The following is a 115,343-nucleotide window of genomic DNA, read 5'->3' on the forward strand; positions in this document are numbered from 1 at the left end:
CTGGAGCTCGGCCATGTCCCGATTGGCGTAGCGGAACCGCACCGCCTTGGACAACCGGATGCCGTCGATGATCGAGGCATGATTCAGCGCGTCCGAGATGATGGCGTCCTCCGGCCCGAACAAGGATTCAAAGACCCCGCCGTTGGCGTCGAAACAAGACGAGAACAGAATGGTGTCCTCGGTGCCCAGGAAGCGCGACACCTCCCGTTCCAGCTGCAGGTGGAGGTCCTGCGTGCCGCAGATAAACCGCACGCTGGCCATGCCGAACCCTCTCTCGTCCATGGCGGCCTTCGCGGTGGCGATGATGTCCGGATGGTCGGCCAACCCCAGGTAGTTGTTAGCGCAGAAGTTCAGCACCTCGCGGGTTGACCCGTCCTCCGGGCCGGCGGAGATGTGGCTTGACTGCGGGGTGGTGATGCGCCGTTCGGCCTTGAACAGTCCGGCGGCGCGGATCTCCTCCAGCTCCGAGGCCAGCTGGTCCTTGAGTGTTCCGTACATGCTTCTCCTCCCTAGATCCGGGTCCAGTCCAGGACCACTTTGCCGCTTGTCCCCTGCCGGGCCGTCTCGAACCCGCGCTCCCATTCGGCGGCCGGCAGCACGTCGGTGATCACGGAGGAAATCGCCGCGTGCAGGGCCGGGCTGGAGGAGAGCATGGCGCTCATCGCGTACCAGGTTTCGAACATCTCGCGCCCGTAGATGCCCTTGAGCGTGAGCATGTGTGTGACCACCTTGGCCCAGTCGATGGTGATGTCTTCGGCGGGCAGCCCCAGGAGCGCAATCCGGCCGCCGTGGGTCATGTTGTCGATCATGGCCCGCAGTGCCGAGCCGCGGCCGGACATCTCCAGCCCGATGTCAAAACCTTCGACCAGTTCCAGCTGCCGTTGTGCGTCCGCCACCCGGGCGTGGCTGACGTCCACCACCATGTCGGCGCCCATGTGCTTGGCCAGCTCCAGCCGTTCGGCGGACACGTCGGTGACGGCGATCTTGCGGGCGCCGGCGTGGCGTACTACCGCTATCGCCATCAGCCCGATGGGCCCGGCGCCGGTGATCAGGACGTCCTCACCGACCAGCGGAAAGCTCAGTGCCGTGTGCACGGCGTTGCCGAACGGATCGAAGATCGCGCCCAGTTCGGGCGTGACCGCCGGGTCGGTGTGCACCCACACATTGGTTTCGGGGATCACCACGAACTCGGCGAAGGCACCGTCCCGCTGCACGCCGACGCTGACCGTGCGGATGCACATCTGCCGCCGGCCCGCGCGGCAGTTCCGGCAGGTCCCGCAGACGATGTGGCCCTCCCCCGAGACCCGGTCGCCGATCTGCACGTCCTGCACGGCGCTGCCGGCGGCCACGACCTCGCCATAGAACTCATGGCCGGGGATGAGCGGCGCCCGGACCGCCCCCGCGGCCCAGTCGTCCCAGGCCTGGATGTGCAGGTCGGTGCCGCAAATGCCCGTGGTGTGGACCTTGATCTTGACCTCGCCGGTGCCGGGTTCCGGTTCCGGACGGTCGACCAGCTCGAAGCCGGCCTGTGGGCCGGACTTGTAGAGCGCCTTCACGCGGTGTCCTTTCTCTAAGCGGGCCGGCGCGTCCGGCCGCCGGGCTGTGGCCCGGATCGCTAGGCCAACTCTACGTAACTGTCTTGGCGAAGTGGAGCGCGTCACAGTATCCGTCGCGTCAGGGGCAGGGTAGCTTTGCTCGCAACCGGCGGCCGTAGGGCATCCGCGAGTCACCGAATGCGGACCGGGCAGGCCGACCCCATGGGAAGCAGGAAACCGGTCCGGAGCCGGGTGCCGTGAAAGCCGGTGGAAAGGCCGCGGAAGCGCAGGCTAGACTGTGACCCCGGCCACAGGTGCGTGGCTGCGATCCGGTAAAAGGGGTTCTCCAGTGCCGCACCCAGCCCAGCCAGCGTCCCGGCCCGTGCAGGACCAGGCCTACGCCGCGCACGAGCGGCTGGATCCGATGCAGCTGTCCGCCGGGACCGGGAGCATCAGGGGGCTGCGCGCAGTGGTCCGCGACTCCTGGCAACGGTCCTTGCGGCACGCGGCGGATCCGGATCGGGCGCTGGCTCCACTGGTCATGGCCGCGGACGCGCTGGACGAGTTCCGCCGGAACCATCCGTTGTCCGCCATCATGCCGGTCTTTGGCCGGCTGCTGGTGGAGCCCAGCCGCGACGCGGGGATGCTGGTGGCCGTGGGAGACCGGCACGGGCGGCTGCTCTGGGTGGACGGAGAGGCCCGCCTGAAAGACCGCGCCGAAGGCATGATGTTCATGCCCGGCACCGACTGGTCGGAGGCGACCGTGGGCACCAGCGCGCCCGGCACGTCGCTCGCGTTGGGCCGTGGAGTCCAAATCGCCGGTGCCGAGCACTTCAGCCGGGCGGTCCATTCATGGAACTGCACCGCCGTCCCCATCAATGATCCCGAAACCGGCGCCGTCCTCGGCGTCGTGGATCTGACCGGCGGGGAGGAAGCGGCCGCGCCCCACACGCTGTCCTTGGTCCGGGCGGCGGTAGCGGCGGCCGAGGCAGAGCTGCGCATTCTCCGCCTTCAGGCAGCCGCCCGGCACGACCCGGGGACACGGAGCCGGTCAGTGCCTGCCGGCCCGATCACGCGGCGCCGGGGGACGCCGGCCCGTCCCGAGGGCGAATCCGGAGCCCGCCCGAAGGCCGGTCTGCGCATCATGGGACGCGATCAGGGACTGTTGGAACTGGCCGGCCAGCGGATCGAGTTGTCGCAGCGGCACACGGAGATCCTCACCCTGCTTGCCCTGCATCCCGCCGGCCTGACGGCCGGGGAACTGGCGGACCAGCTCAACCCGCGGGCCCAGGGCGCCACCTTGCGCGCCGAGATGGTGCGGTTGCGCAAGCTGCTGGCTGGCATCAGCCCTGCCGCCGTGCCCACATCCCGGCCCTACCGCCTCCCCCAGGAAGTGGCCGTCGACGCGCAGCAGGTCCTCCGGTGCCTGGCCCGCGGGGCACACCGGCAGGCGCTTGGCCTGTACCGCGGGCAGGTCGTTCCGCGGTCGGAGGCGCCGGGCGTCGTCGGTTTCCGCCGGCACGTCAGCGCCACCCTGCGCGAGGCAGTGCTCAGCAGCGCCTCGCCGGATGAAGTCCTGCGGTACCTGCAGCTTCCCGAGGCAAAGTACGACGGCGAGGCCTGGCGCGCGGCGCTGCGCCTCCTGCCGCCGCGCTCACCCAAGCGGGCCGCGGTCGTCGCGGTGCTGGAACAGCTGGAAGCCGGGGACTGACGGGACTTTCGGAACGCTGCCGGTGGTGCAGGCGGAGCCGGTGGTCCGGCGGCCCCCTCTGGACCGTGCGCGGCCGGAGCCGCAGCATGGGCAACCCCTGCAACCTGATTGCAACGTTGCCCTCCGTAGGCTCTGGGGACACAGACAGTGCCGTCTGCCGGGCCGTGGGGGTCCGGACACCGAAGCCAGAGGAGTCGACCATGACTGTTTACGCCCAGCCCGGAACCGAGGGATCACCCGTCAGCTTCAAGCAGCGCTACGAGAACTGGATCGGCGGCGAATGGGTCGCCCCGGTGAAGAACCAATATTTCGAGAACCCCTCCCCCGTGACCGGCAAAACGTTCTGCGAAGTGGCACGCGGGACCGCCGAGGACATCGAATTGGCCTTGGACGCCGCCCACAAGGCGGCACCGTCGTGGGGCAAGACCTCGGTAGCGGACCGGGCCGCCGTGCTGAACCGGATCGCGGACCGGATCGAGGAGAACCTGGAACTGCTGGCCGTGGCCGAGACCTGGGACAACGGCAAGGCCGTGCGCGAGACCCTGGCCGCCGACATCCCGCTGGCCGCCGACCACTTCCGCTACTTCGCCTCGGCCATCCGGGCCCAGGAGGGCCGGCTGTCCCAACTGGACGACGACACCACCGCCTACCATTACCACGAGCCGCTGGGTGTGGTCGGGCAGATCATCCCCTGGAACTTCCCCATCCTGATGGCCACGTGGAAGCTGGCTCCCGCGCTTGCGGCGGGCAACGCCGTCGTTCTTAAGCCTGCGGAGCAGACACCGGCGTCCATCCTGGTGCTGATGGAGCTGATCGCGGACATCCTGCCGGCGGGCGTAGTCAACGTGGTCAACGGTTTCGGCGTGGAGGCCGGCAAGCCGCTGGCGTCCAGTCCGCGGATCCGCAAGATCGCGTTCACCGGCGAGACCACCACCGGCCGGCTGATCAGCCAGTACGCGTCGCAGAACCTAATTCCGGTCACGCTGGAGCTGGGCGGGAAGAGCCCGAACATCTTCTTCTCCGATGTCGCCGCCGAAAACGACGCGTTCTACGACAAGGCGCTGGAGGGCTTCACCCTGTTCGCGTTCAACCAAGGCGAAGTCTGCACCTGCCCGTCGCGGGCGCTGGTGCAGGAGTCGATCTACGACTCGTTCATGGCCGATGCCCTGGCCCGGACCGAGTCGATCATCCAGGGCAACCCGCTGGACACGGACACCCAGGTCGGCGCCCAGGCCTCCAACGACCAGCTGGAGAAGATCCTGTCCTACATGGACATCGGCCAGCAGGAGGGCGCGAAAGTCCTGACCGGCGGCGGCCGGAACATCCTGGACGGGGACCTCGCCGACGGCTACTACGTGAAGCCCACCATCTTCGAGGGCGACAACAGCATGCGGATTTTCCAGGAAGAGATCTTCGGGCCGGTCGTCTCGGTTACCCGGTTCGGGAACTATCAGGAAGCCCTGCAGATTGCGAACGACACGCTCTACGGGCTGGGAGCCGGAGTGTGGAGCCGCAACGGGAACGTGGCCTACCGGGCAGGGCGCGAAATCCAGGCGGGCCGGGTGTGGGTGAACAACTACCACGCCTACCCGGCGGGAGCGGCGTTCGGCGGCTACAAGTCCTCGGGCATCGGCCGCGAGAACCACGCGATGATGCTGGACCACTACCAGCAGACCAAGAACCTGCTGGTCAGCTACAACGAGAACAAGCTCGGCTTCTTCTAAAGACAGGTCACGTCATGGCGTCTGCTTCACCGCAGGGGCAGGGTGCACCCACCCCGCCCGCCGCGAAACACGAGGCGGCGCTCGAGGCCGCGGTGGCGCTGCCCGGGGAGAATTTTTCCCGGGTGGCGCTCACTGGACCGGCGGTCGGGCTGCTGCAAAGACTATGGGAGGCCCACGGGCCGCTGATGTTCCATCAGTCCGGCGGCTGCTGCGACGGTTCCTCCCCCATGTGCTATCCGGCCGGTGAATTCCTCACCGGCGATGCGGACGTGCTGCTGGGCACGTTCGACCTTCCCGGCCGCGGGATCCTGGACTTCTGGATGTCGCGGGAGCAGTTCGCGTACTGGAAACACACGCATCTGACCGTGGACGTGGTGGACGGGCGCGGCAGCGGGTTCTCGGTGGAGGCGCCGGAGGACAAACGCTTCCTAATCCGCTCCCGGCTGCTCGACGGGAGCGGGCAGCCGGCCTGAGGCGGCGGTCGGGGCCGGGTGCCGATCTCCCTGACGCTCCGGTTTGGGCCCCTGCTCCGCTTATTAGGCGGAGCAGGCGCCCGAACCGGAACAGGGGCCCAAACCGGAGCAGGAGCGGGGACCAAACCCAGGGGCCCGGACCCAAGCAGGAGCGGGGACCGGAGCAAGCGCCCGAACCGGAGCAGGAGCGGAAACCTTGACTGCCCGCGCGGCTAGCGTTCGAAGAGGCAGAACGGGTGCCCAGCCGGATCGAAGTACACCCGGACGTCGTCCTGCGGTTGGTATCCGGCACGTTCAGCCCCTACCGACTCGGCATGAGAGCAGGCGGCGGCCAGGTTCTCGACGAGGATGTCCAAATGCATCAGCATTTGCTGTTCGCCGGGTTCTTCGGGCCAGACCGGCCGGCGGTAGTCCTCCTCCAGCTGGAAGGACAGCCCCGGCCCACCGCCCGGATTGGCCAGCGTCACCCAGTCTGGCTCGTTGGTGCGGATGTCCCAGCCCAGCAGCCGACCGTAAAACTGAGCCAAGGCCAACGGATCCGGCGCTCCCAGCACCGTTGCATGCAGCTGCAGTCCTGTGGGGCCGGGCATCGCCGCTCCTCCCGTGGACGCACTTCCTGGGCAGTAGTCCGGCCATGCTACTGCGGCGGCGGCGCGGCGGCTAGCTCCCGGACAGGACTTCGGCCAGCGCCCGCTCCGCCACGCCGCGCAACAACCGGTTGTCATCCGAGGAGGTCAGCAGCACCGTCGCGATGTTCAACGCCCAGCCGCGGGCGCGCTGCCAGGTGTCCGGGGAAACGTCGGTGCGCGCTTCGACGGCCGCAATAAACTCCCGGCGCCCCGGAGCGTCAAACACCAGCCAGGCGGCGGCCAGATCGGTCGCCGGGTCGCCCGCGGTGATGTCGCCGAAGTCGATGACGGCCGCCAACCGGTTTCCGTTCACCACCAGGTTCCCCGGGTGGAGGTCGCCGTGCAGCCACAGTGCCGGTCCCTCCCACGCGGGCACGGCGGACAGCTGGCGCCACAGCGCCGTGACACGTTCTGCCTCCGGAATGGCCCCGGAAGCCAGGCGCTGCTGCACGGCGGCGTCGCGGGAGGACAGCGGCACGCCGCGCACCGGATTCACCGGGGCGCCCGCCGGGGCGGGCACATGCAGCGCGGCCACGAACGCCGCCAGCCCCGGGGCCAGCGGTCGCCGTTCCTCCGGCTGAAGGCGCCAGGCAGCCCGGCCCTCCAGCCACGGCACTACCGACCAGGACCAGGGATAGTACGACGTCGGGCTGCCGCGGCGCGTCGGGGCCGGCACGGCGAGGGGCAGCTCCCGGGCCAGGGACGGGAGCCACTGCTGTTCATGCAGCACCAGATCCCCTGCCGCGGTCCGGCGCGGCAGCCGGACGGCCAGATCGGCTCCGAGTTTGAACGTCACGTTGTCCCACCCGTTGGCCACCCGCACCAGTGGCAGCCGGGCGAGGTCCGGGAACTGGTCCGAGAGCAACCGCTGCACCAGGTCGTTACTGATGTCGATTTCGGCAGCAGGCATCGAAGCCATTCTGTTTCCGTACTCCCCTTAATCGGCGGGCGTGGCCCCGCCGGCGGCGAAGGCTGTCGTACCCGGTCCGGTAGTCCAGCGGAACCGGCCCGATGTCGGCCCGGGTCCGCTAGGCCAGCGGAACCGGCCCGATGTCGGCGCCGGCGGACGCGCGCGTCCCCGGGCGGACCGGGCGGCGTGGAACCGGGCCGATATCGGCCCCGGCACGGCGCGACCCATCACCGCTCATCGTCCGCTCCACCGGCTAACCCTGAACGCCGAGACGTTCAAAGATCAGCTCGCGGACCCGACCGGCGTCGGCCTGCCCGCGGGTGGCCTTCATGACCCCGCCCACGATGGCGCCGGCGGCCTGGACCTTGCCGCCGCGGATCTTCTCGGCCACCTCGGGCTGGGCTGCCAGCGCGGCATCGATGGCTTCCAGCAGGGCGGAATCGTCCGACACCACGGCCAGGCCGCGCTTCTCCACGACCTCCTCGGGCGTGCCCTCCCCGGCGAGCACGCCGTCGAGCACTTGGCGGGCCAGCTTGTCGTTGATCTTGCCGGCCTGCACCAGACGGTCCAGCTCGACCACGGTCAGCGGGCTCACGCCCAGTTCCGAAGGTTCGAGTTCGGCTTCCTTGGCGCGACGGGAGATTTCACCCATCCACCACTTGCGGGCCACGGCGGCGGAGGCTCCGGCGGCAATGGTTTCCTCGATCGACTCCATCACGCCGGCGTTGACCACGTCGCGGAATTCGGCGTCGGAATAGCCCCACTCGGCCTTCAGCCGCTTGTGCCGTTCGGCCGGCGGTTCGGGCAGCCGCGAACGCAGTTCTTCGATCCACTCTTCGGTGGTGACCACCGGGACCAGGTCCGGTTCCGGGAAGTAGCGGTAGTCATCGGCGTCGGACTTGGGCCGGCCCGCGGTCGTGGAGCGGGTGTCCTCGTGCCAGTGGCGGGTTTCCTGGACCACCTTCCGGCCGGCGTCCAGGACCGCCGCGTGGCGCTGGATTTCGAAGCGGACGGCACGTTCCACCGCCCGCAGCGAGTTCACGTTCTTGGTCTCGGAGCGGGTGCCGAACTGCTCCGAGCCCTTGGGCATCAGGGACACGTTCGCGTCGCAGCGGACGTTGCCGCGTTCCATCCGCGCGTCGGAGACGCCCAGGTTCTTGACGATCTCGCGGACGGCGGCCACGTAGGCACGGGCCAGTTCCGGAGCACGGGAACCGGCTCCGACGATCGGCTTGGTGACGATCTCCACCAGCGGAACGCCGGCGCGGTTGTAGTCCACCAGCGAGTACTCGGCGCCTTGGATCCGGCCGGTGGCGCCTCCCATGTGGGTGAGCTTGCCCGCGTCCTCCTCCATGTGCGCGCGTTCGATCTCCACCCGGAACACTTCGCCGTCTTCCAGCTCGATGTCCAGGTAGCCGTCGTAGCAGATCGGGTCTTCGTACTGGGAGGTCTGGAAATTTTTCGGGGTGTCCGGGTAGAAGTAATTCTTCCGGGCGAAGAAGCAGGATTCGGCGATCTTGCAGTTAAGCGCGAGCCCAATCAGGATCGAGTACTCCACCGCCGACTTGTTCACCACCGGCAGGACGCCGGGCAGGCCCAGGTCCACCGGCGACACGTTCGTATTCGGCACATCGCCGAACGCGTTCGGAGCGGCGGAGAACATTTTGGTCTTCGTGTTCAGCTCAACGTGGACCTCAAACCCGAGGACCGGGTCGTACTTCGCCATCGCCTCTTCGAAGGAGACCAACTCTTCTGTTGCAGCCATTTACTTCACACCTCCGAGGACAGGAGCCTGAGCCAGCAGCGGGCCGCCCCACTGGGCTTCCAGCAGGTTTTCAAGACCGGCGCCGGCGCGGTACAAGCGGGCGTCTTCACGGGCGGGGGCCAGGAACTGGATCCCCACCGGCAGCCCGTCGGTCAGGCCGCCCGGCACCGATATGCCAGGCACTCCGGCGAGGTTTGCAGGGATGGTGGCCACGTCGTTGAGGTACATGGCCATCGGGTCGTCCAGCTTCTCGCCCAGCTTGAACGCGGCCGTCGGGGCCGTGGGAGAGACCAGCACGTCGACGGTCTCAAACGCTGCGGCGAAGTCGCGCTGAACCAGCGTGCGGACCTTCTGCGCCGAACCGTAGTAGGCGTCGTAGTAGCCCGCGGACAGGGCGTAGGTGCCCAGGATGATGCGGCGCTTGACCTCGTCGCCGAAGCCGGCGGCACGGGTGGCACCCATCACGCGTTCGATCGTCATCGGGCCCTCGGCCGGCAGCACGCGATGTCCGTAGCGGACGCCGTCGAACTTGGCCAGGTTGGAGGAAACCTCCGAGGGCATGATCAGGTAGTAGGCGCCCAGCGCGTACTTGAAGTTCGGGCAGGAGACCTCCAGCACCTCGGCGCCGGCCCCGCGCAGCAGTTCCAGGGCCTCGTCGAAGCGGGCCTGCACGCCGGCCGCGTAGCCTTCGCCCTGCAGTTCCTTGATCACGCCGATGCGCATGCCCCGCACGTCGACGTTCCGGGCGGCCTCGACCAGCGCGCCCACCGGGTCGGTCAGCGAGGTGGAGTCGGCCGGGTCGTGTCCGCCGATGACCTCATGCAGCAGCGCGGCGTCCAGGACCGTGCGCGTCACCGGACCGATCTGGTCCAACGAAGACGCCATCGCAATGGCGCCGTACCGGGAAACTCCGCCATAGGTCGGCTTGACGCCCACCGAACCGGTCACTGCGGCCGGCTGGCGGATGGAACCGCCGGTGTCGGTGCCTAGCGCCAGCGGTGCTTCGAAGGCGGACACGGCTGCCGCAGAGCCGCCGCCGGAGCCGCCCGGGATCCGGTCCAGGTCCCACGGGTTGCGGGTGGGACCGTAGGCGGAGTGCTCGCTGGAGGAACCCATGGCGAATTCGTCCAGGTTGGTCTTGCCCAGCATCGGCATGCGCGCGGCCCGGATCTTCTTGACCACGGTGGCGTCGTACGGGCTCATCCAGCCCTCAAGGATCTTCGAGCCGGCCGTGGTGGGCTGGCCCACGGTGACGATCAGGTCCTTGATCGCAATCGGGACGCCCGCCAGGGCGTGCAGCTCTTCGCCGGCGGCGCGGGCTTTGTCCACGTCCGCCGCCACTGCGAGCGCCTCGTTGGTGTTCACGTGCAGGAACGCGTTGAGGTCGCCGTCGACCTCGGCGATGCGGTCCAGATGCGCCTGGGTGACCTCAACCGAGGACACCTCCGAAGCGGTCAGCATCTCGGCCAGCTTGGCCGCGCTGTGGGTAATCAGTTCGCTCATGGGTGCGTCTTACTCCTCGTCCAGGATCGCCGGAACTTTGAACCGGCCGTCGGCCTGGTCCGGTGCGTTCGCCAGGGCAAGTTCCTGGCTCAGCGTCTCCCCCACCACGTCCTCGCGGAACACATTGTTCAGCGGGATCGGGTGCGAGGTCGCCGGAACGTCGGGGCTGGCAACTTCCTGGACGGACTTGATCGAATCGACAATGACGTCGAGTTCGCCGGCCATCTTGTCCAGTTCTTCGGCGGTCATCTCAATGTGGGCCAGCCGCGCCAAATGCGCCACCGCCGCACGATTGATCTCAGACATGAGTCTCCTACGCGGATGGAATGCTTTTCCTTTTCAGTCTACCGGCGCAGAAGGGTCGGGATTCGCCAGGGAATGCCGAGGGACCATCCCACGGCGACAGCCTCCGGCTTCCCGGCGTCCGGTCTTGGGCTTGTGATCCGCAGGCACAGCGAGGGGACCACGGCCTCGAGCGTTTCGGCTCACTTCCCGTGCCGGTTGATCGTTGACCGCCTGACGCCGGGCACCTAGAATGTGGCACCCGCGAACGCCTGGCCGGGCCGTCGGACTTCCGGCGGTCTGCCGGAGTCCTTCGCGGCGAGGAGGTCCCCATGCGTCCGACACGGCTAGCTGCCATCGCCCTGACCGCATTGCTGCTGCCGTGCTGCAGCAGCGCGGGGCAAGGCTCGCCCGCCCCGGCGCCGCACGCTTCGGCGGGCCCTACTTCAGTGACCTCTCGCGCGCCGGCCGCACCGCCGGTTGCGTCACCACCTGCCTCCGACCCGGCCGCCGCCGCGCCCCGGACAGCCGGCAACTCCGCGGGAAGCGTGAGATTCGCGGCGGCCGGGGACTTCGGCTTCGACGAAGGTGCCGCGCGGGTGCTGGAAGCGATGGCGGAAAGCGGCTCCCGGTTCGGCCTGGCGCTCGGCGACCTGTCCTACGGCCTTCCCGGCACGGAATCCGGGTGGTGCAGTTTCGTCACCGACCACCTGGGGCCGGATATTCCCCTGCAGCTGGTCGCCGGAAACCACGAAAGCGATGGCCGGAACGGTTCGATCGATGAATTCGCCCGCTGTCTTCCTCCCCGCTTACCGGGTGTCCACGGCACCTATGGGCGCCAATGGTTCGTGGACATCCCCCAGCGGGACCCACTGCTGCGGCTGATACTGATTTCGCCGGGCCTGGAGTTTCCGGAATCCGGCCGCTGGGACTACCTACCCGGCACCGACCATTACCGGTGGACGGCCGCCGCCATAGACTCGGCCCGCGCCGCGGACATCCCGTGGGTTGTGGTCGGTTCCCACAAGCCCTGCCACTCGGCGGGCGCCTACGAGTGCGATCCCGGTTCCGCAGTGACGGATCTGCTGCTGGACAAAAAAGTAGACCTGGTGCTGCACGGCCACGAACACCTCTACCAGCGGACACACCAACTCGCCCTGGGGCCGGAATGCCCGTCGCTGCTGCCCGCGCACAGCGATAATGCCTGCATCTCCGACACCGACGCGGACTTCGAGTCCGGTGCCGGCACGGTCTTCGCGACGGTCGGCACCGGCGGGCAACCGCTGCGCGACATCAACGGCTCCGACGCCGAGGCGCCCTACTTCGCCGCCTACTCCGGCGCAAACGCCGAGCCCGCGCACGGGTTCGTGGAGATCGAGGTGACCGAGGACTCCCTGATGGCCACGTTTATGGGCGCCGGCGGCGCAAACTTCACCGATTCGTTCACGTTCAGGAAACCCTGAGCACGCGCTGCCTGCAGCGTAAGTTCCTGCGGCTGCTAGAGGCGTTTGACGAAGACCAGCAGCCGGATGTCGGTCCCGGGTACCGGCCAGTCGCGCTCCGGCACCCGGTCGAATCCCAGCGACTCATACAGCCGGTGCGCCGCGGTCCAGTCGCTGCCGGTGGTCAGGCTCACGGCGTTGATGCCCGGCAGCGTGCGCGCGTACTCCACGATGGCGTCCACGAGGGCCCGGCCGACGCCCGAGCGCTGCAGCCCCGGATCCACGGCCAGCATCCGGAACTCCAGTTCCCCCTCCCGGGCGATGTCCGCATACTCTCCGCCGGCCTGGGCCAGCGTGACCGCCCCGGCCACCTTTCCGCCCCGCTCGGCCACCCAGATCTCGGCATGCCGGGCCCGGTGCGCCACGTCGGAAACGTGCACCAGATACGGGTGGTCGGCTGCCGGGAAGTGTCCCGCGGCCAGGTACGCCTCGCGCGTCAGGCGCTCCACGTCGTCGAAATCGGTAGCGGTGGCAGGGCGGATGGTGATCTGCATGTGCTTGGGCGGTGTCCTTGCGGGTAGTAAACGTACGACGGCGGGGCTTGCCTGACCAGTTTCCCGCACCACGGGCGGTGCGCGCCAATACGGTTCAGGCCGTGCCGCCGGCCGGCCGTCCCGCCGACGGCCCGGCCGCCGGACGGGGCACGGGCGGGAGCAATTCCGGATTGACCCGCCGCTGCAGGGCGGCGACCGCCTCGGCCGGCAGCGCCAACAGACCGTCGAGCTCCTTGCGGGCGCGCGCGTAGGCCAGCTGCCGCTCGGCGGGCGTTGCCGCCCTATCCACCGCGATGGTCAGCAGCCGGCGCGCGGTGTTCAGCCGCAGCCGTTCGGGGCCGCTGAAGTGCTGGTCCTGAATGCGGCGGGCCTCGCGTTCGGCGATGTCGAAGGCGACCTCGTAGGCCCGCACCGCCTCGCGGTATTCGCGCAGCCGCTCGTCGGTGGCAACTTCCGCGGCGGTGACCGGTCGGAGCCCGTCGGCGGTCCGCTTGGCGCGCAGGAACGCCACCGTGAGCGGCTCGCGGACATCGGACATCATGGGAAAATCGATCAGCTTGGCCACGTCCAGCTCATAGTCCAGCCAGCGCGCGTTCACCGCATCGTGGTCGGCCATTACCGCCGCGGTGTCGCGGAGCCGCTGCTGTTCGGCGGCTGCGGCGGCACGCAGCCGGTCGGCCTCGCGCCGCGCGGCCTCCGAGCGTGCGCTTTCGTGGCGCCGGCCGCCGCGGTTCCAGCCCTGGCCGCGCCGGGTCCGCCTGGCACGCTGTCCAATCCCGGAGACCACGGCGAAACCGACCCAGATGAACCACCAGGGGAAACCGTCGGCAAAGAATTCGTTCATGGCTCACCTCGCACATCCATCGTCCCATGGCGGGTGATGCCAGTCACGATAGTTTCACGAGGCCGCGGGAGAATGGTTGGGCCCGCGTAGTGCTGCCAGTATCCCTCTTCCCGCTGAGAGCGGCCTATAACGTCGAGAACGCTGTATATCGTCGAAACCGGCCGATAATGCCGCACGCCGGGACGATAAAGGCCGCTTTCGCGACGCCCGTGCAACTACCCCGCCGGGGCCCCGGCGTCGGCTCGGTTAATCCGCGTCGGCACACGTTCCGCCCTCGCGCGGCTACGGCTGCCCGGGGCTGTTGGCGCGGCGGTGACCGACCCGGTAGTCGCTGCCGTCCGGCTCGCGGTCCAGGAAGCCGTCATCGACCAGGGCACGGCGGAGCATCGGCACATCGGACGTGAACGCGGTCAACCGGGCGTTCAGGTCCTTCTCAGCCATGACCTCGCCTCCGGCGATGACGCGGTCGCGGATATGGCCCAGCAGTTCCAGCCGGTCGGAGGCGCGGGACGGCAGCACCACCAGCCCGCCGGTGAGGAACCTTTCCGGCCCGGCCGGACCGGGTTTCCGGGCCGCGGCGAGCGCGGCCTTGAAGACACCCGGCTCGACGGCGAGGGCACCGCCGTCGTCCGTCACCAATCCGGAGGCAACCAGCTTCTGCCGTTCCTTGGCGGTCATCTCCGGCTGTTGGCCCAGCACCAGGGCGGCATAGAGCCCGCGCAGCCGCTCGCTGGCCAGGGCGGAGAGCAACTGCTGCCAGCTGGCGGCGGGCCCTGGCCGCTCCCCCGTCATGCCGTGCCGGTTTCCAGCAGCCGGCGGAAACCGTCCTCATCCAGCACTGTCAGGCCCAGGGACTCGGCCTTGTCCAGCTTGGTCCCCGCGTTCTCGCCGGCCACCACATAGCTGGTGTTCTTCGAGACGGAGCCCGAGGCCTTGCCGCCGCGGATGATGATCGCTTCCTTGGCCTCGTCACGGCTGAAGTTCGGCAGCGTACCCGTCACCACCACGGTCAGCCCCTCCAGCGTGCGGGGCATGCTCTCGTCCACCTCGTCGGCCATCCGCACACCGGCTGCCGCCCAGGCATCGACAATCCCGGCATGCCAGTCCTCGGCGAACCACTCTTTCAGCGCCGCCGCGATGGTGGGACCGACGCCGTCGACGTGGGCCAACTGGTCTTCGCTGGCGGCCCGGATGGCGTCCATCGAGCCGAAGGCCGTGGCCAGGGCCCGGGAAGCGGTGGGACCCACGTGCCGGATGGACAAAGCCACCAGGACGCGCCAGAGCGGCTGGGTCTTGGCCTTCTCCAGCTCCTCGAAGAGCTTCCTGGTGTTGGCCGTGGGAACCGAGGGCTTCTTGACGGTGCCCTTGGTGAAGAAGTAGGGCACCAGCTCGGTCTCGCCGGTGGGCACCCCCTTATCCTTTTTCTCGCGCCGGATCCGCACGTCGGCCAGGTCCTCAGGCCTGAGGCTGAAAATCCCGGCCTCATTGGTGAGCGGAGGCTGTTCGGGTTCGGCCGGCCGGGTCAGCGCGAACGCCGCCTCGTAGCCCAGCGCTTCGATGTCGAAGGCGCCGCGGCCGGCCAGATGGGCCACCCGCTCGGTCAGCTGCGCCGGGCAGGACTTGGCATTCGGGCAGCGCAGGTCGACGTCGCCCTCCTTGCCGGGAGCCAGCGGGGTGCCGCACGAGGGGCAGTCGGTGGGCATCACGAACTCGCGCACCGGCGGATCCTGCGCATCCCGCAGCGCCAGCACCGGGCCCACGATCTCCGGGATGACGTCGCCGGCTTTGCGCAGCACCACGACGTCGCCGATCTTCACGCCCTTGGCCTTGACCACGTCCTGGTTGTGCAGCGTGGCCATCTCCACGGTGGAACCGGCCACCTTCACCGGCTCCATCACCCCGTACGGCGTCACCCGGCCGGTGCGGCCCACGTTCACCCGGATGTCCAGGAGCTTGGTGTGGACCTCTTCCGGCGGATACTTATAGGCCACGGACCAGCGTGGCACCCGCGAGGTATGGCCCAGCGCGCGCTGCAGGCCGAAGTCGTCCACCTTGACCACGATGCCGTCGATTTCGTGTAGCAGGTCGTGGCGGTGCTCGCCGTAGTGCTCGATGAACTCCAGGATCTCTTCGTAGCTGTCCACGACCTTGAAGTAGGGGCTGGTGGGCAGCCCCCATTCCTGCAGCAGGGCGTAGGTCTCCGATTGGCTCTCGGCGTCGAGCCCTTCACGGGCGCCGATCCCGTGGACGAACATATGCAGCGGCCGCTCGGCCGTCACCTTCGGGTCCTTCTGCCGCAGCGAGCCGGCCGCCGAGTTCCGCGGGTTCGCGAACGGCGCCTTGCCGGCCTCCACCATCCGCTCGTTCAGGGCCAGGAAGTCCTTGGTGGGGATGAAGATTTCGCCGCGGATCTCCACCTCGGCCGGGATGTTGCTGCCGGAGAGCCGGCGCGGGATGTCCGCGATGGTCAGGGCGTTGTGGGTGATGTCCTCGCCGGTCGTGCCGTCCCCGCGGGTTGCGGCGCGGATGAGTTCACCGTTGCGGTAGAGCAGGTTGACGGCCAGGCCGTCGATCTTCACCTCACTGAGCCAGCGCAGCTTCCTGCCGTTGCCCAGGTTGGCCACCGACGCCGTGGCGCGGTCCACCCAGGCCTTCAGTTCGTCCAGCGAAAAGACGTCCTCCAGCGAGTACATCCGCTGCAGGTGTTCCACCGGGGCGAAGGCGGCCGAGACCTCGCCGCCGACTTCCTGCGTGGGCGAGTCGTTGGCCACCAACTCCGGGTGCAGGGCCTCGATTTCCTCCAGCCGACGGTACAGCCCGTCGAATTCGGCGTCCGAGACCAGCGGGGCGTCCTCGTTGTAGTACGCGTAGCGGTACTTGCGGACGTCCTCGGTCAACTGCTCGTACTCGTGGCGGATTTCGTCGCTGGGAATCCCGCTGGCAGGTGTTTCGACTGTGCTCACCTGACTATCTTGCCCGAGAAGCGCGGTTCAGGCGACGACGGCGGTGCTCGCGTGCCCCGGGCGGACCGGCGGCCGCTCAGTCTTCGGCGTCCGGCCGTTCGTCGAGCAGCGGCAGGTCGGCCGCGGTGACCAGATGGGAGGTGACGGCGTGCTCGACCAGCCGCGCGCGCCGGTTGGTGGCGAGCTTTCCGCCGCCGCCGCGCAGTCCGGCGACGCCCACCCGGTCCAGTTTGTCGCAGACGTTGTCCAGCTTGCGGTTGAACTTGGTCAGGGGCCAGCCCAGCCTGGCCGCCGCCTGCGAGGACGACGGAATCGAGCTAAGCCCGGTCCCGTCACGCTTGAGCATCGGCTCGGCCAGGGCCAGGATCAGGGCCTTTTGCGACGCGGTGAACACCACCGGGCCGATGGTGGTCTCGCCCACCGCATCCGTGTCCCGGTGTTCCTGGCGGAAAGACGGTGTCTTCACATGGACCGACAGCTCATAGGTTGTGGGGCCGGCCGTGAAAACGATGTTCGTCTGGCTGAAGACCATCGGGATCCGCGCTCCCGGCGCCAGCCATGCCTGCATACCCCCGGTGGAATCGGCGATGGTCGCGGAGATCAGGGAACCGACGTTGGCCAGCCACCAGATGCCGTCATAGTGGGCGATCTGGAGGAACTTGCGGTGCAGGTAAGGGTTGTCGTCGATCTCCAGGTCGCCTTCGCGCCCAATGGTGAACACGTCGTCGTTCGTGGCTTCGTACCATTCGCCGCAGAACTCAATGCTCACATCCGCCACCGCTAGCCCCCTTGTCTGCGCCGGCCAGGGGTCGGCGCGCGATTCATCGTTTCAAACCTACCCGCAAAAGCCACGCAGTCCGGGCAACTACTGATCCGCGCAACCGCGGACCGGATCAGAGGCCCGGCCGTTGGCCCGCACCACCACCACTTCGATGCAGGTGCGGTCGTTCTGCGCCAGCGGCACGGTTGCCTCGGGCTCGCCGGTGCGTTCGGGCTCGCCCCGGCCCAACGCGGTAACGGGCGTCCAGATGAACAGGTCGCCGTCCCGCGGGTCCGGGTTGGTCCAGCTGAAGACCGCCTCGCCGCCCTCGACCCGGCCGGCCAGGTCCTCGGGCGGCACCACGTTGCCGGACAGGCCCTCCAGGGCATTCGCCGGCGGCCGGCTGACGGGGGCCTCGGCCACCGCAGCCTCCGGTGCGGGCCGGTTGAGCACGACGGCGGCGCCGGCGAGCACTGCCGCCGCCGCGACCGCCCCCGCCACCCAGGCCCAGGGGCGGCGCCGCCCAGCAGCGTCCTGTTCCGTCGCTGCATCCCGTTCGGAGTCCCGCAGCACGGTGGAGCCGTCCGGGGCCGGCTCAGGGGGCCGTCCCCCGGCGCCGGGCAGCCATGGCCCGGGAGCGCTGCCCGCTGCCGGCGGCGGGTCCCCGGGCAGCTGGCCGGTGCGTTCGGGAAAGGCGAAACCGGGCGCCGTCGGCACCGTGCCGGCGGCCGGGTCGATGGAGACAATCCCGCGGACGCGCGTCGCCTCGCCGTCGTCACCGCCGTCCGCTTCAGCCGGCCGTGCTTCCTCCAGCACCTCGAACGGCGTCACCGAGAGGTTCAATTCCGCCTGCACCCGCTGCAGGGACAGGGCGAAGGCATAGGCGGAGGTGAAGCGCGACCCCGGCGACTTGGCCATCGCCGTCGCCAGGGCCAGTTGCAATGATGCGGGCACGTCGGCACGGCGCAGCGGCGGCAGCGGCGCATGGGCAATCCGGTCCATCAGGTCCCGCTGGGAGTTGTTACCGCCGGGCTGGATGAACGGGGACCGGCCGGCCAGGAGCGTGTAGATCGTGGCGCCCAGGGACCAGATGTCGCTGCGGGTGCCGTTGCCGGCATTGCCCCGCAAGGCTTCCGGCGGCGACCACGGTATGGACATGCCGGTGTCGCCATCTCCGCCGTCGGTGCTTGAGGAAATGCCGAAGTCGGTCAGGGCCGGCCGGTTGTAATCGGTGACCAGGATGTTGGCGGGTTTGATGTCGCGGTGCGCGATACCCGCCCGGTGCGCGGTTTCCACGGCCGAGGCCACCTGGATGCCGAGGGCCAGCACTTCGTCCACCCCCAGCGGACCGTTGCGGTACCGGACGTCCAGGCTGGGACGTGAACAATATTCCATCGCCAGGTAGGAATGTCCGTCGGCGGTGAGATTGGCCTCGTAGATCGTGACGATGAACGGATGCGTGGACAGTTGCGCCATGAGGTTTGCTTCGGATTCGAAGCGGCGTCGGGCGTCCTCGGTCTTCAGCCCGGACAGCAGTACCTTGACCGCAACCCGGCGCCTGGGCCGATCCTGTTCGTACAAATAGACGTCGGAGAAACCGCCGGAGCCAAGCAGCCTGACGTAGCGGTACCCGTCGATGGCGGGCGGCGGTGCGGGCGGGCGCTTCACGCTCACGGCAGGTCCTCAAAGCGCAGGGAGATGCCGTCGCCCAGGTCCGCGATGTCGCCGTCCAGCAGCATGACCGCCTCGCCGTGGCCCAGACGCCGGGGCGCCTGCTGGCCCCGCAGGAGCAAGGTCCCGTTGGTCGACTTTAAGTCGGCAAGGATGACGTGCCACCCTTCCAACCGGACTTCCACGTGCGAGCGCGAAATGTCCCCGCTGGCGCTGTGCACCGGCACCAGCCGAGGCATCACCCTGCCCTGCACCCGGTTCGCGGAAGGCTGCCGTCCAACGATCACGGGCCTGTCCAGTTCCACCACTTCGCCGGTGGACAACCGCAGGTGCCCCAGCGACGGCCGCTGCACCTCCCGGGCTTCGCCGTCCAACGGCCCGCCGCATCCGGAACACGCCGAACTGGTCGGTGGATTGGCGTGGCCGAGCCCGCACATCCGGGCCAGCACCATGGGGGCGGTGCTCGGGGCCGGCGACGGCGCCGCCTCGGGTGCGGGTGCGGCCGGAACCTCGGGCAGGTCGCTGCGCATCAGCGTCTGCCCGTCGTGGTCGCCGCCGTCAGGGTCGCCGCCGTCGCGTTCTCCGCCGTCGTGGTCGCCGCCGTCGAATCCGGCCGGTGGGCTAGCGACGGCGGCAGGGCCGCGGTTGGCAGCCGCGGCCGGTTCGGCATCCCCCGCCGCTCCCGCGGCCGATGCCGAGGCGGCCGCGCGTGCGGACGCAGAGGGCGTCAGCCAGGGAACGGCATCGATCAGGTCCAGCGGCTGGCCCGGCCTCCGGGTCGGGCCAGCCGCCGCGGGGCGTGGTGCGGCGGCGGCCCCTGCCGGAACCTCGCCGGCGGCGGCTGGGGGCGGCGGCGGTTGCAGGTTGGCACGTTGCGCGGCGGCGTGGACTACTGTCTGGTCCAGGCCATCGTCTGCCGCCGCGGGGTTCGGTTCCGAGGGGGCGCCGGCGGCCTGTCCTGCTTGGGCGCGCGGTTCGTCTTCGGGCGCCCATTCGTCGGCGGCGGCGGCGCCCTCGGACTCGTCGTCGGGCACGTAGAGGCTGGTCAGGTCCAGGCTTTCGGCCCAGCCGGCGCCGGCGGACTCCGGTCCTGTCGATTCGGGCTGCGCGGCCGGAACCGGGGCGGATGCGGGAGCCGGCTCGGGCTGCGCGGCCGGAACCGGGGCGGGTGCCGGAACCGGTGCGGGTACGGGTGCCGGTGCCGGTACGGGTGCAGGGGCCGCCGATGCAGGTGCAGGGGCCGCCGATGCGGGTGCGGGTGCAGGTGCAGAAACGCCGGCCGTCCGGTCCGTTCGGGCCGGATCGGCTGCGCCCTCTACTCGGGGCTCCCGTCCGGCCTCGAGTGCCGCGCCCATGCGCAGGGCACCTAGCTGTACCGCCCCGGCACGCAGCGGCAGCCACGGGCCCGGCCGGCCTTCGGCGCGGGAGCCGTCGGGCCCGGCCGCAATGGCCACGCTGCCGGCCCGCAGCCGCCCCTCGGTCCAGCTCGAGACGCCGCGTCCGCTCAGTTCCTGCCCGTCCGGGTCGGCGGACACCACCACGTCGCCGCGGAGCACCGCGTGGATGCCGCCGGAGCAGGAGACGATGCCGAACTGCGGCATGGCCGACAGGTTGGCGCCGTACCCGGAGACCACCGTTCCGAGCAACGTTTCCAGCGAGGCGCCGGACTCCAGCGCCTGCCACAACTGCTGCACCAGGTCCTCGGGAGCGCCGGGTTCGAGGAGCACCGCCGTGCCGCCACTGACCAACCCCAGCCAAGGCCCCGGGCTGTACGTCATGCCCGCCATCAGGCGCCCTCCTCGGCGGCTGCCTGTTCTGGGGCATCCAGCCGGGGCAGCGTCGTCGTATCCTCCTGCCGCGGGGCGGTCGAGGCGTCGTCGGCGTCGCCTGCGGGACCGGCGACATCAACGACGACCACGGTGATGTTGTCGCGCCCGCCGGAGCGCAGCGCGGCCTGGATCAGTGCATCGACTGCGTCCTGGGGACCGGATACGGAGGTGAGGATGGCGTAGATGTGGTCGTCACTTACCTCCGAGGTCAGCCCGTCGGAGCAAATCATGATCCGGTCCCCCGGTTCCACGGGCACCATCCAAAAATCCGGCTGGTTGTCTTCGCCGGTGCCCAGCGCCCGGGTAATGACGTGCCGGCGGGGGTGCACCAGGGCCTCCTGGGCGGTGATTTGTCCGGCCTCGAGCAGTTCCTGCACCTCGGAGTGGTCGACGCTGATCTGGACAAGCTTGCCGTGGCTGAGCCGGTAGGTGCGGGAATCGCCGACGTTGAACACGAGCCAATACGGCACCCCGCGTTCGGAGACCAGCGCGGCCCCGGACACCGTCGTGCCCGCCCGCGATGCAGCCGCCGCCCTGATCCGCGCGTCCGCCCGCCCGATCAGCTGTTCCAGTTCGTGCGCGCCGAGCTCGTGGCTGGCCACGTAGTCCCGCATCGTCTCCACGCAAATGCGGCTGGCCACTTCGCCCGCCTCGTGTCCGCCCATGCCGTCGGCCACCGCGAACAGCGTCCCGTCGGCCAGATACGCGTCCTCGTTCAGCTGCCGCCGCAACCCGCGGTCGGACCCGGCACCGACAGTGAGCCGGATGGGCTCCCCTCCCGACGCCGTGCTCATGCCCGTCCGATGGTAAAGCTGCGGTCGCCGAATTCGACGGTCGCGCCGGGTTGCGCCGCCACGGGTTCCCCGGGGGCCAGCTGACGGCGGATGCCGTCGCCGCCGGTCACCGCGGTCCCGTTGGTGGAGCTGCGGTCCGTCACCCAGACGGTGCCGCCGTCGACCCGCAGCAGCAGATGGGTCTTGGAGACGGAACGTCCCATGTCCGCGAAATCGATCAGTTGGTCAATATCCTCGCCGGCGCCTGCGGCCGGGTTGCGCCCGATCAGGGCCGTCGTTTCAAGTACCACATCGCGCCCGTCGTCGAAGGTAATGGTGAGGGGGCCCGACGGCGGGGCCACCGTGCGGACCCGGGTCGCCGCGAATTCTTCGTCCGGGTGGTGGTGCGGTTCGGCCTCCGCAGCTATCCGTGCCGGAGCCGGGGCCGGTGACGGCGGCTCACCCGGGGCGCCCAAGCGGTCAGCCGCCGGCGCCGGCGAGACGTTGGCGCCGGGGCGGGCCGCCGGCAGCTTGGCCGCCGGTGCTTCCATTGCCGGGCCGAATCCCGGGATCGCGGCAATGACCCCGGAGGGCTGCGAAGCCGGCTCAGCGGCGGGCCGGCGCGGGTCTTGTCCGTCCGGTGCCACGCCGGCAAACCCGGCGCGGGCGTCCGTACCATCCGGGGCGAAGGCCGCCGGCCCGTAAAGCCCGCCGGTGGTCAGCGGATCGCGGCCCTGTGCCACGTCGAGCACCAGTGTCTTGGCCACCTTGTCGTGCCAGCCCTGCCGCCTGTGGTTGCGGTCCCAGACGTTGGAGACCACCACCACGACCGCGCCCACCGCCAAGACCAGTCCGCCCACGGCGATGATCAGCCCGCGCAGGAAGATGGCTCCCCAGCCGGCCGCGTGGCCGTCCTCATTCGCGGTCCGCAAACCCAACAGCACGTTGCCGGGAGTCTTGCCGGTGGTCGCTTCCCAGCCCCAGAGCCAGATGGTGTAGGCCAGCGACAGCACGGTCGCCAGCCCGATCCACAGGAACAGGCCGCCCAGCGCCTCCGCGGCCGCGGAGGCGCTGCCCGAGGCTGCGGCCTCCATCACGGCCGGCACGCTGGCAGCGTAGGCGGCCAGCATCAGCACGGCCGGCGGAATCTTGTCGATCAGCCACGCCCCCAGCCGTTTGCCGACCGGGGCGCTGACCAGATTCAGTCTTGCTGCCACGTGCTGCTCCCGCCCTGTTCCGGCCGTCCGGCCTGTGAGTCTACTGTACGGATTCTAGTGGCGGCCGTTGTCCGCCGCCGCGCCAGCCGCCTCCTGGCGTCGGCCACCAGCGAGCGCGGCGTGTACTTTGCCCGCTGCCGCTGCCAGAAACCCAGCGAGTCCTTCATCTTCGCCAGGGAGTCGTCCACCTGGTCCCAGTACTGCTGCACCTGCACCTCCGTCGGTTCTGCCGCCCCGAAGATCGCCGCGTCGGCGCGGTGTGCCAGCAGGGTGGTGCCATCGGCGGTGGCCGGGAACTGCCCTGCCAGCGCGGCCGCGTGCTCGCGCCGGGTGGCGTTGGCGGGGGCGCTCGCTCCAATGTCGGTGGCCAGGGACATCACCTCGCGCCAGCCGCCGCCCACGCGTTGGCTCGGCAGGCCTTCGCTGGCCCGCCGCTTGCGCCGGCGCAGCTTCAGCCAGGCGATCAGCAACAGCGGCAACAGCAACACCGCCAGCGGGAGGGCGGCCAGGCCCACGGCCGCGAAGAGCCAGCCCCACAGTTCCCAGAACGATTTCTCCTGCTGCTCGGCGTCCTGCGGCTCCGGGGCGGTGTCCGGCGGCAGCTCGGCCGGTTCCTGCGGCGGAGGGGGTGGCTGCAGGACCTGCGGCTTGGGCGTGGACTTCGGCTCCTGCTGCGGCGGCGTCGGCTCGTTGTCCTCGTCCGGCGTCGGGTCGAAGGCGACCCAGCCGGCATGCTCAAACGCCACCTCCACCCAGGCGTGCACGTCTTCGCCCTTGATCTGAACTGCTTCCCCGGCGGAGCGGCCTTCCTTCGGATCCGGGTAGAACCCCATCACCACCCGGGCCGGGATGCCCAGGTGCCGGGCCATCAACGCCATGGCGACGGCGTACTGCTCGTCGTCGCCAATCATCTGGTCGGCATCCAGCAACTGGATCATCCGCCCCGCGTGGTGGCCGGAGAGGCTGCGGGCTTCGTCTTCCTTGCCGTTGCTGAAGAAGCCGTTCTCGTGCAGGTTCCGTTCCAGCTGGCGCACCTGTTCGATCGGCACCGTCGCTTCGCCGACAAATTCGTTCGCCTTGGCCGCGACGATGTCCGGCACCCTGGCCGGTTTCGGCAGCCGGACGGAGGCGAAGTCATACTGTGCCAGCTGGGCGTCCTCCAGCCGGCCGGGGAACGTGGTCTCCACCGAGTAGCTGTCTCCGGCCAGCAGGTACCGGGTGGTCAGCGCCGTCTGGGAGTCGTCGTTGTAGAACAGCGAGCCGCCCAGCTCGGCCGCCCGCTCCCCCTGGAACGCCAGCCCGTCGATGTGCCCGCCCGCGGGGAGCCAGACGCCGCTGTAGTCCCCGACCCGGATGTCGAGCCGCGTGGTGCCGCCGGACGCCGGGCCGAGCGAACCGGCGTCGCCGACGGGCTTGAAGTTGCCCCCGCTTTCGGGGTTGACGTTGTAGACCGTGCCGTCGAAGGTATCCAGCGCCGCCAACCGCACCCGCTGGCCCTCGGGCAGCCCCGCGACGGTGAAGAGCGTCTCCTCGGCCCGGTCCTTCACGTAGCTCCGGAAATCCATCAGCGGGCTCGGATAGTCGTAGAGATTGACCGGGGGGACGACGACGTCGCGCAGCACCTCGCGATCGCCCCGCGCCGTGAGTGCCGGGCCGGCCAGCGCCGTGAGCGCCACCGCGGACGCCAGCATTCCGGCGCCCAGGCCGAGCCTTCGCCGCAACCCTGCCCGGTGCGCGGCCGGATCGGCCGGCGCCGCAGTGGCCACACCGGCAGCGGCATCTCCCCGGGCGAGGTGGCGGTGCCACGCCAGCCAGGCCGCGGCCACGGCGACCAGCAGCACGCCCCGCAGCACCGGCAGCACCGGGACATCGGTGCCGAACGCGATGCCCAGCAGGAAGAACCCCAGTACCGGCAACAGCGGCCAGTACGGCCCGCGGAGGCGCCACGCCAACGTGCCGGCCAGCAGGGCGGCGGCCAGGGCGCCCAGGAACGGCACCACCAACATCCCGCCGGAGATCCCCACCGGCGGGGCGACGGTGAGGATGTCCTTCCACGCGAACACGAAGCCGGTCAGCACGGTGCGCAGCGAGTCCAGCGACGGCAGGACGCCACCGATGGCTTCGCCGGGCGCGGCGAAGGTGCTGCCGAGCAGCAGGTACGCCGCGAGTCCCGCGGTGGCCGTGGACAACAGGCCCAGCCGGTAGCGCGCGCCGACCAGCGAGAGCAGGAGGCCGACGGCGATGCCACCGAAGCCTGCGCTCAGGTAGCGGCCGTTTCCGCCGAAAACATGATGGAATCCGGCCAGTCCCAGTCCCAGCAGCAGCACCAGGACAGCCGCGTCGATCGCCACCTGACGTGCGGGCCGCGGCAGCCGGGCCGACAGTCCGCCGCCGGCCGGCAGGCGCCGCTTCCGGGCGGCAGGGCCGGCGTCGTTCTGCGCTGCGGCGGCACGGCGCCGCACCCGGCCGGCCTGCTGCCCCGGAGACGGAGCGTTGGCGCTGCCGCTCATGCGGCGGCCTTCCGCAACACGAGGGCCAGGTCGTCCAGGCTGGACAGGGACAGCACGGACAGGTCGCCGATGGTCGCCCGGGCGGCCTGGAGGCCGCCGCCGCAGCGGATGGCGAACGCACGGATGCCAACCGGCACTGCCGACGATGCCTGGCGCAGCTGCGTGGCGGACACATGATCACCGACGACCAGGAACATGACGGAGGCATTCGGAACCGCGTCGGCGGTACTGCGGGCCAGTTCCACCGCGGTGGAGCGCTGCGGCTTGCCCTCGATCCGGGTCATTTCATCGAGCAGGATGCGGCCGGTTTCGCTGCGCAGCGGGCCCCGCTGGGTCAGGACGCTCAGGTTGCGCTCCTCCCGGATGGCCTGCAGACCGATCGAGGCGCCGACGGAGACCGCCAGTTCGAAGTCCTCCTCCGAACCGTACTCCTCGGTGTTCGTGGAGACCGCGACGGCGAGATGCGCGCGGCGGGTTTCCTCGAACTGGCGGACCATCAGCGTGTTGGTGCGCGCCGTGGTCTTCCAGTGGATGTAGCGGCGGTCGTCGCCGGGGACGTAATCGCGCAGCGCGTGGAAGGAGACGTCGGCGCTGGCCAGTTCCTTGGTGGGCAGGCCCTCGAGGTCGCGGATGAAGCCGGCGGCCGAACTGCCCAGCGCGGTGGTGCGCGGGTGGACGAACAGGTCGGTCGGTTCCGTCCACATCATCTGGCGGCGGAGCAGTCCCAGCGGATCCTGGCGCACCGAACGGACCGGGCCCACCACGATGACGGCGCGGCGCTGCGTCGGGATGGTGAACAGGTCCTCGTGCACTTGGCCGGCCTTCATGCGCGGCAGCTGGAACACGGCGGTGGCCGCTCCGACCGGCAGCTCCAGCGCCGCCGGCAGCAGGGGTTTGTCCGCGGTGTTCGTCACCGCTATGCTCCCCACGGCCTGGTCGCCGACCGCGACGCGGGTGCGGGCCAGGTCCAGTTCCACGCCATACGAGGAACGGCCCAACACAAAACCTATCGCCAGCAACAGCAGAAACAGTCCAGTGAGTGCCGCGATCTTGGCTTCCTGCCAGCCGAAGGCCATCCCGGGCACCAACAGCAGGACCGTGCCGCCGGCCACCACCCAGCCCAGCGGGCTCACCGTTTCCAGCACGGGCCGCAGGTAGCGCTCGGCGGCGTCCTGGACCCGCTGCCAGCCCGGCCGCACGTACTGCCCTGCCAGCGAACCGGCCCGGGCCGCCAGCGAGGCCGGATGCAGCGTGCTGCCTTCGTCCGGAGCCACCCGCCGGACGGTTTCGCCGAGGCCGGCGAACCGCTTCGTCTGCTCCGTGGCCCGCTTCGTCGTCGTCTCCGTCATGCCGCCGCTTCCGGCCGGAAATCTTCCGTCGGCACGGCCCTAGACCGTCACCCGCTGCTGGGGCGCCGGCACGCCGGCCAGCACGCGCGACATCACGGCCTCCGGGGTGGCACCGGCAAACTCCGCCTCGGGGTCCATCACGAACCGGTGGTTCCAGACCACGGGAGCCAGTTCCTTGATGTCGTCCGGCAGCACGAAGTTCCGGCCCTGGGAGGCGGCCCAGACCTTGGCCGCCCGGACCATGGCCAGGGCGCCGCGGACGCTCACGCCGAGGCGAGACTCGGCCGCGTTGCGGGTTTCCTCGCACAGGGCGGAGACGTATTCCAGTACCGACAGGTCCACGTGGGTGGTGGCCGCGAGATCAGCCATGTCCCGCACGGCCTGCGGGGTGATGATCGGCGTCAGGGCAGCCGACCGGTCGCGGGTGCCGGCTCCGGCCAGCAGTTCCACCGTGGACGCGCGGTCCGGGTAGCCGATCGACGTCTTGATCAGGAAGCGGTCCAGTTGGGCTTCGGGGAGGCGGTACGTGCCGGCCTGCTCGATCGGGTTCTGCGTGGCGATCACCATGAAGGGTCGCCCGGCGTCATAGGTCACGCCGTCGACCGTTACCCGGCCTTCTTCCATGACTTCCAGCAGCGCCGACTGCGTCTTCGGCGAGGCCCGGTTGATCTCGTCCGCCAGCACCACGGTGGCAAAGATCGGGCCCTTGTGGAACTCGAACTTCTGCGTCTTCTGGTCGTAGATCGTGATGCCGGTGACGTCAGAGGGCAGCAGGTCCGGCGTGAACTGGATGCGCGAGTTCGAGCCCTGCACGGTGGCGGCCAGCGACCGGGCCAGCATCGTCTTGCCGGTTCCCGGGGCGTCCTCCAGCAGCACGTGGCCCTCGGCCAGCATGGCGGTGAGCACCAGCCGCACCACTTGGTTTTTGCCAAGCACGGCTTGGCCGACGTTGGCGGCCAGCTTCCCGAACGTCTCGGCGAACCACTCGGCCTGCTCGGAAGTCATCGTCATGCTGTTCCCGGTCTCTCTTCGTGTTGCTTCGGTGTCAAAACTTCTAGTTGCTTAAGGAGCGTGCGGGCAGGGGCCTTGGGTTCGATTCCCGGCCTGTCCCGAATCAGCCGCATGCGCGCATTCCGCTCGGCGGCCCCGCGCTGGGATAAATGCCACTGAGGTCGGTCGCACCGTCGTAGGTTACGTCTGTGCCCTTAACAAAAAGACCGTCATTGATCGAGCGGCCGCCCCCGGGTGCCTGTTGGTACCAGTAGATACCCGAACTTCGGACTATCCAGCACTTCACCACAAGGTTTGGAGTCGTACCCCAAGCATTGGCCCAGTGGTCGCCATCGCAAGATGCGTCCGCACGGTTGTAGTTGGTGCCATTTCTGGGGTCCATGCAGGTTCGGTAGTTGGTGTCCAATTGAGTACCGGAACCACCCACACGAATCGTCCATTCTTCCTTCGGCTTGGGCTTACTGCCGCTCGTGGCTGAAGCGGCGGCAGTTGGACCGATGTCGCCTTTGGAACTTATTGCCCTGACCTTAATGTCCACTGGAGTGCTGTGACCGACGTTGACTGTCCGGCTGCCGGAAGCGACCGAGACGTTTTCCCAGCCCTTGCTCTCAACGTTGATCTGCAGCCTGGCAACGTCATGATTGGCAGTATTCGGCGGACCCCAGTGCACAGTTACTTGGGGATTGTTTGTCTCCCCGCTCTGCCCAGTGGCCGAAGCGGTTGCCGTGCCGGGAGCTCCATACGGAGTCGCGTTGTTGGACTCGGCGCTCGGCGCGCTCGAGTAGCTCGCGCCGTCGCTGTTGGCCACGGAGGTGATGCGCACGTTGACGGCCTTGCCGTTGGCGAAGCCTCCCACCTTCTGGCCGTTTGCGATGGCCATGGTCCGGCCGTCGCTGAAGGTCGCACGGTAGCTGACTTCGCCGGCCTGGGCGCCGTTGCGCTGCGAGGCGGTCAGTTCGTTGAAGGACACCGTTACCGCGCGTCCGGCACCGCCGGTATCTGCCTCTCTCAGCGAGGCTCCGGTCGGGGCCTCCGGTGCCCCGACCGCCCGCCGCGCATTGGACTGCGGGCTGGCCTCGCCCGACCCGGCCTTGTTCCGGGCCGTGACGGTGTAGGTGTAGGCGGTCTCCGAGTTCGGTGCGGTCACGGTCTGCGAGGTGGCGCTCACCGCCGGGAAGGTCCGGGTCAGCGCGCCGCCCTGGTACTCGCGCACGGTGTAGTCGAGAATCTCGCCGCCGTTGTTGGCAGGCGCGGCCCAGCTCACCTTCAGCTGGCTCTGGTCGCCCACGGACTTCACCCGTTCGGTGGCAGGGGCGGTGGGAGCAGCCGGCGGACCTGCCGGCACCTCTGCGGCGGAGTAGGCGCTGAAATCGCTCGGTTCCGGGGCGCGGTTGTGCGCCTGCACCCGGACCTCGTAGGCCTGGCCGTTCTCCAGCCCCTCCCACCTGTAGCTGGTGCCGGTCAGGCCGTTCTTCTGCAGTTGGCCGCTCGGCGGGGCCGGCGAAATCTCCAGGGTGTAGCTTTCGATGGCCGATCCTTCGTTGGCCGGGGCGGTCCAGCTGACGTCCAGTGACTTGTCGCCGAACTTCAGCTGCGGTGCGGCCGGGGTCGCCGGCCGGACGTCCGGCCGCGCCACCGCCGACTCCGCGGACGGGTCGGACGTGCCCACGCTGTTCTCCGCCGTCACGGTGAAGGTGTACTCGACGTCGTTCTGCAAACCGGTCAGGGTGCAGGTAGTGGTCGCGCACTGCTGACTGAAGCCCGCGCCGACCGCGTTCACGGTATAGCCGCTGATCGGCGCGCCGTTGTCGCCGGGCGCCGTCCAGGACAGCACCACGGTCTGGTTGCGGACCGAGTCCACCAGCGGCGTGCCGGGCGTCTCCGGCCGGCCCTTGACGACGAGCGAGACGTTCGCAGTAGCCTGCCGGCTCCCCTCGCGGGTCTTGTCCTCCACCGTGTATTCGACGGTCATGGTGCCGGAGAAGTCGGCGCCGGGCGTCACGATGATCCGCTCCCCGTCGATCTCCGCGGTGCCCCCGTTGCCGGCCACGGCGCTGACGATCGTCAGCGGGGTTTCCGGGAACGGGTTCACGTCGTTGGCGAGCACGTCCACCGGCAGCGCTTCGCCCTGCACGGCGTCCGGCACCTCGTCGTCGTTGGCAACCGGCAGCGGGCGGGTGGAGGCGGTCGCCCGCACGGCCACCCGGCTGGTCACCTTGTCGGAGCGTCCGTCGGTGACGGAGAAGTTGACCACGCCGGTGGCGCCGGTCTGGAGCGCGGCATCGGCCGCCACACGGAGCACGCTGCCCTCCAGGCTGACGTCGAATCCTTCCGGCGTCCCGCCTTCGACGGCGAACTGCAGCTTCTCCAAGTCCTCGGGGTTCGGGTCGGTGGCCAGCGGGCGCAGGTCGTAGCTGACGGCGTCTTCGCCCTTGGCCACGTCGAGCGTCCCGGTGGTCAGTTCGGGCGGGAAGTTGCGGTCGGCGGCCGGGATCACCTCGGTCATGATGGTGAGCGTGGACTTGAGCCCCTCGGGGTCGTCGGGGCCCGATCCGTCGGTCACCTCGAACGTGATGGAGCCGCGGCCGGCGTAGTCGATGTCCGCCTTGTAGCTGAGAGTGCTCGCGTCGGCCATCCACTGGTTGTCACTGGTGCCGATCGCGCGGATGCTTTCGGCCACCGTGATCCGCGGGGTGCGGCCGGGCCGGACTTCCACCAGTTCCGTCAGGTCCAGCCGCAGTTCGTCGCCGGCCGTCACGTCCAGCGGGGTGTTGTCGCGCAGCACCGGATACTGCTCGCCCAGCGGCGGAACCCAGATGACCGCGGTGGCCTGCAGCCCGTCCACGTCCCGGACGGTGTAGGGAATCAGCTGGACCGCGTCGGTCAGCTCCACGTTGATCTGGCCGTCGGCGACCGCCCGGGCGGTCGGGTAGTCACCATCGACCAGGACGTCCAGCTCCTTGGCCACGCCGTCCGGGTCCTCGTCGTTCTCCAGCACCGGCACGTCGACGGCGGTGCGCCCCTTGATGTCGGCCGATTCCACCCGGTCATCGCGGGCCAGCGGCACCTGCAGCGGGGCGTCCTCGCTCACCTGGACCGTCACGGTCCCGACGGCGGTGCCGCCGCGGCCATCGCCCACGGTGTACCGGGCATTGACCGTGCCTTCCTCGGCCGGGGTGGTCAGATAGACGCGGCCGTCTTCGGCCTTTGCCGCAATCGACTCGGGCGTGCCGACGATTTTGTCGGGGGCCAGCTGGAGCGGGTCGCCGTCCGGGTCCGAATCGTTCTTCAGCACGTCGACCGCCACCGTCCGGCCCGGCCGGATCTCGATCCCGTCGTCGAGGGCCACCGGGTTCTGGTTGCCCTCCGGCGCGGGGGCGATGCCCACCAGGACCGTGGCAGTGTTGACAGCGCCCAGCCGGTCCTTGACCTGGTAGGTGAAGGTGTCGGTTCCCGCGCCCTGCGCCGATGCCGTGTAGTCGATGTAGTTGGGCCCGGCGACCGCCGCGCCCTGGGTGGGGGCCTTGCCGACGCCCGTCAGGTACACCGAGTCGCCGTCGGGATCGATGCCGTTCAGCGGGATGGGAATCCGGACGGTCGACCCCGCGATGGCCCGGGCCTCCTGGTTCTTCGGGGCGGGCTGGGAGTTGGACTCGTCGTCGCGCGGGAGGATGTTGATCCTCAGCTGGGCCGAATCCCGCTGTCCCGTGGGGTCGGTCACCTCGTAGACCGCGTAGACGGTTTTGGCCTGCTGCCCGGCGATAAAGCGCACGGTGTTCTCGGCCGTGAAGATGCGGCCGTCGGCAGGGTCCGGGGTCTCGGCGAGCTCTTCCACCAGCTCCAGCGTTTCGCCGTTCGGATCGGTGTCGTTGGCCAGCACCTCCACGGTCACGACGTCGCCGGCCCGCACGGTGGCGGTGTCGGCCTCGGCCTGCGGCGGCAGCAGCTTGTCCTGGCCGGCCACGGAGATCACGCTGACCTCGCCCGTGGCCGAGGCGAAGCCGTTCGATACGGTGTAGCGGATGGTGGTCTGCTGGTGCAGCCCCTTGACGTCGGAGAGGCGCAGGATGTTGTGGTCCAGCACCTCGACGGCGACCGGCGCACCGTCGGCGTCCACCGAGGTCACGACCAGGACCCCGCCGGCGGGGTCGGTGTCATTGGCCAGCACATCCACCAGCACCTGCCCGTTCTCCGGCAGCAGCGCAACGTCGCGCACGGCCACCGGCGCGCCGCCGCCGTCGTCCTCGGTCGCATCGATACGGATCAGGCCGGTGGTGCTGGAGGGCCCGTTGGTGACGAGGTAGGTGAAGTAGTGGGCGCCGGCGGCATCGGCCGTGAACTTGACCGTCCCGGCGTCGTAGTCGGGCACGATCGAGGTGTTCGCCGCGGAACCGGTCTTGGCCAGCCGGAGTTCCCCGCCGTTGGGGTCCTGGTCGTTTTTCAGCGGCGCGATCTGGATTTCCTGGCCCACGGTCGCGGAAAAGTGGTCGGCGTTGGCCAAGGGCGGCAGCGCGCCGGGCGGGCGGACGTCGAACACCACCACGTCCTCGGTGGTTTCGGAACCATCGGACACCCGCACCGTGACGTCCTTCTTGCCGAACGTCTTCCCGACGTCCTGGAAGGTCAGCAGCCCGTCCGGCCGGGTCCGCACCAGGTCGCCGCCGGCGGTGTTGTCGGCGTCGACCAGGAACAGGTCGTCCCCGTCCGGGTCGATCCAGTCACTGAGGATGTTCTGGCTGATCTCCCGGCCCTGTTCCACCAGGATGGTGGTCTTCCGCTTCGCTTCCGGCGGCAGGTTGCTGCCCTCGGCGCGCACGTCAATCGCTACCCGCGCCGTGTCCGTGCCGCCCCGGCCGTCGTCCACCTCGTAATTGAAGGTGTGCCGGCCGGGCCCCGCGTCGCCGTTGACCACGATCTGCAGTCCGGTGCTGTCGTAAATGCCCTGCACCTCGCCGACGACCGGGCCGTCGCCGATCACGCGGGCGGTGAGCACATCGCCGTCGGGGTCGGAGTCATTGTCCAGGATGGTCAGCGTGGTGGTGCGGCCGGCACGGACGCCGAAGGTGTCGTCCTGGGCGACCGGCGGCTGGTTTTCCTCGGTCCGGTCGGGCAGCGTGTTGACCGGGTTCTCGTCCGCCGAGTCCTCTTCGTCCTCTTCGTTCTCCTGCTCCGGCGGGATCAGGTCGCTCCAGTTGTCCACCAGCTGCATGTTTTCGAGCACCAGCCAGACGTTGCCGGCGTTCACGTCGTTGAGGACCACGATGTCCCGGTTCACCCGGAAGACCAGCGACGCGTTCGCACCGATCCCCAGAATCGGCTGCGCGAGATCATCGTCGTCGTCGCTGCAGTCCCGCAGGTAGTGGTTGACGCCGGCCCAGGCCGCGTGCAGGCATCCGGCGAGCTGGACCGGTGCGGCCGGTGTTCCGGTGCCTTCCAGCGGCACGACGGTTGCGTCGGATCCATTCAGCGGCTGCTTAACCAGAGCCGATTCGGTTGCCACCGCCACGAACGGGCTCTCGTCCCCGCTGAGCTGAAGTGCGCCGCCGCGGGCGTCCGGCACGGTGACCTCGCGGCCGCCGGGGAGAACCAGCAGGCCCGACTCGGCGTCGAAGACCACCGCTTCTTCCCCCACGGCGGCTATCTGCAGATCCCCGGCTGTGGCCAGCGACTCCACCCGGTGCCCGCCGGTGCGTTCGGGCACGCCTTCGTCGTTGACTTCGAAGCGGGCGACCTCGCCGGCAGCCGGATCGGCAACGAAGATGGTGTCCTGCCCCGAGACCGTGGCCACGCTGCCCTTGGCATCGGTGAGCAGCGGCTCGGCCGTTTCCTCATTGAACGACCCCAGCTCGTCGGCCGGGCTGATCCAGACCTGGCCCTTGGCCGTGTCGGTGATGGACAGCAGCGTGTTGCCGAAAGCCACGTCGGCGGTGCCGGGCAACTGCTGTTCGGACCCGCGCTCCATCTGCGCCACGTCCACCGGGCTGAGCATCGACTGGTCTTGGTTTTCCATGAACACCGTGCCGGCGTTCTGCAGGACATCGAAACCGTCGCTGTTGGCCCTGAAACCGCCGTCGAGCACCTGGGACTGATAGTTGAGGTGGCCGACCATCCCTTGGCTGTTGTTGGTGACCCACACCCCGCCGTCATTCAAATCCACGTCGGCGGTGGGGAACCCTTGGTAGTAGATGGCCCCGCCGACCACCAGCGCCGTCGCCACAGAGAAGGTCGTCGTCGATGCGAGCGTCTTGCGCCGCCGCGTCCGCCCGAACATTCTTCCCCGCAATGCCCTGATTCCTTTGTGATCCCGCGCCGATTCCCCGTCGGCGCCCCGGGGAATTCCGGAGGAACACGCCGATAAGGCACCCAAAAACGGCCCTTGGTGCGCCAAGGGCCCTTATCGACTATTGCACGTATAACCACTGAGCGTAAACCCGAAGGCATGGGGACCACTCCCCTGCCGGCCATTCGCCCGGAACGACGACGGCGATGCCCTGCCCGGGCGTCGGCGGCGGTGCTGTGCCCGGGCGTCGAGGGCCTCGTTGCGGTACCGTCCGGTGAGCGTGGACCTAGTCGACAACCAGCCCTTGGCCGGTGCCGTGGGCAACGGTGACCGGGTTGACCTCGCCGAATCCACGGACGGTGCGCACCTTCTGCGGGATCAACACGAATCTCTCATCCCCGGCGAGCGTGGACGCGGTGGACGCATCGACCAGGACGGTGCCGGGCTCCGCGAGCGTGGTCAGGCGGGCGGCGAGATTGACCGTGGGGCCGTAGATGTCGCCGAGCCGGGAAAGGACCCTGCCCCACACCATGGCCACCCGCGCCGAGGGCAGCAGGTCGTCGTCGCCTATGGCCTTCGCCAGGGCCAGCGAAATTTCGGCCCCGGCCTGCGGGGAGGGCGCGATGTAGAGGACTTCGTCGCCGATCGTCTTCACCAGGCGCCCGCCGCCCACGGAGATGATCTCGGCACAACGATTTTCGAAGCGCTGGACCAACTGGGCGAGGGTCTTCTCGTTCATCTGGCGGGACAGGCTCGTGTAGGACACCAGGTCCGCGAAACCCACGGCCCGCAGCAGGGGCAGCGAATCGGCGTCGCCACCTGCCCCGGCTCCGGCTCGGAGGGCGGCCTCGGACCGGACGGTCAGGCGGGCAACCCCGGCGTTGAGCTGTCGCCGATAGGAGTAGAGCAACAGCTTTTCCAGGGAATCGATCAGGTTCGGCAGCTCATGGACCAGCCGCTGGCGGGCCTGGGCATCAGTGAGCCCCCGCTGGTGCACCATCTCCTCCACCAACGCCTCCACCTGCCAGACCACCATGCGGTCCGTCATCTGGCCGACCGACCGGGTGATCGAAATCGCCGCTTCTTCGGTCAGCCGCTCCTCGCGGACCAGGTCGATGATGGTGGTCAAGGCCTCCAGGTCGGCCTGGGTGAAGGCGAGGTCTTCGTCCCCGAGGTTGGCGAACCCCAGGGCACGCCAGATTTTGCGGGCCGACAGCAGCGACACTCCTGCCCCGGCAGCCACTTCACGGCGCTTCATGGTCCGTTCGGAACCCAACAGCCGGATCTCTAGATCCTTGATGGCCTGCCGGTCCACCTTTCCGTTGGACTCGGCGACCGGCGCGGGGGTGGGCAGCGGCACCCGGGGCATGGACAAGGTCAGCGGCTCGGGCTCCCCCGTCGGGTGGCCGCCGGGGGCGTGGTGCCCTTCCGGTGCCGGCTCGGGCTCCAGCACAGGTTCGGGGTCCTCCGGGCGGGTTTCCTCCAGCCCTTCGTCCGGTTCGTCCGCGGGCGGCGGCGGCACTTCGCGGCGCAGCAGATGGGGCAGCTCGGGATCACGCGGAACCGGTGGCCGGCGCGGTTCATCCTGCCCGCTGCTGATGTCCATCCTGTGCTTTCCTCCCTGTCAGCTGTCCCAGCTGTTCCACTCTGTTTCCGTTTCCATGTCTACACCATCAAACATGGCGGTGCGTGGCAGCTCCTCAATGGCCTCCACCACCAACGATCTGAACCGGTGGACCTCCGGTACGTCAACCAGCGTGCTGGTCCGTCCGTGCCCCAGGTCGATCGTGAGATTGCCGCTGCGCAGGGTGCGCTGGATGATGGACTGCTCGCTGCGGACTTCGGCGATGGCCACCAGCAGCAGCTGGCGTTCATGCCGCCGCCCGACGCCCTCGCGGATGAGGAGCCGCCGGCTGGTCAGCACATAGCGCGTGCTCATCCAGCGCAGCAGCGGCAGGAGGAACAGTCGCGACAGCAGCGCCGCCACCATCACGGCCAGTCCGGCGAGCAGCAAGGGGCGCGACTCGACCACCCAGTCCGGCGGGCCGGGACGGCTCAGGTTGCCCAGCAGGTAGGAGCCGACTCCCAGCACCAGCAGCGCTGCCGCCACCGGCCAGGAAAGCTTCCGTGCCTGCGGCCGGGTCACCACGATCACGCGCTCCCCCGGATCCAGTTTCAGCCGCAACGCGGCTCCCGGTTCCCGCAGGGCCTCCGGCGCAACTCAGGGGCCTTCGTGCGGCCGGAGGTGCACCACGTCGCCGGCCGTCACGACGTGCTCTGTGCCTTCCGCGTCGCGGATTTTCACGGCACCGTAAGCGTCCAGGCCGAAGGCCTCGCCGATGATGTGTTTCCCGTCCGGAAGCTCGGCGCGCACCTGCTGTCCCAGGGTGACCATGACGTCGCGCATGCGGCCGATCAGGCTGGATCCGTCGTCCCATTCGGCCGCCGGGTCGCCGCTGACATCACAGAACTGCCGGTAGCGCTGCGAGAAGACCCGCAGATAGGACATCAGCAGGATGTTCCGGTCGGTCGTCCGGCCCTTTTCCAGCGCGACGCTGGTGGCGGTGGGAACCGGCAGCTCATCCCTGGAGAGGGTCACGTTGAGGCCGGTGCCGAGGACGACGGCGGGGGGCGAGCCGTCGGGGTAGCTCACGATTTGGGCCAGGATGCCGGCGATCTTGCGGCCGGAGACCAGGACGTCGTTGGGCCATTTGACCTCGGCCTTCAGCTGCGCGTACTCGCCGAGCGCCTCCGCGAGCGAGGCGGCGGCCAGCAGTGAGAACCAGGCGTAGCTTTGGGTCGGCACGGGCCGGCCGGCGTGATTGAAGGGGCGCAGCAGGATGCTCACGATCACCGACGAGCGGGCCGGAGCGCTCCATTGCCGGTCCAGCCGGCCGCGGCCTGCGGTTTGCATCTCGGCGGCCAGGACGCTCAGGTCCGACCATCCCACCTTGTCCGCGACCGCCTTGGCCGCCAGGTCGCTGTTGGTGGAGCCGGTGGATTCCACCAGTTCGAGCCTCCGGTACGGGCCCAGGGGTGCGCAGAGAGCGTCGCTGAGGCCGTCGAAATCCAGGGCCGGTCGGTCAACGTCGGAAAAACTCGGGCTCATGTGTCCCATCCTACTGACCGCCGACCGCACGGGGGCTGCCGGCAGGCCGCGATCCGCGGGGTTCCCCGGGCAAAAGCACTTGCGGCGAAATTGTAGGGTTCCTACACGTGGCCTGACGCCCATGCTCACTAGACTTGGTTCAGCGGCGCGCCTGCGCCCTGCTGTTTTGTGCGAAACCTACTTAAGCAGCCTGCAGAGCGCCGCATCCGACACCCTCGGCAGAATCCGGAGAATTCATGAGCCTCGACCAAGACCTTGATCTGCAGACCACTGCAGGCAAGATTGCGGACTTCCGCCGCCGCCAGGCGCAGTCCCTGCAGCCTTCCGGCGCCGAGGCGATCGAGAAGCAACATGCCCGCGGCAAGAACACCGCGCGGGAACGGATCGAAATGCTGGTGGACGAAGGATCCTTCGTCGAGTTCGATGCCTTTGCCACGCACCGGTCGACCGCCTTCGGCATGGAGAAAAAGAAGCCGCTCGGCGACGGCGTCGTCTCCGGTTACGGCACCGTCGATGGGCGGCTGGTGGCGCTGTACAGCCAGGACTTCTCCGTCTACGGCGGCTCGCTCTCCCAGGTCAACGGCGAGAAGATCGTGAAGGTGCAGGAATTCGCCCTGCGCAACGGATGCCCCGTCATCGGCATTAACGACGGCGGCGGCGCCCGGATCCAGGAGGGCGTGGCGTCGCTGGCGATGTTCGCCGACATCTTCCGCAACAACGTTGCCGCCTCCGGCGTGGTGCCGCAGATCTCGCTGATCATGGGCCCGTGCGCCGGTGGGGCCGCCTACTCCCCCGCCCTGACGGACTTCGTGGTGATGGTGGACAAGACCAGCCACATGTTCATCACCGGACCGGACGTCATCAAGACGGTCACCGGCGAAGAAGTGGACATGGAAACGCTGGGCGGGGCGCGCCAGCACAACGCCACGACGGGCACCGCCACGTACCTGGCCGCCGATGAATCCGACGCCGTCGAATTCGTCCGTGAGCTGCTCGAGTTCCTTCCCTCGAACAACCTGGCCGAGGCTCCGCCGCTGGACTTCGAGGAGGAACTCGACCTCACCGCCGACGACCTGACCCTGGACGAACTGATTCCGGATTCGGCCAACCAGCCGTACGACATGCGGACGGTGATCGAGCACGTCGTCGACGACGGCAACTTCCTGGAAATGCAGTCGCTGTATGCGCCGAACGTGATCATCGGCTACGGCCGCGTCGAGGGGCACACCGTCGGCGTCGTGGCCAATCAGCCCATGCAGTTCGCAGGCACGCTGGACATCAACGCCTCCGAAAAGGCCGCCCGCTTTGTCCGCCACTGCGACGCCTTCAACATTCCCATCCTCACGCTGGTGGACGTGCCCGGCTTCCTGCCTGGCAAGGACCAGGAGTTTAACGGCATCATCCGCCGCGGGGCCAAACTGCTCTATGCCTACGCCGAGGCCACGGTGCCGAAGCTTACGGTCATCACCCGCAAGGCCTACGGGGGTGCCTACATTGTGATGGGCTCCAAGAAGCTCGGTGCCGACCTGAACCTCGCCTGGCCCACCGCCCAGATCGGCGTGATGGGTGCCCAGGGCGCGGTCAACATCCTCTACCGCCGCGACCTGGCCGCAGTGGCTGCCGAAGGCGGCGACGTCGAGGCCCGCCGGCAGGAGATCATCTCACAGTACGAGGAAGAGCTGCTCAACCCGTACCAGGCTGCCGAACTCGGTTATGTCGACGCCGTGATCGCACCGTCCGACACCCGCCTTCAAGTGGTGCGCGGCCTGCGGGCGCTGCGCGACAAGCGGGCGACCATGCCGCACAAGAAACACGGGAACATTCCGCTATGAGCCGGTGGTCAGACATGAATACAACACAGTCTTCGGGCACCGCCGCGGTGCCGCAGGCCGATGACGCCATGCGGCCGCATCCGCTGCTGACCGTGGCCAAGGGAAATCCCAATGCCGAGGAACTAGCCGCGCTGACCGCCGTCGTCGCCGCCCTGCAGTCATCCGGGGTGTCCGGCTCGCCGCAGAGCAAGCCCCGGCGAAACCGCCGGCCGCTGCTGCGCCCGTTCGTCTCGCACGGCCCCGGCGCTTGGCGGCACACCTTCCGGTAGCCGGCTCCCCAGAGGGCACGCCCTGCGGTAATGCCGCCGCGGCCCGGGGGTCACGGACTCCCGGCCGGCTTGGTACTGCTGCCGCTTCACTGCGGGGACGGGCGCGGTACGGGTTTCCGGGCTCTCAGCGCGGATCCAAGACCGTGCCGAGGAAAAGCGGAAAACCTGTGGGCAGGTGGATGATCTGGTAGAGGAAGGGCCGGTCGAACGAAAGCTCGACGTCGGGCAGCGGTGGCAGCGAACCGGCGATCACGTCGAGCTCCGTCACGGCCGCTGCGACTGTCCCCTTTTCCCCGACGGCGATGTTGGCTTGCTGGGCTGCGCCGGTCACCGAGGCGTCCGGCTGGATGGCCTCCAAATCGGGATCCGGGCCGAAGGTTTCGGCGAGTCCGAGCCCGCGCAGGATGGGCAGCAGGTCCTGCCGGTGCGTGTGGTTCCAGCGGGGCAGCTCGAGAACGACCATGGCCTCGTCGGCACTGTCCATCACCGTCGCCACCTCCACCAGTCCGGCCTCGTCCATGGCCGGTGCACCGTCGTCGGGCAAAACGAGGCGCATCACGAATCCGTCGCTGTACGGCAGGTCGAGGCCTTGCCAGCCGTTCCCGCGGGCGTACCAGGCCTGCACCAGATTGCCCATGATGGGTACCTCGACCGACTCGCCGGATGCCGTGGTGAAACCGCCGTCCTCCGTGGCCGACGGGTCGAACGGTTGTTCCCAGGCGGCCGCGAAGTAGACGGCGTTGAGCAGGGTCAGCGTGTTCCCCGGGTCGAAGGTGCCGGGCGCCTCGGTGATGCGGCCGCCGGTGTGGTGGTCCACCCATGCATCCATGGCCTGTTTGGTCGCTGGATCCGAATAGTCCACCGGGTAAACGCCGGAGCCGTAATGCCGGGCCAGGGTGTGCAGGTAGTCTTCGCCGGTGGGCGTCCCTTCGTCCACGAAGACGCCGTTGGCCAGGTGCAGCAGCGGCCGGGCCGGTGGCTCCTCCTCGTCGACCGAGTTGGGATCGCCGTCGAAGCCTTCCCACTCCGCCGACAGCCCGTTCATGGCGGCTTCGAGATGCTCGTCCGGCAGCCCCACCACGGCATCCATCTCGCGGGCCGTGGTGCTGCCGGCGCCCGCGCGGAGCATGGCGACGGCGTAGAGCAGGCTCACCGGACTGGTGACCTGGTTCTTCTCCGGCGCCGCCGCGAGCATGGCTGCTCCCAGCTTGTAGGCCGAACGCCGCAGCGCTTCGACCTCGGCCGGAAAGTCCCCCGCTGCCACGTCCGCCCGGGCCACTCCGTCCGCGGCCAGCAGTTCCGGAGGCGCCGCGCAGGCGCCGAGCATCATGGCGGGCGCCACCCCCAGTGCCGCCAGCGCCGCCGTCGTCCTCTTGCGCACTTTGCCCTCCTCGCCGTTGACCCCCCAACCTATGGGGCGGCAGGACCTCAGGGCCAGAGGCAGCACACTACGATTCTGTGACGATTGCCGCTGGGCCGGCCGCCCGGTGCCGGACGGCGGACAGGCGCGCTGGCGTGGCCGGGTCTGCGGGTTGCCGGTAGGCTCTCCCTGTGACTGAGCAGACATCTGAACTGACCAAGAGCCCGGAAACCTGGCGCATCCCGTCCGCCATCGATGCCGTCGCAGACGCCTACACGGCGGAGCTGCTGGAGTTGGATCCTTCGCTGGCAACCTCCCTGGGCATCCCCGGACATGAAACCGAGTACCCGGACTACTCCCCTGCCGGCGCCGAGGCCTTCGCCGAGGCCACCCGGGAGGCACTCCGGCGGCTGGAGGACCTGGAACCGACCGACGACGTGGACCGCGTCACCCTCGATGCGATGCACGAGCGGCTGGGCCTTGAGCTCGAAATCCACGAGACCGGCTGGGACCTGGCGGACCTGAACAACATCGCCTCGCCGGCGCAGGACATCCGCGCGATCTTCGACTTGATGCCCACCAACACCATCGAGGACTGGAACAACATCGCCGGCCGCATGGCGCACGTTCCGGACGCGATTGCCGGCTACGTGACGTCGCTGCGCGAGGCCAAGGACCGCGGGCTGGTCGCCGCCAAACGGCAGGTGCGGATCGTGATCGAGCAGACCCGTGCGTACGCGGCCGAGGACGGCTTCTTCCGCACGTTGGCGGGGCAGGCTGCCCCGGAAGAGGGCGAGCTGTCCCAGGACCTGCGCGACCGGCTGGCCGAAGCCGCCGGCGCCGCGGCGACCGCCTACGGCCGGCTGGCCTCGTTCCTCGAGGCCGAGCTGCTGCCGGCAGCACCGGAGAAGGACGCCGTCGGGCGCGAACGCTATGCCCTGATGTCGCGCCGTTTCCTGGGCTCTGCGGTGGACCTGGAAGCCACCTATGCCTGGGGGGTGGCGGAATTGGACCGCATCATCGCGGAGCAGGAAGCCGTGGCGGAGCAGATCCGGCCCGGGGCCAGCATCGAAGAAGCGATGGCTCTGCTGGATGCGGATCCCCAGCGGCAGCTGCACGGCACCGACGAGCTGCAGGCGTGGATGCAGCGTCTCTCGGACAAGGCCGTTGAGGAGCTCGCCGGCCACTTCGAGATCTACGAACCGATGCGCCGGCTGGAGTGCATGATTGCCCCGACGCATGAAGGAGGCATCTACTACACCGGCCCCAGCGACGACTTCGCCCGGCCGGGCCGCATGTGGTGGTCGGTGCCCGAAGGCGAAGACAGCTTTACCACGTGGAAGGAAACCACCACGGTCTACCACGAAGGCGTTCCGGGCCACCACCTCCAAATCGCGACGGCCACCTACCGGCGCGAGCTGCTGAACAACTGGCGACGGAACATCTGCTGGGTTTCCGGCCACGGCGAAGGCTGGGCACTGTATGCCGAACGCCTGATGGATGATTTGGGCTACCTGGCCGATCCGGGCGACCGGATGGGCATGCTGGATGCGCAGCGCATGCGGGCCGCGCGCGTGGTGTTCGACATCGGCGTCCATTTGGAGCTGGAGATCCCGGAGCGCTGGGGCTCGGGTGCCTGGACACCGGAGAAGGGCTACGAGTTCCTGCGCAAGAACATTGCCATCAGCAAGGGCCAGCTGGACTTTGAATTCGCCCGCTACCTGGGCTGGCCGGGACAGGCGCCGGCCTACAAGCTGGGCCAAAAGCTCTGGGAGGAAATCCGCGACGAGCGACGCCTGCGCGAGGGCGACGCGTTCGACATCAAGGCCTTCCACAGCCAGGCGCTGAATATCGGTTCGGTCGGGCTGGACACCCTGCGGCGCGCGCTGCTGGGCGAGGACCCGGTGCCCGCCACCAGCTGACGCGGGCCGGTTCCGGCCGCGCGCGGACAAACAGGAGGGCCGATGCATCCCCCAACGGTGCACCGGCCCTCATCTGTGCCGGGTCCCTTCGGCCCTTAACGGGGCGTACTCTCCGGCGGGAGAAGCTCCCGCCGAAATCGTACGGTCAGGCAACCGGTCCAGGGGCCAACCGCGGCGCTTCTTTACGCTCAGGTCACGGCGCGGAAACACCCTAAGCAGGGTTCGCTTTGCGGCGCCGGATAAGCTTGGTCGGATGACCGATCTTCGCCTGATACTCGCCTCAGCCTCCCCCGCCCGCACCAAGCTCCTGACCGAAGCCGGCATCGCGCACGAGGTCCTGGTCTCGGATGTTGACGAGGACGCGGTCACGGCGGGCTACGGCATCACCGACCCGCACGACACGGCGCTGTTGTTGGCAAGGGCCAAGGCCGAGGCTGTTGCGGCGCTCCCCGCGGCCGAAGGCGCCTTGGTGCTTGGCTGCGACTCCGTGTTCGAACTCGACGGCGCGCCGTACGGCAAGCCGCATGAGCCGGACGTCGCCCGGGAACGCCTGCATCGGATGAGCGGGCGGCACGGGGTGCTGCACACGGGTCATTGGCTGGTGGACTGCCGCCCCACCGCCTTCGAGGCCGGCGGGCAGGAAAGCCCCGGCGCCGGATCGGGGGCCACCGTAGGGGCGGTCGCCTCCGCCGCGGTGCATTTCGCCCAGCTCACCGACACCGAAATCGACGCCTACGTGGCCAGCGGCGAACCGCTGCACGTCGCCGGTTCGTTCACCATCGACTCGCTGGGCGGCGCCTTCATCGAGCGGGTGGACGGGGACCCGCATGCCGTCGTCGGCCTCTCGGTATCCACCCTGCGCCGGCTGCTGTCCAGCGCCGGCGTTCAGATCACCGACCTCTGGAGCTGAGCGCAGGCCGCTTTGTAGGACCCCTACAAAGAACCGCCCTCTCACACGCAGAAACGGCATGGTTCATGAGCGAATCCCGCAAAAGCAGGCTAGGCTCCTCAAGGATAGAAGGAGCTTTGAATGACCCAGCGCATCACCAAGGTACTGATCGCCAACCGTGGTGAAATTGCCGTTCGCATAGTCCGCGCCGCACGGGACGAAGGCATCGCCTCGGTCGCCGTCTACGCCGACCCAGACCGGGATGCCCTGCACGTCCGTCTGGCGGATGAAGCCTACGCACTCGGCGGCAGCACCGCCGCCGAGTCGTACCTGATGATGGACAAGCTCCTGCAGGTGGCCGAGGCCGCCGGTGCCGACGCCGTCCACCCCGGCTACGGTTTCCTGTCCGAGAACGCAGAGTTTGCGCAACGGGTCGTCGACGCCGGGCTGACCTGGATCGGCCCCTCCCCCGACGCCATCTCCCAACTGGGCGACAAGGTCCAGGCCCGGCACATCGCCGAACGGGTCGGCGCCCCCTTGGTGCCCGGCACGCCCGATCCGGTGGGCAGCGTGCAGGAAGTCCTGGACTTCGCCGACGCGCACGGCCTGCCGCTGGCCATCAAGGCGGCCTACGGCGGCGGCGGCCGCGGCATCAAGGTGGTCCGTGACCGCGAGGCCATCGCCGAGTCCTACGAGTCGGCGGTGCGCGAGGCCACGGCGGCGTTCGGGCGGGGCGAATGCTTCGTGGAGCGTTTCCTGGACTCGCCGCGGCACGTGGAAACCCAGTGCCTGGCCGACGCGCACGGCAACGTGGTGGTCATTTCGACCCGCGATTGTTCGCTGCAGCGCCGCAACCAGAAACTCGTGGAGGAGGCCCCGGCCCCGTTCCTGTCCCCCGAGCAGAACGAGCGCCTGTACACGGCGTCCAAGGCGATCATGCGCGAAGCCAGGTACCAGGGCGCCGGAACCTGCGAATTCCTCGTCGGCCAGGACGGGACCATTTCCTTCCTCGAGGTCAACACCCGCCTGCAGGTGGAGCATCCCGTGTCCGAGGAAGTCACCGGCATTGATCTGGTCCGCGAACAGTTCCGCCTTGCCCGCGGCGAAGAACTCGGTTATGACGACCCCGACGTGCGCGGGCACTCGTTCGAGTTCCGCATCAACGGCGAGGATGCCGGCCGCAACTTCATGCCGGCGCCCGGGACGGTGGAGACCCTGCGCCTGCCCACCGGTCCCGGCGTCCGCGTGGATTCGGGCATCGAAGCCGGCGAAGTCATCGGCGGCAACTTCGACTCCATGCTGGCCAAGCTGATTGTCACCGGCAGCACGCGCGCCCAGGCCTTGGAGCGCGCCCGCCGCGCGTTGGACGAGATGGAAATCGGCGGCATGCCCACCGTGCTGCCGTTCCACCGCGCCGTGGTGGCCGACCCGGCCTTCGCCCCCGTGGAAGGGCCGTTCAGCATCCATACCCGCTGGATCGAAACCGAGTTCGTCAACGACATCCCGGCGTTCCAGTCCGTCCCGGCGGCGGGATCCGACGACGACGGCGAACGCCAGCGGGTCACCGTCGAGGTCGGGGGCAAGCGGCTGGAGGTCGTGCTCCCGGCCGGCCTCGGCGGCGGTACCGGCACGCCCGCCAAGTCCAACGGCAAGCCCAAGCGCGCCGGACGGAGCCGTTCCGGTTCCGCAGCCGGCGCCGCGGCCGGCGGCGACGGGCTGGCCTCCCCGATGCAGGGGACCATCGTGAAGGTCGCCGTCGCCGAAGGCGACACGGTTGCGGAAGGCGATCTCGTCGTCGTACTGGAGGCGATGAAGATGGAGCAGCCGCTCACCGCGCACAAGTCCGGGACCATCCTGGGGCTGGCCGCCAAGCCCGGGGACACCGTTTCAGCCGGCGCCGTGCTGGCTACCATTGCGGATTAGGGCGCACACTTTTAAGGCCGGACTGTATCACTGGTTGTAGTCATGTCACGTTTTAGGTACCAAGTGGGCGCGGGAACTTACTAAGCACGCTGTCCATGCGGTAGCGTGATGCCTACCAAGGAGCAGAACCCGGCCTGACCGGGAGAATTGACGTAGCACCTAACAAAGGAGATGCACCTCATGAACTTCCTAGCATTCCTCTTACTTGGACTTATTGCAGGCGCCATTGCCAAGCTGATCCTTCCCGGACGGCAGGGCGGTGGCTGGATTGCGACGCTCGTCCTCGGTGTCATCGGTGCCCTCCTGGGCGGATGGATCGGCGGTGCTGTGATGGGCGCCGATATGAACGAATTCTTCAGCCTCGAATCGTGGATCTGGGCCATTATTGGCGCCCTGATCGTGCTGGTGATCTGGGGCTTCATCACGAAGAGGAGGAGCACAACCGCTTAATCTTGGCCGATTAAACTGCTCCTTTTAGTGGCATCTGGCCCGCCGCCCCTCCGGGGAGGGCGGGCCTTTTGCTTGCCTGCAACCTTTTGCTTGCCCTGCATGGCGGCGGCACACCTGCGCCAAGGCATCAAAAAGACCCACGGCCACGGCCGCGGGTCTTTCTGATAGTCCGGCTGGAAGGTCAGCTCGACTGGTTCTCGTAGTCCATGTCCTTGGTTTCCTTGGTCAGCAGCAGGGCGACCAGCGTCAGGACGGCGGCGCCACTGAGGTAGAGGCCCACCAGGACCGTGCTGCCCCCGGCGGCCTGCCACAGCGCGACGGCGATGAACGGAGCCACCGAAGCGCCCAGGATCGAGGAGAAGTTGTAGGCCACGGCCGAGCCGGTGTAGCGCACGTTCGTCGGGAACAGCTCGGGCAGGATTGCGCCCATCGGCCCGAAGGTCAGGCCCATCAGCGTGAAGCCGATGATCAGGTGCGCCATGGTGCCGGCGAAGCCGCCGGCGAAGAGCGGCACCCAGAGGAAGCCGAATGCCATGATGCCCAGGGATACCGCAATCAGCGTCTTCTTGCGGCCGTACTTTTCTGCCAGGGGGCCGGACACCAGGGTGAAGATGCCGAAGAACACCACGCCGATGATCAGCATCAGCAGGAAGTCGTTGCGGGCATAGCCCAGCCCGGCGGCAAAGGTGTCCGGATCGAACGGCTTTCCGGCGGCCTCGGCCGCGGCGGCGGCGTCCTCGGCGTTCGTTGCCGCCGTGCCGTAGGACAGCGTGAAGGTGGTCATCAGGTAGAACAGCACGTAGGTGGCCAGCATGATGAACGTACCCAGGATCAGCTGGCGCCAGCTGGTCTTGAAGACCCGGCCCAGCGGCAGCTTGGTGACCTCGCCCTTGTCCACGACCTTCTGGAAGGCGGGGGTTTCCACCAGCTTCAGGCGCACCCACAGGCCGATGATCACCATCACGGCGCTGGCCAGGAACGGAATGCGCCAGCCCCAGGCCATGAACTCTTCGTTGGCGAGGTTGATGCTCAGCACCAGGAACAGCGAATTGGCGATGATGAAGCCGATCGGGGCGCCCAACTGCGGGAAGGTGCCGTAGATGGCCCGCTTATTCGCCGGCGCATTCTCGGTGGCCAGGAGGGCGGCGCCGCTCCATTCGCCGCCGAGGGCCAAGCCCTGGGCGAAGCGCATGACCACCAGCAGGGCGGGTGCCCAGAAGGACCAGCCGTCAACCTGGGCGGTGGGCAGGCAGCCGATCAGGAAGGTGGCGATGCCCATGGTGAGCAAGGAGGCCACCAGTGTTCCCTTGCGGCCGAACTTGTCGCCGAAGTGTCCGAAAATAATGGACCCCAACGGGCGGGCGATGAAGGCCACGCCGAACACCGCGAACGAACTCAGCAGAGCGACGGCTCCGCTGGCATTCGGGAAGAACAGCGCCGGAAAGACAAGCACGGCGGCCGTGGCGTAGACGTAGAAGTCATAAAACTCGATGGACGTGCCAACAAGGCTGGCAACGATGACGCGGCCGCGGGAGTTCACCGGCGCGGCAGGCGCCCCCGCGGTAACTGATGCTGGTTTGGACATTGAAGTGTTGGCTTTCGCTCGAATGAATAACTTATGAATTCTAGTCAGATGTGTCCGCGATCCGGACAATTGTTTCAACATGTGGACAGCTGTGTTATGCGCACCGCCCTGCTCTTGCTGTTTCCCGGTGCGGACCACCGTGCTCGCCGCGGTCGCCATGCCGCCGTAGGCTGGGCGGACGGAAACACGCGGCGCTGCGAGGGAGGGCCCCGATGGAGGCCGATGAACGGCACGGGATGCTGGCGCGCCCCGATGCGACACTCGCCGTCTATACGTACGGCCCGCCGCACGGGCCCGGGAGGCCGGCCGTCCTGCTGATCCACGGCTACCCGGATGACCACTCGGTCTTCGACTCCGTCGCCGCCCACCTGAGCGCCGACAGCCACGTCATCTCCTATGACACCCGCAATGCCGGGGCGTCCCGAACCCCCATCGCCCGTCCCGGCGCCTACCGCCTGCCCGTCCTGGTGGACGATCTTTTTGCGGTGATCGATGCCTCCGGGGCAGAGGGCGTGCACCTCGTGGGACACGACTGGGGATCGATCCAAGGCTGGGCGGCGGCCCAGGATGCTCGTGCCGAGGGCCGGATTCTCAGCTTCACCAGCATTTCGGGACCGGACCTGGGCCATCTTCACCGCTGGTTCGGGCGCAGGCTGCGCAGGCCCGCGCTCTGGCCGCAGGCGGCAGGACAGGCCGTGCGCAGCCTGTACGTCGCCGGGTTCCAGTTGCCGGTACTGCCGGAACTTGCGTGGCGGACGCTCCTGACCCGTCCGTACGAGCGCTTCTCCGGCCGCAGGATCGGCGACAACGGTGTTCGCGGCCTCGCCCTGTACCGGGCAAACTGGTTCCGGCCCCAAACCCTGTCGGCCCGCTGCCGGGTTCCCGTGCAGGTGATAGTCCCGCGGCGGGACCCGTTCCTCTCGCCCCATCTGGTGGAGGGGCTGGAGGACTGGGTGCCGCGGCTGAGAATTGTTGAAGTGGATGCAGGCCATTGGTGGCCCGCGGAGGCCGGAGAAACAGCCGCACGGATGGTGAGGAACTGGATTGCGGACCTGCCGGGGGTTTGAGGTTCCGCCCGAAGCCGGTCCGCCTGTCCCCTATCGCCGGGGGCGCGACCGGCGCGACACTGCGTAGGACGGCGCGCGCAGCTTCTCGATCCAACGGTAGGTATCCGCGTTTGGAAGCCGGTGCACGATCGGATCGAAACGCAGGCCGGTGTCTCCCCCGCCCTGCGCAAGCCGCAGCGTGAGGGTACCAAACCGGCGCCACGGGCCCCACGGCTGCGCGTGGGACAGCGAGAGCACCCAGTCCTCGCTGCCCAGCGCCCGTCGGAATCCCGCCGGATCCGCCGGAAGCGGCACGTTCGGCCGGATTGTGCGGGCTGCGAGCTGGACCGGGCCGTGTGCCCCTCGGTAGGGCATCACCGTGGTCAGCGCCGCAGCACGAACGTCCCGTCGAGGCTGGAGCAGGTACCTGCCGGCCCGGGAGGTACCGCTGGAAGCCAGCAGGATGTCGGCCTGTCCGTCCTCCGCGGTGACCCGCAGCGCGAGCCCGATAATGTCGGGGAGCCGCGACGGCAGGCCCGCTGACCTCGACAGCCGGGCCTCGACGTCGTTGTTCCCCGCTTCGTCCAGCCAGGAAATGCCACTGGCGAGGGAGTTCCCCGATCTCTCCAGCCGCCCTTCCAGGTGGAGCCCGATCGGATGGATGGGCCGGGCCGGCCGCAGCCTCTTGAGCGCCGAGAAAACAAAGGCCAGACCACGACCGGCCGCCGTGCCAACATCCCGCATGCCCGCCGACTCCTCCCCCCGTGACGCTGCCCCGATGCGCACCGCTTCCAGCATCTCTGTCAGTCAGCCGGCAAGCCATCCGAGCTTCGACCCCGCCATAGACAGCATACTGAGCATCAGCCTACTCTGATTGGCATCGGGCACAGTGCGGACTGCGCCAAACCGGGTCCGCCGCCCCTAGCGGGAGGAATCCATGATGAGCAGCGGCAACGAATATTCCGATTCCGGGGAAGAGGAAGCAACAGCTCCCGCAGATCCCGGGGCGGGCAACGAAAACAGCACGGAATCCGAGAAGCCGATGGAAACGTCCGGCCCCGATTCCAAGGATGTGCAGGGGGAAGCCGCAGCCGAAAATGCCAAGGAATCGGGCGGCTACGGCTACTGAAGCCGCCGGCGACCCCGGATCGAGACAGTTGCCGCCCGTACCGTCCGGGCCGGATGGCAGGCTTTCCGCATGAACAAAGTAGACGTCATGACCGCCCGCAGGTACGCCCGGGCTCGCGGCGAACCCGGCCCCCGCGCCGAAGGCCGCCCGCCCGGGGCCACTCGTGAGCCCTACGGCCGCGAACCGTATGTCCGCGTGCGCCATGAGGGGAAGACGTTCGACGCCAAGGCCATCTCCTGGGACCGGACCAGCGTGCAGGTGAAGTGGATGGATGCGCACGGATCCGCCCGTACCGCCTGGGTTCCCGGCAGCGAGGTCCGGCGCATTCACCGTGACGAGTCCAGCTGGCGCGACCCCTATGATGACTACGCCTTTTACTATCCCGGCGCCTAGGCCAAGCCTCGAATACGGCACAATGGATCGGTGACCGAATCATCCGCGCCTGCCCCGCCCGCCTCCGTTGCAAACCTGCCGCCTCTCGACCCGGCCGCGCTCAGTGCCCGGATCCATGCCCAGCTCGCCCGGGAGCTCGGCGTCCAAGCCTGGCAGGTCAAGGCCGCGGTGGAAATGCTCGACGGCGGTGCCACCGTCCCGTTCATCGCCCGGTACCGTAAAGAGGCCACCGGCACGCTTGATGACGCGCAGCTGCGTGATCTCGAGGAGCGGCTGCGCTACCTGCGGGAACTGGAAGACCGCCGTCGTGCCGTGCTGGAGGCCATCGCCGCGCAGGGCAAACTGACCGTCGAGCTGGAGGCGGCAGTCAACGGAGCCGAGACGAAGGCGCGGCTGGAGGACATCTACCTTCCGTACAAGTCCAAGCGGCGGACGAAGGCGCAGATCGCCCGGGAAGCAGGCCTGGAGCCGCTCGCCGATGGCCTCGTGGCCGACCCGTCCCAGGATCCGCTGGCAGCGGCGCAAGGGTTCCTCAATGCCGGGCACGCCATCAACGAGCCATCCGACGCCCTGGCCGGCGCCCGGGCGATTCTGGTGGAGCGGGTCAGCCAGGACGCCGACCTGGTCTCCGAGCTGCGCGAACGGCTGTGGCAGCAGGGCCTGGTGCGGGCCGAGGTCCGCGAGGGCCAGTCGGAAGCCGGCCAGAAGTTCGCCGACTACTTCGACTTCGCCCAGGACCCTGCCGGCCTGCCGTCGCACCGGGTGCTGGCACTGCTGCGGGGCGAGAAGGAAGGCGTGCTGAACCTTGATATCAGCGAAGGCAATCCGGCTCATCCGGAGGACTTCGCCGAGGCGCGCGGCCGGTTTGAGAACGCCGTGGCATCACGGATGGGCGTGGCTGACCGCGGGCGGCCGGCCGACCGCTGGCTCTTGCAAACGGCGCAGCTGGGCTGGCGGCGGATCCTGGTCAAGCTGGCCATCGACCTCCGCGTCCGCCTGTTCACGGCAGCCGAAGACGAAGCAGTACGGGTCTTCGCCGCCAATCTGCGGGACGTGCTGCTGGCCGCACCGGCCGGCAACCGGGCCACGTTGGGGCTGGACCCTGGGCTGCGCACGGGAGTGAAGGTCGCGGTCGTCGACGGAACCGGCAAGGTGGTGGCCACCGATACCATCTATCCGCATGCTCCGGCCAGGAAGTGGGACGACTCGCTCGCAGCCTTGGCCAGGCTCGCGGATCAGCACGCCGTCGAACTCGTAGCCATCGGCAACGGGACCGCTTCGCGGGAAACCGACAAGCTGGCCACCGAGCTGATCAAACTGATGGAGCCCACCCGCAAACTGCAGAAGCTGGTGGTTTCGGAGGCAGGGGCGTCGGTCTACTCGGCCTCGGCGTTGGCCTCGGCGGAGCTGCCCGAACTGGATGTCTCGCTGCGCGGCGCTGTCTCGATCGCCCGCCGGCTGCAGGACCCGCTGGCCGAGCTGGTCAAGATCGACCCGAAGTCCATCGGGGTGGGGCAATACCAACACGACGTCACGGCCAGCAAGCTGGAGCGGTCCCTGGACGCGGTGGTCGAAGACTGTGTCAACGCGGTCGGGGTGGACCTGAACACCGCCTCCCCGTCGCTCCTCTCCCGCGTGGCCGGCCTCGGTACGCAGCTGAGCGAGAATATCGTGGCCTACCGCAATGCCAACGGCCCCTTCGCCAAGCGCTCGGAGCTGAAGAAGGTCCCGAGGCTGGGCGGGAAGGCATTCGAGCAGTGCGCCGGATTCCTTCGCATCACCGGTGGTGCCGAGCCGCTCGATGCCTCCAGCGTGCACCCGGAGGCGTACGGCGTGGCACGGAAAATCCTTGCCGCCGCCGGCACAACCGCGACGGGGGCGGAGCGGGGCGCCCAGTCCCTGGCGGTGCTGGACCCGCAGCAGTTCGTCGACGAGCACTTTGGCCTTCCGACGGTAGTGGACATCATCACCGAACTGGAAAAGCCGGGGCGCGACCCTCGCCCGAGCTTCACCACCGCCTCCTTCACCGAGGGCGTGGAAAAGATTTCCGACCTGATGCCGGGCATGGTGCTGGAAGGCACCGTAACCAACGTCGCCGCGTTCGGAGCCTTCGTCGACGTCGGCGTCCATCAGGACGGGCTGGTCCACATCTCCGCCATGTCGAACAAGTACGTCTCCGATCCCCATGACGTGGTCAAGTCCGGCCAGGTCGTGAAGGTCAAGGTTCTCGAAGCCGATCCGGAGCGCAAGCGCATCTCCCTGACGCTGCGGCTCGACGACGAGGCTCCCGTCGGCGAGCGGCGCCAGCCCGGGTCCGGCCACCAGGGCCGCGCGAGCGAAACCCGCAGCGGAAAGGGCGGGTCTCGTCCCGATCCCCGCGGTGGCACAACGGGGCGAGGCGACGGCGGAAAGCCCGGGCGCGGCGCCGGCCGGAAGCCGGGGCGCGGCGACGGCGGCAAGCCCGGACGCAGTGACGGCCGCACTCCGGGCCCGGGCGGCTCCGCCGACACGGCGATGGCCGAGGCGCTTCGGCGGGCGGGCCTGGGCAGCTAGCACAGCACAGAAACAGCCCCAGCACCTCCCTCGGGTCCGGAGCACTCCCTCCGGACGGACAAGGGCAGGGTACTGGGGCTGTTCCCACCGGATGGTGGACTAATGGAGCCTGTGCCTCCGGCCCCGGGCACGGGGCTTGAAACCACAGACAACACTGTGACCGATGCCGCTTAAGGGGGCGGAGGCTTTCGCTGAAGATTTGCTCAGCTTTGGCCTAAGGTGACCGCCAGGTCCGCGCGGAGGCTCTGCCCGATACCGGCGGCGCCGTGCACGTTACCTGTTCGGACCGCCCGGCCGTGCACCCCTTAATCGAGATTGGTGCTCAAGAGTTACCCAAGGTTGCGCCTGCACGCCTCGGCGGGCCCCAGCAGTCGCTTACGATGTAAGTAGTTCGAAGTCGCAACAAGTTTGAAAGGGGCGCCGCCCGATGCTCTTTCCGGGCAGTCCTCCGCATCCGGTCCCCAGGCGTTCTCGTGACGGCCATTTCGCCGGAAATTCCTCTGGTCTTAACGGCAGTACTGGAAAAACTGGCAACCGACCTCGACGACCACGACGGCAGCATGCGCCGCCGCTTCATCGGCAATTACGTGGGGCTGTGGGAACACCGCTTTGGAAGGGTCTCGAGCGCCATTCTCGCCCGGGACGCCGAAGACGCCATGGACGCGATCCTCAGTTTGAAGATCTCCAGCAGCATGGTGGGGGCCGGACGCCTTGGCCAGATGGCGGAACATCTCGAAGGCCTGGTCAACGGGCGGCTCTTTGACGCCGCGACGGCTCTCTTGGACGAGCTGCGCACCTGCGGGATGACGACGACGTCACAGCTGCGCAGCCTGCATCTGCAGTAGCGCCCGTCAGGCGGGAAATGCGCGCCCGGGCGGCGTCACCGCTTCGGTGCCAGGCTGTAGCCAACCCCGCGCACCGTCTTGATCCAGCGCGGGGACTTGGTGTCATCCCCGAGCTTGCGGCGAAGGTTGGCCATATGCACTTCGATCGTGCGTTCGTCGGAGTCCGAAATGTAGCCGCCGGTGTTGTAGGGCTCGTTGCGAAGCCGGCGGACCAGATCCGCCTTGGTCCGCACCACCCGGCCGCTTTCCATCAGGGCGTACAGCAGGTCGAATTCGCTGCGGGTCAGTTCCAGCTCGCGCCCGGACCGGATCACCGTGCGGGCACGGTGGTCCACCACGATGCCGTTGTGCTCCAGCACGCCGTCGCCGGCCGGGCTCGCCGCGCCGGCCGCGGCAGCCGCTGCCCCGGCGCCGGTCTCGGCTGCGAAGGCCGGTGCCCCGCCGCCTCCTGCGAGCGCCGCTGCCGAAACGGCACCGGACGTCGACAGCGACAGGCCGGGATGCCCTCCGGCACCCACCCCCGCTCCCTGCAGGACGGGTTCGGGCACCTGAGTTGCCGCAGCTGCGCCGGCCAGGGCCGGCCCCCTCGGGGCACCCCCGCGGGCCCCGACGTCCTCCGGCAGACCGCCGTCGTTGCCCTTTGTAGTACGCGGGCGACGCAGCATCGCGGTGATCCTGGCGCGCAGTTCCCGGGGGCGGAACGGCTTGGTGAGGTAGTCATCCGCGCCGGTCTCCAGGCCCAGCAGCGTGTCCAGTTCTTCGGCGCGCGCGGTGAGCATGATGATGTACGTGTCGCTGAAACGGCGCACCTGTCGCGCGACCTCGAAGCCATCGATGTCCGGCAGGCCAAGGTCGAGGGTGACGACATCGGGGTTGTGGCGTTTGATGGCGGCAACGCCTTCCATCCCGGAGGAGGCGGTGTGCACCGTAAACCCGGAACTGGACAGGACCGTCGAGATCAACTCCCGGATGTCCAGGTCATCCTCCACAATGACGGCAGTACGCTGCTCGCTCATCCTTTATCCCCCAACTGACTAACTTCGGTTCATCGTTTCATTACATGGCTATTTGATGATCATAGACCCAGAAACGGACAATGTGGCGAAATAATCAGCGGGGAAATGATGGCGGGATCCGCCGCCTAGAGATGCACGTGCAGCCGCCTCGCCGCCTCGGAAATGGAACCGGTCAGCGACGGGTACACCGTGAACGTGTTCGCGAGATCGTCCACGTGGAGTTTCTGGCTCACCGCCAGCGCAACGGGGAAGATTAGTTCGGAAGCCCGCGGGGCCACCACCACTCCCCCGATGACCGTGCCGGAACCGCGCCGGGCAATGATTTTCACGAAGCCGTCGGAGACGTTCATCATCTTGGCCCGCGCGTTGGTGTTGAGCGAGAGTTTGATGATGTCGCCCTGGTACTTTCCGGCGGCGACTTCCTCCTCGGTCACCCCCACGGTGGCGATCTCCGGGCTGGTGAAGATATTGGACGCCACCTGCTTGAGCTTCAGCGGCTTGACGTAGTCGCCCAGCAGGTGGGCCACGGCGATGCGGCCTTGCATCGCGGCCACCGAGGCCAGAGCCAGCACGCCGGTGCAGTCGCCGGCAGCATAAATATTCGACGCGGTGGTGCGCGAGACGCCGTCCACCTTGATGTGCCCGCCCTCGGTCAGGGCCACCCCGGCTTCTTCGAGCCCGATGCCGGCGGTGTTGGGCACGCCGCCCACGGCCAGCAGGCAGTGCGAGCCCTCGACCACCCGGCCGTCGGCCAAGGTGACCAGCACGCCGTCGTCCGTTCGTTCCACGCTGGCGGCACGGGACTTGGACAGCACGGTCATCCCGCTGCGGGCGAAAACATCTTCGAGCACCTCGGCGGCGTCGGCGTCTTCGCCCGGCAGCACGCGGTCCCGCGAGGAAACCAGGGTGACCTTGGTGCCCAGCATGCGGTAGGCAGAGGCGAACTCGGCTCCCGTCACGCCCGAACCGACCACGATCAGGTGTTCTGGGATCTCGGTGAGGTTGTACACCTGCGTCCAGTTGAAGATGCGTTCGCCGTCCGGCTTGGCCGTGGACAGTTCGCGGGGGGTGGCGCCGGTGGCCACCAGGATGGCATCCGCTGTAATCGTCTCGGTCCCCGTCTCCGTCGACACGGCGATGGTGTTCGGGCCGGAGAGCTTGCCTTCGCCCAGGATGACGCGCACCCCGGCACGCTCCAACCCGTGGTGGATGTCCGCCGACTGGCTCTCGGCCAGCTTCAGCAGGCGGTCGTTGACCGTGCGCAGATCGGCGTAGGCGGCCTTGGAGTCCTCATCGAAGCGGACCCCGAGGTCATGGGCACTCGCTACCCGCCGCATGGCATCGGCGGTCGCGATCAGGGTCTTGGACGGCACCACGTCGGTCAGCACGGCCGAGCCGCCGAGGCCCTTCCGTTCGATGATGGTCACCTTGGCGCCGAGCGAGTTGGCCACCATGGCCGCCTCATACCCGCCGGGGCCCCCGCCCAGGATCGCCAGACGCGGGGCACTGAAATCTATTTGGCTAGTCACGGACTTCATTCTGTCGCATGCCCCGCAACGCCTCAACCTGCCGGCAGGCGTGAAGCAGGCGCCGGCGCCCCGCGCAGGGCTGCCGCCGGTACCCGCGCGGAGATCCCCAATGCCAGGAACGACGACGGCGCCGCCCGCCCGACGCTTTCGGCGGCAGTTCGGCAGCGGGTAGGTTAGGTCCTGTGACTACAGACCCCTTTGAACTGGCCGCCGAGGCAGCCGCTTTCCTCGCCCGTCAGACCGGTGTCGCCGCCCATGACGTCGCGCTGGTGCTCGGCTCCGGCTGGGGCGAGGCCGCCGACCTCGTCGGCGAGACGACCCACTCGATCCCGGCCACGGACATTCCCGGGTTCTCCGCCCCGGCAGTCGAAGGCCACGTCGGCACCATCCGCTCCGTCCGGACGCCCGACGGCAAGCGCGTGCTGGTGCTCGGTGCCCGCACCCACTACTACGAGGGCAAGGGCGTGCGCTCGGTCGTCCACGGCGTCCGGACTGCGGCGGCCGCCGGGTGCGGGACGCTGGTATTGACCAATGGCTGCGGCGGACTGAACCCGGCCTGGGCGCCGGGGACGCCGGTGCTGATCAGCGACCACATCAACCTCACCGCCGCCTCCCCGCTGGAAGGCGCAACCTTCGTTGACCTGACCGACCTCTATTCGGCACGGCTGCGCACCCTGGCGCGGGACGTGGATCCCAGCCTGGACGAAGGCGTGTACGCACAGTTCCCCGGCCCCCACTACGAGACTCCGGCCGAGGTGCAGTACGCCAAGCGGATCGGCGCCGACCTGGTCGGCATGTCCACGGCGTTGGAGGCCATCGCCGCGCGCCACGCCGGCATGGAGGTTTTCGGAATCTCGCTGGTGACCAACCTTGCGGCCGGCATCAGCGACGTTCCGCTCAGCCACGCCGAGGTCATCGAGGCGGGCCGGGCCGCGGGGCCGCGGATCTCGCGGCTGTTGGCCGGAATTGTCGCCAAGCTGTGAACGGGAGCGACATGACGGCAACGCCCCAGGAGCTGAAGGCGGCAGCCGAGGCCTGGCTGCAGGCCGATCCGGACGAGCAGACGCGCCGGGAATTGCAAGACCTGCTGGCAGCGGCCGAGGGCGGCGCGCCGGAAGCCGCCGCGGCACGGGCCGAACTTGCGGACAGGTTCTCCGGAACCTTGGCCTTCGGTACCGCCGGGCTGCGGGCCGCGCTCGGCGCCGGGCCCTTTCGGATGAACCGCGTGGTGGTGCGCCGGACGGCCGCCGGCCTTGCCCGCTTCCTGCTGGACACCGCCGCCGGCGCCTATGTGCCGCGCGCGGTGATCGGCTACGACGCACGCCGGAACTCGGATGTCTTCGCCTCCGAGTCCGCGGCCGTCTTCACCGCTGCCGGCATCGAGACGTTCCTCATGCCTTCCGCCCTGCCAACGCCGGTGCTGGCGTACGCCGTTCGGGCGCTGGGCTGCGAAGCGGGCGTGATGGTCACCGCCAGCCACAATCCCGCGCACGACAACGGGTACAAGGTCTACCTGGGCGGACGTGCCGTGGACGAAGGCGGCCGCGGAGCGCAAATTGTGGCACCCTACGACGCCGATATCGCCGCCCGCATTGACTACACCCCGCCCCTGGACTCCATCCCGCTCGCCGAGGAAGGCTGGAACGTCCTCCCGGAGGGCATCGCCGAAGACTACGTCGCCGCGGTCACCGCGCTGACCGACCCGCGGCTGTTCCCGCAGCGGGACCTGAGGATCGTGCTCACACCGATGCACGGCGTCGGCGGAGCGACCATGCGGGCGGTCTTTGAGCAGGCCGGATTCACCGACGTGACGCTGGTGGCCGCCCAAGCGGAGCCGGACCCCGACTTCCCGACCGTGGCCTTCCCCAACCCGGAGGAAGCCGGAGCGATCGACCTGGCCCTGGAGACGGCAGCGGAAATCGACGCGGACTTAGTTATTGCCAATGATCCCGACGCCGACCGCGCGGCGCTGGCTGCCAAGGATCCGTTGACCGGGGCGTGGAGGATGCTCCGCGGCGACGAGGCCGGTGCGCTGCTCGGCGCGCACATGGCGGCTCGTTTCGAAGGCCAGAACCGGCTGCGCGCGGACCAGGACGCCGCATCCGATCCGATCGATGCAGGTGCGGGCGAGAGCGCGGCTGCGTCCCGGGTCTTCGCCAACTCGATCGTCTCTTCCCGGCTACTGGGCAAGATCGCGGCCGACGCAGGGGTAGCCCACGTGGAGACACTGACCGGCTTCAAGTGGATTTCCCGCGTCCCCGGCCTGGCCTACGGGTATGAGGAGGCCTTGGGTTATTGCGTGGCACCGCACCTGGTCCGGGACAAGGACGGGATGTCCGCCGCCCTGCTGCTCGCCGAGCTCGCCGCCGACGTCAAAGCCGCGGGCCGGACGGTCTTCGACGTCCTCGATGACCTCTCGCTGAAGTACGGGCTCCACGCTACGGACCAGCTGAGCATCAGAGTGGACAACCTCGCCCTGATGGGAACGATGATGTACCGGCTCCGGGAGCGGCCGCCGTCGTCGCTGGCCGGCTCCCCGGTGGTGACGAGCACGGACTTGTCCCTCGGCAGCGAAGCGTTGCCGCCGACCGACGGACTGCTGTTTCTGGGCCAGGACGATACCCGCGTCATCGTGCGGCCGAGCGGTACGGAGCCCAAGCTCAAGTGCTATCTGGAGGTCATCCGGCCGGTTGCCGGCGTGGACCGGCTGGCGGAGGAACGCGCGGAAGCGGCCCGGCTGCTGGAGGCCATCAAAACCGACATCCGCACCAGCCTCGGCGTGCCCGGATAACCGCCACGGATCGCTGCCGCCCGAAGACCGCGGTGTTCACAAGGGAAAGTGCTCCCATCTCCAGGGCGGCCTAGCTGTGCGAGAACGGCCTTAACCGACGGGTCTGTGTCGACTTTTGGCCGCCCTGAAACCCGGCCCGGTTCATCGGCACGGATCCAGGCCCTCCCCCGGGCGCCCGGACTACCGACGCAGCCGGCAAGCCAGCGTTCCTTCCGTGGCGGTATCCACAACCGGCCATGAGCCGGGCGACGCTTTCATGCCGCTGGCCAAGACTGGTGCCATGGCTCGTGAAGTTCTCGACTCTCGACTGGCAGCGCTTTGGCCGCAGCAGTATGACGTCCTGACCGCCCAAGAACTCCGGCAGCACGGTGCCGGGGAGCGCTTGATCCGCGATGCTGTTCGTCACGGTGCATTGATCCGCATTCGGCATGGCGCGTATGTCCTGGGTTCGCGGTGGATGGCCAGCAGTTCCCGGCAACGGAATCTGCTCCGCATCCAGGCCCATTCCCTCGTGACCGGTCCCGCCGGCACCTACAGCCACGCCTCCGCTGCGCGCCTGCACGGGCTGCATGTTTGGGATGTTCCGGCAACTGTCCATCTCACCCAGCCATTCCCCACCACCCGGCACACCAGAAGCCCGGAAGTCAGCCCGCACCGCTCTGTCTTGCCGCCGGATGAAGTCACGATTCTGCGTGGTCCGCGCGGCGAGCCGGTGCCCGTCACCAGCTTGGAACGGACAGTTGTGGACTGTGCCAGGACCATGCAGCTTGACCGGGCTGTCATTATCGGCGATCACGCCCTCCGCTGCGGCGCGGTCCTCGGGCGGATTAACGAGATCCTCGATTCGATGCCGGGTTCACGGGGAGTGCGCCGCGCCAGAACTGCCGTCGCCTTGCTGGATGGTCGGGCCGAGTCACCGGGAGAAACCCGCACCAGGCTGTTGCTGGGCACGTTCGGTATTCCGATGCCCGTGCCGCAGGTAGAACTGACCACGAGGCTGGGCCAGCACCGCGTCGACTTCGCGTGGGAGGACATCATGCTGATTTTGGAATTCGATGGCAGGAGCAAATACTTCGACTACAGGCCGACGGGACAAGTGCTGCTCGAGGAACGACAGCGAGAGAACGCCTTATCGGAAATCCACTGGAACTTCATCCGTGTGGACTGGGCGCAGCTCAGCCGGCCTCACGAATTCCGGGGCAGGATCGTCGAGGCCATGGCACGCGCGGCCAGCAGAACCTCCGCGCTGAAAAATCGCCCCACGGCCGCCTGACGGGACACGCTCCCCACCGCCGCCCGCAATCGTTCGGCGGGCAGGCACCGCAGAGCGGAGCTTAAACCGGGCGGGCGCGGGCCTAACAAAAACCAGTGGCCGGGGCGCCGGCCGGCCCGGGCGCCCTCCGCGGGAAGGGCCGGGCCGGAGGGGGCACAACCTCCGCTGAATGATCACCTTCCGCACCTTTTCGACGCCGGTGCCATGTGGGACGATGCAGCCATGGGCATCGAAGAACAGCTGCCCCGTTCCGCAGGGGCGAGGCATCAAAGCCCTGACGAAGAGCCGGCGCACAAGGCCTCGGAGGAGCACATTCCGGCCGACGACCCCCGGGCCATCGCGCGCCGCCGGCAGGAGGCCGAGGAGAAGCTTGAGGAGCACCGCCGTGCGGCCGAGGAAGAGGGCCACTCCACTGGCGGCCCGCACTGACCCCTGCCCTGTCCGGGAACGCTCCCGGCGGCCGTGCAGGCCGGTGCGCCGGTCCTGTGGCCGCCTGACCGGTATGCAAGGATAGAAGTTCCTTCGAACCCCAGCAGATGAAAGGGATGGCCATGTCTGAAGACATCACATCCGGATCCGCTCCGAGCGCGACCTATCACGATCCGACGTCGATCGCTTCGGTCATCGACCACACGCTGCTGAAGCCGGAAGCTTCCCGCGAAGACATCCTCAAGGTCTGCCAGGAGGCGGTCGACTACCGCTTTGCCGCCGTGTGTGCGAATCCTGTTTGGACGGCATTGGTCCACAGCACGCTAAAGGGCTCCGGGGTCAAGACCTGCGCGGTCGTCGGTTTCCCGTTCGGCGCCACTCCCACCGATGTGAAGGTACACGAGGCCCGTGGCGCCACTTTGGACGGCGCCGACGAGATCGACATGGTGATCAATATCGCCGCGGCCCGGGCAAACGACCGCGCCGCGATCATCGATGACATCGCGGCGGTGGCCGAAGCCGTCCACGCCGGCGGCGCCATCCTCAAAGTCATCTTGGAAACCCATTTCCTGAGCGACGAGCAAAAGCGGATGGTCTGCGAAGCCGCCGCCGAGGCCGGGGCCGACTTCGTCAAGACGTCCACCGGTTTCAGCGGTGGCGGCGCCACGGTCGAGGACATCGCCCTGATGCGGGATGCGGTCGGGACGCGCCTGGGCGTGAAGGCCTCGGGCGGCGTGCGATCCGTCGATGACGCGCGCGCCATGCTCCGGGCCGGCGCAACACGAATTGGTGCCAGCTCATCAGTGGCTATTGTTAAAGGTGAGCAAGCCGCCGGCGGCTACTGACGCCGCATCGCACTATTGAGGAGAAACACCCCATGGCCCACCCCAAGCAGCGCACCCATTCGGGCGAGGGACACCTGGTCGGCAATCTGGTCACCTTCGCGGTCATCATGCTGATGTTCTTCGGTTCCTTGTACGCCTTCAGCCTGGAGCCGGTCATCGGCCCCATCCCGGCCTTCGCCATCGGGCTCGGCCTGTTCACGCTGGCGTTCTTCATTCCCAAGCAGTTCCTGGGCCGTTCCGACACGCACCACAACGCCTGACGTTTTTCGCGGGCTTTCGCGGGCGCTCAGCCAGGAGGCAGGCAGGTCCTGTTTCCCATGGCAGGGCGCCCTGCGTATTTAAGGGCGGAGCCGGTCCCGGGCCCGAACGGAACCGGCGCGCAGCGGACTGATCCGCCAACCCGTCTGCGCCACATCCAACCCGCACCGCTGCGACTTGCGTCACAGACCGCATAGTTCCACGGCGCGGGCCAACACGCGTGCCATACTGAACCAGTCATGGCCAGCCCGGCTCCGCAACGCAACCGACAACGAGGGCTGCCCGGAGTAAGGGGACCTTCGATCATGTCTGCCGCACCAAGCCCGTTGTTGTCCTGGCTGACCGGACGCCGTCAGTTCCATGAGCTGCCCCTGCGCGCACGCGTTTTCCTCAGCCATCTGCCGCTCTGCATTTCGGTGACGCTGACTGCGGTGATCGCCGCCGCATTCTTCCCCCAACTGCTGGGCAACGCGCAATTCACCGGCGGACTCATCGGCATTGCCGTGTTGTGGATCCTCGGCGCCGCCATCCCGTGGGACCGGCTGCCCTATCCGTCGTACTGGGTGATCCCGCTGCTGGATTTCGTCGCCATCGGGGCCCTTCACCAGGGCGCCGGGACAGAACTGGCCGGCGTGGCCCTGTTGGCGGTTTTCCCGGTGTTCTGGATGGCCTGGTCGGAGATCGCCCCCGCCGCCGCGCGCATCGTCAGCTTCGCCGCGCCGCTGCTTATCGTCTGGATTCCGGTGTTCACCGGCCCGGAGCCGGTAACTCCGCAAAACCTGGTTGGCCCGATCCTGATCCCCATCGTGACCCTGGGGGTCTCCATCACCGCGTCCGTTTTCTCCTTGAGCATGACGGCGCAGCAGCAAGCCTTGGCCGGCAAAGACCGCGAACTGCGGGCCTTGCTGGAAGAAAGCAAGGTCCATGTGCGGCGGCTGGACACCGTCCTGAACGCCGTCGCGGTGGGGGTGCTCGTCACCGATGCAGACGGCCGTGACATCCTGAGCAACGTGCAACAGGATCGGGACCGTTTGCTGGCCATGCCCCAAGGCATCGACAATCCGGACGAGGCCGATTTGCTGGTCTTCGAACCGGACCGGGTGACCCCGGTGGTCCCCGAAGACCGCCCCATTCGCCGTGCCATCCAGGGGGAGTCTTTTTCCGACCGGCTGGTGTGGATCGGCGACGGAGACAGGCAACGGGCCATGTTGTGCACGGCACGCCCCATGCAGAATGACCTCGGCCAGTTCGACGGCACCGTGATGGCCTTCAGCGACGTCACCGACCTGGTCAATGCGTTGACGGTGAAGGAAGAGTTCGTCGCCGGCGTCTCGCACGAGCTCCGCACTCCCCTGACCTCCATCATGGGCTACCTGGACCTCGCGCTCGAGGACGCCGACCAGCTGCCGCAACATGTCACCGCTTCCCTCGGCATCGCCATGCGCAACTCCGAACGCCTCCTGCAACTGGTGGAAGACCTGCTCGTCACCGCCTCCGGAACGCTGAGCATCGAGCCCCGCCGCACGGCGCTGGCCGACCTCGTCGCTACCAGCGTTGCGTCGGCCATGCCGCGGGCAGAACACGCGGGCGTGGAGTTGGTCATCGACGCCGTCGACGGGCTGGAAGCAGAGATGGATCCCAACAGGATGGGTCAGGTGCTGGACAATTTGCTCTCCAATGCCATCAAGTACTCCCCCGACGGCGGACGCGTCACGGTACGGACCCTGGCGGCCGACGGCGCCGTCCTCCTGGAGGTCAGCGACACCGGCATGGGCATGTCCGAAGCGGATCAGGCTGAAATCTTCACCAAGTTCTTCCGCACCAGTGCCGTCCGTCAAGCGGCCATTCCAGGGCTGGGGTTGGGGCTGGCCATCAGCAAGTCGATCGTAGAAGCCCACGGCGGCACGCTGACCTTCACGAGCGTCCTGGGAGCGGGCACGACCTTCAGCGTCGCGATTCCGCAGCGCAGCGAAGAGGGAGGCCGTCCGGAGACGGCCTCCCTGGGCCAACTGCTGCCGTAGGAGACAGCGCCGGTCCGGTGGGGTCAGCGAACGGCGTGCGGCCCCTTGAACGGCATCTTGGTGCTGCCCGTTCCCTTGCCCTTGGCCGTGCCGTTGACCGCTGAGGTCGTTTCGGCGAAGGTCAGCGTGGCATGCGCAATCGCATCAGCCATCTGATCGAGTACCACAAGGTCCACATTGGCAAGCGTGTCGCAGGCCTCGTGGTAGCAGGGATCGTAGGCCACGCCCGCGGTGCCGCCGTAGATTGCCGCCTGCTCTTCGGTCTTGATCTCCTCGGCGCCGGTGAACAGGCCGCCGGCGGGAATGCCGTTGTTGATGAAGCCGAAGTAGTCCGAGCGCCCGTCGAACGCCGTCGGTTCCGTGGCGAGTCCCTGCGAAGCGAAGTAGTCCTCGAAGACGCGCTCGATGGTATCCGAACCCTTCGGCCCGGTCAGCCCAAACGCGTCGCCGTCGCCGTCGTACACGAAGCGAACGGCATTGGGCGAACCGACCATGTCGAAATTCAGGTTGAGCGCATGCTGCTTGATCTCGCGCTTGCTCAACTGGGACACGTAGTAGTCGGAGCCGAGCAGCCCGTCCTCTTCACCGCCCCAGAATGCGAACCGCACCCGGTTTTCCGGGGCGTCACCCGATGCCGCCATCTGAAGCGCCGTTTCCAGGATCGCCGCGCTGCCGGAACCGTTGTCGTTGATGCCCGGACCCTCGGATACAGAATCCAGATGCGCACCGACGACGACGGTGCGGTCCGCGCGCCCGGCCGTGTCGGCGAGGATGTTGAACGTCTCCGTCACGACGATCTCGGCGTCCACCGCGATCCGCAGTTCCAGGCCGGCGGTCCCGGCGAGCTCGGCCCCCAGGTCGAAGCTGGTGCTGACGGCCGGGATGGCCTGCGGCGTCCCCAACGTGCCGCCGAACAGGTCCGTCCGGTCCGGTGTTCCTCCGTTGCCCTGATTGAAGATGACCACGCCGGCGGCGCCTGCTGCCGCGGCATTCGAGACCTTCGTGGCGAAATCGCACGTGCCGCGCTGGATCAAGGCGATGTTTCCGGCGGGGAAGCTTGCGAAGTCGGTCGCCTCGCAGCCGCTGGTGGATGCCCTGTCGCCTGCGAGGTTGATATCCACCGCGGTCACCGGTGCCGTGACGTCGCCGGAGGCGGAGTAATCCATGGCCAGAAACTCCTCCCCTGCCGTGTAGATCGTCGGCGTCGGGGCGACCTGCTCGAACTCTGCGCCGTGGAGCACGAACCGTTCATAGGAGAACGCCTGCCGAACGGGCGTGTACCCGGCGGCCGACAACTGGGCCTCGATGTATTGGGCCGATGCCTCGTAGCCCGGCGTGCCCGCAGCGCGGTTGCCGCCGTTGGCATTGGCCGCGTCCTGCAGAGCCTGCAAGTGGCTGACGATGTTCTCGACGGTGACCGCGTCCCGCAGGGTGCTGGTGTCTGTCCCGATAGCGGCTTGGGCGGGCAACCCGGTTCCGAACGCCAATGCGGTGGCGGCAGCGATGGCCGCACCCCGCCTGAAACTGTGGGTCTGCATGCTGGTTCCTCCATAAGGTGTGGATGCAAGAATCCCGCTGTCCCCGCAGCAGGATCCTGCCCGGAAGCTACCCCATGGCCCCGGAAAGCGACAGACCCAGCTCGTGACATCCCTCACAAACACCTGAAAGAACCATTTCAGCCTTGCAAGCGGCCGGTCTCGCGTCGCCGAGGCAGTGTCCCACACCGGCAGGCTGGAGCGGGCGGGCGGCCGGGCTTGGTGGCGCACCGGTACCATGGCATTCCGTCGCCCGCGCATCAGCGCGGCCGCCCACACCCGAGAGGAAGACCGATGCGGCTTGGCACGTCCCGGGAGCCGTCCCGCCTGCTGCATTTTTGGCTGTTGGCCGGCTATACCCTCCTGGTCGCCGTCGCAATGTTGTGGCCTACCCCGGTTGATGCCGGCGCGAACAGCACCCTCCAGGCAGTTCTCGCGGCTCTGCATGACGCAGGCGGGCCGCGCTGGGTCGACTACAACCTGGTCGAATCCGGGGCCAACGTCCTGATGTTCGTGCCGCTCGGTCTGCTGGCCGCCCTCCTGATGCCGACCGGTTGGCGCTGGTTGACCCCGGCCGGAGCCTTCCTCCTCTCCGGTGCCATGGAGTGGGCGCAACGAGAGTTCCTCCCCGGCCGCTATGCCTCGCTGCAGGATGTCTGGACGAACACCCTGGGCGCGGCACTCGGCACGGTGCTGGCCTATGCCTGGCTGGAATTCCGGCAAAACCGGCACCGGTAACGCGCTAAAGTCGAAGTAGTCTCTACTCAGGCACGCGTAAAGGACCACTATGCGAATCTCCGTCATCGGCTGCGGCTACTTGGGGGCCGTGCATGCCGCGGCCATGGCCAAACTCGGGCATGACGTGGTCGGTATTGACGTGGACGAACGCAAGGTCTCCGAACTCCAAGCCGGCCGCGCCCCGTTCTTCGAGCCCGGGCTGCCCGAACTGCTCGCTGAGGTTCAGCAGACCGGCCGGCTGACGTTCAGCACCGAGATGGCCGACGCGGCCGGAGCCGCGGTGCACTTCGTGTGCGTGGGCACACCGCAGCGCAAAGGCGAGAACGCCGCCGACCTGCGCTATGTCGATGCCGCCTTCACGTCCCTGGCCGCGCACCTGCGCCCGGACGACGTGGTCGTCGGCAAGTCGACCGTGCCGGTGGGAACGGCGTCACGGTTGGCAGAGGAAATCCGGGATATTGCCCCGGGGGCCATCCTGGCGTGGAACCCCGAGTTCCTGCGCGAAGGCCACGCCGTCAAGGACACGCTGACTCCGGACCGCTTTGTCTACGGTGTGCCTTCGGGTGCACCCGGTGAAGCCGCCACCGCGGCCATGGACCAGGTCTACGCGACGCCGCTGGCCGACGGGACTCCGCGGCTGGTGGTCGACTATGCCACCGCAGAGTTGGTCAAGGCCGCTGCAAACTCCTTCCTGGCCACCAAAATCTCCTTCATCAACGCGATGGCGGAAGTCTGCGAAGCCGCCGGCGCCGACGTCACCGCCCTGGCCGACGCGATCGGCATGGACGAGCGCATCGGGCGCAAATTCCTCAACGCCGGCGTCGGCTTCGGCGGCGGCTGCCTGCCCAAGGACATCCGGGCCTTCATGGCCCGGGCGGGCGAACTCGGCGCGGACCAGGCCCTGACATTTCTGCGTGAAGTGGATGCCATCAACATGCGCCGGCGCACGCGCGTGGTGGAACTGACGCGAGAGCTCTGCGGCGGGTCGCTGATCGGCAAACGCATCACCGTGCTCGGAGCCGCCTTCAAGCCGCAGTCCGACGACGTCCGTGATTCCCCCGCGCTATCGGTTGCCGCGCAACTGCAGCTGCAGGGTGCCACGGTAACCGTCACCGATCCGGAGGCGCTGGCCAACGCCAAGCAGCGTTTCCCGGAGCTCAGCTACGAACCGGATACCAAAACGGCCATCGCCCGTGCCCACGCGCTCGTGCTGCTGACGGAGTGGAACGAGTACCGCGAGCTGGACCCGGTCGCCGTCGGAAACCAAGTGGATGAAAAGAAAATCCTGGACGGACGCAACGTGCTGGACCCGGCAACGTGGCGCCAGGCCGGCTGGGCCTTCAAGGGCATCGGCCGCCCCTAGCGTTTTCCCAAGTCCGGCCTTCCAGAATGTGCCCGTACAGCCAGGTTGTGCGGGCCCATAGTCGTATCCGTTGACAGGGGCCCCGAACAGGAGCATCTTATGTAGATGGCCAGCGCGTGAAGCCGCCGACCCCGCATATCCACGGGTCCGTGCAGCCTTGGCCGATGGGGGGACGTTGCATGATGGCTCGGAGGGGTCTTGCCCTGGTTGCGGCCGCGCTCCTTGGTGTGTCCGGCGTGGGCCTGTCTGTCGCCCCGGCCGCAGCAGCACCCGATCCCGGCCGGCACGTCTTCGAACCCGGCTCCGCCACCCTGCATGACGAGTATTTCCCTGACGCCGGGAACGGCGGCTACCAGGTGTCCCACTATGGACTGGATCTGCTGTACGACCCGCCCACGGACCGGCTGGAGGGCACCGCCACGATCACGGCACAGGCCACGCAGAACCTTTCGGCGTTCAGCCTGGACCTGAATGGCCTGGCCGTCGACTCCGTCAGCGTCGACGGGCGGGACGCACGGTTTGCCCGGACCGGCACCAAGCTCGCCGTCACCCCCATCCGGGGTGTCCCGAACGGCGACCGCTTCACCGTGGTCGTGGCGTACTCCGGCACCCCCCGAACCCTCGCCCTCCCCGGTCCCGCCGGGTTCATCCATACCGACGACGGCGCCCTCGTCACCGGCCATCCGCTGAGTGCGCCAACTTGGTTTCCGGTGAACAACCATCCCAGCGACCGTGCCGGCTACACCTTCAGCATCTCGGTGCCCGACGGCTGGCAGGCGGTGGCCAACGGCTTGCCGGACGGCAGGGAGGCCGAGTCCGGCCGCACCGTCTACACCTGGAAGGCCCACGAGCCGCTGTCGCCGCATCTGGCGACCCTCGCCGTCGGGCACTTTGACGTGGCGGAGCGCACCAAGGGCGGCATCAGCTACGTGGACGCGATGGATCCGGTGTTGAAGGAGGCGGTGGTCCCGCGCAACGGCGACGGGCTTGCCTGGTCGCAGAGCGACAATGCCAGCTACAAGCGGCTCACCCGCACGGTCAGTGTCCCCACATCCGGCGGTGAACTCTCGTTCTGGATGCTGCGGGACACGGAGCCCGGTTGGGACTATGCCTTCGTGGAGGCGCGCACGCCCGGCGGCAGCGATTGGACCACGCTGAAGGATGCCACCGGACTCGCGAACGACGAAACGGGTAATTCCTGCCCGGCGTGGCATCACGTGCACCCCTTCCTGAAGCACTACCAGACGGACGACGGCGGCGGTTCCTGCACCGCAGAAGGCGCCACCGGTCAATGGTGGGCGGCCACCGGCGCCAGCGACGGCTGGGAGCACTGGGAGTTCGACCTGGCAGATTACGCCGGCCAGGATGTGGAGCTGTCCATCACCTACGCCAGCGACATCACGGGACAGAACGACGGGGTCTTCGTCGAAGACATCAAGGTGCCGGGCGGCGGAGGGTCCACGTCCTTCGACAGCGACGGCGACCGCTGGGACGGCTGGAAAGCGCAGCCTGCACCGGACGGCAGCCCGGAGAACGCGAACGGCTGGACGGCCGGGTCCGCTGCTCCGCCGTCGCAGGCGTACAGGATCCAGCAGTCGCTGGACAGGCAGCCGCAGATCATGCAGTTCCTGTCCACCGTGTTCGGCAAGTATCCGCTCAAGAGCGCCGGCGGCATCATTGACCGTGCCGAGGACCTTGGCTTCGCCGTTCAAATGCAGGGTCGGCCGGTCTACCCCGTGGACGGCTTCTACAGCGAGGCCAGCGGAAATGCCATGATCGCCCGGGAGTTGGCGCACCAGTGGACCGACGCGCAATTGCCTCCACCGCGGTGGCAGGACAGCTGGCTCAACCAAGGCCTTGCTACCTATGCCGAGTGGCTCTGGAACGAACAGCAAGGCCTGGGCAGCGCCGATGACACGTTCGATTTCTACGCCGGCATCCCGGCCGACGACGACTTCTGGCAGGTGCGGGTGTCGGATCCTGGCGTCGATCAACTTTTCGCCGGTAATGTCCAGACCCGGGCCGCCATGGCGCTGCATGCACTGCGGGAAACCGTGGGCGACAGAGACTTTTTCAGGCTCCTGAAGACCTGGGTCCGGAACGGATCGGGCAAGCCGGTCGATTTCGAAAAGCTGGCCGAGGATGTCACTGGCAAAGACCTCGCTGCACTCTTCAAGGCCTTTGTATCGACGGCTGGGAAACCAGGGGTTTTGTAGCGGCAAGGCGTCGCGGAGGGCAGGCCGGGAGCCACCTGTCAGCGACTCCATTCACCGGCTAGCCGTCTCCGGCTAACGGTCCTCGCCTGGCCGTCTTCTGCTAGCGGTCTTCGCCGAGGACGCGCAGGCCTTCTCGGTAGGCATCTGCCGTCAACTCGCCGCGGGCGAACCTCTGGTCGAGGATCTGTCGGGCAGTGCTCCGCCGGTGCGACTGCTGTATTTGACCGCCTGCTGCTGCCAAAGCATCTTCCACGTCGCGCGGTCTCAGCCCCATGAACGCACGTATCACCAGGACGGCCAGCAACGCCACAATCGCCAACAACAGCAGCCCAAACAGCCATGCCAAGCCCATATCAACCATGATGAAAGCACCCCTTCGATCACGACGGAACGATGGCTTTTCTACTCCGTTCCTCTAGGGTCAGGATACGCGTCCGGTCCGACAACCAACAGGGACGGGTACACCGAAGCGCCGCCTGTCTTCAGGGTTTTTGGCAGGCCGGCATTCTGAAGCCCGGGGGCATTCCTACTCCGGCGAGGCAGCCTCATGGAGTGTCGTGCCCCATGGGAAATACTTCAGGGTCTTGTAGACGGGATCGCCGGCAACAGTTCCGTTCATGGGCTGGATCCGCAAGCGGTAATCTGCAAAGAATTCACCGCCGGTCTGGGAGAACGGCAGCTCAAAGTCGGCGCTGGTCGCCTGCACCCTCGTTTCAGCGCCCCAGCCGTTGGCGCCCTGCAGGGACACCTCGTAGGAGGTCGCGCCGGCCGATTCGTTCCAGCTGAAGGACACGTGCCGGCGGTCGTCGGCGGGCGCCCTGACTGCGTGCTTCACACTCGTCAACAGCCCCAGGGGCGGATGCTGTTTGGCGTCGTAGTAGCAGTTTTCCACGTTTGAGTGCTGGTACTCGTACGCCAAGTAGGCAGCATCACCGGCGGAAGTCCCGTTCATCGGCTGGACCCGCAGGCTGTAAAGCCTGTAATAGGGTGCTTTTGTCCCGGCACCGTCGAGCGGATTGCCCAGGCGGTCGGAAGGAATGCGAGGCCTGCTGAAGGTGACCGATTCCCCTTTGACCTCGGCCGCAAGGTTGTAACGCGGATCGTCCGAGGTGAGCGTGACGTTGTAATGCGTGACGCTTGAGGCTCGGCTCCAACTGAAGGTGACGTCGACCTTGTCGCGGTTCTCCAACTCTGCCTTGGTTTTCCCCACCACGCATTGCACGGATTTCCTTCCCGGCCCTATGGGGCGGGGCTTTAATTGGGCGCCGGCCACAACACGGGCAGCCCCGGATCCGGGCGGCGGCCCTGGCACCGGCCCCACCGTGATGTTCAGGGTGGCGGTGGCCGTCTGCTGCCACTTGGCCGCGGCGACGGGCACGCCGGCGCCGAGCAGAATGACCAGGAAAAATGCCACCAAGGCCGGCACAAAACCGGGCACAGCCCTCAACCGCATCAGAAAACCAGGGCCTCCAGCGGAATCCGGCGCGTCGGGGTCTCGAGGTGTGCTCATGAACGCTTCCCTCGTTTCATCAGGACCAGGAACAGAATTCCCATCAGGCCCAAAGCCACCGCCAGCCACCCGCGGCTGTTGGCGGACACGTTGCCCGCAATCCAGGTGGCCGGCTGACTTGCGCGACCTGTTTCAGTCGCCAGCGCACCCGCCTCGGTACCGGGCAACGGGAACTCCTGGTCTTCGGCATCGGCAGTCACGACGGTGTCGAGGGCATGTTGGCCGTGCGGCTCACTGGGGCGGGTGGCGTCTGTACCGTTTCCGGTCAAGCCGACGGCGCCCGCGCGACCGGGCCCGCTGACGGGACCGGCAGCCGCCTCGTCCGGCGGCGGGATGCTCGGGTTGGATCCGGTGCCTGCGGGGCACGCGGCACGGGCCGCCTGTCCTCCCGCCGTCGCCTGCAACGTCACGGCCACATCCACGTCGGCGGTCTTGAGCCGGGTTTCGTTCGCAGCCTCTTGGTCGAGGCGCAGTGTCATGTCCAGGTGCAGGATCTCCCCCGCCTCGAGAATCCAGACGGTGTTGATACGGGAACAAGACCACGGCCCCGTCAGCGAGGCTTCGACGGCAGGTTCCTCGCCTGACTCGACCTGCAGGACCAGATTCCTGGCGATCTGCACGTCGGCGTCGCCGACGACGCCGGCCACGGTCAGGGCTCCGGCGTCACTGCCGTTGTTGCGAATCCACAGGCCGGCCGTCATGGATCCGCCGGGCACCAGCGGCGCATTCTGTTCAAACAACGGTGCCTGAAGCCGCGGTGCGAAATCCCGTCCGTCCAAGCTGATTTGCAGACGTTCATCGCCCGCGAATGCCGGACTGGCCGGCGCCAGAACCAGGAGGATCAACAGGACCGAAACCGAGGCGCGCCAGACACAGGGCCGTGGATCCTTTCGTCCGGTTATCACGCTAAATCCTGCTCTGTTCCCTGAGCGAACGGCGGGTCGGCAGCGCTTCCGTCTGCGACACGGCAGTGGTGCCGGCGCGGGCGTGGAGGTTGTCCCGCGCGTCCGTCTCCGGCTCGTTGTCCCCTCCTGCCGGATTGGACGGGGCCCCGGCGACGGCATCTGAGCTGCCTTGTTGTCTCCGCTGGCGGAGCCCGCGAAGCATCGCAAAGCCGCCATAGGCAATGAGCGCGAGGGCTGCAATCTGAACGAGGCTGCCGCGCCCGCCTTGTCCCATGGCGCTGGCAACATAGCCGACCGAGGGCACGGCATAGAACAGTTTGCCGCGGACCTGCACTTCCATGACGGGCATTTCGTCTTCCAGGGAGTTGTTATCCCCCTTTGTCACCAGCAGCCGCTCACCGTCCTGCGCCGTGATGATAGCGGTGACGCGGTGGGTGACGACGACGGGGCTGTTGGATTCCACCTGGTAGGTGATGACGTCGCCGGTACTCAGCTCTGCGAAAGGGACAGGCTTCACCACCAGAAACGTGCCGGGCGCGTATTTGGGCGCCATGGAGTTCGTCAGCACCGTGTATGTCTGAGACCCGGTAACCAGAGGTATAACGACCAGTACCAGTGCTGCCAGGGTTACCGTCAGGAAGGCCAGGTAGGCAAGTCCCCTGCCTATCAGGCGAACAACATGCATGGGCTTCTCTCTCACATCTGAGCGGCAGACAACGGAATGGAAATCGCTGTAGACGAACCCTCCAGTGCGGCCGGCACGTCATCGGCGAGTTTCACCTGGAAACAAAAGGCGCCCGCTTGCCCCTTGGCCAGGCGGAATGAAGGGAGCACTTCGGGGGCGGCCGTAAAAAGGGCGGGATCCGAGCAGGAGGCGAGATTTCCCGCAGCCGCGGATCGGACCTTGAGAAATCTGCCGAGCTCCTGCGATTCCACAATCGGCGCTACCGCCATCTTTGCCTCGACAGTGAAATTTGCACTTGCGTTGGTCTCGTTCGTCATGACGATGCCGGCATAGACAGTTCCGCCCGGGAGCAGGGCGCCCGCTGGCTTCGTGGACAGTGCCAGCGTCGCCGGAGCACCGTTGGCCAGCGTCATATCCATGTGCCGGCTTTCGTCCCCGCTGAGGGTGACTGTGAAGTCGGCGGCCTGGGCGGTGCCGGCATCGGCCGACACGCTCGCATTCCAGAGGGCATAAGTAACTTGAACGGCGAGCAAACCCAGAAAAACCGCACCTGACATCAGCGCCGCTGCCGTCGCAAAACGCCGCATCCAACTCCCCCCTGCCTCCCACTTGGCTGGAGCCGATGCCCAGCCGCCTGCTGACGGTCCAACCAGGCAACCGGCACCCGCTACCTCACGGGCGTAGGCGTAACCTGCTCAAGCTTGAATGCCACGTTGCTGAAGTCATACTTCGCGTTCACGCTCTGCCTCTGAGCAGTGTCCGCGTTGAAGGTAAAACTCACGGACGCTGTGATGCCCTCGACCGATTTCGAGAGGACGTTGGTCAGGTCAACGCCTTCCTTGGCCAGGGTGACTTCCGGCTTATTGATCGTCCCGTCGACGAAGGCTGCGTCGAGAACGTTCTTCCCGTTTTTCCCGTCCACGCTGAGTTTTGCCTTGAGGGCGTTGCCCTCCAGAACAACGTCCAGGTTCTGCTTGTAAGTCAGGGTCTCGCCGGGAACGATTCTGTGGGTTGCGAGGTCCACGGGGGCTTCGATCAGGTTGCTCGTCCAGATACCCTGCCCCGCTTTCAGGTTGAGGTTACCGGCCTGGATCGTGCCCATTTGTGCGGTCTGGTCCGCGTTCCAGGCTGCCAGCGTTCCGCCGCCGCCGAGGAGCAACAGCGCGCCGGCGCCGATCGCAATAGTGCCCTTAACCATCTTGTTCATCTTCGACCTCATGCTGTGCTGACCCGGTAGGACGTTCCTCCCGCTGCTTCAACTCTCATCGGCACAACCAAAGATGAACGGTTGCATGAGCCAAAGGTTCTCGAAATTCGTGGCTGGACGGCCGTGCGAACCTCAAGAATCACCTCCAATCTCAAGATCATGGAGTCCGAAGAGCAACGGAGCACGCTGCAGACGACAAAACAACGGCCCCACCGTCCTACGACTGTCAGGTACCATCGGCCACGCGAGGGGTTGAACGTTACAAAGGAGCAGGGCATCGTAGCTAGGAAGGAGCCTGAGAGCTGGCCCACATAGCGGCTCAGACGTTCTTTCGACTGCACCCCAGGAATCGGCAGACACACAAGAAATGGGATAGATGGACACTCCGCAAGTAGCCGTTGTCATAGAAGACGACCAAGACATCCGGCGGCTCATCAGCAGTGTCCTCACCCAATCCGGTTTTTCGGTTCATGCTGCCGCCAGTGGCCAGGAGGGCGTAGCTGCGGTGAGGAAGTACTGTCCCAGTATCGTGACCCTGGACGTGGGGCTGCCGGACTTCGACGGTTTCGAGGCCGCACGGCAGATCCGCCTTTTCAGCGATGCCTACATCCTCATGCTCACGGCGCGGTCGAACGAAATCGACACCGTGTTGGGGTTTAAATCAGGCGCGGACGACTACATCAACAAACCGTTCCGACCGTTTGAACTGCGTGCCCGGGTTTCGGCCATGCTCCGCCGGGCCCGCAATACCGGGCCGCTGTCAACGCAGCCTCCCGCGGCCCTTGCAGTACCGACGGCTGTCCCTGCCGAGCAACCCGCGGCCCCCGCCCTTCGGCCGGCCACAGGAAAGGACGGCTGTGCCGCAAGCGCTGTTGCGCTCGGCACGTACGACCACAACGGCCTCTCGTTGGACTATCCGACCCGCACGGTAACCGTGGACGCGGCCGCGGTGGAGTTGACCCGGACGGAATTCGAATTGCTGTTGACCCTCATGGACGGCGGCCGCACCGTGCGCAGCAAGCAGGACTTGGTGCGGCGCCTGCGGTTTGAGGAGTTTGACACGGGCTCCTTCGTGTCGGAGGCCGACGAACGCGCCGTCGAGGTCCACATGGCCAACCTGCGCCGCAAACTCGGAGATGATCCGCGTTCGCCCCGGTGGCTGGAGACCGTTCGCGGATTCGGTTATCGGATGGCCCCGTCGGCTGTCGCCAGGTAATCGGCAGCAAGGCGCCGCATCGTCTCGTCGCCGCAGCTTCCGATCGGGTCCAGCAGATCCCGCGCGGTCGCCAAGCCATGCCGGTTTCCCTCCGCGAATTCGGTGGCCAGCCTTTGAACCTGCCGGCCCCAAAACGACAGCCGCAGTGCCCCGGCTACGCTGCTGGCAGTCTTGAGGCTCAGGGAAACATCCATGACCTTGTCCAGATCCTGTTCCTGGACCGCCTGGACCAGCCGCGTCCTCCGGAAATCCCACATGTCAATGTAGTCGGCCACGAACCTGCGGCAGGCGTGTTCGTCCCTCAGGTCCCTCGCCAGGGCATGCAGCACCGGCATCGAGACCACCGGCAGTTCGCAGGCGGCCAGGAGGAGGGACACCGCGGGTCGGCCAGGGCCCGTCTCGCGTAGGCGGGGCTGGTCAGGAAAACTCATAGGTGCCAGTCTGGCCTCGGCAGCTCAGGAAGCCGGGCGGCGCAGCCCGAAGATCGGCCAAAGGAAAGCTGAACGAGGCGGCAGGCCGTTCACACCGCGGGCGAACCGACGGGCTTCCCGACACGACAAAGGAAGATGCCCGGATTTCCGCGCCGGCTACCTAAGATGGCTATGCCACGTCTGTGCGTACCACACCCGTTCCTGATGGCTGAAAGGCCAGTAATGCCCAATCCTGCCCAAGACACTCAACTGCCGAGCCGGCGCGACGTTCGCACGGGGGCAGCCGAGCCCGCGCCGCCGACGGGCATGATTCCGGTGATCCCGCTCGTGTCCAAGCCGTCCGGTGACCCGTATCCCGCCCGGCGGGAGTTGCGCACCGGCCTCATCCAAGTAGTGGCACCGGCGGACGGTCAAGCGGCCGGTCCTGCGAAGTATGTGCGCATCGAGAAGCCGCAGTCCGGTATTCGGTCCGCGCAGCGCCCCAAAGCACCCCGAAAGACGGTCAGGACCGCCTGGGTCGCCAGCACCGTCGTCGTGCTGGCTGCCGTCGCCGTCTTGTGGTTCGCGTTCTTGCGGTAGGCCCTTCCTAGTCCTCCCCCGACGTGAGCTTGGCCAGGAGTGCAGCAAGTTGGGAGCGCTCGGCTGCCGTCAGGGCGCCAAAATACTTCTCCGCATGCCTCACTTGGACCTCCCGGATGGCCTGTCCTATCTCCCGCCCAGCCGCGCTCAGGACGACCACCGTGGCCCTGCGGTCCGCCGGATCAGGCTCCCGCGAGCACCAGCCCCTTTCCTGCAGGCCATCGACGATGTCCGTCGCCGACCGCGGTGCTATCCGAAGCCGCTCGGAAAGTTCACCCAACCGCAGCGGGCCGTGCTGGCGGAGCATGCGCAGTGCCCTCGCTTGTGACGGGGCGACGCCGAGCGGGGCCATGCCCTCCCGGGCGCCCCTCCTGAGTTGACGCGACACTGCCCAGAACGCGTCCAGTAAACTTTCATCTGCCACGGGAATAGGCTACCAAGTTCTCCTGTTGTAACCTCATATTGAGGTAACCTCAGCAATGCGGGCGGCGCATGTTGCCCCCTTCATCACGGATCGAGGTGGTTCCGACGGAAACCTTCGGAATAACCGCCGGCCGCGGGCCCATAAGGGAGCCGACGGCCGCAGAAAAAGAACAAGCCCGGCACGTACCGCTAAAGCGGATCGCCGCCCTGTTCCGCCCGTACCGGGGACAACTGGCCCTCGTCACCTGCATCATCGTCGCTTCCTCTGCCGCCGCCATGGCCTCGCCGTTCCTCCTGCGCGCGGTGATCGACACGGCTCTGCCCCGCCAGCAGCTCCCGCTGCTGGCTTGGCTGACCGCCGGGATGCTGGTTGTCGCTGCGGTCACGGCCCTGTTCGGCGTTTTGCAGACGTGGATTGCCACCCGGGTGGGCCAACGCGTCATGCACAGCCTGCGGACCGAGGTCTTCGCGCACCTCCAGCGCCAGTCCGTCGGCTTCTTCACGCGGACACGCAGCGGGGAAATCCAGTCCCGCATCACACACGACATCGGCGGCATGCAATCGGTGGTCACCTCGACCGCAACAGGGATTGCCACCAACCTGACCACCGTCGTCGCCACGGCAGTGGCCATGGCGGCGCTGTCCTGGCAGCTGTCGCTGATCTCGCTGCTGGTCATGCCGCCGGCCGTTGTGCTGACCCGCAAGGTGGCCAAGGTGCGCCGGGAGCTGACCGCGCGCCGCCAGCGGGAACTGGCCGACATGAATGTGACCATCGAAGAGTCGCTCTCGGTCAGCGGAATCCAACTGAGTAAGACGCTGGGCACCGCAGACGACCTGGCCGCCCGGTTTTCCGCCTCGTCGGAAAGGCTGACCGATCTGGAACTTCGTTCCGAATTGGCCGGGCGCTGGCGGATGGCGACCATGAGCATCATCTTTGCCGCCGTCCCCGCCGTCATCTACTTCGCCGCCGGCCTGCCGGGGGCGGCAGGGAACATCAGCATCGGCACGGTGGTGGCGTTCACGGCGCTGCAGGGCGGCCTTTTCCGGCCGTTGCTCGGACTATTGAACGTGACGATCACCGTCACCAGCTCGCTGGCGCTCTTCGCCCGGATTTTCGAGTATCTGGACCTGCCGGTGGAGATCGCCGAGCCAGCCTCCCCCGCCCCGGTGGATCCGTCGAAGGTCGCCGGGCATGTCCGCTTCGAGAACGTCAGCTTCAGCTATCCGGACAGCGGGACACCGGCCATCGAGCATGTGGACCTGACTGTCCCCGCCGGTTCCACCCTGGCCCTGGTCGGCCCGACCGGCTCCGGAAAGAGCAGCCTGGCCGCCCTGGTGGCCCGCCTGCAGGATCCGACGGAAGGTCGCGTCACCATCGACGGCGTCGACCTCCGCTCCCTGCGCCTGGCCGACCTGGCCGCCATTGTGGGAGTGGTCAGCCAGGACACCTATTTGCTCCACACCACGGTGCGGGAAAACCTGCGCTACGCCAAGCCGGATGCCAGCGATGCCGACATCGAGCAGGCTGCACGGGACGCCCAAATCCACGACCACATCGCGGCGCTGCCGGATGGTTACGACACCGTCGTCGGGTCCCGCGGGCACCGGTTCTCGGGCGGCGAGAAGCAACGGATTGCCATCGCCCGGACCCTGCTGCGCAATCCCCCGGTGCTGGTGCTGGACGAGGCAACCAGCGCACTGGATACCCAGACCGAACACGCTGTCCAGCAGGCCTTCGACCGGCTGGCCGCCGGCCGCACCACCATCACCATCGCCCACCGGCTCTCGACTGTCCGGAATGCCGACCAGATCGCCGTCCTCGAGGCCGGCCGGATCGTCGAACAGGGAACGCACGAGTCCCTGCTCGACGCCGACGGCCGGTATGCGGCGCTGGCGGCCTAGCCACCCGCGCCGTTACTCCTTGAACACCGCGTCGATGACGCCCTGCGCCCATTCAAGGATGGCCAGGTCGGCCAGGTCCTTGCCGCCGATCCGGGCGGTCTTGGGCTTGGGGACGAGGATGAAGTCCAGCGCCGGCTTCACCTGCGACCCGGGGTACATGCGGTTCAGCCGCATCACCTTGGACTCCGGCAGCGCCGCGGGCGCGAACTTGATGAAGTTGCCCTGCACCGCCACGTCGGTCAGCCCGGCGGCGCGGGCCTCGACGCGGAAGCGCGCCACCGCCACGAGATTCCGGACGGGCTCGGGCAGCTCGCCGTAGCGGTCGGTGAGCTCGGCCACCACTTCGTCGATGGCTTCGTGTGTCCTTGCCTGGGCGAGCTTCCGGTAGGCCTCCAGGCGCAGGCGCTCCCCCGGCACGTAATCGTGCGGCAGGTGCGCGTTGACGGGCAGTTCGATCTTCATTTCGGCGACCTTCTGCTCCGTTTCGCCGCGGAAATCCGCCACCGCCTCGCCGACCAGCCGGATGTAAAGATCAAAACCGACGCCGGCAATGTGCCCGGACTGTTCCCCGCCCAGCAGGTTGCCCGCGCCACGGATCTCCAAATCCTTCAGGGCCAGCTGCATGCCCGCGCCCAGCTCATTGTGCGCGGCCACGGCTTTCAACCGCTCGAGGGCAACTTCGCCCAGTGGTTTCTCTGCGTCGAACAGGAAATAGGCGTACGCCCGTTCCCGTCCGCGGCCCACCCGCCCGCGCAGCTGGTGCAGCTGGGAAAGGCCGTACCGGTCCGCCCGGTCAACGATCAGGGTGTTCGCATTGGAAATATCCAGCCCGGTCTCGATGATCGTGGTGCAGACCAGGACGTCAAAGCGCTTCTCCCAGAAGTCAACAATGATCTGCTCCAGCCGTGACTCGCTCATTTGCCCGTGCGCCACTTCCACCCGCGCCTCGGGCACCAGCTCCCGGATCCGCGCCGCCTGCCGCTCGATCGACGACACCCGATTGTGCACGAAGAAGGCCTGGCCCTCGCGCATCAGCTCGCGCCGGATGGCAGCGGTCGTCTGCTTGTCGGTGTACGGGCCGACATAGGTCAGCACCGGATGGCGCTCCTCCGGCGGGGTGGCCAGCGTGGAGGTCTCGCGGATGCCGGTCAGGGACATCTCCAGGGTGCGCGGGATCGGCGTCGCGGACATGGCCAGGACGTCCACGTTGGTGCGCATCTTCTTCAACGCTTCCTTGTGCTCGACGCCGAAGCGCTGCTCCTCGTCCACGATGACCAGTCCCACGTCCTTGAACTGGACCTCCTTGGACAGCAGCCGGTGCGTTCCGATGACGACGTCGATGCTGCCGTTCTTGATGCCTTCCATCGTGTCCTTGGCTTCCTTGGGGGTCTGGAAGCGGGACAACGCCTTGACCCTGACGGGGAACCCGGAGAAGCGTTCGCTGAACGTCTCGAAGTGCTGCTGGGACAGCAAGGTGGTGGGAACCAGGACGGCGACCTGCTTGCCGTCCTGGACCGCCTTGAACGCGGCCCGCACCGCGATCTCGGTCTTGCCGTAGCCCACGTCGCCCGAGATCAGCCGGTCCATCGGGACTTCCCGCTCCATGTCCGCCTTGACCTCGTTGATGGTGGTCAACTGGTCGGGCGTCTCGATGTAGGGGAAGGCTTCTTCCAGCTCGCGCTGCCACGGGGTGTCCGGTCCGAAGGCGTGCCCCCGGGAGGCCATCCGGGCCGAGTACAGCCGGATCAGTTCGCCGGCAATCTCCTTGACCGCCTTGCGGGCCTGGCTCTTGGTCTTGGCCCAATCGGAGCCGCCCATCTTGGACAGGACGGGGGTCTCGCCACCCACGTACCGGGTGACCTGGTCCAACTGGTCCGTCGGCACGAACAGCCGGTCCCCGGGGGCGCCGCGCTTGGACGAGGCATATTCCAGCACCAGGTATTCGCGCATGGCCTTGGTGGGTCCGGCACCGGTGGAGCGCTGCACCAGTTCAATGAACTTGCCCACGCCGTGCTGCTCGTGCACCACATAGTCGCCCTCGGTCAGCTGCAGCGGATCCACGGCGTTGCGCCGCCGCGACGGCATCTTCCGCATGTCCTTGGTAGAGCGTGCGGTGGCCCGGCCCAGCAAGTCGGCTTCGGTCAGCAGGCCGAGCTTCAGCCCGTCGAAAACGAATCCCTTGCCCGTGCTGGCCGTGGTGATTTCGATGATCCCGGGCTGCGGCTCGTTCTCCAGCGATTCGACGCGGGAGGCCGGGATCTGGGCATCGTGGAAGAGTTCGGCCATGCGGGCGGCGGGGCCCGGGCCTTCGGTCGCCACGACCACACGCCACTGGTCGCGCACGCGGGAACCGATGAACTCCATCATTTCGGCCACATCGCCCTGGTAGCCCCTGGGTTCCCGGGCCGCGATGGTCAACGTGTCGATGTCCAGCACCGTTTCGTCGTCCGGATTGAACGAAGTGATGGACCACCACGACACCTGCTGTTCCGCGGCCGCAGCCCGGGTGTCCCCCAGCGACCGGAAGCCGGCCTGCTCCAGATCCCCCTGCAGCGCCAGGTCCAGCGGTGCGTCCCCGCCCTCGGAAGCCGTCGCCCACGCGGCGGCCAGGAACTCGTCGTTCGTCGTCTCGAGGTCATGGGCGCGGCCGCGCACCTTTTCCGGTTCAATGACGACGGCGATGGAACCGGGCGGAAGCTCCCCGATGAACGGCACCATGGCGTCCACCAGCACCGGCGAGAGCGATTCCATGCCTTCGACGGCGACGCCCCCGGCGATCTTCTCCAGCATGTCGGCCGCCGCCGGCATCTGCCCCTTCAGTTTGGCGGCGCGGCTCATGACCGAAGGCGTGATCAACAGCTCCCGGCACGGCGGCGCGTACAACTGGGCGGGGTGCTTGACGTTCTCCCCGGCCAGGGAGCGCTGGTCGGCAACCGCGAACCAGCGCATCGATTCGACCTCGTCGCCGAAGAACTCGATCCGGACCGGGTGGTCGTCAGTGGGCGAAAAGACGTCCAGGATCCCGCCGCGCACGGCAAACTCCCCGCGCCGGCTCACCATGTCCACCCGGGCGTAGGCGGCCTCGGACAACCGCCGGACCACGTCGGTGAAGGCGACCTCGTCGCCCACCGTAAGCGAGACAGGCTGCAAATCCCCCAGCCCCTGCACGAGCGGCTGAAGCACCGCGCGCACCGGCGCCACCACCACCCGCAGCGGCGCCGCCCCGTCGTCGTGCTTCAGCCGGCGCAGCACCGATAGCCTGCGGCCCACCGTGTCCGACCGCGGCGACAGGCGCTCATGCGGCAACGTCTCCCAGCTGGGGAACTCCTCGATCGACTCATCCGGCAAGTAGCTGCGCAGCGCCGCCGCCAGGTCTTCGGTTTCCCGCCCGGTCGCCGTCACCGCCAGCACGACGCCGGGCCCGGACCCGTCGCCCGGTGCGGCCCCCTCGCCGGCGCCCGCCTCCAGCCCTTGCACCATTTCGGCCAGCAGGGCGGCCCGCAGCCCGGGCGGCGCACCGATCTGCAGATCCTCGCTGCGCTCTGCCACGGGCCGGGCCGACTGCAGCCGTACCTTCGCGAACGATTCGTCTTGGGCGAGGGCTGTGCGCAGTCCGTTCAGGCTCATTGTGTTCCATCTTCTTCCGGTCGGGCGCAACACGAATACCCTCCAGTTCGGCGCACCTGGATCCGACGCAACTGAGGGTCAGGGACCAACTTTACCGCGCACAGTAGGATGGATGCTGGCCCAACCAGTTCCGACAAACCGGGAGTCTTCATGGCGCTCAGCGCTTCCACCACCCTGCCCTATCCCGCAGCCAAGGTCACCGAAACCTTCACCGACGAGGCGTTCCTGCGCCACATCAGCGAGTTGGTCGGCGGCACGCTGGAGTCCGTGCAGCGCGACGGCGATGTTGCGGGCGCCTTCACGCTGACCGTGGTCCGCAAGGTTCCCAGCGCGCGGCTGCCGGAGATCGCGAAGAAGATGCTCGGTGACTCGCTCACCGTCACCCAGACCGAACGGTGGCAGGCGCCGGCGGCCGACGGTTCCCGCACCGCCGACGTCAGCATGAAGGTGGCCGGCGCCCCGGTGGACGTCACCGCGGTCCAGCACCTCGTGGCCGACGGCGGCTCCACGCGGGTGGACCTCAGCGGAGACGTGAAGTCTTCGATCCCGTTCCTCGGCGGCAAGATCGCCGCCGCCGCCGAGCCGATGCTCGGCAAGGCCTTGAACATCCAGGCGCAGCAGGCCGAGGCCTGGCTGTCCGGCCGCGCCTGATCCGGGAGCCGCTGCAGTGAATATTCCGGCTGTCCTGGCCTGGGTGCTGATCCTGGCCGGCGTCTGGGCTTTGCTTGTCTGGGCCCCGCATCTTGTCCGTGTGTGGAAGGATCCCCGCTCCACAGACGACAAGGGCGCCATGACCCGCTACTTCACCATGGAGTTCATGAAGGCGACCACCTCCATGATCCTGGGCATCGCCACGCTGGTGATCGGCGCCCGCGGCCTCGCGGGCTAGTCTGCCGCCAGCAGGCCAGAGGAGGGGCCGGGCCGCGCGAGTGCGCCGCCCGGCCCCTTGTGCATCCGGTCAGTTCGCCGCCAGCAAGGCTTCCTCCAGCGCCACCCAGGCGAGCATGGCGCACTTCACCCGCGCCGGATACTTGGAGACGCCGGAAAACGCGGCCGCATCGCCGAGGATTTCTTCGTCGGCCTCGACACTCCCCCGCGAGCGCATCAGTTCGCGGAAGCTGTCCACCACCTTCAGCAGCTCCTCCCGCTCCATGCCCTGCGCCAGGTCGCTCAGCACCGATGCGGAGGCCATCGAGATGGAACAGCCCTGCCCGTCCCAGCTGACGCCGGAGAGCATGGTCGCGGCGCCGTCCTCGTGCACGGCGGCGCGGAGCGTGATTTCGTCGCCGCAGGTGGGGTTGAGCATGTGCGACTCGCCGGACTTGTCTCCCGGCGGCGGATCCGCCAGGGGCGCCCCGTGCCGTTTCTTGGCGTGCTCCAGGATGATCTGCTGGTACAGCTGCTGCAGTTCAGCACTCACGTCAGTTAACTCCAAAGAACGGGCGGACCCCGGCGACGGCGTCCAGGAAGGCGTCGACATCGTCGGTGGTGTTGTACAGATATGTGCTGACCCGGGTGGTGGCCACCAGGCCGAGGCGCCGGTGCAGCGGCTGCGCGCAGTGGTGGCCGACGCGCACGGCGATGCCCTTGTCGTCCAGGAACTGGCCGACATCGTGGGCGTGGACCCCGTCGACGTCGAAGGCCGCCAGCCCGATCCGTTCGGCCCCGGCGGCCGGGCCGAGCACCCGGACACCGTCGACAGCGGCGAGCCCGGCCACCAGCCGCTGCCCCAGCTCCGCCTCCCAGGCATGGATCCGGTCCATGCCCGTCTCCTGGAGGTAGTCGACCGCCGCGGCCAGCGCCACCGCCTGCGAGATGCGCTGGGTCCCGGCTTCGAAGCGTTGCGGGGACGGCAGATAGTCGGCCTGTTCCATGGTCACGGTGGTGATCATGGAGCCGCCGGTCAGGAACGGCGGCATGGCGTTGAGCAGCTCCGCCTTGCCGTACAGCACGCCGATGCCGGTGGGACCGAGCATCTTGTGCCCGGAGAAGGCGGCGAAGTCCACGTCCAGCGCCTTCACGTCCACGGCCATGTGCGGCACGGACTGACAGGCATCGAGCACGACGACGGCGCCCGCCTTGCGGGCAAGCTTCACCAGGTCCTCCACCGGGTTGATGGTCCCCAGCACATTGGAGGCATGGGTGAACGCCACAACCTTGGTGCGCGGGCCGATGACCTGCGCCGCTTCGTCGAGGCGCAGCGCACCGGCGTCGTCCACCGGGATGAAGCGCAAGGTGGCGCCGGTGCGGAAGGCGAGCTCCTGCCAGGGGATCAGGTTGGCGTGGTGCTCCATCTCGGTAACCACCAGCTCGTCGCCGGGCCCCAGCGCGAAACGCGACGCGGCCGCACCGCCGCGGCCGGCGCTGGCGTTGGAAAAGGCATAGGAGACCAGGTTGATGGCTTCGGTGGCGTTGGAGGTCCAGACCACCTCGTCGATGCCGGCATTGATGAAGCGGGCGACGGTTTCCCGCGCGTTCTCGAAAGCGTCGGTGGCGGAGACGGCCAGCATATGCGCACCCCGGTGGACGGCGGCGTTCCGCTGTTCGTAGTACTCCTGTTCGGCCTCCATGACGGAGAGCGGATTCTGCGAGGTGGCGCCCGAATCCAGGTACACCAGCGGCGAACCGTTCACCTGCTGGTCGAGGATGGGGAAGTCGTTGCGGATGCGCCGCGCTTCAGCGTTGTCGATCATGCCGGCGGCATGCTTGAGGGTTGCGGGGGTGGATACCACAGACACCTGGGGTGCTCCTTGGATCGATGGCTGGAACTGTTTGTCCCGCTATTGGCCGACAATACGCAAGACAAGTCTGCGCTAATCATCCCACTTCAGCGGGTGCAGGGTCACCTGAGCCATGCCTTACCCGCGGGCCCCGGTCACCGCGGGCGGCGGCGAAACTGTCGTCGGTCCGCCCTTATCGGCTATATACAAACCCCTGCGGATTCGTTAGAAACGAACTGGAACCCCGTCATTGACCCGACCTGCAGGAGCCTGATGCCAGAACATTCCCGGACGCCCGACCACGACGAATTGCGCAGGGTGGCCGAAGAATCCTTCGGCTGGGACGTGCTCCGCGAGGGGCAGTTGGACGCCATGGCGGCGGCCGCCCGCGGTGAGGACGTCCTGGCCGTGATGCCCTCCGGGCACGGAAAGTCCGCCATCTATCAGGTTCCTGCCGTGGCGTTGCCGGGCACCGCCGTCGTGATTTCTCCGCTGATTGCGCTGCAGCACGACCAGGTGGATGCCATCAACGGCGATCTGGGCGCGCAGCGGGCCTTCGCGGTGAATTCGCACGTGAGGTCCTCCGCGGAACGGGCGGCGTGGGACGCGGTGGCCGGCGGGGAGGCGAAGTTCCTGTTCCTGGCACCCGAACAACTGGCCCGTGAAGAAACCCTGCGGCGGTTGGCCGAACAGGACATCTCGCTGTTGGTGGTGGACGAGGCACACTGCATCTCGTCCTGGGGACACGATTTCCGGCCCGACTACCTGATGCTGACCTCGGTGGTGAAGCGGCTGGGGCACCCGCCGGTCGTCGCGCTGACCGCCACCGCATCACCGCACACGCGGACGGAGATCGTCGACCGGCTGGGCATGCGCGACCCGTTCATCAACGTGCAGAGTTTCGACCGGCCGAACCTGCACCTTCAGGTCCTGCGGCATCACGAGGACGGCGGCAAGCGGCGGGCCGTGGTGGACCAGGTGGCAGAACTCGGCGGGCCCGGCCTGCTGTACACGGCCACCCGCAGGGACACCGAGAGATACGCCGCCGAGCTGGCCGAGCGCGGCCTGCGGACCGACGCCTACCACGCAGGCCGGACGGCCGCGGACCGGGAGGCGATCCATGAGCGTTTCCAAGCGAACGCGGTGGACGTGGTCGTGGCTACCTCCGCCTTCGGCATGGGGATCGACAAGCCGGATGTGCGGTTCGTGGTGCACGCCGACATCCCGGATTCGCTGGACAGTTACTACCAGGAGATCGGCCGCGCAGGCCGGGACGGGGAACCGGCGCGGACCATCTTGCACTATCGGTCCGAGGATTTGGGCCTGCAGCGGTTCTTCGCCGGCGGCGCCCCCGACCCCGATGAGCTCGCGGGTGTCTTCAGCGCCGTCCGGGACCACGGCCCCCTCCGGCCCGCGGCGCTGCGCGAACACACCGGCCTGTCGCAGCGGAAACAATCCCGCCTGCTCAACTTCCTGGAGCACAGCGGCAGCATCACCGTGAACCGCAAGGGCTACCGGGCGGTCGGCGGCGCGGACCCCGCTTCCGCCGCGGAAAAGGCACTGGCAGAAGCCGACGCGCGGCACCGGATCGACGAGTCGCGGATTGAAATGGCCCGCGGCTACGCCGAGACAAATCACTGCCGCCGCGACTGGTTGCTGAACTACTTCGGCGAGGAGACGGACGGCTACTGCGGCAATTGCGACAACTGCGAGGCCACGTCCGAAACGGAGGTTGAAGCGCGGGAAGCGGAGATGCCGGAGGGCTACGAGATCCAGCGTCCGGTGAAGCACCGCGAGTGGGGGCCCGGCATCGTCATGGGCACCCAGCCGGACCGCATCACGATCCTGTTCGAATCGGTCGGTTACAAGGACATCGCCCTTTCGGCCATCGAAGCGGACGACGGCCTGTTGACATAGGCAGACCCCGCCGGCTGGTGAGCCGGCGGGGTCTGTTTGCTGCCAGTTGCTGCCTCTATGGCGTCGCCGGGCGTATCACAATGGTGCCCATCACGGCGTTGGCGGTGGCGCTGTCAGCGGTAGCGGTCAGGCCACCGGCCCTGGTACCGGAAATCGGGCCGTTGCTGTCGGCGACCAGCCAACTCAGGTGTCCGGTGCCCGTCCCGGCGCCGGTCTGGCGGACCGTCACGCCCGCAGATGCCGTCCAGGACGTCGTCGAAGCGGTCTTATCCGCCCAGTACGAGAGCACCCAGTCACCGGCCGCGGCAGTCATCACCGGAGTGGTGTGGGTTGCCCTGCTCACGGTTTCCCGCTCGAACCCGAAGGACGCGGCACTGACCTGTGCCCCGCGGTAGGCCGAGACCGCCAGCGAACCACGCGCCCAGTCGGCCGTGCGTACCGTCACCGTCGCCCCGGCATCCTGCGCCGTGGCAACCTTCGAGTACAGCACCGAGCGCATGGACGTCGTCCCTACCTCCGCAGCCAGGGTCCACCCCGCCGGCGGCGTCAGGCCGACCGTGGCCGAGTTCGCCGAGAACGCCGCGACCAGCACGTCGCCGGCCGCTACCTGCGCCGGCAACTGGACGCTGTGGTTCATGGCCGAGCCGGTATTGGAGCTTGCCACCGAACCCACGAACGCAACCCTGGCAGAGGGAGGCGGCTGCGAGGAACCCGATACGGTCACCGTCCGGGTCACCGACGCGGTTGCACCGGCGGCATCCGTCACCGTCAGGGTCACCCCGTAACTGCCAGCCGCGGTGAAGGTGTGCGAGAACACCTCGCCCGTGGCCGAAGGTCCGCCCGCGACCCGCCAGGCATGAGATGCGATCGTACCGTCAGGATCGGATGACCCCGAGCCGTCGAAGACGCAGCTCAACCCGTTGCACTCCGCCGTGAACGACGCGACCGGCGCCTGGTTCTGCGGCGGAGCGGACGTGCTGGTTCGTGCGATCAGCGACCGGGCGGCCCAGTTGGCGCCGTCCAGGCCCGGGCCGCTGACCGCCGCGGTGGTGCCGGACACGCGGCCATCGCGCCCGGCGGGTTCGGTCCAGTTCACCGCATTGAGGTTGCCGTTGGCGGAGGCCCAGTACAGGGTGTTTCCGGCCAGGAACATGCCGCTCACATTGCGCCAGTCCACTCCGGCGGCCGCACCCGTGATGACGTGCTGCTGGGCGCCGATGGTGCCGGTGTCCAGCTCGAAATACCGCATGTACAGGTTGGGCTGGCCCTGGACCGTGTAGTACATCCGTCCGTTGGAGTAGAACAGGCCCGTCATGCCCTGCAGCTCCTGGCCCAGGTTGGCCAGCTTGTAGCTGGAGGTCTGCCGGCCGAATGAGGCCAGGTCGGTCCTGTCCAGGTTCCGCAGGTTGACCTGCTCGGCCGCGCCGATCTGCGTTCCGTTGAAGGACCGCTTTTCCATGGTCCCGTTGGCCATGGCCAGGTAGAGCGAACCGCCGGCCACGAAGCCGCCCCGGACATTGGCCCAGTCCACGTTGCCGGAGGGCACCCCGGTGACCGGAGTGGCCCTGCGGCCGTCGAAGTAGACCTGCTGGACAGCAGCGGCGGAACCCGATTTCAGGACATCCACGGGAAGCCTCGGCGCGCTGGCCGTAGCCGCCGCATAGCCGCCAGCCAGCGGGAAATGCGCGATCCTGGCCCGGTATTGGGAGTTCGCTATGCGATCGGTGTCGGACCCGACCCACAGGCCGGTGGCGGTGGCCAGCAGGTCGAAGACGCCACGACCGCGGTCCCGTCCGGGGTTCCACGCCAAGGCCATGCCGTTGGCGGAACTGATGACGCCAATGCCTTCGCGGACTTCCGCACCGGGTCCCGCCGCGTCACCCAGGAACGGGTTGTTCGTCCAGCGGTTGTGTCCGCCGAAGTAGATGTGCGCGCCTACATGCTCCAGGGCATAGATGCTGTCGCCGCCGACCCAGTTGACCCAGGTAGGGTCGAGCTGCTGGCCGGAGGCGGCGGTCTCCCAGCGCGCGATGCTGTCGCAGAGGCTGGGCGGACCGGAGCCATACCCGCCGAACGTCGAGACTGCCAGGTTTGACCCGTCCGGTGCGAAGTCCAGATCGTTCACGTAGTAAGCCCGCTGGAAATTGCAGCGGGCATCGTAGCGGTCGGTGTGCCAGTTTTGGTCCACCGTAGCAGTCGCACCGGCGAGATTGATTTTCGCGATCTGGTTTCGATCCGCCCCGTTGACGGTGGCGAAGTGCCCGGTGATGAACATGGTGTTCCCGTCCGGGGTGGTGTCGAACTTGTGCACGAAGACGTTGATCCCGGCGTCGCCGGTGCCTGTCGCGCCGCCGACGAATTCGAAGTTCACGGTGGGTCGCAGCGCGCCGGACGATGCATCCAGCTCCGCGAGCTTGCTGCGTTGTTGCCCGCCAATGCTGTCGAACTCACCCCCGATGAACAGCCGGTTGCCCACCAACTTCATGTCGTGCACGACCGAGTTGATCTGCCCCGGATTGAAACCGGTGACGCGGGCCCCGTTGCTCACCGAGAGCCTGGTGACCTTCTGCACGCTGACCCCGTTCAAGGTTCCAAACTGCCCGCCGACGTACACGGACTGCCCGTCCGCGGATGCCACCACGCTGCGGACCGTGCTGTTGAAGTCCGGTACGAACGAGTTGCTGATCGCGCCGGTGTTCTTGTTGAACGCGACGATGCGGTTGCGGACCAGTTCCGGGCCTCCCGTGCTCGCCTGCACCCGCGTGAACGAGCCGCCCAGGATGATCATGTCCCCCGCTTCCGCGATGGAGAACACGATGCCGTCGAGCACGTGCGGCGTGTAGTTGACCGGGTTCGCCCGCACCACCTGGGTGTGGGTGACGTCGGCGGCCACGGCCGCCCCGGGCGTCGCCAATCCCATGCCGGCGACCAGCAGTAGTCCCGTAAATATGGATAAGAGTCTTCGCATTGTTATTCCTGTTCTCCCCCGTTTCCGCTTTCGCGGCGGAATAGCTGCGGCCCCCTCATTCGGTATCCCGGACATGCAAATCGGGATCAAAGAAAAGACCCTAGGCTGCACCAATATTGCCGGGGATCAAACAAACGGGAAACACTCGGCGGGGGCCTGCGGCTACCAGTTCTTCTTCCGCACTACTCGAAATCCCCCTGTCCGCTACGGGTCGAATACCCGGTCTTTCCCACCCCGGTAACGGTGTGGGAAAGAGTCGGGTATTTGAAACCTTTTTCTTCCCACATGGAGGCCATACGATCGGGTCAGCTTCGTTCCCCGGCGCGTTCGCTCCGGGGTACGCCAGCCTCGTTCTTGAGGTTCATCTGGGGGGAAGAATGAAACGAACGATGGCCCGTGGCTGTGCCGCGCTCGGCCTGGTTGTGGCCTTATCCGCGTGCAGCGGTGGTGCCGATCCAGCGGCGGCCGACCTGCCCACTGTGGGCGGCAGGGCAAGCGGGACTCCGGCCAAGGCAACACAGCCCGGCAGCGGCAACAAGAAGGAGGCGACGGCGAAACCGTCGCCCTCGGCCACGGCAGATGCCGCCAAGAAAAAAACGCCTGACCCAGCCGCCAAGAAGGACAAGCCTGACGCTGCCGCCTCAAAGGATCCACTGGCTGAACTCGACCTTAACGACCACGGCAACCTGCCGGCGGAAGTCGGCGAGGCGGGAGTGCTCGGCGAACCAACCGGCAAGAAGTTCGCCGAGATGGAGGCCAGTGAAATCCAAGCCGATTTCACCTGCACGGCGGACACCGCCCTGCCGAGCATCAACGGGCAATTCGTTGCCATCCATTTCTCGGTGAAGGCCCACCCCGAGCTGCCGGAATCCGGCTGGCCCTATTTCGCCATGTCGGTGCACGACTTCCGTGCCTGGGACGGCGACGGCGAACAGGTGGTGGATCCAGTCGGCAACAGCGCGGGCTGCGTGCCCGAGGCCGATCTGCTGCCCAACCCGGTGAATCCCGGCGGTGACGCCGAGGGGCTGATCATCCTGGATGTCCCGGAGGGCAACGGCTCGGCTTCGTTCCGGATGGGCGGTTTCGAGGGCGCTTACGGCTGGGAATGGTCCTGGTAAATAACGGCACAGGGGGCATCTTGATGTTGGGGGCAAAAAATCGGGTGGCGCTGCATGCGTGGCCCTTCGTGCTGTTCTTTGCCGGTTTTCCCGTGTGGTGGCTCCTGGGATTCGGGGTGCTGGGTTTCCTGCTGATGGCAGCTCCCCTGGGCTATCACCTGCTGCGACGGCGCGCAGTGCTGCTCCCGCACGGTTTCGGGATCTGGTGGTTGTTCCTGGCGGTGGCTGCCATCGGCGTCGTCGTGCTCTGGATTCCCGTCCCCGGGCTGCTGCCCGAAGAAGGACCCGTGCGCCTCCTTCCGTGGGCCTACCGCATGGCGTGGTTTGTGGCGGTAACCATCGTCATGCTTTACATCGGCAACACCTCCGAGCGGGAACTTCCCCGCAGGCGCATCGTGCTGCTGATGGCATGGATGTTCGTCATCACCGTCCTCGGCGGATATGCCGGACAGTTCCTGTCGCGGCTGGACTTTCCGTCACTGCTGGAGGCGGTACTGCCGGCCCAGCTGGCCTCGAACGCGTTCCTGAACGGCCTGATTCACCCCGGTCTGGCCCAAGTGCAGGGCATTCTGGGATTCGACAACCCGCGGCCGAAGGCACCGTTCGAGTATGCGAATTCCTGGGGCGCAAACTTCGGCATGTTCCTGCCGTTCTTTATGCTCTCCTACGCCTACGTGCGGAATTGGTGGCAGCGAGCGCTCTGGGCCGCGGTATTGGTGGCTTCGGTGCCGCCGGTTGTCTTTTCGCTCAACCGCGCGCTGTGGCTCGGTCTCGCCGTCCTGGCCCTGGCGGCCGGCATACGGATGGCGGTGCGCGGCAAAGTGGTGGTTCTTATTGCGATGGCCGCCGCATTCGTGGCCGCCTTGATGGCGGTGCTGCTGACTCCTTTGGGCTACCTGGTGCAGGCACGCCTGGAAAATCCACACAGCAACCAGGGCCGGTTCAATCTGGCCAAGCGAAGCATCTCCACCATGCTGGAACATTCGCCCGTCATAGGCTTCGGCGCCCCGCGGACCCAACAGAACAACTTTTACTCCATCGCGGCCGGCGCAACCGCGGATTGCAGCCAGTGTTCGCCGCCGCAGCTGGGCACCCAAGGTGCGCTCTGGTACCTCATCTTTTGCACCGGGGTACTCGGTGCGTTCCTGTTCCTCTGGTTCATCTTCCGGAGGTATCTGCCCTCGCTGCGGACACGCGACCGGGACTCGGCCGCCATGCTCTACGTCTTCCTCTTTTTCCTCTGCGTGCTGCCGTTCTACGACACCATCGCCGCCCCGCTGATGACCCTGATGATCGGCATCGGCCTGCTGTGGCGGCGGGAACTGGAGCAGCAGCCTCCGCCCCACCACCCTTTGGCCACCCGCCGGAAGCAGCCAACGAAAGAGCCGGTTTCATGAAAACAATCCGCAACAGCCCGGCGCTGGAGGACCTGGTGTCCACCGTGGAGCAGTTGTTCCCGGATTCGAGCGTCAGCGCCGGCCCCGTCGGGCCCGGACGGCACGCCTTTCGCCTGGTGCCCGGCCCGCGACGGCCGCGCCTGCTGGTGCCGGCCCGCTCCAGGGCGGCGGCAGCAGACGCGGTAAACCGCCCCAGCGCCAATGACTCGTTCAGCCGTTCGGCGCAGCGGTGGCTGCTCGCCAAGCTGCTGGCGTCATCGGCCGGCGGGGCACTGATGCCCTACGGGCTGAACGTCACTCCCGGGTCCGGATCCATCAGCGACTACTTGGCCGACGTCGTCGGCGCCCCGGTGATGCTGTCCCTCTCCGTAGGCTCCGCGAGGGCGAACCGGAAACCGGTCTTGAACGTCCACACGGCAGACGGGCGGGAGATTGGATTCGCCAAGGTGGGACTCAACGGCTTGACGAACGCCCTCGTGGACCATGAGCACAGCGCGCTGCGCGCCTTGGCCAGTCACCGGTCGGCCTCTTTCGCAGTGCCCGAGGTGATTCACCACGGCAACTGGCGCGGCAACGCGGTCTTGCTGATGACCGCACTGCGCGCCGACAGGCGGCGGGTACAGAACGGGGTCCCGGTTGCGGCGGCGGCCGCTATCGCTGCAACCGGTACCATCGGATCCTGCCCCGCCGAGTCGGGCCCTTGGTTCACCGGGCTGCGGCGGGAGCTGACGACGCTGCACGGCACGAGCGAGAGCGTGCTGCCGGAGCTGGCCGATGCCTACGGCGAGCGCTTTGCGGGCCTGGACGTGCCCCTCGGAGCGTGGCACGGCGACTTCGGCGCCTGGAATCTGGCTGCCACCGCCGGAGCGCCCCTGGTCTGGGACTGGGAACGGTACGCTCACGACGTCCCGCTGGGCAGCGACGTCGTTCATTACCTGGCCCACCCGGTGTTGCGGGCGGTCGACCAGATGGCCGCCGCGCGCAGCTCTCTCGGCGTCGACTGCCGTCCGGCGCTGGCACAGGCAGTCGCCCGCAGCGCCGGGCCGGACCCCGCCCGCGACCCCGCGGTACTGGACGCGCTGGTACTGGGCTACCTGCTGACCATCACGGCCCGGTTCACTCTCGACAGCCTGACCCCTGACGGGGCTGCGGTCCGCCCGTTGGCACGCTGGCACCAGCGGGTGCTGGCGGACCGGCTGGAGCATCCCGCCCTCACCACCCTCGGCAAGAAATGAGAGATCGATGACCCTGACCGAACGGCTCAACGGTTCCGCCCGCGCTGCTGCACGTACCGCGGCCACGTCGGTGGGCCGGCTTAGCGCCGAATTCCGGATGCGTCCGTCATTCCTGATCGCCGGCGCCCAACGCTGCGCCACCACCAGCCTGTTCCGCATGTTGGCCCAGCACCCTGGCGTGCGCCCGCCGCTGCTCAACAAGGGCATTCACTTCTTCGACACCGCGGACCGGTTCCGGCGCGGGACGCGATTCTACGCCGGGCATTTTCCCCTGCGCCGCGCGCGTGGGCAGGAGATCACCGGCGAAGCCAGCCCGTACTACCTCTTCCACCCGCTGGCACCCGGACGGATTGCACAGGAGCTGGGACCGGTGAAAATTATCGTGCTGCTGCGCGACCCGGCCGAGCGGGCGTTCTCCGCTCACAAGCAGGAGTACGGCCGGGGATTCGAGACCCTTGGCTTCGCCGAAGCGCTGGCAGCCGAACCGGGGCGCCTGGCCGGTGAAGAAGAACGGATCGTCGCCGACCCGGGCTATCAGTCGTTCGCGCACCAGCATCACGCCTACCGTGCCCGTGGCCGGTACGCGGCACAACTGGAGCGCATGTTCGACGCCGTCGGGCGGGAGCACGTACTGGTGCTGGACGCCGACGACTTTTTCCAGCCGGGGCTGCCGCAGTGGGACAGATTGCTGGAGCACCTCGGGCTGCCGGATTGGCGCCCTCCCGCGGCCGTGCATTCCAATTCCCGTCCCAGCCGGCCGATGCCGGAGCGATTGCGCAGGCAGCTCCGCGACGATTTCGTTGACGACGACGAACGGCTCGCCCGGCTGCTGGGCGTCACTCCGAGCTGGCGCAGATAGCGGTGGCCGACATGAAGATTCAGGACCGACACCCGCACCGGCAGACACGGCTCCGGCCCCCGGACCGCGGACATGGACTGAGGTATCGCGGCCTGATGCGCGACAACTGGCGGACCGGCAGCGCCGTTATTGCCGCCATGCTGGCCGCCGGGCTGGGACTACATGTGGCCAAGGAACCCGAATACACCGCCCGCACCGACGTGGTGGTCGTGGCGGTCTCGGACCTGGCCCTCAGCGACGCCCTGGTCGTGGATGTTTCCATCGACTCCGCCGTCCAGTTGTTGCTCTCTGACCGGGTCTTGGGGCAGACTGCCCGCGGCTTGGACTACCCGGGAGGTACTGCCGGGCTGTTGGACGACGTCACAATCTTGCCCGTCGTCAACTCGCGGATCCTCCAGCTCTACGTCTCAGCGCCCGAGGCACGGACGGCGCACCGCGCCGTCGCCGCCCTGGCCGACAACTTTCTCGAGGTCCGCAGCGAATCGCTCGCGGCGACCACCCGGGACCGGGCGGAAACAATCGCCGCCCAGAAACGGGTCATCGAGCGCAGCATGCACGACCGGTCGAGCACGGCCCCTGCGAACACTGCCGTGGGAGTCAATACGCTCAGCCGCCAACACGCGCAGCTTGAGGCAGAACTGACGGCGCTAAGCGTCCACGACCCGGAACCCGGCTACATCTCCCGGCCGGCCGTGCTGCCCGACCGCAGCAAGCGCGCCGGGCTCCCCACCGCGATCGGGTCCAGCTTGGCGGCCGGGCTGGCCTTGGCCGCGGCCGTGGCTGCACGCAGCCAGCGCAGGCACGAACAAAGGTTTTCACACGAGGGAAGGACGTCATGAACACACCTACCGGGCTGGAGCTCGATGCAGCCGTCGACGTCGTCATAGCCACGCACAACCGGCCGGAACTGCTCCGCCAGGCGATCGGCAGCGTCATGACCCAGGATTATCCAGGCGCCATCCGTGTGACCGTGGTCCACGACCGGTGCGCTGAGGACCCGGCCCTGGCCAGAACCGAACCCCGTCGCCAAGTCCGGGTGATGTCAAACCGGCGCACTCCCGGCTTGGCCGGCACGCGCAACACCGGCCTGCTCGCCGCCGACGCACCGCTGGTGGCGTTTTGCGACGACGACGATGCCTGGCGTCCGGAGAAACTGAGGCGGCAGGTGCAGACCATGATCGACCGGGCCGCCACCGCCTGCGTCACGGGCATCGAAGTCCACTACGGAGAAAAGCGGTTGGTCCGCATCCCCAACGTCCGGGAGATCACGGCCGGGCAGCTCACCGGCAGCAGGTTGACCGGGGCGCACCCGTCGACCTATCTCCTGCTGCGCGAGCACCTGCTCGAGAGAGTCGGGTTGGTGGACGAGGATCTGCCCTACGGCTACGGCGAGGACTATGACTTGCTGCTGCGCGCAGCCCAGCACGGGAAAGTGGCAGTACTCGGGCAGGTGGGGGCCGACGTGCTGTGGCACCCCGACGGTTCGTACTTTTCCCGACGCTGGGACGCGATGGCAGACGGCCTGGAGTATCTGATGGCCAAGCATCCGGCGATCGCGGCAGACCGCCGCGGCCGGGCGTGGATGCAGGGCCAGAGGGCGTTCGCGTTGGCCGCCCAGGGGAACAGCAGGGAGGCCGTGCGCACGGCGGCCGGGTCGTTGGCCGGCAGCCTGCTGGAGCCGCGGGCCTACCTTGCGCTGGCGCTGGTGCTGAAGCTGGTCAAGGCGCCGGTGGTGGTCCGGGCACTCAACGCCCGCGGCCGCGGAATCTGAGTTTCGCTCCGCTGCGCGCCGCGGCATAGGCGGCGCGCAGCGGAGCGCTGAGCACGGCGGCGATCCGCCGGTCCCGCACCGGCATCTGCCGCCGCCAAGCCTCATCCAAACGGATGGGCAGCGCGCCTGTGCGGAACCGCATCGGGTTGCCGGCCACGGTGTGATGGGCAGCGAGTTGCACTTCCGCGGGGCTGATGTGTTCCATCGCCGCACCGGCGTTCACGCCGGCGAATCGGAGGACATCGTGGACTGTTTCGCGTGGCCTGGCCATGAAATCCTCATAGTGCACGGTCATGACCGGTACGCGCAGCAGGGTCAGGGCGTGGAAGAGGACTCCATACAGGGTCCAGCGGGTGACCGCGGCAGCGGTCGAGTACCGGGGCATCAGCGCCTCCGCGCCCGTGCTCTCGGGACGCCTCACAACTTTGGCCCATGAGTACGCCACCCCGCGCGGGTCCCGGACCACCAGCACGCATCGAAGCCGCACGTTGGCCGCACGAAGCAAGTATGCGTACGCGGGATGTTTGCTGGAGTCGATGATGAGACCGGCACCGCTGACCTGGGCAATCGCCCCGTACAGGGAGTCAAGCCGGTGCAGGAGGCGCTCCCGGGCCTTCCTGCGGCCCGGCAGCGGCAGCCCGGACGCCAGCTCCGGCAGGAAGCGGTTCCGCACGACCGCGAAGCGGTCCTGAATCGCCTGCACGGAATCCACCCGCGGCCAGCCGCCGTAAGCAGCCTCGCCAACCTGCTGCCAGAAACCGCACTGGCTGAACGGCAGGCCGCAACCACAGAGCTCGTCGTCGCGCAGCCCCCGTTCCCACAGATGAAGCACTTCGCCCACGCCGACGGCGTCGGGGCATTCTGCCAGGCAACGTTCCAACAGGGTGGACCCGCTGCGGCCGAATCCACCGAGCATCAGGACCGCCGGATGTTGCCGCCCTTGCAGCGCGCCGCCGTGCTCCCCCGGCGCGGTGAGTGGCGCCATGCGGCGCACGCCGCTGTCCTCCCGCTTTGCCGCATCCACCCGCGGCTTTACAGCCGGCCTAGCGCTTGACATGTTGATACCCATCACGACTCCCCCATGGCTGGAAGCCGTTCCCCGCGGCACGGCAATTGTGCCGGCCGTTCGCCCCCAGATTTGCCAATAATCACGGCGGCGTTGATTCCTGTCAAGGATTTCGGGGAAAGCATTGGCGCTATTGATGAAAGCGTTAATTTTTGCCCCAGCAGGCTATTCCACACGTTGTGGTTCTGTGCAAGACTGGGCACCACGCACCGCTTGGGGCATGAGGCGGGCGTTTTTGGGGAAAACTTTTGGGGGACGCCGGAGGCGGAAGCCGGCCGGCAAAAGTTGGGGGTTTAATCATGGACCATTCATCGGCGCGCCCAGCATTCTTTGGCCGTGCCATGCGCCGGCATTGGCTGTTGCTGCTGGCCGTGGTGCTGCTGGGGGTACTTGGCGCCGGAGCCTATGTTGCGGGCAGCGTGCCCAAGTATTCGTCGACCAGCGTTGTCTTCTTGGAACCGTTATCGGGCAATCCCTTCTCGCCGGCGACGCCGCCGACGCGAAACGAGCAGCTCGCCGCGTTAACCACCGAGGCCGGGCTGGTCCACACGCAGGCCGTGATCGGACTCGCCAGGGAATCTGTCGGAGATGCGCTCGGCGAAGATGCCGGGCAGCTCATCGCCACGGAGGTGCCGTCCAACTCCCAGGTAGTGCACATCACCTACACCGCTGATTCACCGGCCCAGGCCCAGTCCGTGGCCGGGGCGCTGGCCGAGGCCTACCTGCAGTACCGCAGCGACCGGGCCGCCGACGTACTGGAGGCCCGATCGGCGATGCACGATGAGCAGATCGCGTCCGCGACGCAGCTGCTGGACCAGGCCTCCGCCGCGCTGAACGAGGCGCGGGCCGCGGAAAAACCAGACCAGGCGGCCGTACTGGACCTCGAGCAGCAGGTCTCCCTGTACGCCAACCAGCTTGCGGAAATAAGGCTGGAGGCTTCGGACGCGCAGGCAGGATCCTTGGATCCCGGAGACATCATCGATCCGGCCAGCCTCCCCACCGTCCCTGACGGCGTGGACCCGCTGCTGATTGCCGGGGGGATAGTCCTTCTGGCCGTGGCAGTGGGCGTCGGGCTGGCCCTCTTGCGCGAGCATCTGCATCAGCGGATTCTTGACGGACCGGATCTTGTTGCCGCAGGAACAGCTCCGGTGCTCGGCACGGTGGAAGCGCTCGCGGCAGGGGGGAACGCGGAGACCGCCTTGGACGACTATCGCCGGCTGAGCAACGCGTTGCAGCGCGTGACGTTCCTGCCGAACAACACTGTCCTGCTTGCCGGTCTCTCGCAAGGAACGGCGGCACGGCAGGTGTCCGAAGGGCTGGCGCAGGCGTTCGAGGAAGCCGGTCTCCGCACCGTGGTGGTGATGGCGGACGGCACGGCGCCGCTTAATCGCAAGGCGTCCGCCCCCGGGCAGGACGGTGCAGCGGCCAGGGATGGCTTGAGCGAGCTTTTGAACGGCCAACGTCCGCCGTCGGAAGCCCGGACGCTCCTGGTTCCGGTTTCCGAGCACGTAGCGGTGCTGGAAACGGGGCGGGAGCCGCAACGCCTGTCGGCGCTGGTCCAGCACCGCGGCCTGGACACCGTGCTGGCCACCCTGCAGAACGCCTCGGATCTAGTGCTCGTTGTTGGACCTACCGCCGACTCGGCCACTGGCGGCTCGCTGATGCGCGCTTGCCGTGAGGCGGTGTTGGTCGCGGCACAGGGCCGGTCTACAGCCATGGAAGCGTCGGCGGCCCGCGAACTGCTGGGCAATGGTGGTGCCTCCATGCTTGGATCGGTGCTCCTCCGCCGGAGTTCCAGGCGGCGCAGGGCCACGCCGCCGCCGCCCGCGACCCAACGCCAGGAAGCGGCCAGCCTTGAACCGGTCCCGGTAGGGGGACCCGTCGATGGCGGGAGCACGGCGGACAGGCCAGGCTCAACGGGGGTCGACGAGCGCACCCGGCCGCTCTCCCGCAGCTGACCGGTGGCGTCTTCCGTGTCCGCCAAGGGTAGCGGGCGCGTCCGGCAGGATGACGACGACGGCCAAGCCGCAGTCCGCCGGATAGCACGCTCCGGCAGTGTGAACATCCTGGGGAGCGGGATCTCTGCCGGGGCAAACTTCGTGCTCATTGTCCTGGTCTCCCGGCTCTGGGACTTGGAGACTGCCGGTTCCCTGTTCGCCGTGACGTCGCTGTTTTTGATTGCCTTGGCACTGTGCCAACTCGGCGTGGACCAGGGACTCATCCGGTCCATCGCGTGGAACAACGCTCGGTCCGAGAGCAGGCACAACCGCCGGCTGGTTGTGGAAGGCCTGCTGGCCGCCCTGGCCGCCAGCCTGGTCGTGATGGCCGCAGGAATGCTGCTGGCCGGGCCGCTCGGACAGCTGCTCGGAGGCGCGCCGGCGACACGGGACGTGATCGTGGTCTTCGCCGCCGCGCTGCCCATTGGCGCAACGTACGAGCTTCTGCTGGCCGTCTCGCGGGGACTTGCGCACATGCGGCCGACGATCGTCGTCGAGCGTCTGCTGCGCCCCTGCCTGCAGCTTGCCTGCGTCCTGCTGGCAGGCTTATCAGGTGCCGACGCCGTAGGGCTGGCCCTGGCCTGGACGGCGCCCTACCTGCTGGGGCTGGTTCTCGCGGCCGCGGGGCTGCTGCGGATCCTGCGGACGAATCCGGGCTCGCTCACCGGCACCTCGCCGGCAGCCGTCATCGACTGTCCCAGCAGCGCCAACGCTGCGCGCGCCGCATTTTGGAAGTTCACGATCCCCCGCGGCTTGGCCCGGCTGGCGCAGGTCGGGCTGCAGCGGGCGGACATCGCGCTGGTCACGGTGCTCGCCGGGCCGTCGGCCGCCGCGCTGTACACCGCCGTCACGCGATTCCTGGTGGTGGGCCAGATGGCCACCAGCGCGATGCAACAGGTCAGCGAACCGCAACTTGCGCGGCTCCTCGCGCGCGGGCAGCCGGACCAGGCCAAGATGGTGGCACGGAAGATGACGCTGTGGGCGGTCATGCTGACCTGGCCGGTGTACCTCTTGATCGCTGCCTATTCCGAATGGCTCCTGGAACTGTTGTTCGGTTCGTCCTTCGCCCTCGCTGCCGGAAGCCTGCAACTGCTGGCCTGCGCCATGCTGATTGGCGCGGCCATGGGACCGCTGGACGTGTTGCTGTTGATGGCCGGACGCAGCAGCCTGTCGCTGATCAACGTCGCGCTGGCACTGGCCGCCGATGTGGTGCTCTGCCTGTTGCTGGTCCCGGTGCTTGGCATCTTCGGGGCGGCGGCAGCGTGGGCCTCGGCGATTGTGCTCAAAAACGTCTTGTGCCTGATCCAGGTGCACCGGACACTGCACATTGTGCCGACCTCGCGGGAAGTTGTGGCGATGGCCGCCTTCCTGTTGCTGGTCTTCGGTGCGGCGCCGTGGCTGGCCGCACATGTGCTGGTGTGGCCGCCGGCTGTCCAGGCGGCGGTGCCGGCGGCAGCCGCGGTGCTCTATGCGGCGGCGGTGTGGCGGCGCCGGGCGTCGCTGCTGCGCGGGACGCGGGCGCGGGAAGCTCCGGAGGCCGCCGCCGAACCGACAGGCACCCGAGAGGGCAGCCGGACGCACGCTGTCAGCCCGACTAATGCAACCACCCACCGGGTGTGAAGGCACACGCCGGAGGAGGATGCGGATGAGGCGTCGTGTGCTGCTTGTTGCATCAGTTGCCGCCGCGGTGTCCCTCCCCTCGTGCTCGCTGCCTTTCCCGCAGGCCGATGGGCGGGCGCAGCCGGCCTGCAACGTCCTGCTGGGCGTGGCCGCCAACCCGCTGCCGGGCCAGGACTGGGATGCCGCCCTGACCGATTTTGAGGCGGCGGCCGGACGGAACGTGGACGTGGTGCGCTATTACAAGCGAGGCCAGGAGAAATTGTTCCCCGATGAGATCGAACGCACACGCAGCAACGAATCGGGTCAAAACAGGATTCTTTTCTACAACTGGAAACCGGACGGGCTGACCTGGCGTCAGGTTGCCGACGGCGCCGCCGATCAGTATCTTAACCGGTTGGCCCGCCATCTGGCCGCGCATGCCAAGCAGCCGTTTTTCCTGTCGCTGAACGCGGAGATGGAAGACGAGGTCAACACGGAACCGGATTCCGGTCAGACTGCCGATGATTTCCGCCTGTTTTTTCGCCACGTCGTGTCGACACTGCGGTCCAACGGTGTGAACAACGTGGTGACGGTGATGAACTACACCGGTGCCGAAAAGTGGGCCATGAAAGACTGGTTCGGCGACCTGTACCCAGGTGACGACGTCGTTGATTGGATTGCGCAGGATCCCTATGCCTACCCCGAATCCGGCACCACGGACTTGGCGGGGCTCGTCAACCGCACGAGTGGCGGGGCTTGGCCCGGTTTCTATGATTGGGCTGTGGCAAACTACCCGGACAAGCCCCAGATGCTTGCCGAATGGGGTGTTGCGGCGGAACTTCCACCAGCCGGCGCCAAGGCGGACTTCTTCCAAACCGCCGCCGACGACCTCGCTGCACTGCCACAGTTGCGCGCGTTGGTGTATTGGAACCATTCCGGCCCTGACCAGGAAGACCATCTGGCGGTGGGTGACACCTCCATCGATTCGCGTCCGGAGGACTTGGCCGCTTTCCGCGAATTCATCGAAGACGGCGCACTGAATTCCCCTTCTGCATGCCGACTGGCGCACGAACAATGAGCCAGCGGGTGCGCCGCGCCGGCGAAAACAATGGGAAGCACCCGCATTCCAGAAAGAATTCTCCTGCGCGCGGGGCTGGGTCACTTATTCCAGTAGCAGCACGGAAAAATACTCTATTTCCCCGGCGGCAGGGCTGCCAGAATATCGTTTCATGGACATGACTATCGGCTTGGCCGCGTTCGGCATCGGCATCGTCGTCGGGCTGACCGGCATGGGCGGCGGCGCTTTGATGACACCGATGCTGGTGCTCTTCTTCAACGTCCCGCCGCTGACGGCCGTCTCCAGTGACCTCCTGGCCAGCGCAGTCATGAAACCGGTCGGATCGGCGGTTCACCTGCGCCGGAAGACCGTGAACCTGCAGCTGGTTAAGTGGTTGGCTATCGGGGCCGTGCCATCGGCTTTCTGCGGGGTCCTGATACTCAAGGCGCTCGGCGACGACGCCCGGGTCCAAGACGGAATCAAACTCGCCTTGGGCTGCGCCCTGATGCTCACCGCCCTGCTCTTGGTCGTCCGTGCCTACATCCGGTTGGTCGAACGAGCGAAGTCACGCGACGGGCTGGGCGCGAAGCTGCCGCTGGATAGACCGGAAGTAGCCGCCCGGATCCTGCCGACGGTGCTGCTCGGCGTCGTCGGCGGCATGATCGTCGGCCTGACATCCGTCGGGTCAGGTTCGATCATCATCATCGGTCTCATGATGATCTATCCGGGACTCAAGGCTTCCCAGCTGGTGGGCACGGATTTGGTGCAAGCCGTGCCGCTTGTCGTGGCCGCTGCCATCGGTCATATGCTGTTCGGGTCGCTGGACCTGGGAATTGCCCTGCCACTGATTCTGGGCAGTATTCCGGGCGTGTGGGTCGGAGCCCAGATGTCGTCCCGGCTCAGCGGTGGTTTCGTCAGGCGGGCGCTGGCCTTCGTCCTCCTGGCCTCCTCGCTGAAAATGCTGGGTGTCGACAACACCACGACGGGGATAATCCTGGTCGTGGTGTTGCTGGTGGCACCGCTGGTCTGGATGTACATCCGCCGGCGCCGGGGCTTCCCCGCCCTGGCCTGGACCGAGAAGCACGAACGGGTCCGCGCAGCGGCTGGCCAACCGGCGTCGGAGGTGGCGCAATGAGTGACTGGTCCGCTTCCTTGCACGAGCCGGTGTTCGCGCTGTGCGGCGCCAGGCTTGACGAGCTGGAGCTGCTCACGGGCGGCTTGTACGCGCCAGCGGACGGCTACTGCCGCCCGGGCGACAAACCGGACGGCTGGCCGCACGAGTTCACGCTGCCCGTGCCGCCCGATGTCGCCCGGCGAGGCGCCGCCCAAGGTGCCCTCCTCCTGTCTGATCCGGAAGGCACGCCGCTTGCCCGGCTCGCGGTTGCTGAACGCGGCAACCGCGGAGAGCCAGACAACCGGGAGGCGGCGGCAGGCACGGGCGGCAACGGTACCGTTTATGTGAGCGGCACCCTGGAGCCGTTACAACGGGCAGAACACCCGCCGGCGCGGAGACTTCGCCTGACCGCTCCCCTGTCGGAGGCGGACGGCCCGTGCCTTGTTGCAGCCTTCGCCGTACCGCCGGAGCCGGCACAGATCGCCGAGGCGGTGGCCGCCGCCTCCGGGGCCGGTTGGCGCCTGTTGCTGACCGCCGTCGTGAGCAGTTCCGCCTCCGCCACCCGGGACCTTGGGAGGCTGCTGGACGCCCTGGACCGCTGCGCCCATCGGGTTTCCGGCGCCTTGGTGCGTCTGCTGGTCATACCGGATGCCCAGGACCATTCCCTGCTGCGAAGCCATGCGCTGGAGCGGCTTGGCGCCGCGGCTGTCATGGATTTCACGGCGGCTGATGCGTCCGGCGCCTCCCCTTCGCCACCCGCCGCCCCGGCCGCCGGAGCGCGGCCGGAGGGCCTGGTCGTGCTGTTTACGGGGCTTTCTGGCTCCGGCAAGTCGACCTTGGCCCGCCGGTTCACGGAACGCTTGCAGGGTTTGGATGACCGCGAGGCCATCCTGCTGGACGGCGACGAAATGCGCCGCATGCTGTCGGCGGGGCTGGGCTTCTCGCCGGCCGATCGTGAGCTGAACGTCCGTCGAATCGGTTGGGTGGCGGCACAGATTTCACGGGCCGGGGGCATAGCGGTCTGCGCACCGATTGCACCCTTCGAAGCCACACGCCGGGAGGTTGCGGCGATGGCCCGGGAGACGGGCGGTTACCTTCTGGTGCACGTCTCGACCCCCTTGGAGGTCTGCGAGGCCCGCGATCGGAAGGGCTTGTACGCGAAGGCTAGGGCGGGCCTCATTCCAGACTTCACCGGCATCGGTTCACCCTACGAAACGCCGCAGGACGCCGATTACGTGGTCGACACTTCCCGGGTGGGCATCGAGGAGGCTGTCGCGGAGCTCCTCAGCCTGGTGAGAGCGGCGCAGAAGCCGCTTACTGCCGCGGCCAACCGCTAGGCGAGCCAGCGGAACCGGCTGTCCCTCACGTTCCAACCACCCTGCATAACAGCCCTGCCCGTGGCCTGGACCCACGGGCAGGGCTGTTATGCAGAGGCAGTATCAGGCCGTGGCGACGATCATTCCGGCCCCCACCGTCGCATTTGTAGCCTCGTCTATCAAGATGAAACCGCCGGTCTGCCTGTTCCTCCTGTACTCGTCGGCGAGCAACGGCGACGTGGTGCGCATCCTGATCCGGCCGATCTCGTTAAGGCTGAGCGAGTCCGGGTCGGGCCGGCGATGCAGGCTGTTGATGTCCAGCCCGTACTGCAGGTCCTTAACCAAGGCCCGCGCGCTGCGCGTGGTGTGTTTGACCGCAAGCTTCTGCCCCCGCTGCAGCGGCTTGTCGCTCATCCAGCACACCATCGCGTCGATGTCCTGGGCCACCATCGGCTTGTTGTTCGGCCTGCAGATCATGTCACCGCGGGAGATGTCCAAGTCGTCTTCGAGCCGCACGGTGACCGACATCGGAGCGAAGGCCTCGTCTACCGGTCCGTCCGGGGTATCGATGGCGGAGATCCGCGAAGGCAGGCCGCTGGGCAGGACGATCACCTCGTCGCCGACCTTCATGACGCCACCGGAGACTTGGCCGGCATAGCCGCGATAGTCGTGGTTGCGGTTCTGGTGCGGCCGGATCACGTACTGCACGGGAAAGCGCACGTCCACGAGGTTGCGGTCGCTCGCAATGTGCACGTTCTCAAGATGGTGCAGCAGCGACGGCCCCTCGTACCACGGCATGTTCTGGGACCGCGAGACCACGTTGTCGCCCTGCAGCGCGGACACCGGGATGATCGAAAGGTCGGTGATTTCCAGTTTGCTGGCAAATCCGCTGAACTCCTCGCGGATCTGATCAAACACGTCCTGCGACCAGTCGACCAGGTCCATCTTGTTGACGGCAAGCACCAGGTGCGGCACCTGCAGCAGCGACACGAGGAAGGCGTGGCGCCGGCTTTGTTCCACCAAGCCCTTCCGGGCGTCCACGAGGACGATCGCGACGTCCGCCGTGGAGGCACCGGTGACCATGTTGCGGGTGTACTGCAGATGGCCCGGGGTGTCGGCGATGATGAACTTGCGCTTCGGCGTCGCGAAATACCGGTACGCGACGTCGATGGTTATCCCTTGTTCCCGTTCGGCGCGCAGCCCATCGGTCAGCAGCGCCAGGTCTGTGTACTCGTCGCCCCGTTCCCGGCTGGTGCGTTCGATGGCTTCCATTTGGTCACTGAAGATCGATTTTGAGTCGTAGAGCAGGCGTCCGATCAGTGTGCTCTTGCCGTCGTCGACCGAACCCGCAGTGGCGAAACGCAACAGATCCATCAGAAATACCCCTCTTTCTTGCGGTCTTCCATGGCCGCTTCGCTTACTTGGTCGTCCCCACGGGTGGCGCCGCGCTCCGTGACGCGGGTCGCCGCCACCTCTGCGATGACGTCCCCGGCCGTCGTCGCCGTGGAACGGACGGCGGCGGTGAGGGTGGCGTCGCCGACGGTGCGGTACCGCACCGTTTCCCTGAAGGTGCGCTCGTTGCCTCGCGGCTGACAGAAGCGATGCACCCCGAAGAGCATGCCGTTGCGTTCGAAGACTTCCCGCTCGTGGGCGTAGTAGATCGACGGAACTGCGATCTGCTCGTGCGCGATGTAGCTCCAAATATCGAGTTCGGTCCAATTCGAAATCGGGAACACGCGGATGCTCTCGCCCAGGTGGATTCGGGGGTTGTACAGGCCCCACAATTCCGGACGCTGGTTCTTGGGATCCCACTGGCCGAACTCGTCACGGAATGAAAAAACCCGTTCCTTGGCCCGGGCCTTTTCCTCGTCACGGCGCGCCCCGCCCATGAGGGCGTTGAAGCCGTATTTTTCGGCAGTCTCCAGCAGCACCGCGGTCTGGATGCGGTTGCGGGACCCGTTGGGTTCCTCCTGCACCAGCCCGCGGTCGATGGCATCCTGCACCGAGCCGACCACCAGGTTCACCCCGAGTTCTTTGACCAAGGAGTCGCGGAACTGCAAGACCTCGTCGAAATTGTGGCCGGTATCGACGTGTACCACCGGAAACGGTATCGGCGCAGGTGCGAAGGCCCTCGCCGCGAGATGCAGCATGACGATCGAGTCCTTGCCGCCGGAGAACATGAGCGCCGGTTTCTCCAGTTCGGCGGCGACTTCGCGGATGATGTAAATCGCCTCCGACTCGAGAAGTTTAAGGTGGCTCACGTGATAGCGCGGTCCACTGGTTGTTTCATTCATTTCTTTCTTCCCCCTTTGTTTGTGCCAGCCAGCACGTAACGGCCTATTCCCGCGGCAACCGGCTGAGCCGCTGCAACAGGTCGCCTGCCAGTTCCTGCCGGCAGACCAGCAAATCGGGCAAGTACGCACTCGGTTGGTTGTAGACCAGTGGCGAACCGTCCAGCCTGCTGGCATGCAGGCCACGGCTGCGGGCCACGGCGACCGGAGCCGCTGAATCCCATTCGTACTGGCCGCCGCTGTGCAGGTAGGCATCCACCTCGCCGCGGATCACAGCGGCGATCTTGTAGCCGGCAGAGCCCATCGGCAGGACTGCCGCGCCCGTTTCCTCGGCCAGCGCGCCAATGACGGCGGGAGGCCTGGTCCGCGATACCGCGATCCGCAACCGGCGGCCCGGCGGGAAGCGGGACGGTTGCAACCGGACCGCGGGGTCGGCTGTATCCAGGGTCGTGGAAAGTCCCGGCAGCGCGACGGCCCCAGCCCGCAGGCTGCCCCTGCACCACAGCGCCACGTGGACCGCCCAATCCCGGCGCCCTTCGGAGAATTCACGGGTGCCGTCCAGCGGGTCGATAATCCAGACCCGTTCGGCCCCTGGGCGCGCCGGATCATCCTCGCCCTCTTCCGACAACACCAGGTCCTGCGGCCGAGACCACCGCAGCGCTGCGGCCAGCAGTTCATGCGAGCGCGCATCACCTTCTGTTTTCAGCCGGTCGGCTGTCCATCCCGCGACCGCGGCGTCCCACTGCAACTGCCGCAGCATGGCCCCGGCCCTGCCGGCGAGCTCCGGCGCCAGCGCGGTGTCCGGGACGTACCGTCCCAAGTCCAGGCGGTTGACCGCCTGTATATCCGCCCCCATCAACTTCCCCTTTCCCTGCTCAATCCCCTTGTTGCTGCCTGTACCGGGCGCCCGTCGCGTGAACGGCTGACCCTCAATAGGCGCCGGTTGGATTCACCATCACCTTCAACGTGCGCCACATGATCATGAGGTCCCCGGTCAGCGACCAGTTCTCCACGTAGTAGAGGTCGAGCCTCACGCTTTCGTCCCAACTCAGGTCGGACCGCCCATTGATTTGCCACAGTCCGGTCAGCCCCGGCTTGATGTACAATCGGCGGCCCACGTGCCCCTCGTAGCCGGCCACTTCCGAGGGCAGCGGCGGCCGGGGCCCGACCAGGGACATTTCACCCCGCAGGACATTGAAGAACTGCGGGAGTTCGTCCAGCGAGTACTTGCGCATCCAGGCGCCCACCCTGGTGACACGAGGGTCGGCCCGCAGCTTGAACAGCGGACCGCTGCCTTCGTTCATAGCCTTGAGGGCCTCAAGTTCGGCCTCAGCGTTGGCGGTCATGGACCGGAACTTGAACATCTCAAACGTCTGTCCGTTGCGGCACACCCGGCGTTGCTTGAAAATGACCTTGCCGGGCGAGTCCCAGCGGATCAGGCCGGCGAAGACGGCGAAGGCCGGCAGCAGGGCAAGCAGGGCGGCAGCGGAGACGACGACGTCGACGAACCGCTTGAGCAAGTACCGGTAACCGGAGAACTGCGGCCTTTCGACATGCATCAGCGGCAAGCCCTCCACCGGACGCATCTGGATCCTGGGACCTGCAACGTTGGTCAGCGATAGCGCGACCACCAGCTCGGTGGCGCTCTCCTCCAGCCGCCAGCCGAGTTCCCGGAGGTAACCGCTGCGCTGCCCCACCTGTCCCGCAACGATGACGGCGTCTGCGCCAAGGATGTCCACGGCCCGCTCAACGTCGTCCAGCCCGGCCACCACGGGGACCTGCCGTGCGGCGAGGGCGTCGCTGTCGGCCGGGACGCCATCCAGCGCTGCCCCCACCACTTGGTACACGGCGCCGGATTTCTTGGCGATCTGGTCTATCACGTAAACGACGTCTTCATAGGCACCGAGGACGACGACCTTCGAGAGGTAGTGTCCGTTCTCCCGCTGCTTCGTCAGCCACCGCCGCCAGCCCCAGCGTCCCGCCAGCAGCGCGACGATGCCGACCGGCACTCCCGCCACGAATGGAGGTGCCAACTCCTCCGCCTGCAGGGCCAAGAGGACGACGGCGAGCATCCCGTAGGCACCGGAGCTTGCCCTGATCACCTTCTTGTACTCGGCGGCCCCGACACCGATCACCCGCAGGTCCCGGGTCCTCCCGACCGCGAGGGCGCAGGCCATGACAGCGCCGGTGACCAGCGCAAGGGCCGCACCGGCCCCGGTTACCCGATCACCAACGAGCAGCAGTGCCACAGCTACCGAGAGCACGAGGATGGCAGTGTCCGTAGCGAGCAATTTGGCCTGGTAGCGGCGGGCCCACGGCTTGGACGTGCGGCCGCGCGCTCCCGGACGTGGAACAGCGGGTTTCAGGAGCGTCGGTATGGAAAGTTTCGGCGCAGCCGGCGTCTCGAACCCGAACGTTTCCGCGGCGACACCCACCAGCGGGGCGACCGTGCGTTGCAGGTAGCTGTCCGTGGACACCTGGGCATCATGCATGGCTAGCGCTTCCCTTCAAGAACCGGAAAGTCCGGCGTAGTGATCGTCGACCTGTGCGAAAAGACCCGGCGGCTGGCATTCGCTGCGCCGGCGGCCTCGGAGACATGCGAGGTCTTCGCCGCCTTCATGGCGTCTTAAGCAGGGCTGCCGCGGCAGCCAGTCGCTCGAAAGCCGAGCGGCCGACGCTTCCCGGCGCGCTCCGGCTGGACGTTAACTCCTGCGATCCCCCGCCAACAGAAAGTTGATTGGGTGCCTGTTGGTCTGCAGAGCCGGCTACGGGCCGTGCCGGCACGCCTGCCCAGCATTCTTCCGGCGGCACGTGTCCCAGGACGGCCGAGCCCATGCCCACCGTCGCGTCCCGGCCGATGCCAACACCGGAGGCGACGCTGCAACACATCTGTAGCCAAGCTCCACGCCCCACCTGCACGTGGTCGGCAAGGGCCGCCCCTGCGCCCACGGTGGCAAATGCGGATACTGCCACATCGTGCGACAGTGACACCCGCGGCATGATGACGACGTGTTCCCCCAGGGTTACTCCCGCGGCCAGGACACTTTCCGCCAGGACAAGGCTGCCGGCACCGACCCGGACACTTGCCGAAAGCGGTGCGCGGAGGCCGACGAATGTCGCGTAGCGTTCCGGCCCGGCTCCGTACTCTGCCAACCGGTCCACCAACTGCCGGCGGATGGCCGGGGATTCGTGGCACACCAAGAGCCTGCAATCCGGGTACCGGTAAACCGCCTCGACGGGCCCAAGGACTTGCACACCATCTACGTAACGTCCATGGACATCCGGGTCCTCATCGAGCACGCCGACTACGTCCCACCCACCTGCAGTGCGCATCGCTGCCAAAACTTCCCTGGCCAGTCCCCCTGCCCCCAGCAGCAGCACACGAGTTACAAAATCCCCCATTGCACATCTCCCCCCAGAAATGCACTTCCCGCTATTGTCCGGCAGCGGATGCCGCAGCCGTCCTTTATACATGTACGGGTTACTTGCCCCCAGCGATCCGTAGACTCCCTGCGTCCTTGCAGGACCGGTGTTTTCCGTACCCTCAGAAGCCTACGGGGGCGCGCCGGAGTGCGTGCGCGTACCGGCTACTGGACTGTCCGGCGCGCTACTCAGGTTTCTACTTCCAATTTTTCGGCGCAGGGGGCACCAGCGGGGTGCGAAGAGGAGGGCTTTGCCGGTTCCGGGACGCCTGATACCCGGACATGGAACGACCACTACCGGCGGCATACTCGCCTCTGGCAGTGGTCGTCTCCACGGGCCGCTCCTACAGGTGTTCGTGCCCCAGCTGCTCCCGGCGGTTGATGCCCAGCTTCTCGAACATGCGGTAGATGTGGCCTTCGACGGTCCGGACCGACAACGAGAGCGCGTCCGCGATCTCCGCATTGCGCTTGCCCGCGATGACCAACGCCGCGATGTCGCGTTCCCGGCGTGTCAGCGACATCGAGGACGGGATCTCCCGGGCGACGGGTGCCGCCTCCTGCCACTGCCCGAGCAGTGCGCTAATGCGTCTTTGCGCAGCCCTGTTGCGTTCCGCCTTGGCAATCCGGAGCGCCTCCGACAAGGTGTGGAGCCCAAGGGAAACCAGCCCTGATGAGTGCACTTCCTCGGCCGTGTGCACTAATTGCTCGATTCCGCCTATATCGGCAGCCTCGCAGTATTGGGCTGCAAACGCCGCCTCCCTTCCCTCAATGGAAGCGGCCAACGAACCGACCTGGCCGATCCTGCCCATGTCCCCCAGCTGAATGGCCAGAAACCTCAAGGCGAGTTCGAGGGAGCTCCACCCCCGATTCCCCGCGGTGTCTGCCAGGGATTGCAGTTCGGACAGCGCCTTGGTGCCGGGAAACTGGAGAAGCCGGGCGGCAGCAGCCAAACCGTCGCTGAAAAGGCCGGATGGAGTAGCGTTTCCGGTCCCGGCCATTGCGTAATCGGACAGGTACTGCCCGGCCGGCTCATCCTGCCCGTTCAACATCGCCACATACGCACCGACAGCGAGCGCCACTGGGCGCAGGCCCAACGGGTCGTGGTGCTCCAGTTCCCCGGCTGCTCCGGCCAGCATACGGTGAGCCTCGGCATAATCGCCCCGGCGCCCGAGGATGATCCCGGCCGCCACATCGACTGCTCCGCCGTAATGGACCAGCTCGTTCGGCCTTACGGCCCGGAATCCATCCACTGCTTCCGCGGCGTCGCCCCAGCGCCCCGCCGTCAGCAGCGCCGCGATATGGCGGGCAACGACAAACGTCCGGCTTGCTACCTGCGGCTCGTGCACTTCCAGCGCCTGCAGGGCCTTGGTCGTTTCCGCTGCCGCGTGATCCGCTCGCCCGGTGACCGTATACACCTGTGCCAACAGCGCGCGCGCCAGCACCAGGCAATCCAGGTCCTGGGCAGATGATGCCTCCGCGACGAGCACCGTCAGGGGCCCGCTCGCCGCCGTGTGTCCGCCGTCGGCAACAAGATGGCGCAATTCAAGCAGCCGGAGGCTCCGGTCCAAAGCCTGGTCCATACCGGGCTTTGACTCGGAATACGTCGGCAAGCCCTTTGCTTCGGCGGCCCAGTCCTCCAGGCTGCGGTGCGTCCAAATATCGGCGGGATACGGCCGTTGTACTGCCAGCAGTGCTGCGTCCCGGGCCTGTTCCGCATTACCGGCCGCCGCGACCAACCCCTCGATGAGGGGCCCGGACGTGGGATCGGAAGGGCAAACTGCCCTGGCCCGCTGCAGCTGGGCCGCCCAACGGAACCCACCTGTCGTAACGGCGCCGGCTGACCGTACGGCGAGCCTTGTTTCTCCCGCGTTGTTGGCCGCCGCGGCGGCCTTCACCAGCTCATCATCCGGCAGTTGCACGCCGCTATCGAGCGCCCATTTTGCACGCCGGAACAGCATCTCGCCCGATCCGCTGACCGGCAGGACTTCCTCCAATTTCCGGTACAATCTCAGCCTTCGGAACACCGGCACCAGAGTCGGCAGGGCCTGTGCGTGAACCGGGTTCCGCAACCAGATACGCGGTTCGGGCGGCGGCGAAATCTCGATGAGTCCGTTTTCCATCAGCCGGTCGATGGCCTGCACGTTCCCGCATTCGAACATCACCGTCAGGGGGACTCCCCCGAGCAAAGCCACGAAATCCAATACTTCGCGCTCGTCGGCGCTTAGTTCGCTGAGCTCCCGCTCGATCAGCTCGGAGAGGCGGGCGTCCGCCTCCGGCAGCGCATCGCGCATGAGCCATACGCCGCGGGTCTGGACCAAGCGCCCGGCCTGCCGGGCCTGCTCCAGCAGGCTTAGCAGGAAGAGCGGGTTGCCGCCGCTTGCCCGGGCAAGCGCGGCACTGGCACTGGCCGCCGTTTCCCCACCGAGTACCTGGTTGCACAGTTGGTGTACCTGCCTGTCGGTCAACGGGTCCAGCGACCGGCGGTGCAGCAGCCCCTCGACCGCCTCTCCCAGGATCGTGGGCGGTTCGGCCAGGCTGGGTCGGCTGAGCAGCAGCGCCTTGACCTGCATCGAGGCGACCAGTTGGCCAAGAATTTCCGCGCTTCCCGCGTCCAGGTCGTGGGCATCGTCGACGACGAGCAGGGCCGGCTGCAGGCCGGTTGCGTCTGCCTGCAGCCGCTCCGTCAGCGTGCGCATGGTGGAAAAATGCGAGCCCAGTTGCTGTGCGGTCAGATTCGTGAGTAGCGGGGCCAAGGCGCCGTACGGGACCGAGGAGAAGGTGCGGCTCGCATGTACTCGAAACGGCCGCACATCGTCCGACAGTTCCTGCAGCACGGCGGCCGCCAAGGCGCTTTTGCCCAGCCCGGATTCAGCGACGATCCATGCCCCGTTGCCATTGCGGATGTTCTCGGTGGCAGCCATGACATCGGCGTCCCGCCCCACCAGCCTGCGTCCTTGACCTGTATCAGTCATGACGCCGACCCCGCCGCTCCCAGCAGTTCGCGCAAATCGGCGCGGCCCGAGACATGGAGCCGGGCGAACATCTTGCCCAAGTGCCAATCAACGGTCCGTGGCGACAGATGCAGCCTCCGGCCCAGCGCTGCACTGCTGCTGCCTTGCGCGGCCAGTTGCGCCAAGGTCAGTTCGAAGGGACTCAGAGACTCCAGCATGGCAACGATGGTGCTGGAGTCCTGGAGCATGCGGTAGCCCGCGTTTTCCAAGGCGCGCGCCTTACGGGCCGCTGCGCGGTCGCCTCCTGTGACCGCAGCGCTCTGGGCGGCACGGGCGGCGTCGTAGCTGAACAGGACGTCGCCCAGCGCCGCTGCACTTTCGGCTGCTTCAAGCAGAATCACGGGGTCTTGGGACATCAGACCCTGGCTGTACTCATGGCAGAGCCGTGCGGCTTCGCCTTCGCAGGCGGCAGCCGATGCCTGCAGCTGGCGGGCATAGGACCTGCCGCCCACCCGCGCTGCGGCAGCATGAAAAATCATGGCCGCACCGGAATTCCCGGCGGCCAGTTCTTCGGCGCCCGTCTGATCCAGCGCCGCTGCTCCGTCGTCATCCCGCCGCAGCCGCTGGGACGCAAGGATACTGAAGTATTCCGTGGCCCGGGCCGTCACCCGGCGGGGACGTCCCGGTGAAGAAGCGGCTGCGGCCAGGTGGCGGCGGGCATTCTTCTCATCCGACAGCAGGGAGTAGGAGTAGGCGGCCGCCGCGTTGGCAAGGCCAACGCCGCCGCTGTTGCCGGCCACTCTCAGCTGGCTGATGGCCGGTAGCAAGGCAGCAAGGGCCTTTTCCGCCCGACCGGCGCGTGCGTGGACGAGTCCCAAGGCCAGCTCGCTCCCGTCGCTGCACAGGAATGTCCCCGCCTGCGCCGCGAAGGTTTCGCAATAGCCAAGGCATGAATCAAGCCGCCCTGCCACGATGAGGGACGTGAAAATCCGGGTTTCCACGAAGCCACGCAGCACCTTGGGCAGGCGCCGATCCGCCAGCTCCGCGAGCAGCATGTTTCCCAGGTTATGCGCTTCCGTTTGCCGGCCCATGACCGCCCATGCTTCGCAGAGAAGGGCTCCGGCGCGGAGCCTGGTCTGCGGCGGTTTGTCCCAGTCGTCGCGCAGCAGCTTGACCAACTTGGAGACTTGCCCGTACCGGCCGTCGAAAGCGGCCTGGTCTGCTTCGATCAGCAGGGTTTCATCGATCGTGGTTTCCAGTATGTCCTTCGCACGGGCTGCATCACCGAGAACGTGCCCTTCATTGGTCTCCGTCACCGCTTGCAGTTCTGCGGCGAGCCTTGCGCGCAGGTTTCTCAGCTCCTCCAAGCAGGGGTCGATGGTTCCGCCCGTGGCCCGCGAAACGGCGAGACGCTCGCCGGCCAGCGCGACCAGGGCAGCCATGGGGTCCTTGCCGTCCTCCGGGAGGTGGGCCGCCAGCAGGTCTGCGGCCTGGCTCGGCTTTCCCAGCAACAGCAGTGCCCGGGCTTCTTCCCGGAGGCCGGCCGCGCAGCGGTGTTGCCGGCCCAGCGCCCGGACCAACTGCAGCGCGCGTCCCGGCTCCAGCTGGTCGTTGGCGGCAGCAGCAGCCCGCAGGGTCTCTTCCGGGTCCAGCGCGGCGCCCCCCTCCAACGCCCAGATGCCGAGATCCGGCAGGTAGCGCTCCGGCACTTCCGCGGGGTGCAGCACGTGCGCGACCTCATCCCACAGTGCACGCGTCCGGCCGGGCGTGAGCATGCTCTTGACGACTCCGCCCAGGAAGTGACCGCCCACCCGCACCAGCGGGTCGGCGCCTAGGTCGACCGTGATGGTACCGCGGGCCTCCAAGTGTTCCAGAGTCAGCGGGTCGGCCAACCGCTGAAGAGCCGAGAGCGTGACGCCGCCCGCCAGCGCCAGTTGCTCGACGAGGCGCCGATGCCCGGGAGGCAGTTGCAGCAACCGCGGCCGCATCACCTCTGCAATGTCTCCCGTGAAGACGAGCGGCTGCGCCAACACCCACATCCCGCCCTGCTCAACCAAAGTCCGTGCTGCCACCTGGTCTCGGGCCAGAACCCGCAGGTAGCGCGGATTTCCACCGGTGTTCAGCCACAGCGACCGTGCAGCGACGGAAGATATGTTGCCCCCGAGAATTTCGGTCAGCAGCGCCTCACTGTCTGCCGGATCCAGCGGAGCAACGTCGAACCGGCGGAGGTCTCCCTCGATCCACAGCTGCATAAAGGCGCGGTCGCCGGCCGCAACGTCCTGGCTGGCCACAAAAAGTGTAACGACTCCGGCGCGCGCCAATTGGGCCAAGGCAGCGGAGGTGAACGCGTCGAGATTCTCGGCGTTGTCCACGAACAGGACAATCCGTTTGCCCTTGGCACGGTTCAGCAGCGTAGCAGCGATTCCCTCAAGAACGAGCGCCGGGTGCTCCAGTCCGTCGTCGCCCACTCCCCCGAGCAGGATTCCCAATGGGGCGTAGCTGGTGCGGGACGAGGCCTGGCTTCCCCGGACAAATTCGACGTGTGTTTCCGGGCCGAACCACTTCAGCACCTGCTGGGCGATGGTGGATTTCCCCATGCCGGCGGCACCAATCACCAGCACCCCCTGCTGGCCTTGTTGCAGTGCCGCGAAGATGTCCTCTGCCAGACGGCGGCGGCCGGGTGAAATAGAGTCGGCAAGCGGACCATTAAACGGCCCATTGAAAACAGCAGTCATCAGCGTCTCCCCCCAAAGTCGCTCAGACGCGGCCGTGCATTGGCATCGGCCACGCGTTCTCACCGGCCACGGGCTGCGTTCCCCCAAGGTCCGCAAGGCCCGGTCCCCAACCGGTGAGGTCCACAGTCTAAAGCCGATTCCGCGCCGCGTCTATGGAGGGGGTGTCTCCAAGTGCGCAACATGCAGGTAGCAATCGTGCGCCCCGGCCAAGTAATGCCCGTACCCATCACCGCAAAGCCGAGTGTTCTCCTGTTCTGCTCCGGGAAAGCAT

General features: G+C 67.6%; 91 protein-coding genes (1 of these 91 running past the window's edge). 42 read left to right on the top strand and 49 right to left on the bottom strand.

Going from position 1 to position 115,343, the window contains the following annotated elements; genetic code table 11:
* Both AC5RTY_RS13235 and tdh read right to left on the bottom strand, forming a co-directional pair.
* Positions 1-498 carry the 5' portion of a glycine C-acetyltransferase gene (locus tag AC5RTY_RS13235; RefSeq protein ID WP_494139647.1) on the bottom strand. 720 nt of this gene lie to the left of the window's left edge, so the window shows 498 of its 1,218 coding nt (coding positions 1-498); the start codon lies at positions 496-498; its stop codon lies off the left edge, out of view.
* Between the two features lie 11 nt (positions 499-509).
* Positions 510-1,556: an L-threonine 3-dehydrogenase gene (gene tdh / locus AC5RTY_RS13240; protein WP_494073662.1), complete on the bottom strand. Its 1,047-nt coding sequence runs from the start codon at positions 1,554-1,556 to the stop codon at positions 510-512.
* 328 nt (positions 1,557-1,884) lie between these two features.
* On the opposite strand from tdh, the gene AC5RTY_RS13245 reads away from it, so the two are divergent.
* From AC5RTY_RS13245 to AC5RTY_RS13255, 3 genes are all read left to right on the top strand, one after another.
* Positions 1,885-3,246: a GAF domain-containing protein gene (locus AC5RTY_RS13245; RefSeq protein WP_494073661.1), complete on the top strand. Its 1,362-nt coding sequence runs from the start codon at positions 1,885-1,887 to the stop codon at positions 3,244-3,246.
* Positions 3,247-3,446: 200 nt separating this feature from the next.
* Positions 3,447-4,970, top strand: coding sequence for an acetaldehyde dehydrogenase ExaC (gene exaC, locus AC5RTY_RS13250; protein ID WP_494026413.1), 1,524 nt, complete (start codon positions 3,447-3,449; stop codon positions 4,968-4,970).
* Between the two features lie 14 nt (positions 4,971-4,984).
* Positions 4,985-5,443: a DUF779 domain-containing protein gene (locus AC5RTY_RS13255; protein ID WP_494139648.1), complete on the top strand. Its 459-nt coding sequence runs from the start codon at positions 4,985-4,987 to the stop codon at positions 5,441-5,443.
* 212 nt (positions 5,444-5,655) lie between these two features.
* On the opposite strand, the gene AC5RTY_RS13260 is transcribed toward AC5RTY_RS13255, so the two are convergent.
* The 5 genes from AC5RTY_RS13260 to gatC form a co-directional block, all read right to left on the bottom strand.
* A complete protein-coding gene (locus AC5RTY_RS13260) occupies positions 5,656-6,033 on the bottom strand; it encodes a VOC family protein (RefSeq protein WP_494073659.1) in 378 nt (125 codons plus the stop codon).
* A gap of 70 nt (positions 6,034-6,103) precedes the next feature.
* Entirely contained in the window at positions 6,104-6,982 is an 879-nt protein-coding gene (locus AC5RTY_RS13265) for an aminoglycoside phosphotransferase family protein (protein WP_494073658.1), read from the bottom strand.
* 253 nt (positions 6,983-7,235) lie between these two features.
* Positions 7,236-8,747: an Asp-tRNA(Asn)/Glu-tRNA(Gln) amidotransferase subunit GatB gene (gene gatB / locus AC5RTY_RS13270; protein WP_494002512.1), complete on the bottom strand. Its 1,512-nt coding sequence runs from the start codon at positions 8,745-8,747 to the stop codon at positions 7,236-7,238.
* Positions 8,748-10,250 carry an Asp-tRNA(Asn)/Glu-tRNA(Gln) amidotransferase subunit GatA gene (gene gatA / locus AC5RTY_RS13275; RefSeq protein ID WP_494139649.1) on the bottom strand — a complete coding sequence of 501 codons (1,503 nt, stop codon included), beginning with the start codon at positions 10,248-10,250 and terminating at the stop codon, positions 8,748-8,750.
* A 9-nt stretch (positions 10,251-10,259) separates the two neighbouring features.
* Positions 10,260-10,556 carry an Asp-tRNA(Asn)/Glu-tRNA(Gln) amidotransferase subunit GatC gene (gene gatC / locus AC5RTY_RS13280; RefSeq protein ID WP_493977642.1) on the bottom strand — a complete coding sequence of 99 codons (297 nt, stop codon included), beginning with the start codon at positions 10,554-10,556 and terminating at the stop codon, positions 10,260-10,262.
* 524 nt (positions 10,557-11,080) lie between these two features.
* Between gatC and AC5RTY_RS13285 the strand changes: the two genes are divergently transcribed.
* On the top strand, positions 11,081-11,995 hold the full coding sequence (locus AC5RTY_RS13285) for a metallophosphoesterase (protein ID WP_494139650.1): 915 nt from the start codon (positions 11,081-11,083) through the stop codon (positions 11,993-11,995).
* Positions 11,996-12,030: 35 nt separating this feature from the next.
* Here the strand turns inward: AC5RTY_RS13285 and AC5RTY_RS13290 are convergent, their stop codons facing one another.
* The 16 genes from AC5RTY_RS13290 to AC5RTY_RS13365 form a co-directional block, all read right to left on the bottom strand.
* Positions 12,031-12,528 carry a GNAT family N-acetyltransferase gene (locus AC5RTY_RS13290; protein ID WP_494128316.1) on the bottom strand — a complete coding sequence of 166 codons (498 nt, stop codon included), beginning with the start codon at positions 12,526-12,528 and terminating at the stop codon, positions 12,031-12,033.
* Positions 12,529-12,622: 94 nt separating this feature from the next.
* A complete protein-coding gene (locus AC5RTY_RS13295) occupies positions 12,623-13,372 on the bottom strand; it encodes a hypothetical protein (RefSeq protein ID WP_494139651.1) in 750 nt (249 codons plus the stop codon).
* A gap of 282 nt (positions 13,373-13,654) precedes the next feature.
* Positions 13,655-14,164: a DUF2087 domain-containing protein gene (locus tag AC5RTY_RS13300; RefSeq protein ID WP_494139652.1), complete on the bottom strand. Its 510-nt coding sequence runs from the start codon at positions 14,162-14,164 to the stop codon at positions 13,655-13,657.
* Positions 14,161-16,335 (bottom strand): NAD-dependent DNA ligase LigA, encoded by a 2,175-nt coding sequence (gene ligA, locus AC5RTY_RS13305; protein ID WP_494139653.1) that lies wholly within the window; start codon positions 16,333-16,335, stop codon positions 14,161-14,163. Before ligA ends, AC5RTY_RS13300 begins: the two co-directional genes overlap by 4 nt.
* Before the next feature lie 76 nt (positions 16,336-16,411).
* Complete coding sequence (locus tag AC5RTY_RS13310; RefSeq protein ID WP_494023743.1) at positions 16,412-17,113, bottom strand: hypothetical protein; 702 nt, start codon at positions 17,111-17,113, stop codon at positions 16,412-16,414.
* An 87-nt stretch (positions 17,114-17,200) separates the two neighbouring features.
* Positions 17,201-18,769 carry a serine/threonine-protein kinase gene (locus tag AC5RTY_RS13315; RefSeq protein WP_494139654.1) on the bottom strand — a complete coding sequence of 523 codons (1,569 nt, stop codon included), beginning with the start codon at positions 18,767-18,769 and terminating at the stop codon, positions 17,201-17,203.
* Complete coding sequence (locus tag AC5RTY_RS13320; protein ID WP_494139655.1) at positions 18,766-20,553, bottom strand: FHA domain-containing protein; 1,788 nt, start codon at positions 20,551-20,553, stop codon at positions 18,766-18,768. The genes AC5RTY_RS13315 and AC5RTY_RS13320 overlap by 4 nt, the downstream gene beginning before the upstream one ends.
* Entirely contained in the window at positions 20,553-21,389 is an 837-nt protein-coding gene (locus AC5RTY_RS13325; protein WP_494102249.1) for a PP2C family protein-serine/threonine phosphatase, read from the bottom strand. The genes AC5RTY_RS13320 and AC5RTY_RS13325 overlap by 1 nt, the downstream gene beginning before the upstream one ends.
* Positions 21,386-22,585 carry an RDD family protein gene (locus AC5RTY_RS13330; protein ID WP_494139656.1) on the bottom strand — a complete coding sequence of 400 codons (1,200 nt, stop codon included), beginning with the start codon at positions 22,583-22,585 and terminating at the stop codon, positions 21,386-21,388. The genes AC5RTY_RS13325 and AC5RTY_RS13330 overlap by 4 nt, the downstream gene beginning before the upstream one ends.
* Positions 22,570-25,095 carry a transglutaminase TgpA family protein gene (locus tag AC5RTY_RS13335; RefSeq protein ID WP_494139657.1) on the bottom strand — a complete coding sequence of 842 codons (2,526 nt, stop codon included), beginning with the start codon at positions 25,093-25,095 and terminating at the stop codon, positions 22,570-22,572. Before AC5RTY_RS13335 ends, AC5RTY_RS13330 begins: the two co-directional genes overlap by 16 nt.
* Positions 25,092-26,444, bottom strand: coding sequence for a DUF58 domain-containing protein (locus tag AC5RTY_RS13340; RefSeq protein WP_494139658.1), 1,353 nt, complete (start codon positions 26,442-26,444; stop codon positions 25,092-25,094). The genes AC5RTY_RS13335 and AC5RTY_RS13340 overlap by 4 nt, the downstream gene beginning before the upstream one ends.
* 39 nt (positions 26,445-26,483) lie before the next feature.
* Positions 26,484-27,455 carry an AAA family ATPase gene (locus AC5RTY_RS13345; protein ID WP_493977626.1) on the bottom strand — a complete coding sequence of 324 codons (972 nt, stop codon included), beginning with the start codon at positions 27,453-27,455 and terminating at the stop codon, positions 26,484-26,486.
* Positions 27,456-27,558: 103 nt separating this feature from the next.
* Positions 27,559-33,726, bottom strand: coding sequence for an Ig-like domain-containing protein (locus AC5RTY_RS13350; protein WP_494139659.1), 6,168 nt, complete (start codon positions 33,724-33,726; stop codon positions 27,559-27,561).
* 295 nt (positions 33,727-34,021) lie between these two features.
* Positions 34,022-35,104 carry an adenylate/guanylate cyclase domain-containing protein gene (locus AC5RTY_RS13355; protein ID WP_494002542.1) on the bottom strand — a complete coding sequence of 361 codons (1,083 nt, stop codon included), beginning with the start codon at positions 35,102-35,104 and terminating at the stop codon, positions 34,022-34,024.
* Between the two features lie 255 nt (positions 35,105-35,359).
* Entirely contained in the window at positions 35,360-35,920 is a 561-nt protein-coding gene (locus AC5RTY_RS13360; RefSeq protein ID WP_494073650.1) for a PH domain-containing protein, read from the bottom strand.
* 36 nt (positions 35,921-35,956) lie between these two features.
* Positions 35,957-36,844, bottom strand: coding sequence for a biotin--[acetyl-CoA-carboxylase] ligase (locus AC5RTY_RS13365; protein ID WP_494014271.1), 888 nt, complete (start codon positions 36,842-36,844; stop codon positions 35,957-35,959).
* A 236-nt stretch (positions 36,845-37,080) separates the two neighbouring features.
* Between AC5RTY_RS13365 and AC5RTY_RS13370 the strand changes: the two genes are divergently transcribed.
* The gene (locus tag AC5RTY_RS13370) at positions 37,081-38,676 is read left to right on the top strand and encodes an acyl-CoA carboxylase subunit beta (protein ID WP_494002528.1); all 1,596 of its coding nucleotides are present in this window, start codon (positions 37,081-37,083) and stop codon (positions 38,674-38,676) included.
* 14 nt (positions 38,677-38,690) lie between these two features.
* Complete coding sequence (locus tag AC5RTY_RS13375) at positions 38,691-38,945, top strand: acyl-CoA carboxylase epsilon subunit (protein ID WP_494002529.1); 255 nt, start codon at positions 38,691-38,693, stop codon at positions 38,943-38,945.
* A gap of 124 nt (positions 38,946-39,069) precedes the next feature.
* Here the strand turns inward: AC5RTY_RS13375 and AC5RTY_RS13380 are convergent, their stop codons facing one another.
* Complete coding sequence (locus AC5RTY_RS13380; RefSeq protein ID WP_494073649.1) at positions 39,070-40,326, bottom strand: serpin family protein; 1,257 nt, start codon at positions 40,324-40,326, stop codon at positions 39,070-39,072.
* 170 nt (positions 40,327-40,496) lie between these two features.
* Here AC5RTY_RS13380 and AC5RTY_RS13385 point away from each other — a divergent pair, with 170 nt between their 5' ends.
* From AC5RTY_RS13385 to AC5RTY_RS13400, 4 genes are all read left to right on the top strand, one after another.
* Complete coding sequence (locus AC5RTY_RS13385) at positions 40,497-42,227, top strand: DUF885 domain-containing protein (RefSeq protein ID WP_494139660.1); 1,731 nt, start codon at positions 40,497-40,499, stop codon at positions 42,225-42,227.
* 253 nt (positions 42,228-42,480) lie between these two features.
* Positions 42,481-43,137, top strand: a complete 657-nt coding sequence (locus AC5RTY_RS13390) for a Maf family protein (protein WP_494023732.1) — start codon at positions 42,481-42,483, stop codon at positions 43,135-43,137.
* 120 nt (positions 43,138-43,257) lie between these two features.
* Entirely contained in the window at positions 43,258-45,039 is a 1,782-nt protein-coding gene (locus AC5RTY_RS13395; protein WP_494050225.1) for an acetyl/propionyl/methylcrotonyl-CoA carboxylase subunit alpha, read from the top strand.
* A gap of 180 nt (positions 45,040-45,219) precedes the next feature.
* Positions 45,220-45,489: a GlsB/YeaQ/YmgE family stress response membrane protein gene (locus AC5RTY_RS13400; RefSeq protein ID WP_493977616.1), complete on the top strand. Its 270-nt coding sequence runs from the start codon at positions 45,220-45,222 to the stop codon at positions 45,487-45,489.
* A 181-nt stretch (positions 45,490-45,670) separates the two neighbouring features.
* Here the strand turns inward: AC5RTY_RS13400 and AC5RTY_RS13405 are convergent, their stop codons facing one another.
* Positions 45,671-47,074 (bottom strand): MFS transporter, encoded by a 1,404-nt coding sequence (locus tag AC5RTY_RS13405; protein ID WP_494001334.1) that lies wholly within the window; start codon positions 47,072-47,074, stop codon positions 45,671-45,673.
* A gap of 212 nt (positions 47,075-47,286) precedes the next feature.
* Here AC5RTY_RS13405 and AC5RTY_RS13410 point away from each other — a divergent pair, with 212 nt between their 5' ends.
* Positions 47,287-48,141, top strand: a complete 855-nt coding sequence (locus tag AC5RTY_RS13410) for an alpha/beta fold hydrolase (RefSeq protein ID WP_494001335.1) — start codon at positions 47,287-47,289, stop codon at positions 48,139-48,141.
* Positions 48,142-48,171: 30 nt separating this feature from the next.
* Here the strand turns inward: AC5RTY_RS13410 and AC5RTY_RS13415 are convergent, their stop codons facing one another.
* On the bottom strand, positions 48,172-48,864 hold the full coding sequence (locus tag AC5RTY_RS13415) for a hypothetical protein (protein WP_494139661.1): 693 nt from the start codon (positions 48,862-48,864) through the stop codon (positions 48,172-48,174).
* Between the two features lie 196 nt (positions 48,865-49,060).
* Between AC5RTY_RS13415 and AC5RTY_RS13420 the strand changes: the two genes are divergently transcribed.
* From AC5RTY_RS13420 to AC5RTY_RS13435, 4 genes are all read left to right on the top strand, one after another.
* Positions 49,061-49,249, top strand: coding sequence for a hypothetical protein (locus AC5RTY_RS13420; RefSeq protein WP_494001337.1), 189 nt, complete (start codon positions 49,061-49,063; stop codon positions 49,247-49,249).
* A gap of 69 nt (positions 49,250-49,318) precedes the next feature.
* The gene (locus tag AC5RTY_RS13425; protein WP_494023728.1) at positions 49,319-49,642 is read left to right on the top strand and encodes a hypothetical protein; all 324 of its coding nucleotides are present in this window, start codon (positions 49,319-49,321) and stop codon (positions 49,640-49,642) included.
* A 30-nt stretch (positions 49,643-49,672) separates the two neighbouring features.
* The gene (locus AC5RTY_RS13430) at positions 49,673-52,195 is read left to right on the top strand and encodes a Tex family protein (protein ID WP_494139662.1); all 2,523 of its coding nucleotides are present in this window, start codon (positions 49,673-49,675) and stop codon (positions 52,193-52,195) included.
* Between the two features lie 473 nt (positions 52,196-52,668).
* On the top strand, positions 52,669-53,040 hold the full coding sequence (locus AC5RTY_RS13435) for a hypothetical protein (protein WP_494014281.1): 372 nt from the start codon (positions 52,669-52,671) through the stop codon (positions 53,038-53,040).
* A gap of 35 nt (positions 53,041-53,075) precedes the next feature.
* Here the strand turns inward: AC5RTY_RS13435 and AC5RTY_RS13440 are convergent, their stop codons facing one another.
* Together AC5RTY_RS13440 and AC5RTY_RS13445 are read right to left on the bottom strand one after the other, a co-directional pair.
* On the bottom strand, positions 53,076-54,056 hold the full coding sequence (locus AC5RTY_RS13440) for a response regulator transcription factor (protein ID WP_494139663.1): 981 nt from the start codon (positions 54,054-54,056) through the stop codon (positions 53,076-53,078).
* Positions 54,057-54,181: 125 nt separating this feature from the next.
* Positions 54,182-55,585 carry an NAD(P)H-quinone dehydrogenase gene (locus tag AC5RTY_RS13445; RefSeq protein ID WP_494073647.1) on the bottom strand — a complete coding sequence of 468 codons (1,404 nt, stop codon included), beginning with the start codon at positions 55,583-55,585 and terminating at the stop codon, positions 54,182-54,184.
* Positions 55,586-55,767: 182 nt separating this feature from the next.
* Between AC5RTY_RS13445 and AC5RTY_RS13450 the strand changes: the two genes are divergently transcribed.
* The 7 genes from AC5RTY_RS13450 to AC5RTY_RS13480 all read left to right on the top strand — a co-directional run bounded on the left by AC5RTY_RS13450 (position 55,768) and on the right by AC5RTY_RS13480 (position 63,202).
* Positions 55,768-56,568, top strand: a complete 801-nt coding sequence (locus AC5RTY_RS13450; protein WP_494139664.1) for a purine-nucleoside phosphorylase — start codon at positions 55,768-55,770, stop codon at positions 56,566-56,568.
* Positions 56,569-56,579: 11 nt separating this feature from the next.
* Positions 56,580-58,376 carry a phospho-sugar mutase gene (locus AC5RTY_RS13455; protein WP_494139665.1) on the top strand — a complete coding sequence of 599 codons (1,797 nt, stop codon included), beginning with the start codon at positions 56,580-56,582 and terminating at the stop codon, positions 58,374-58,376.
* A gap of 214 nt (positions 58,377-58,590) precedes the next feature.
* Positions 58,591-59,649 (top strand): type IV toxin-antitoxin system AbiEi family antitoxin domain-containing protein, encoded by a 1,059-nt coding sequence (locus AC5RTY_RS13460; protein ID WP_494139666.1) that lies wholly within the window; start codon positions 58,591-58,593, stop codon positions 59,647-59,649.
* A gap of 222 nt (positions 59,650-59,871) precedes the next feature.
* Positions 59,872-60,078, top strand: coding sequence for a hypothetical protein (locus AC5RTY_RS13465; RefSeq protein WP_494001345.1), 207 nt, complete (start codon positions 59,872-59,874; stop codon positions 60,076-60,078).
* A gap of 122 nt (positions 60,079-60,200) precedes the next feature.
* Entirely contained in the window at positions 60,201-60,923 is a 723-nt protein-coding gene (deoC, locus tag AC5RTY_RS13470) for a deoxyribose-phosphate aldolase (protein ID WP_494023721.1), read from the top strand.
* Positions 60,924-60,955: 32 nt separating this feature from the next.
* Entirely contained in the window at positions 60,956-61,183 is a 228-nt protein-coding gene (locus tag AC5RTY_RS13475; protein WP_494001347.1) for a hypothetical protein, read from the top strand.
* A gap of 303 nt (positions 61,184-61,486) precedes the next feature.
* Entirely contained in the window at positions 61,487-63,202 is a 1,716-nt protein-coding gene (locus AC5RTY_RS13480) for a sensor histidine kinase (protein WP_494139667.1), read from the top strand.
* A 23-nt stretch (positions 63,203-63,225) separates the two neighbouring features.
* On the opposite strand, the gene AC5RTY_RS13485 is transcribed toward AC5RTY_RS13480, so the two are convergent.
* Positions 63,226-64,740 carry a M20/M25/M40 family metallo-hydrolase gene (locus tag AC5RTY_RS13485; RefSeq protein WP_494014287.1) on the bottom strand — a complete coding sequence of 505 codons (1,515 nt, stop codon included), beginning with the start codon at positions 64,738-64,740 and terminating at the stop codon, positions 63,226-63,228.
* Positions 64,741-65,031: 291 nt separating this feature from the next.
* Here AC5RTY_RS13485 and AC5RTY_RS13490 point away from each other — a divergent pair, with 291 nt between their 5' ends.
* The 3 genes from AC5RTY_RS13490 to AC5RTY_RS13500 all read left to right on the top strand — a co-directional run bounded on the left by AC5RTY_RS13490 (position 65,032) and on the right by AC5RTY_RS13500 (position 69,054).
* Complete coding sequence (locus AC5RTY_RS13490; protein ID WP_494026431.1) at positions 65,032-65,475, top strand: VanZ family protein; 444 nt, start codon at positions 65,032-65,034, stop codon at positions 65,473-65,475.
* A gap of 49 nt (positions 65,476-65,524) precedes the next feature.
* A complete protein-coding gene (locus AC5RTY_RS13495) occupies positions 65,525-66,838 on the top strand; it encodes a UDP-glucose dehydrogenase family protein (protein WP_494139668.1) in 1,314 nt (437 codons plus the stop codon).
* A 179-nt stretch (positions 66,839-67,017) separates the two neighbouring features.
* Complete coding sequence (locus AC5RTY_RS13500; protein WP_494139669.1) at positions 67,018-69,054, top strand: M1 family aminopeptidase; 2,037 nt, start codon at positions 67,018-67,020, stop codon at positions 69,052-69,054.
* 100 nt (positions 69,055-69,154) lie between these two features.
* On the opposite strand, the gene AC5RTY_RS13505 is transcribed toward AC5RTY_RS13500, so the two are convergent.
* From AC5RTY_RS13505 to AC5RTY_RS13530, 6 genes are all read right to left on the bottom strand, one after another.
* The gene (locus AC5RTY_RS13505) at positions 69,155-69,406 is read right to left on the bottom strand and encodes an SHOCT domain-containing protein (protein WP_494001353.1); all 252 of its coding nucleotides are present in this window, start codon (positions 69,404-69,406) and stop codon (positions 69,155-69,157) included.
* Between the two features lie 174 nt (positions 69,407-69,580).
* Positions 69,581-70,564 carry a hypothetical protein gene (locus AC5RTY_RS13510; protein WP_494073641.1) on the bottom strand — a complete coding sequence of 328 codons (984 nt, stop codon included), beginning with the start codon at positions 70,562-70,564 and terminating at the stop codon, positions 69,581-69,583.
* Positions 70,561-71,304 carry a hypothetical protein gene (locus tag AC5RTY_RS13515; RefSeq protein WP_494073640.1) on the bottom strand — a complete coding sequence of 248 codons (744 nt, stop codon included), beginning with the start codon at positions 71,302-71,304 and terminating at the stop codon, positions 70,561-70,563. Before AC5RTY_RS13515 ends, AC5RTY_RS13510 begins: the two co-directional genes overlap by 4 nt.
* Before the next feature lie 166 nt (positions 71,305-71,470).
* On the bottom strand, positions 71,471-72,154 hold the full coding sequence (locus AC5RTY_RS13520; protein ID WP_494073639.1) for a signal peptidase I: 684 nt from the start codon (positions 72,152-72,154) through the stop codon (positions 71,471-71,473).
* A gap of 11 nt (positions 72,155-72,165) precedes the next feature.
* Positions 72,166-72,741 (bottom strand): hypothetical protein, encoded by a 576-nt coding sequence (locus AC5RTY_RS13525; RefSeq protein WP_494073638.1) that lies wholly within the window; start codon positions 72,739-72,741, stop codon positions 72,166-72,168.
* Between the two features lie 80 nt (positions 72,742-72,821).
* Entirely contained in the window at positions 72,822-73,361 is a 540-nt protein-coding gene (locus tag AC5RTY_RS13530) for an alternate-type signal peptide domain-containing protein (protein WP_494073637.1), read from the bottom strand.
* Positions 73,362-73,737: 376 nt separating this feature from the next.
* On the opposite strand from AC5RTY_RS13530, the gene AC5RTY_RS13535 reads away from it, so the two are divergent.
* On the top strand, positions 73,738-74,577 hold the full coding sequence (locus AC5RTY_RS13535) for a response regulator transcription factor (RefSeq protein ID WP_494023710.1): 840 nt from the start codon (positions 73,738-73,740) through the stop codon (positions 74,575-74,577).
* Here AC5RTY_RS13535 and AC5RTY_RS13540 read toward each other — a convergent pair.
* A complete protein-coding gene (locus tag AC5RTY_RS13540; RefSeq protein WP_494026438.1) occupies positions 74,544-75,008 on the bottom strand; it encodes a hypothetical protein in 465 nt (154 codons plus the stop codon). The two genes, AC5RTY_RS13535 and AC5RTY_RS13540, sit on opposite strands and share 34 nt — an antisense overlap.
* A gap of 222 nt (positions 75,009-75,230) precedes the next feature.
* On the opposite strand from AC5RTY_RS13540, the gene AC5RTY_RS13545 reads away from it, so the two are divergent.
* On the top strand, positions 75,231-75,587 hold the full coding sequence (locus tag AC5RTY_RS13545; RefSeq protein ID WP_494014298.1) for a hypothetical protein: 357 nt from the start codon (positions 75,231-75,233) through the stop codon (positions 75,585-75,587).
* A 7-nt stretch (positions 75,588-75,594) separates the two neighbouring features.
* Here AC5RTY_RS13545 and AC5RTY_RS13550 read toward each other — a convergent pair whose 3' ends face one another.
* The gene (locus tag AC5RTY_RS13550) at positions 75,595-76,011 is read right to left on the bottom strand and encodes a MarR family winged helix-turn-helix transcriptional regulator (protein ID WP_494014299.1); all 417 of its coding nucleotides are present in this window, start codon (positions 76,009-76,011) and stop codon (positions 75,595-75,597) included.
* 68 nt (positions 76,012-76,079) lie between these two features.
* Between AC5RTY_RS13550 and AC5RTY_RS13555 the strand changes: the two genes are divergently transcribed.
* Positions 76,080-77,912, top strand: a complete 1,833-nt coding sequence (locus AC5RTY_RS13555; RefSeq protein ID WP_494073636.1) for an ABC transporter ATP-binding protein — start codon at positions 76,080-76,082, stop codon at positions 77,910-77,912.
* Between the two features lie 12 nt (positions 77,913-77,924).
* On the opposite strand, the gene mfd is transcribed toward AC5RTY_RS13555, so the two are convergent.
* On the bottom strand, positions 77,925-81,539 hold the full coding sequence (gene mfd, locus AC5RTY_RS13560; protein WP_494139670.1) for a transcription-repair coupling factor: 3,615 nt from the start codon (positions 81,537-81,539) through the stop codon (positions 77,925-77,927).
* Between the two features lie 150 nt (positions 81,540-81,689).
* Between mfd and AC5RTY_RS13565 the strand changes: the two genes are divergently transcribed.
* Positions 81,690-82,190: a DUF2505 domain-containing protein gene (locus AC5RTY_RS13565; protein ID WP_494073634.1), complete on the top strand. Its 501-nt coding sequence runs from the start codon at positions 81,690-81,692 to the stop codon at positions 82,188-82,190.
* Between the two features lie 16 nt (positions 82,191-82,206).
* Complete coding sequence (locus tag AC5RTY_RS13570; RefSeq protein ID WP_494014302.1) at positions 82,207-82,428, top strand: SCO4848 family membrane protein; 222 nt, start codon at positions 82,207-82,209, stop codon at positions 82,426-82,428.
* A 69-nt stretch (positions 82,429-82,497) separates the two neighbouring features.
* Here the strand turns inward: AC5RTY_RS13570 and sufU are convergent, their stop codons facing one another.
* Both sufU and AC5RTY_RS13580 read right to left on the bottom strand, forming a co-directional pair.
* A complete protein-coding gene (gene sufU / locus AC5RTY_RS13575; protein ID WP_494023704.1) occupies positions 82,498-82,959 on the bottom strand; it encodes a Fe-S cluster assembly sulfur transfer protein SufU in 462 nt (153 codons plus the stop codon).
* A 1-nt stretch (position 82,960) separates the two neighbouring features.
* On the bottom strand, positions 82,961-84,277 hold the full coding sequence (locus tag AC5RTY_RS13580) for a cysteine desulfurase (protein WP_494023703.1): 1,317 nt from the start codon (positions 84,275-84,277) through the stop codon (positions 82,961-82,963).
* A gap of 255 nt (positions 84,278-84,532) precedes the next feature.
* On the opposite strand from AC5RTY_RS13580, the gene AC5RTY_RS13585 reads away from it, so the two are divergent.
* Positions 84,533-86,176 (top strand): RecQ family ATP-dependent DNA helicase, encoded by a 1,644-nt coding sequence (locus AC5RTY_RS13585; RefSeq protein ID WP_494073633.1) that lies wholly within the window; start codon positions 84,533-84,535, stop codon positions 86,174-86,176.
* A gap of 55 nt (positions 86,177-86,231) precedes the next feature.
* Here the strand turns inward: AC5RTY_RS13585 and AC5RTY_RS13590 are convergent, their stop codons facing one another.
* Entirely contained in the window at positions 86,232-89,144 is a 2,913-nt protein-coding gene (locus AC5RTY_RS13590) for a PKD domain-containing protein (RefSeq protein WP_494139671.1), read from the bottom strand.
* A gap of 245 nt (positions 89,145-89,389) precedes the next feature.
* On the opposite strand from AC5RTY_RS13590, the gene AC5RTY_RS13595 reads away from it, so the two are divergent.
* The 6 genes from AC5RTY_RS13595 to AC5RTY_RS13620 all read left to right on the top strand — a co-directional run bounded on the left by AC5RTY_RS13595 (position 89,390) and on the right by AC5RTY_RS13620 (position 95,524).
* On the top strand, positions 89,390-90,262 hold the full coding sequence (locus AC5RTY_RS13595; protein WP_494023700.1) for a hypothetical protein: 873 nt from the start codon (positions 89,390-89,392) through the stop codon (positions 90,260-90,262).
* Positions 90,263-90,306: 44 nt separating this feature from the next.
* A complete protein-coding gene (locus tag AC5RTY_RS13600; protein ID WP_494001385.1) occupies positions 90,307-91,659 on the top strand; it encodes an O-antigen ligase family protein in 1,353 nt (450 codons plus the stop codon).
* The gene (locus tag AC5RTY_RS13605) at positions 91,656-92,894 is read left to right on the top strand and encodes a hypothetical protein (protein WP_494023699.1); all 1,239 of its coding nucleotides are present in this window, start codon (positions 91,656-91,658) and stop codon (positions 92,892-92,894) included. The genes AC5RTY_RS13600 and AC5RTY_RS13605 overlap by 4 nt, the downstream gene beginning before the upstream one ends.
* A 7-nt stretch (positions 92,895-92,901) precedes the next feature.
* Positions 92,902-93,753 carry a sulfotransferase gene (locus AC5RTY_RS13610; protein WP_494023698.1) on the top strand — a complete coding sequence of 284 codons (852 nt, stop codon included), beginning with the start codon at positions 92,902-92,904 and terminating at the stop codon, positions 93,751-93,753.
* Positions 93,754-93,848: 95 nt separating this feature from the next.
* A complete protein-coding gene (locus tag AC5RTY_RS13615) occupies positions 93,849-94,592 on the top strand; it encodes a hypothetical protein (protein WP_494023697.1) in 744 nt (247 codons plus the stop codon).
* The gene (locus AC5RTY_RS13620; RefSeq protein WP_494023696.1) at positions 94,589-95,524 is read left to right on the top strand and encodes a glycosyltransferase family 2 protein; all 936 of its coding nucleotides are present in this window, start codon (positions 94,589-94,591) and stop codon (positions 95,522-95,524) included. Before AC5RTY_RS13615 ends, AC5RTY_RS13620 begins: the two co-directional genes overlap by 4 nt.
* On the opposite strand, the gene AC5RTY_RS13625 is transcribed toward AC5RTY_RS13620, so the two are convergent.
* Complete coding sequence (locus tag AC5RTY_RS13625; RefSeq protein WP_494001390.1) at positions 95,499-96,509, bottom strand: sulfotransferase domain-containing protein; 1,011 nt, start codon at positions 96,507-96,509, stop codon at positions 95,499-95,501. The genes AC5RTY_RS13620 and AC5RTY_RS13625 overlap by 26 nt on opposite strands.
* A gap of 380 nt (positions 96,510-96,889) precedes the next feature.
* Between AC5RTY_RS13625 and AC5RTY_RS13630 the strand changes: the two genes are divergently transcribed.
* The 5 genes from AC5RTY_RS13630 to cysC all read left to right on the top strand — a co-directional run bounded on the left by AC5RTY_RS13630 (position 96,890) and on the right by cysC (position 103,694).
* A complete protein-coding gene (locus AC5RTY_RS13630; RefSeq protein ID WP_494023694.1) occupies positions 96,890-98,548 on the top strand; it encodes a P-loop NTPase family protein in 1,659 nt (552 codons plus the stop codon).
* A 15-nt stretch (positions 98,549-98,563) separates the two neighbouring features.
* The gene (locus AC5RTY_RS13635) at positions 98,564-100,207 is read left to right on the top strand and encodes a lipopolysaccharide biosynthesis protein (RefSeq protein ID WP_494139672.1); all 1,644 of its coding nucleotides are present in this window, start codon (positions 98,564-98,566) and stop codon (positions 100,205-100,207) included.
* A 37-nt stretch (positions 100,208-100,244) separates the two neighbouring features.
* A complete protein-coding gene (locus AC5RTY_RS13640) occupies positions 100,245-101,264 on the top strand; it encodes a glycoside hydrolase family 26 protein (RefSeq protein WP_494023692.1) in 1,020 nt (339 codons plus the stop codon).
* A gap of 151 nt (positions 101,265-101,415) precedes the next feature.
* Entirely contained in the window at positions 101,416-102,378 is a 963-nt protein-coding gene (locus AC5RTY_RS13645; RefSeq protein ID WP_494023691.1) for a sulfite exporter TauE/SafE family protein, read from the top strand.
* Positions 102,375-103,694 carry an adenylyl-sulfate kinase gene (gene cysC, locus AC5RTY_RS13650; protein WP_494014318.1) on the top strand — a complete coding sequence of 440 codons (1,320 nt, stop codon included), beginning with the start codon at positions 102,375-102,377 and terminating at the stop codon, positions 103,692-103,694. Before AC5RTY_RS13645 ends, cysC begins: the two co-directional genes overlap by 4 nt.
* A 102-nt stretch (positions 103,695-103,796) precedes the next feature.
* On the opposite strand, the gene cysN is transcribed toward cysC, so the two are convergent.
* The 7 genes from cysN to AC5RTY_RS13685 all read right to left on the bottom strand — a co-directional run bounded on the left by cysN (position 103,797) and on the right by AC5RTY_RS13685 (position 115,072).
* A complete protein-coding gene (gene cysN / locus AC5RTY_RS13655) occupies positions 103,797-105,047 on the bottom strand; it encodes a sulfate adenylyltransferase subunit CysN (protein ID WP_494001396.1) in 1,251 nt (416 codons plus the stop codon).
* Complete coding sequence (gene cysD, locus AC5RTY_RS13660) at positions 105,047-105,967, bottom strand: sulfate adenylyltransferase subunit CysD (RefSeq protein ID WP_494014319.1); 921 nt, start codon at positions 105,965-105,967, stop codon at positions 105,047-105,049. Before cysD ends, cysN begins: the two co-directional genes overlap by 1 nt.
* 43 nt (positions 105,968-106,010) lie before the next feature.
* Complete coding sequence (locus AC5RTY_RS13665) at positions 106,011-106,820, bottom strand: 3'(2'),5'-bisphosphate nucleotidase CysQ (protein WP_494023690.1); 810 nt, start codon at positions 106,818-106,820, stop codon at positions 106,011-106,013.
* A 73-nt stretch (positions 106,821-106,893) separates the two neighbouring features.
* The gene (locus AC5RTY_RS13670; RefSeq protein WP_494073618.1) at positions 106,894-108,456 is read right to left on the bottom strand and encodes a sugar transferase; all 1,563 of its coding nucleotides are present in this window, start codon (positions 108,454-108,456) and stop codon (positions 106,894-106,896) included.
* A 124-nt stretch (positions 108,457-108,580) separates the two neighbouring features.
* Positions 108,581-109,438, bottom strand: a complete 858-nt coding sequence (locus AC5RTY_RS13675) for a PglD-related sugar-binding protein (protein WP_494139673.1) — start codon at positions 109,436-109,438, stop codon at positions 108,581-108,583.
* A 292-nt stretch (positions 109,439-109,730) separates the two neighbouring features.
* Positions 109,731-112,358 carry a LuxR C-terminal-related transcriptional regulator gene (locus tag AC5RTY_RS13680; protein ID WP_494139674.1) on the bottom strand — a complete coding sequence of 876 codons (2,628 nt, stop codon included), beginning with the start codon at positions 112,356-112,358 and terminating at the stop codon, positions 109,731-109,733.
* Positions 112,355-115,072 (bottom strand): AAA family ATPase, encoded by a 2,718-nt coding sequence (locus tag AC5RTY_RS13685; protein ID WP_494139675.1) that lies wholly within the window; start codon positions 115,070-115,072, stop codon positions 112,355-112,357. Before AC5RTY_RS13685 ends, AC5RTY_RS13680 begins: the two co-directional genes overlap by 4 nt.
* Between the last annotated feature and the right edge of the window lie 271 nt (positions 115,073-115,343).

Source organism: Arthrobacter sp. Y3224055 (assembly GCF_059090825.1).

What these genes read in the sequence shown, in the direction of transcription:
- AC5RTY_RS13610 (WP_494023698.1), top strand. Translation starts at nt 92,902, where the DNA reads ATGACCCTGACCGAACGGCTCAACGGTTCCGCCCGCGCTGCTGCACGT.
- AC5RTY_RS13670 (WP_494073618.1), bottom strand. Translation starts at nt 108,456, where the DNA reads ATGCATGATGCCCAGGTGTCCACGGACAGCTACCTGCAACGCACGGTC.
- AC5RTY_RS13495 (WP_494139668.1), top strand. Translation starts at nt 65,525, where the DNA reads ATGCGAATCTCCGTCATCGGCTGCGGCTACTTGGGGGCCGTGCATGCC.
- exaC (WP_494026413.1), top strand. Translation starts at nt 3,447, where the DNA reads ATGACTGTTTACGCCCAGCCCGGAACCGAGGGATCACCCGTCAGCTTC.
- AC5RTY_RS13525 (WP_494073638.1), bottom strand. Translation starts at nt 72,741, where the DNA reads ATGCGGCGTTTTGCGACGGCAGCGGCGCTGATGTCAGGTGCGGTTTTT.
- AC5RTY_RS13345 (WP_493977626.1), bottom strand. Translation starts at nt 27,455, where the DNA reads ATGACGATGACTTCCGAGCAGGCCGAGTGGTTCGCCGAGACGTTCGGG.
- gatB (WP_494002512.1), bottom strand. Translation starts at nt 8,747, where the DNA reads ATGGCTGCAACAGAAGAGTTGGTCTCCTTCGAAGAGGCGATGGCGAAG.
- AC5RTY_RS13530 (WP_494073637.1), bottom strand. Translation starts at nt 73,361, where the DNA reads ATGAACAAGATGGTTAAGGGCACTATTGCGATCGGCGCCGGCGCGCTG.
- AC5RTY_RS13440 (WP_494139663.1), bottom strand. Translation starts at nt 54,056, where the DNA reads ATGAGCGAGCAGCGTACTGCCGTCATTGTGGAGGATGACCTGGACATC.
- AC5RTY_RS13510 (WP_494073641.1), bottom strand. Translation starts at nt 70,564, where the DNA reads ATGAGCACACCTCGAGACCCCGACGCGCCGGATTCCGCTGGAGGCCCT.
- AC5RTY_RS13630 (WP_494023694.1), top strand. Translation starts at nt 96,890, where the DNA reads ATGGACCATTCATCGGCGCGCCCAGCATTCTTTGGCCGTGCCATGCGC.
- AC5RTY_RS13300 (WP_494139652.1), bottom strand. Translation starts at nt 14,164, where the DNA reads ATGACGGGGGAGCGGCCAGGGCCCGCCGCCAGCTGGCAGCAGTTGCTC.
- AC5RTY_RS13350 (WP_494139659.1), bottom strand. Translation starts at nt 33,726, where the DNA reads ATGTTCGGGCGGACGCGGCGGCGCAAGACGCTCGCATCGACGACGACC.
- AC5RTY_RS13325 (WP_494102249.1), bottom strand. Translation starts at nt 21,389, where the DNA reads ATGAGCACGGCGTCGGGAGGGGAGCCCATCCGGCTCACTGTCGGTGCC.
- AC5RTY_RS13370 (WP_494002528.1), top strand. Translation starts at nt 37,081, where the DNA reads ATGAGCCTCGACCAAGACCTTGATCTGCAGACCACTGCAGGCAAGATT.
- AC5RTY_RS13335 (WP_494139657.1), bottom strand. Translation starts at nt 25,095, where the DNA reads ATGAGCGGCAGCGCCAACGCTCCGTCTCCGGGGCAGCAGGCCGGCCGG.
- AC5RTY_RS13685 (WP_494139675.1), bottom strand. Translation starts at nt 115,072, where the DNA reads ATGACTGCTGTTTTCAATGGGCCGTTTAATGGTCCGCTTGCCGACTCT.
- cysN (WP_494001396.1), bottom strand. Translation starts at nt 105,047, where the DNA reads ATGGATCTGTTGCGTTTCGCCACTGCGGGTTCGGTCGACGACGGCAAG.
- gatC (WP_493977642.1), bottom strand. Translation starts at nt 10,556, where the DNA reads ATGTCTGAGATCAATCGTGCGGCGGTGGCGCATTTGGCGCGGCTGGCC.
- AC5RTY_RS13415 (WP_494139661.1), bottom strand. Translation starts at nt 48,864, where the DNA reads ATGCGGGATGTTGGCACGGCGGCCGGTCGTGGTCTGGCCTTTGTTTTC.
- AC5RTY_RS13675 (WP_494139673.1), bottom strand. Translation starts at nt 109,438, where the DNA reads ATGTATAAAGGACGGCTGCGGCATCCGCTGCCGGACAATAGCGGGAAG.
- AC5RTY_RS13295 (WP_494139651.1), bottom strand. Translation starts at nt 13,372, where the DNA reads ATGAACGAATTCTTTGCCGACGGTTTCCCCTGGTGGTTCATCTGGGTC.
- AC5RTY_RS13520 (WP_494073639.1), bottom strand. Translation starts at nt 72,154, where the DNA reads ATGCATGTTGTTCGCCTGATAGGCAGGGGACTTGCCTACCTGGCCTTC.
- AC5RTY_RS13665 (WP_494023690.1), bottom strand. Translation starts at nt 106,820, where the DNA reads ATGGGGGCGGATATACAGGCGGTCAACCGCCTGGACTTGGGACGGTAC.
- AC5RTY_RS13320 (WP_494139655.1), bottom strand. Translation starts at nt 20,553, where the DNA reads ATGGCGGGCATGACGTACAGCCCGGGGCCTTGGCTGGGGTTGGTCAGT.
- AC5RTY_RS13365 (WP_494014271.1), bottom strand. Translation starts at nt 36,844, where the DNA reads ATGAGCCCGAGTTTTTCCGACGTTGACCGACCGGCCCTGGATTTCGAC.
- AC5RTY_RS13340 (WP_494139658.1), bottom strand. Translation starts at nt 26,444, where the DNA reads ATGACGGAGACGACGACGAAGCGGGCCACGGAGCAGACGAAGCGGTTC.
- cysD (WP_494014319.1), bottom strand. Translation starts at nt 105,967, where the DNA reads ATGAATGAAACAACCAGTGGACCGCGCTATCACGTGAGCCACCTTAAA.
- AC5RTY_RS13405 (WP_494001334.1), bottom strand. Translation starts at nt 47,074, where the DNA reads ATGTCCAAACCAGCATCAGTTACCGCGGGGGCGCCTGCCGCGCCGGTG.
- AC5RTY_RS13545 (WP_494014298.1), top strand. Translation starts at nt 75,231, where the DNA reads ATGCCCAATCCTGCCCAAGACACTCAACTGCCGAGCCGGCGCGACGTT.
- AC5RTY_RS13590 (WP_494139671.1), bottom strand. Translation starts at nt 89,144, where the DNA reads ATGCGAAGACTCTTATCCATATTTACGGGACTACTGCTGGTCGCCGGC.
- AC5RTY_RS13265 (WP_494073658.1), bottom strand. Translation starts at nt 6,982, where the DNA reads ATGCCTGCTGCCGAAATCGACATCAGTAACGACCTGGTGCAGCGGTTG.
- AC5RTY_RS13490 (WP_494026431.1), top strand. Translation starts at nt 65,032, where the DNA reads ATGCGGCTTGGCACGTCCCGGGAGCCGTCCCGCCTGCTGCATTTTTGG.
- AC5RTY_RS13255 (WP_494139648.1), top strand. Translation starts at nt 4,985, where the DNA reads ATGGCGTCTGCTTCACCGCAGGGGCAGGGTGCACCCACCCCGCCCGCC.
- gatA (WP_494139649.1), bottom strand. Translation starts at nt 10,250, where the DNA reads ATGAGCGAACTGATTACCCACAGCGCGGCCAAGCTGGCCGAGATGCTG.
- AC5RTY_RS13480 (WP_494139667.1), top strand. Translation starts at nt 61,487, where the DNA reads ATGTCTGCCGCACCAAGCCCGTTGTTGTCCTGGCTGACCGGACGCCGT.
- cysC (WP_494014318.1), top strand. Translation starts at nt 102,375, where the DNA reads ATGAGTGACTGGTCCGCTTCCTTGCACGAGCCGGTGTTCGCGCTGTGC.
- mfd (WP_494139670.1), bottom strand. Translation starts at nt 81,539, where the DNA reads ATGAGCCTGAACGGACTGCGCACAGCCCTCGCCCAAGACGAATCGTTC.
- AC5RTY_RS13485 (WP_494014287.1), bottom strand. Translation starts at nt 64,740, where the DNA reads ATGCAGACCCACAGTTTCAGGCGGGGTGCGGCCATCGCTGCCGCCACC.
- AC5RTY_RS13395 (WP_494050225.1), top strand. Translation starts at nt 43,258, where the DNA reads ATGACCCAGCGCATCACCAAGGTACTGATCGCCAACCGTGGTGAAATT.
- AC5RTY_RS13355 (WP_494002542.1), bottom strand. Translation starts at nt 35,104, where the DNA reads ATGCCCCGGGTGCCGCTGCCCACCCCCGCGCCGGTCGCCGAGTCCAAC.
- AC5RTY_RS13680 (WP_494139674.1), bottom strand. Translation starts at nt 112,358, where the DNA reads ATGACTGATACAGGTCAAGGACGCAGGCTGGTGGGGCGGGACGCCGAT.
- AC5RTY_RS13420 (WP_494001337.1), top strand. Translation starts at nt 49,061, where the DNA reads ATGAGCAGCGGCAACGAATATTCCGATTCCGGGGAAGAGGAAGCAACA.
- AC5RTY_RS13625 (WP_494001390.1), bottom strand. Translation starts at nt 96,509, where the DNA reads ATGGCGCCACTCACCGCGCCGGGGGAGCACGGCGGCGCGCTGCAAGGG.
- AC5RTY_RS13620 (WP_494023696.1), top strand. Translation starts at nt 94,589, where the DNA reads ATGAACACACCTACCGGGCTGGAGCTCGATGCAGCCGTCGACGTCGTC.
- AC5RTY_RS13465 (WP_494001345.1), top strand. Translation starts at nt 59,872, where the DNA reads ATGGGCATCGAAGAACAGCTGCCCCGTTCCGCAGGGGCGAGGCATCAA.
- AC5RTY_RS13455 (WP_494139665.1), top strand. Translation starts at nt 56,580, where the DNA reads ATGACGGCAACGCCCCAGGAGCTGAAGGCGGCAGCCGAGGCCTGGCTG.
- AC5RTY_RS13555 (WP_494073636.1), top strand. Translation starts at nt 76,080, where the DNA reads ATGTTGCCCCCTTCATCACGGATCGAGGTGGTTCCGACGGAAACCTTC.
- AC5RTY_RS13540 (WP_494026438.1), bottom strand. Translation starts at nt 75,008, where the DNA reads ATGAGTTTTCCTGACCAGCCCCGCCTACGCGAGACGGGCCCTGGCCGA.
- AC5RTY_RS13645 (WP_494023691.1), top strand. Translation starts at nt 101,416, where the DNA reads ATGGACATGACTATCGGCTTGGCCGCGTTCGGCATCGGCATCGTCGTC.
- AC5RTY_RS13615 (WP_494023697.1), top strand. Translation starts at nt 93,849, where the DNA reads ATGCGCGACAACTGGCGGACCGGCAGCGCCGTTATTGCCGCCATGCTG.
- AC5RTY_RS13585 (WP_494073633.1), top strand. Translation starts at nt 84,533, where the DNA reads ATGCCAGAACATTCCCGGACGCCCGACCACGACGAATTGCGCAGGGTG.
- AC5RTY_RS13390 (WP_494023732.1), top strand. Translation starts at nt 42,481, where the DNA reads ATGACCGATCTTCGCCTGATACTCGCCTCAGCCTCCCCCGCCCGCACC.
- deoC (WP_494023721.1), top strand. Translation starts at nt 60,201, where the DNA reads ATGTCTGAAGACATCACATCCGGATCCGCTCCGAGCGCGACCTATCAC.
- AC5RTY_RS13375 (WP_494002529.1), top strand. Translation starts at nt 38,691, where the DNA reads ATGAATACAACACAGTCTTCGGGCACCGCCGCGGTGCCGCAGGCCGAT.
- AC5RTY_RS13475 (WP_494001347.1), top strand. Translation starts at nt 60,956, where the DNA reads ATGGCCCACCCCAAGCAGCGCACCCATTCGGGCGAGGGACACCTGGTC.
- AC5RTY_RS13505 (WP_494001353.1), bottom strand. Translation starts at nt 69,406, where the DNA reads ATGGGCTTGGCATGGCTGTTTGGGCTGCTGTTGTTGGCGATTGTGGCG.
- AC5RTY_RS13500 (WP_494139669.1), top strand. Translation starts at nt 67,018, where the DNA reads ATGATGGCTCGGAGGGGTCTTGCCCTGGTTGCGGCCGCGCTCCTTGGT.
- AC5RTY_RS13425 (WP_494023728.1), top strand. Translation starts at nt 49,319, where the DNA reads ATGAACAAAGTAGACGTCATGACCGCCCGCAGGTACGCCCGGGCTCGC.
- AC5RTY_RS13410 (WP_494001335.1), top strand. Translation starts at nt 47,287, where the DNA reads ATGGAGGCCGATGAACGGCACGGGATGCTGGCGCGCCCCGATGCGACA.
- AC5RTY_RS13260 (WP_494073659.1), bottom strand. Translation starts at nt 6,033, where the DNA reads ATGCCCGGCCCCACAGGACTGCAGCTGCATGCAACGGTGCTGGGAGCG.
- AC5RTY_RS13605 (WP_494023699.1), top strand. Translation starts at nt 91,656, where the DNA reads ATGAAAACAATCCGCAACAGCCCGGCGCTGGAGGACCTGGTGTCCACC.
- AC5RTY_RS13400 (WP_493977616.1), top strand. Translation starts at nt 45,220, where the DNA reads ATGAACTTCCTAGCATTCCTCTTACTTGGACTTATTGCAGGCGCCATT.
- AC5RTY_RS13565 (WP_494073634.1), top strand. Translation starts at nt 81,690, where the DNA reads ATGGCGCTCAGCGCTTCCACCACCCTGCCCTATCCCGCAGCCAAGGTC.
- AC5RTY_RS13535 (WP_494023710.1), top strand. Translation starts at nt 73,738, where the DNA reads ATGGACACTCCGCAAGTAGCCGTTGTCATAGAAGACGACCAAGACATC.
- AC5RTY_RS13290 (WP_494128316.1), bottom strand. Translation starts at nt 12,528, where the DNA reads ATGCAGATCACCATCCGCCCTGCCACCGCTACCGATTTCGACGACGTG.